Source organism: Roseburia sp. OF03-24 (genome assembly GCF_003463035.1).
Classification (GTDB): Bacteria; Bacillota; Clostridia; order Lachnospirales; family Lachnospiraceae; genus Roseburia; species Roseburia rectibacter.
This window is the reverse complement of the sequence record NZ_QSCK01000016.1, coordinates 1-94,437: the sequence shown is the minus strand read 5'-3', so window position 1 is coordinate 94,437 and position 94,437 is coordinate 1. Positions and strand designations below refer to the sequence as shown.

Below are 94,437 nucleotides of genomic sequence, written 5' to 3'. Positions count from 1 at the left end.
TTTGTCAACAACTTTTTTATTTTATTTTGGAAGTTTTTCCAAAATGAGGTTGTCCGCTGTAAGATTATGTCACATCTTGCGGTCAGCTTGACTATAATATCATCTGTCTCTTTTTCTGTCAACTCTTTTTTTATATTTTTTCATCTAAAAAATTTGCAGCCTGATTTAAATGCATTCATACACTTAAATCAGGCTGTAATCACTTCACTGCTTTTTACTTCAGTATCGCATCCATCGCATCTTTTACTGATCTGACACCGGTCAGGCGGATTCCTTTCGGTACAGTTCCACTATCTTTCATGGAATCCAGGCTGACCTGTGGCAGGATACATTCATTAAATCCTAGTTTTTTCGCTTCTGTCACACGCTGCTCTGCCATGCTGACTGCACGCACTTCCCCACTCAGGCCCACTTCTCCGAAACAGATTGTCTTTTCATCGATCGGTCTTTCACGGTAGCTTGAGATGATAGCAAGTACAATTCCTAAATCGATTGCCGGCTCATTCATTTTTACGCCGCCTGCAATATTAACATAAGCATCACAGTCTCCCAGTTTTAATCCCAGCCTTTTTTCAAGCACAGCCATCAGGAGATTTACCCTGTTAAAATCTGTACCTGCTGCAGTTCTCCGCGGAATGCCAAAATTACTGTGGCAGACTAACGCCTGTACCTCCACCAGAATCGGTCTGGTTCCTTCCATGGAACATGCAACCACAGAACCGGATGCACCTTCCGGTTTTCCACTCAGCATATATTCTGAAGGATTTTCCACTTCCATCAGTCCGTTCTGCCTCATTTCAAACACTCCGATTTCATTTGTTGAACCAAATCTGTTTTTGACGCCGCGCAGAATACGGTATGCCGCATGTCTGTCCCCTTCAAAATAAAGTACGGTATCCACCATGTGTTCTAAGACCCTCGGTCCTGCAACCACTCCTTCTTTTGTCACGTGACCAACGATAAAAATGGAAATCCCCATTCCCTTTGCGATCTGCATAAATACTCCCGTAGACTCACGCACCTGTGATACGCTGCCCGGCGCAGAGGAAACTTCCTCATTATACATAGTCTGTATGGAATCTATGATCACGATCTGCGGTTTTTCCCTGTCGATAACAGACTTTATCGTGTCTAAGTTCGTTTCACATAAAAGTGTCAGCGAATCACCAAAGGTTCCGATACGTTCTGCCCTTATCTTGATCTGCTGCAGAGATTCCTCTCCTGATATATATAATACACGCACACCTTTCTCTGATAAATTCCGGCATACCTGTAAAAGCAGCGTTGATTTACCGATTCCCGGATCACCGCCTACCAGTACTAAAGAGCCCTGCACGATCCCACCTCCAAGCACACGGTCAAGTTCTTTCATGTCTGTCGACATACGCTTATCCTGTGTCATCTCGATCTGCGAGAGCGGAACTGTCTTCGCTTCCGTTGTTTTTGCTGCTACCCTGCCGCCTTTTGCTGCACTTTTTTTGTCGATCGTCTCTTCAACAAATGTATTCCATTCCCTGCATGCCGGACACTGCCCCATCCATTTCGATGATTCGTAGCCACACTCCTGGCAAAAAAATACGGTTGTTTTTCCCTTTGGCATATTTCTTCTCCACCTCTTTTTATTGCTTATCAGTATACTTACTTTTGCAGTAAAAAGCAATGTTGATGATAAGGTTATTTTTTTACTTTGATCTTTACTGCAGAACTCTGAGTTTTAAAGTCTGCAAGCAATGCATTTTTACCATTTACAACTACTTTGTAATAGTATGTCTTTTTCTTCTTTGCTTTCTTATCTGCAAAAGTTGTTTTCTTTGTGGTTCCGATCAGCGTATATTTACCGTTCTTTTTTTCTGCACGGTAGATCTGATATGTTTTTGCGCCTTTCACCTTATTGTAAGAAACTGTAACGGTTCCCTTTTTGTTGTTTTTCAGTTTTGCAGCAATTTTCACACCATACAGAATGGATGCAGGTTTACCGGAAGCATACTGGGTACCGCTTCCATAAGACATATAAGAAGCTATTCTTGTTCCCTTTTCTCCATATGCACAGACGGTATAGTAATAGGTCACTCCACTTTTCAACTGCGCCCTATCGTATGCCGTTGTCTTTGTGACAGAACCGGTCTCTCCATAATAATCCGTATAACATGCCTCATTTTCGTATCCTGTATCATCATTGGAATCTTTTGCGATCAGATTTCCTGACACTGCATATAGTTTTTCATCTGAGTTATATACCGGCATTGATATGGAACGGTATACTTTATAATATTTTGCACCTTTTACCTTTTTCCAGGTAATTTTTACTGCTTTCTTTTTCGTATCATAAACAGCTTTAATGGACTTTGCTGCCGCAAGTGAAGTAGATTCTTTTTCTGCTGTCCATTCGCTGTATATTTTTTTTGAGGTATAGGCTCTTACCGATACGTTTACATATTCCCCACCTGCTAACCCTTTGATGGTATATTTATTTTTCTTTGCCGTAACCACTTTCGGTGTAGCTGTTTTTTTCCGTCCATATTTATCATATATTACATATCTGACCTGATAACCTGCTGCAAACTTGTCTGCATCCCATTTTGCATTTACATTCTTTCCTTTATTCGTAAGAACTACATTTTTTGGTGCTTCTAACTGCATTTCAACACTCGCTGATCTGGAAATATATTTTAATGCTTTTCCATCCTTATAATATGCATTTACAATATAAGTATATTTCTCACCGGATTTTAGTTTTTTATCCGTATAACTTGTTGTTTTTGCATTTGTGATCGTTTTTACCAGTTCATATTTTGAGTTATATACATTGTTGGCAGAGTTTCCTGAATTTAAGGAGTTTTTAACTTCCGTCACATCCTTGTCAAGCTCAGAAGTTCTGTAAATCTCATATTTCGTTGCAAAAGAGACTTTTGTCCAGATAAGTTTTGCTGAATTTTTTGAACTTTTTACAACCTTTAATTCAATGTTATTTACACGGCTGGTACTTGCTGTAATGTTCTTATATTCACTGTAACTTTTTATTTTTCTGTCCGGATCATAATAATAAGAACGGATTTTATAAGTATATTTTGTATTTTGCTTTAAGTTCTGATCCGTATAGATACGGTCTGTAATCGTTGCTATTTTTTTATATTTTTTACCAGACAAACGATAAATCTCGTATCCTGTATTATTTCCTTTATCAAAAGATAATTTTATGCTGTTTTTTCCGGCTTTTGTGTATACATACGGCACACTTACTTTTTCGGTGCAGCTTACCATATTTGAAGCCGCACTCATTGCCATGTAATACGTCATTTCAACAGACATATCTTTATATATTTCATTTTTCTGATTATCTGTTATCTTTATTTTCTGGTTTATTGTATATACCGGTTTCTTCTGTACCTTGTAAAGTGAACTGTCTGTATCATACGTGTGTGCAACAAATGTATATTTTACTCCCGGCTTTAATGAATTGAAGCTGTATGCGCCATAACTTCCTGTTGCTTTATAAGCATGTACATAACTTTTTATCTCTTTCCTCTGAAGTTCTGTCAAAATATCTTCTAAATAAAGTTTTTTCTGTGCCCCGTTACCATCCGTATAATATCCATACGCACTCAAAAGCTCATAATTATAGTATTCCGGTATCTTACCGTCTTCAAAAGCATAAATGATCACATCTGCATCTACCGGCGTCCATGAGAGCTGCCATCTTTGTCCATTTTCCGTCTTTTCTATCTTCAGATTTTTTACGACTGGTATGTTTCCATTTACATTACATGTTACGTTTGCTGCTTCTGAATAACTTCCGTCAGAATAATACCCATCTTCCATGGCTCCTAATCTGACGCAGAAATAGTTATACGGTAATGCTGATTTTACTGTAAAATCACAATACGGTTTCACTGCATATGTATAGTCTGTTTCAAAAGAATCATTTTCTCCCTTTGTATTGACATATGCATCATACAGCGAACCACCATGTTTGTAAAACTGTAAAAAACTGTCTGCATTTGTGATATTTAATGGTTTGCTGCTTTGTATATAAAACAACTGGTAATTACTTGCACCATTCTGTGGATTCCAGGAAACCGTTATTTTTTTGCCATTTACTGATGCCTTTACACCGGTTACTGCCGACAACTGTTTTACAACTTCATTCTTATAAGTATAAACATCTGACCACTGACCATACATGTCTGCTACATATTTCGTCTGTTTTGATTCTACAATGTATCTGCTGTTATCATCCCAGTTCTTATATTCTGCTTTCTTTATGTCCGTAACTTCATGGTAATATACGGCACGCACTTTTACATTTACCTGCTGTCCCTGGGAAAGGACAACATATGGAATTATTTCGTGATCTGACGGTGTCATTGCATGCAGTTTTCCTTCCGAAGCATCCAGAAACAGACCTGACATGCCGTAAACATTCGTATTGCCATCGCAGATCACCTCATATCCGACTTTCATCAGATCTCCGGCTTTATTTTTGAGTGTCGCCTTATCATTTGTAATCTCATTCCAGCTTATCTTTACATTTGATTTTTCAAATGAAATTTCATATCCTCTGCCTGCATATACAATATATTTATATGTTTTTGACTTTGAATCATATTTTCTAATAGATTGTAATTTTTTATAAAAGTTACCATTATAATTATAATAAATCACTTTATCGCCATCTTTTACCGCATAGCGGTCTATTACATTCTGACATTCTTCGTCCGAATCACACATACCGATCTCCGTAATCTCATCACCTTCCGTTATGTAATGATAACCGGTTCTATCGCATGTCTGCATATACAGATACGTCTTTCCATTGACCTTATACATACCATATGCATCTTTATACTGCTCTGTATTTCCTTTTATTATGGTCTCCGCCTTATAATACAGTCTTACGAATCCATCAATATCCGTGCTGCCACACTGTCCATAATAGTCATTGCCATACTTATATAATCCTACTGTCTTATCCCATAAACTGCTTCTTTTGACTATTTTATAATCAACTCTCTCATCCGGCGTACCTGCCACGATCACGCCATTCTGAAACTGATTTACATAAACATATCTCAACAGCTTCCCGGACTGTGTGGTCAGAGTATAACAATTTCTTTCTCCGCTTACATTGATGACCTTTGACGGCTTATCGATTGCAGCCCGTTCTTCCTCTTCGGTTTCTTCTTCTGTCTCTTCTTCGGTTTCTTTTTCAGTTTCCTGTTCCGTTTCTGTCTCAGTCTCAGTTTCCACAGATTCCGTCTCGTCATTATTCTCCGTATCTTCTGTTGTTTCTGTGTTATTCACGTTCTCAGTTGTTCCCTCAGTTTCCGTCTCGTCAACTTTTTCTGTTGTCTCTGTAACTTCTGATACTTCTGCTGCCTCGCTCTCTTTCGTCTGCCCGTTGTCATTTTCCACAGACTCACTGTCTGCTTCACTTTCTGTCTGTTCCGTAGCCCCGACAGCTTCCATCGCATCTTCTGTCTGTACTGCGGTTTCTGTGACTGTCTGTGGCACTACAGCAGCCCACACTGATGCACCATCTCCTATCGTCAGCGTTAGCGCCATCGCAAATGCCGCCATACGTTTCCAGCCCGTGAGCTTTTTTCTTTTCATAACCTTTTTCTCCTTCTTATTTATTACGCGTAATCACGCGCATTTTTTATGTTACTTTAACAGTTTTTGGCAGTCAATCGTACTTTCGTACCTGAGTGTACACACAACAATACGATACAGACTCTGTGGTCATTTTATGTAACAGGGAATTTCAACGAAATTTCCTATTACATAAAAAAAGAAGCTTACATGCCGCTTTGACACATAAGCCTCTTTTGATTTCATTTTCCGTTTCTAGCACTTTGTAACTTTCACATCTACCGGATGGTCACCAAGCTCTACACTTAAACTTAACTTGCCACCAAGATTTGTCTTCATCTTTCCTGCATCTGCGCCATCGATCGTGATGTCGTACTCTGCCTCATCCTCAAGTCCCACTGTAATCTGTGCATCTTCCGGTCCCTCTACCTGAAATGTCAGGCCTGTATCTGTTGCTTTCAGATTCATGACAGCCGTTCCCGGAACAGATTCATACACGAACATGCCATTGCGCTCTAACTTTGTAATCTCGGAAAATGTCTTCACTTTGTAGATATCTCCCTGGTGTTCGAAATTATCAAGTTTCGCCTTTGCACCTAATGTGTAATCCCCAAAACTGATCGTTCCATCTGCTTCTGAACGAATTAATTCGCTGATCGTTGCCATTTTTTCCTCCTGTGATAAAGTAGTTTTCTCTTTATCGTAAAATTTTGTGCCCTTATTATATAATATCCATGTTACGATTTCCAGTGCTTTCCCGGATATTTCAGTAAAAATTTATTTTGTTTCGAACACGATCTTTTCTTTGTGAATTGTCACGGTCACATCCATGTCTTTTTTCACTTTTCCAGATAAAATTTCTTCCGCCAGCTCATCCTCAATATCATTCTGAATCTGACGACGCAGCGGTCTTGCACCATATTTCGGGTTGTATGCCTTATTTACGATATACTTCTTAACGCTGCCACGTACGATAAGGTGGATTCCCATCTGTTTTTCACAGCGTTCTGTAAGTTCTTTTAACATCAGGGTAACAATCTGCTCCATATCATCTTTATTCAATGAACGGAATACAATTGTCTCGTCAATACGATTCAAAAACTCCGGTTTAAAAATACGGCGCACCTCTTCCATAACACTGTTTTTCATCCGGTCGTAATTCTGTTTTTCATCATCTGAAGCTGCAAATCCAAGTTTTTTCGGCTCAACGATCGCCTGTGCTCCGGCATTTGAAGTCATAATGATGATCGTATTTTTAAAATCTACCTTGCGTCCCTGTGAATCTGTAATATGTCCATCATCAAGTACCTGAAGCAGAATATTAAATACATCCGGATGTGCCTTCTCGATCTCATCGAACAGGATCACAGAATATGGATTCCGGCGCACTTTTTCACTGAGCTGTCCGCCCTCCTCATGTCCTACATATCCTGGCGGTGATCCGATCATCTTTGATACACTGTGTTTTTCCATATATTCTGACATGTCAACGCGGATCATGGACTCTTCACTGCCAAACACCGCTTCCGCAAGTGCCTTTGATATCTCTGTTTTTCCGACACCGGTCGGTCCTAAAAACAGGAATGAACCAATCGGGCGCTTCGGATCCTTTAATCCTACACGGCCTCTGCGCACTGCTTTTGCCACCGCACTTACTGCATCCTCCTGACCGATGACACGTTTGTGTAAAGTAGCCTCTAATTTTCTTAAGCGCGCAGCCTCCCCTTCGGCAATTTTTCTCACCGGGATTTTTGTCCATCTGGATACCACATCTGCAATATCGTCTTCTGTCACTTTTAACTTTTTACTGCGGCCATCTTTCTTTGCCTTTGTCTGTATTTTGGTAAGCTGTTCTTCACACTCTTCTTTTTCATTTTTCTTCTGCTTTGCACCTTCCACATCACCGTCATGTAAAAATTCCAGCATTTCCTCTTCTAACATGTTAATGCGGTGTCGCAGTTCCACAACTTCTTCCGGTCTTCCACCTGCACGCAGACGTACTTTTGCTGCCGCCTCATCCATAAGATCGATTGCTTTATCTGGCAGGAAACGGTCGTTAATATAACGTGCCGACAGGCGAACTGCTGCTGATACTGCCTCATCCGTGATTTTTACCTGATGATGCTTTTCATACTGGTCCCGCAGTCCTTCTAAGATCTGCACTGCCTCTTCTTCTGTTGGTTCTTCCACTGTAACCGGCTGGAATCTGCGCTCTAATGCAGCATCTTTTTCAATGTATTTGCGGTATTCATCAATCGTTGTTGCACCGATCAGCTGCAGTTCTCCACGTGCAAGTGCCGGTTTTAAAATATTAGATGCATCTATCGCACCTTCCGCTCCACCTGCCCCGATGATCGTATGCAGTTCATCGATAAAGAGCAGGATATTACCTGCTGCCCTTACTTCCTGAAGTACTTTTTTAATGCGTTCCTCAAACTCTCCACGATACTTTGAACCTGCAACGATCCCGGACATATCAAGGGATACCACTCTCTTTCCAGCAACGGTGTCCGGAACCATTCCGGTTGTGATACGCTCTGCAATTCCCTCAACGATCGCTGTCTTTCCTACTCCCGGTTCACCGATCAGGCAAGGGTTATTTTTTGTTCTTCTGCTTAGGATCTGTATTACACGGTCGATTTCGTCCTGTCTGCCAACCAGCGGATCTAATGCCCCCTCGGCTGCTAATGCAGTCAGATCTCTGGAGTACTGATTTAGTACCGGTGTATCCGATGCAGTTTTCTTCACCGGTTTTCCATTCATGAAATCTTCTTTATACAGGCTTGCATCTTCTCCCATGGCGATCAGGATATCCACATACATTTTCTGGATATTGACTGCTAACGTATTTAAAAGTCTCGATGCCACACACTCCGTCTCTTTCATCATTGCGATCAGAATATGCTCCGTTCCGATCTCCTCTGAATGAAAACGCGCTGCCTCTCTGGCTGCACCTTCTAACACCTGCAATGCTCTTGGTGAATATTCTTTTGCCTCTGCCGTCAACACCTGTGCGTCCGGCGCAATCAGTTCTTCGATCAGCTGCATGACTTTGTCAAGCTCGACACCATTTTCATTTAACACCTGTGCAGCAACACCTGTTCCTTCCTTTAAAAGTCCGATCAGGATATGTTCCGTTCCAATATAGTGGTGATGCAGTGATTTCGACATTTTTGAAGCCAGATCAATTGCTTTTTTTGCCTTTGTTGTATATCGTATCTGCATAGTCTCTCCATTCTGTTCCTATTTATAAATCATTTAAATCGATGATCTCTAAATCATCATCTTCCTCTTCTTCTCTCGGAATATGTTTTTTCTCCGGAGTATGTTTTCTTTCCGGCTGCTCTTTTCTCTCTGGGCGGTGTTTCTCCTCCGGCTGCTCTTTTTTCTCCGGACGGCGTTTCTCCTCCGGCTGCTCTTTTCTCTCCGGGTGGTGTTTCTCCTCCGGCTGCTCTTTTTTCTCCGGACGTTTCTTCTCTACCGGTGAGAACTCCTCCTCGTCATCCCAGTCCTCATCTTCAAGATCATCCGACATACCCCTTCCGAATAATCCTGCATGTACTTTGTGGATCTTTGACACGCCGATTTCGTTTTCTGTCTCGTCATCGTCCCTGTCTTCTGTTTCATCTGCCGTTTTTGTCTTTCCATGGAAGAAGCCTCTTCTTTCCGGTTCAATATCATTTTCTTCTTCCATACTGCTGTTTTCTTCGAAATCAGCATCCTCTTGCTGCTCCTGATCCTTTACTTTCTTTGCAGATTCCCAGTCCCAATCATCCTGATCTTCTTCATCATCCCAGTCATCTCTTTTGCTTCCTCTTAATAAGAGATTAACAATAATCACGACGAGTACTGCGATCACAAATGCCATGATTCCCATCATATTTCTGGAAAAGGATTTTTCCTTCGCATACTGTTCTGAGAGGTCATTGTATTCCTGCTGAAGATATTCCATATTATAAGTATCATCATCTTCTGCTGTCTCAGTCTCCGCATTCTGTCCGTCTGTTCCATCTGCCGGCTGGTCTGTCGTCTGTCCATCTGACGGCTGATCTGCGGTCTGTCCATCCGCTGACTGGTCTGTCGTCTGTCCATCTGACGGCTGATCTGTGGTCTGCCCGTCCGTTCCATCTGCTGGCTGGTCTGTCGTCTGCCCGTCTGCTGCCTGTCCTTCTTCTCTTGTCAGCGTGATCGTATACTGGGCAAGTGCCCCGTTCTGTGCCTTTACGACAACTTTTATCGTATTGGTACCAACCTGAAGATTGTCATTTCCTGTGATCGACTGCACCGTCGCAAATTCATTGACCGGTGTTGCCGTCACCGTAACGCTTGTAACATCATTTGGTACGGTAGCTGTATATTGTACTGTCTTTCCTGTAAAATCCGGGGATAATGTTCCCGCAGAAAGTGATAAAACTTCCAGCGAATTATCCGCGGAAAGTGTTGTCTGTGCAGCAGCCACCTGAATCCCGGCAGCTTTTATATCTGTCGCAGGCTCTGCCACAATGCAGCCAATGCAGAAAAGTGCAGCGATAATTGCTATTTTTCTCTTCATTTGCTTCACACTCCCTTTATTACCATCATCACTATGGAATTATATGAGATATTCGAAAAAGCGTCAACCTCAAACTCCTTCATTGTCAAATTCAGGAATAAAACTTTCCTCAGCTGTCTCTCCATCCTGGATAAAACCATTTTCTATTCCTATATCAATCGCAAAATCGACAACTTCATTATATTCACGTTCCGTAATCCTTCGGTTTAATTCCGGATATTTTTTTACATTGGAAAGCGGCGTGAACTGATGCATGATACTGATATATATTTCATTGCCATAAGTTTCATGCAGATATGATAAAACTGCTTTGGAATCTTTCGTACATCCCGGCAGAATCAGATGACGCACGATCGTCCCCCGCTTCATCAGAGAATCTTCCCCATTTTCAAAAACAGCTTCTCCCGTCTGACGCACCATCTCCTTTATCGCCTCCTTTGCCACAGAAGGATAATCCGGTGCATGGGAATATTTTGCACTTAAAGCGGCATCCTGATACTTAAAATCCGGAAGATAGATATCCACAATTCCCTCCAGAGAACGGATCGTATCCACATTTTCATAACTGCTTGTGTTATAAACTATCGGAATTGTTAAATTCTGGTCTCTGGCAAGCTCCACTGCTTTTATGATCTGTGGTGCAAACTGTCCCGGTGTTACAAGATTAATATTATTTGCGCCTTTCTCCTGAAGTTCCAGAAAAATTTCACACAGACGTGCGGTACTTATGACTTTCCCCGCCGTACCATTTGCAATATTTTCATTCTGGCAGAATACACAGTGCAGCGCGCAGCCCGAAAAAAAGACCGCCCCGGAACCTTTTTCACCCGATATACATGGTTCTTCCCAAAAATGCAGTGCGGCACGTGCCACCTTGATCTCATCTGTCTGTCCACAGATCCCGCGTTCTTTCGCTTCTCTGTTTACAGCACACATTCTAGGACACAATGTACATATTTTCATGGTATAACATCACTCTTTCTATTTAAATTAATGATTGCGTAACCGTGTCTTTTTTTGTATGATAGACATTGCAAAAAGAAGATCAAACACAAAGGAGTTTTTCTTATGAGTCCAAAAAACTGTATGGTAGCACAGTCAGGCGGTCCTACCGTTGCGATCAATGCCAGCCTTGCCGGTGTGATCGACGGTGTGATGCGTTCTGATATGTATGACACGGTTTATGGTTCCTTAAACGGAATCACAGGTATTTTAAACAATGATTTGATGAATCTTTCTGAATTAATGCAGCAGAATCCGGAATATCTCGACCGCTTAAAAGTCACTCCGGCAATGTATCTTGGCTCCTGCCGTTACAAACTGCCGAATTATTTAGATGATGATTCTTCCTATGTATTCATTTTCAAACAGTTTGAAACTTACCATATTGATGCATTCTTTTATATTGGCGGCAATGATTCCATGGACACCGTCTTAAAGCTCTCCGAATATGGCAAAAAAATCGGCAGTCCGGTGCGTATTGTCGGTATTCCAAAGACCATTGACAATGATCTCTGCGAAACAGACCATACACCTGGATTTGGTTCTGCTGCAAAATATATCGCATCTTCTCTTTTAGAGATCGCACATGACACATTTATCTATGCAGTCAAGAGTGTGACGATCGTCGAGATCATGGGACGTGATGCCGGATGGCTGACTGCTGCATCTGCACTCGCAAGAAACGGTTATAATACAGCACCTCATCTGATTTATCTCCCGGAGGTTCCATTTGATAAAGAAGATTTTTTACTGGATGTAAAGCGTATGCTTTTTGAGCGTAACAACGTGATCGTTGCCGTATCCGAAGGTATCCGTGATGCTTCCGGCAACTATATCAGTGCTTCTGAGAGTTCTGTTGACACGTTCGGGCACAGCCAGTTAAGCGGCGCCGGAAAAACGCTTGAATTTTTAGTCAAGGAAAAACTTGGTGTCAAAGTCCGTTCCGTAGAAGTCAACGTATTACAGCGCTGCGCAGCACATCTCGCTTCAAAGACTGATCTTGATGAGGCATTTGCTCTCGGCAGAAAAGCTGTTGCACTTTCCGAAGAAGCGGTTACCGCTTCCATGGTAACAATGCGCCGTATCTCCGATGCCCCATATGAGATCGCATATGAGCATGCCGAGATCCGACACATTGCAAACGAAGCAAAATCAATTCCGAGAGAATGGATCAATGATGCCGGCAATGATGTTGCGCAGCCGCTTATTGATTACCTTGCCCCACTCGTACTCGGTGAAGTTCCGGTAAAATATGAAAATGGTATCCCGGTTTATATGGATGTCAGTCATTTAGCAAAACATCAATAAATTTACCGATCTCAACCCACGCTCTTTTAGATTCCGGCAGCATTTTTGCTGCCATCTGAAAGATGTGGAACATCCCATCATAAATACTGATCCTTACTTTAACTCCCTGCTCTCTTGCTTTTGCAGCCACATCCACAGAATCCGAGAGCAGCATTTCATAAGAGCCGACCTGTATCAGCATCGGCGGAAATCCCCTGAAATCTCCATACAAAGGTGAAATATAAGCATTTAACGGATCGTTGTCTCCGATATAATCCTTATTATAGATAAGGCTGTCCCTTGTTTTTCCAAACAGAGGATCCTTCTCATAGTTTGTCTCATAAGACTCTCCACGCGCAGCAAGATCTGTCCAGGGTGACATCGCTACGATCCCGCATGGAAGCTGTTTTCCCTTATCTTTTAAATAATGACATAACGCCATTGCAAGACCACCCCCTGCAGAATCGCCCGCGATGATGATCTGCTCAGAAAACCACCCCTGCTCCAACAGATAACAATATGCTGCATAGGCATCCTCTAAAGCTGCCGGATACGGATGCTCCGGTGCCACACGGTAATCAGGGGTCAGCACGCTCATTCCATGACTGACTTCGCAGTATAGTCCTGCGAACATGCGGTATGCATTCCGCATTGCTCCAACATATCCCCCTCCATGAAGCTGTAAAATGACCTTTTCTATATTTGGATTTTCTTTTGACTGCAAATATTCCATGGAAAAGTTGTCCATTCCGATCACTTCTAAGGAAAAACAGTCCGGGCATTTCCATGGCGGTTCAGAATCTCCGATCTTTTTTCTTAATTCTCCGTTTTTTATCTTCTTCCCAATCAGGTGATCATTTGTCACATGGGCGATCAGGTCCCTCATGACTTTTCCCCTGATGCTCGCTTCGTTTTCTCTCATCCGATTGCTCCTGTTCTGCTGATGTTTGCTCTTTTTATTCTAATGTATCAGCGAATGTGAAATCTTCGCTTTAACTCCACTCTTGCTCTGCGGTCTCCGATGATCAGTGTTCCAAGAAACAGAAACAGGGAAAACGCAAATGCGATCAGTGCAAAAAGCTGTGCCGTCACGATACCGGTAAAAATCAGTATTACCGGAACAATGCTGCATAAGATCATAAAAATCTGCCACATCATATAGCTCTGCCAGTTTCTGCGGTTTACGATCATACATATGATAATACCCATATCGACCAGAATGATTGCTGCCGGTATCGCATAGTTGACAGACCAGCCACGGTATCCGACCACAAAATCAATCGCGATCACGACCAAAATCGCCATCAGCGTAAGTACCGTGATCTTGGCACGGTAACCTGTTTTTCCAAGGATTGCAAAGCGGATCAGCATATATCCGTAGAAAAATGCCAGTCCTGCAATGGCACTCCACGCTATTTGGGACTCGGTAACTATATTGATATAAATAAGCAGCACCTCAGCTAAAAGTGCACAAAACAGATAAATCTTGCTTATCAGCGTCATTTTTCTGGTGTGCACTCTCACATCCGGGTACATGTTTTCCACATCACCTGTATGCTCTAACACTGACCCACAGAGCGGACAACGCTCTGTTTCATCTGATATCTCCACATTACAATTTCTGCATTTACTCATAATTTACTCCATTACTCTTTATTTCTACTGCAATCCCATCTGAAGCAATTTTCCGGAAAAAGCCACGCTGCACGGATGCATCCACAAGATCATAACTGAAACTGAATACAAGTGTATCTCCGTAAGAGCAGATAGTTCCTTTCAAATGCTGCCCTTTCGACATTGCAAGAAACGCCTGAAACATTTCCACATAAGGGCGGTACTCTTCTGCCACGGAAATATTGCCGATATTTGTGATCGTCGCAGTATTGGCAAGTGCAGAAGTTGTATATACATACTTCATTGCAAGGTTTTTCAGGAAAAGCGGCACAACTCTTGCAATCAGCAGTTTTTCATTGGAAACGTTATAGGAAAACAGCTTTTCAAGATTTTCCCGGTTGATCTGGCTTCGCAGGCTTTCTTTCACGATTTCAGCCACCTCTGCAAACGTATAGGTCTCTTTGGTCGGATGAAATTCTGCGGACACCATGACAAAAAAGTTTTTCGTGGTAATAGAATTAAAATACGGCCGCAGATTAACCGGCACCGCAACACGGATCGGACACTTTGACGGCATGCCGTGCAGACATTCTGTATAAACGCTCCAGATGTACACACTTACCAGATATTCGTTGATACTGATTCCCATCGCATGACAGACCCTTTTCAACTCCGGTATTTTCATATAACCGTGCATCACGCCGAACTCGCCTGGTCTTAACTTTTCTCCACGGATCAGATATGCCTTTTTTGTCTGGTATCCTTTTGCGGAACTTTTTTTGTAATTTTTTAAGAAACTGTCTTCCCGGTTCAAAGACGTATCAACACTTAATGAATCTCCCAGCTTTTCCTGCAGGTCTTTATGTGCCAGACGCAGATACTGGTAAGTCAGCTCTTTTAAGAAATTGATTCCTCCCATTCCATCCGTCAAAACATGGAATACTTCCAGATTGATCCTGCATTTATAATAGGTCACACGGAACATATAACTGCGGTTTTTATTCTGCTGGATATATCTGCATGGAAAATTGTTCTCCATGCGAACCTTTGGCGCCGCTTTTCCGTTTTCCTCAAAATAATACCAGAACACCCCCTGCCGCAGTCTTAAGTTAAACCCGTCAAACTTCGGAAGCACCATATCAAGTGCCCTCTGCAGTAATTCCGGATTGATCTCCTCTTTCAGTGTAACACTGATCCTGTACACATTGCTCATGCTCTCCCCGGCAATGACCGGAAAAAGGTGTGCTGTATTATCAAGTCTGTCCCAACGGATATCACGGTTTGTCGGAACTCCTTTATTCTGTTTCTTCATATATTCCTCGCTTCTGCATACTCTGCATGCCGTTTTAATTTCTATTTTGTCTGTCCTTAGCCGGCTTATAAAATATGCAATCTATTGTATACAATTATAAAATAACATCACATAAAATACAAGTTTTGGCATATTGAAATTCTCTGATATATTTCTGTAATTTTTCTTATTTATTTCTTAAATTTACGATTGTATAAAATTTTTCTACATATTATAATATTTTTGTAACATTTATAAAATACTTATAAAAATGGAGGATTCACTTATGAAAATTTTCAAACGAACAGCAAGCTTGTTCTTAGCTTTCTGTCTCTGCGCCGGAATGCTCTTACTGCAGCCGCAGTCAACAGTATCCGCAGCCACCACAACCACACCAACCACCAAAGTACTGCGTATATACAGCAGATCACAGAGTAATTCAGATATCCATATCAATTTACCAAAAGGTAAAGTCTGCTATGTAAAAAATATCAAGACAAACAGCAAAAATCTGATTGCCAAAAACACCCGCTACTATACCAGCACTTCCACAGACGAATATACAAATCCTTACGCAGAAATCGGTCTTTATGCAAAGAAAGAAGGTACATACAAAGTAACCTACAACATCTGTGATAAAGCAGGTAAAAAACTTTCTTCCGGTAAAGTAACCGTATATGCAAAAAATGACTCACCGGTTAAATCTGCCAAGTTTGCAAACAAAGAAATTAACAGTGCTCTTACAGGCAAATCATCCGGCAAATTAAGCATCAGAATGAACAAAGGGTATAAGCTGAAAAAAATTACCGTTGCCACCTACGATAAGTCAGGTAAGGAAGTTGTTAAAAATTTCAAAAACAACAGTACATTAAAACTTGGTCAATATGCCTATATCAGCAGTAATACTTACTCTGACAGTTCCAGTTATTATACTTCACTTGCTGCCCGGACCACAATCACCGTCACTTATGTTGACAAATATACAAAACAGAAATGTCAGCTTGTTTATATAATCAGGCGTCTTGCAAAATAATCCAACAGGAGGAATATTTAATATGAAATCAATGAAACAGATTGTCTGCACCATTCTTACACTTTGCCTGTGTGTCGGATTATTCATGATCCCTTCCACTCCGGTATCCGCTGCAACCACACCAAGTGTGTCAAAAAATGTCGATGTTTACTATTATCCAAGCTACCCTGATGTCAATGATTATGCCATTAGTGTAAATCTTGGAACATACGGAAAAAACATTAAAAATATAAAAACAAACAGTAAAAATCTGAAAGCAAAATTAACAAGCCTGAATCTGAATACCACTCAGAACACTGGCTATATCGGTGTCTATGCAAAGAAAACCGGTAATTACAAAGTTACTTTTGATGTATACAATGCCAAAAACAAAAAAGTAAAATCACTCTCTGTAAAGGTAAGGGTACTAAGCGCAGTCTCTTCCAACAATTATCCTTTCAAGAGTTTAACTTTCGATGGGAAATATTATGATTATTCGACTCTTTACACCAAAGATTCTGTCAAGATCAATGTAAAAATGAACAAAGGATATAAATTAAAGAAAATTGAATACAGAACTTACAGTAAACCAACAGTAACCTATTCAACTTCTACCAGTAAATCCATCTCAAATACAGAGAAAACCACAAAAACCGCAAATGGAAAAGCTATTAAATTAGGACGTTATGCAAGCTATTCCGGATACAGCTATGTATATGAATCTACATACTCTCCTGATTATAATTATGAATCACATAATATGTATACAAGCCTGCTTGCGCCAACGACTGTAACAATTACTTACCAGGACAAGAAAAAACAGATCCGAACCATAAGCTATACACTCTTCCGTGTTGCAGATGATGTAAAATAGAAGGCTGTATTCTTTACAGATATATACTTATTATTACACCAAAAAGCGAGAAAACCATCAAAAACTGGTTTCCTCGCTTTTTGTTCTATCATATCAGAATATTGTTTGTATTCTTTTCTATCTCTCTAACGGATATTTCTCTGTCAGGGATTTTACGATTGCACGCGCTTTATCAGCTGCCGGTTCACCCTCCTTGATCATCATGGCGATTGCCTCTGCAATCTGATCCATATCCTCTGTGTTTAGTCCACGGGAAGTAACTGCCGGTGTTCCAAGACGTACACCGCTTGTTACGAACGGGGATTTCGGATCGTTCGGGATCGTATTCTTGTTGCAGGTGATATTGACAGAATCGAGAAGTTTCTCCACTGCCTTTCCGGTCTGATCATAATTTGTCAGATCAACAAGCATCAGGTGATTGTCTGTACCGCCGGATACGATTTTAATATCACGGCTTAACAGTCCCTTGCAGAGTGCCTGTGCATTGTCAATGATATTCTGCTGGTATACTTTAAACTCCGGCTGAAGTGCCTCTTTAAAGCAGACTGCCTTCGCAGCAATCACATGCATCAAAGGTCCGCCCTGGATTCCAGGGAAAATAGCTTTATTAAAGTTATATTTGTCCGCAATCTCCTGACTGGATAAGATCATACCTCCACGCGGTCCACGCAGTGTCTTATGAGTTGTAGTCGTAACAACATGCGCATACGGTATTGGGCTTGGATGAAGTCCTGCAGCGACAAGTCCTGCGATATGTGCCATATCGACCATCAGAACTGCTCCGCATGCATCTGCGATCTCACGGAATCTCTTAAAGTCGATGGTTCTCGCATAAGCACTTGCACCTGCGATGATCATCTTCGGCTTGCACTCCATTGCGATCTCTTCTACTTTATCATAATCGATAAATCCCTCATCATTGACACCGTAAGGTACAATATGGAAATACGTACCGGAAAAGTTCACTGGGCTTCCGTGTGTCAAATGTCCGCCATGGTCTAAATTCATTCCCATCACTGTATCACCCGGTTTTAAGATGGCAAACTGGACTGCCATATTTGCCTGTGCGCCGGAATGAGGCTGTACATTGGCATACTCACATCCAAAAAGCTCTTTCGCACGCTCTCTTGCAAGCTCCTCCACTACATCCACACATTCGCATCCACCGTAATATCTTTTTCCCGGATAACCCTCTGCATATTTATTCGTAAGAACGCTTCCCATTGCTGACATTACTGCCTTGCTCACCCAGTTCTCAGATGCGATCAGCTCAATATGGCTGTTCTGACGCTCAAATTCATCGGTAATGGCATTTGCCACTTCCATATCAACTGCCTGAATATCTTCCAGTGTATACATAATTGGTAATACTCCCTTCCTTTGCTGTTTGATCAATGTGTCTTTCTACCAAAAACACTTGTCTTTTATTTCTGTTTATCATTATATATGACTTCCCTTTTTTTGGCAATTCCAAATACCATAGCAGTTATATCAAATAATTATAAATGATATAAGCCCTGTCGATAAAGCAGGATTGCTGCCACGATCTGCAAAGCCAGGATCAACGGCATTCCTATGACAAAATACCAGTGTCTCGTCTTATGGTGGAACACATACATTCCAGCCCATGTTCCGATACTGCCTCCTAAAATGCTGACCAGAAAAAGCATTCTCTCTGAAATACGCCACCGGTGCATTCTCGCACGTCTTTTATCATCTCCCATGATAAGGAATCCAGCCAGATTTAAAAATACCAGATAAGCTGTGATTGTATCCATGATTTTCTCCTCTCACAAAAAAACCCCGGCAAAACTACCGGGGCTTTCATTCATAATAACAATTTTTATTCTGTTACCTTATTTTTACCTACATGAATCTTCATCACATACCACAACTCTGTTGCAATACAGATAGATGAATAAGCACCGCAGATAAGACCTGCCATCAGAGGAAGTGCAAATTCACGGATGCTGGTCACACCGAGGATGAACAGCATAAACACCATAACAAAAGTCGTCCAGGAAGTATTGATGCTTCGTGACAACGTCTGTGTCAGGCTTCGGTTTGCAATTTCCATCAGAGACTCTTTCGTCTGCTTGCCATGTTTTGCTGCAAGGTTCTCACGGATACGGTCAAAGATAACGATCGTATCGTTGACGGAATAACCAATGATCGTCAGCATACATGCGATAAAGGTATTTCCGACAGAAATACGCATCAGGGCATATACGGTAAGTACGACTAAAACGTCATGAACCAGGGCAATGATCGCACTTGCACCAAAACGGATATCTTTGAAACGGAACCAGATATAGATCAACATGCAGATTGTTGAAATGATCACCGCTTTAAATGCATCCGCACGCATCTCGCCACTGACTGTGGAACTGATACTCTGGAATGTGATCGTAGATTCATCCACATCAAAATTGTCTGCAAGTGTCTGGTTCAATGTATCACGTTCTTCCTTAGACAAAGTTCTTGTCTTGATCGTGATCTGTGTTGTTCCCTCCACTTTGTTTGCCTGGATATTGCTGTCTCCGGTCACTTCTTTTACAGCCGGGATAATGTCTTTCTCAATGTCCTCAATGGTATATTCTTTACCAAAATCAGCAGTAGTGGAAGTTCCTCCCATGAAATCAAGTCCATAATTTAAGGAATTCTGACCGGATGCTTTATGTACTCCCATACCAATGAATCCGGCAGCAATAATCGCAAGAGAGATTCCAAAGAACACATATCTCTTCTGCAGGAAATTAATAGTCTTTCTCTCTTTGGCACGTCCGTAGAATTTCTCATCTCTAAGTCCTAACCAGTAGAAAGCATAAAGAATCCATCTTGTCACAACAAGTGCTGTAAACATGGAAAGGATAATACCGATCATAAGTGTATAAGCAAATCCTTTTACAGTACCGGAACCTAATGACATCAATACGACAGCTGCGATCAAGGTTGTGATGTTACCATCTAAGATTGCGGACATTGCCTTATGGAAACCGGTTTTCATTGCAGTAATAACAGACTTACCTGTTGCGATCTCCTCACGGATACGTGCGAAGATGATAACGTTGGCATCTACCGCCATACCGATACTTAAGATGATACCGGCAATACCAGGTAATGTTAATGTGATTTCAAATAAGTATAAGGTTGCGATCACAAGTGCTGTATAGATCGCAAGTGCTAAAGTTGCTGCAACACCCGGAACTGCATATACGATGATCATAAAGATCATAACGATCACAAGACCGATCGCTGCCGCTTTTAAACTGGAGGAGATTGCCTGGCTTCCAAGCTGTGCCCCTACCACGCTGGACTCTAACTCTGATAACTGCAGGGAAAGAGAACCGATACGGATCTGTGTTGCTAAAGTCTGTGCCTCTTCAAAAGTACTCTGACCGGAAATCTGTGCTGTACCTCCGGTAATTGCCTCCTGTACGGTAGGATAACTGATGATTTCTCCATCATATACGATTGGAAGTGCTTTTCCGACATTTTCAGATGTAACATCTCCGAAAGTCTTTGCACCCTCATCCGTCAGGGTAAGCTGTACAACGTACTGTTTGTTACCATACTGGTCTGTGGTTGTTGCAGCCTGTGCATCTGCTACCTGATCACCTGTCATAAATACAGTACCATCAGAAAGCTGGAACTCTAAGGAACCCGGATTACCCAGTTCCTCTAATATCTTGCTCGCATCTGTAACACCAGGGATCTCAACGGCAATACGGTCATCTCCGACCTGATATACAGAAGCCTCTGTACTGTAACTTTCCACACGCTTCTGGAGTTTGTAGATCGTATCACTCATATCTTCTGCGCTTGGATTTTCATCCATGACCTGATAGGTAATCGATACACCACCGGATAGATCAAGTCCAAGCGGAATACTCATTTCCTCCCCAATACCGGTCGATGAAAGAATAATAGATGCATAATAGGCAAGTCCCGCAAATGCAGCGAGAATCGCAACTAATATGACTGCTGCTTTACTCTTTTTCATTTTCTTTTTCCTTCCTGTTTCTTTTTTATTCACAATCGGCTTCGGCAGCCTTAATCATGATCGCACATTCAATACGTTTTTTCTGCAGTTCACATCCGATATCATATGCTCCGCAGATATCACCGCTGAAATTATACGCATTTGCTGCACATCCGCCGCTGCAGTAGAATCTTGCGAAACATTTTCTGCATTTTTCTTTTGCATAGACATTACAGCACTTAAACTCATCACGGATCTCTGTATTTTTTATACCTTCATCCACATTGCCAAGTAAAAACTTTTCATTGCCGACAAACTGGTGACATGGATAAAAATCTCCCCATGGTGTCACTGCAAGGTACTCGGTTCCTGAACCACAGCCGGACAGACGTTTTGCCACACATGGACCGCCCTCAAGATCAATCATAAAATGGAAGAAATTAAAATCATCTCCCTCTTTGTGACGTCTTACCATCTCCGCTGCAAGTTTGTCATATTCCTCAAACAGCTGTGGAAGATCTTCCTCTGTGATCGCATACGGTTCACTCGGTTCTGCAACTACCGGCTCCACGGAGATCTGTTTGAAACCAAGATCCGCAAGATGAAGTACATCTGCTGCAAAATCAGGATTGTAGTGTGTGAATGTACCACGCACATAATATTTGTCCTGATGTCTGCTCTCTGCAAATTTCTGGAACTTTGGAACGATCAGATCATAACTTCCTGCCCCTTTGCGGAACGGACGCATCTTATCATGAACTTCCTTTCTTCCATCGATACTTAAGACCACATTTGCCATCTCTTTATTACAGAATTCCATGATCTCGTCATTTAAAAGCACACCATTTGTGGTCAGTGTAAAACGGAAATTCTTGTCATGCAGCTTTTCCTGCTCTCTTCCGTAGGCAACTAAGTCTTTTACGACCTGCCAGTTCATAAGCGGCTCGCCGCCAAAGAAATCCACCTCAAGATTTCGTCTGTTACCTGAATTGGCAATTAAGAAATCCAGTGCTTTCTTTCCAACTTCAAAGGACATCAGTGCCCTTCTTCCATGGTACTCTCCCTCCTCAGCAAAGCAGTACTGACATGCCAGGTTGCAGTCATGTGCAATATGCAGGCAGAGTGCCTTGACAACCGTCGGGCGTTTTTTGAAATCCATGATATAGTTTTCGTAAGTGTCCTTTGTAAAAAGTGACTCCTCATCGATCAATGTCTGGACTTCATCGATTGCTTCCTCCACTTCCTCTTTGCCGTATTTTCCGGACAGTGCAGATACGATCTCATCCCTTGCATACGATTCCGGCTGGCTCTGATCGATCATCTCAATGACATCATAAGTCACGTCATCCACCACATGAATCGCTCCGCTGTTTACATCTAAAACAATATCATAGCCGTTGTTCTTATACTGATGAACCACTATAATATTTCCTCTCTTTCTATCTGATTTTACAGCAAAACATTTAAAATTTTCTGCAAATCAATATATTTTTTTCAAGTATTACGGCATTTTAATGTTGCCGATAAAACGTACAAATGACCGCACGCTATGCGAACGGTCGTTTGCAGATTTCACTTATATCCGACCGTATGATTTTCATCGTTGTATCACACAGTCATTTTGTATGATGCCATAATGGCATATCCGGCACTCATATGCACAATTTTTACCATGCTATGCATGCCCGGCCGTACCAGCTCAAATCTTATTTGTGCTCGCAGCTCTGGTTTCCTACTGTACAGGATGTTTTGCATGCAGACTGGCAGGATGTCTGGCACTCGCCGCAGCCGCCTTTTTTGATTGTGTTCTGTAATCTCTTGGTATTTAATGTCTTTACATGTTTCATGATGCTTCTCTCCTTTTTTGTAATTTCCGCACACATGGGATACGCCATTTGCCCGCTCCCCGTAATACTATGTATTTATTCGCTTTCGCGCGGAGTTCTGTTAACTTATACAGTATAACATAACTTTTTTCATATGGGAAGTTTTTTTTATTCCGCATCCTTCGGCAGGATAATATTAAAGATGATCGCCACAATGGCTGCCGGAACAATACCGGAACCGCCAAAGATCAGCTGGATGCCCTGCGGCAGATGTGCAAGGATGCCGCTGCTGGATCCGATTCCATAGCCAAGTCCCAATGCGACGGAGACGATCGTGATATTGCGCATCGTCATCGGTTCTTTGGTAATAAGCTGGATTCCGCTGATCACGATGGATGAAAACATCATAACGGCAGCTCCTCCAAGTACACTCTGCGGCATGATTGAAATCAGTGCTGCAAGTTTCGGGAATAAACCACATAAAATCAGGAATACGGCTCCGGATGCAAGCGCCATACGGTTTACGATTTTCGTCATTGTGACAAGTCCTACATTCTGACTGAAAGAAGTATTCGGCAGAACACCAAAAAGTGCTGCAAGCGAAGAACCAATTCCATCACAGATGACACCGCCGGAAAGTTCTTTGTCGGTAGCTTCTCTGCCCATTCCACCTTCCATAACACCGGAGATATCTCCGACTGTTTCAACCGCGGTAACAACAAACATGATCAGAACCGGAATGATTGCTCTCCAGTCAAATACCAGTTTGACCGGCATTAATTTCGGAACGGAAAACCAGGCTGCATTTGCAACCTTATCCCAGTTTAACACCCAGGCTTTTGTGTATTCCACACCATCCGCATTGACTGCTGTTGTCGGCAGTACCAGTCCCATGATCGCAGCAATGATATAGCCTGCCACAATACCGATCAGGATCGATGATGCACTCGCCATACCTTTCATCCAGTGTTTCACTGCTACAATGATCAGTAAAACAGCTGCTCCGAGCAGTAAATTTTCTACTGAACCAAAGTCGTTTGCCGTATTGCCGCCGCCAAAAGAATTGACGCCGACCGCGATCAGTGACAATCCGATCGACAGTACAACGGTTCCCGTTACAACCGCAGGGAAAAATCTGCGGAGCGGCTTTAACAGAAATCCAAGGATTCCCTCAAACAGACCACCAATGACGGATGCACACATAATGGCTCCATATGCAAGGATTCCTCCTCCCATTACCTGAACCACACTGTTAAACACACCGATAAATCCGGAACTCGTTCCCATGATGATCGGTACCTTTCCACCAACCGGTCCGATCGCAAATAACTGGATCAGTGTCACGATCCCGGCGATCAGCATCGCATTCTGCAGCAGATCGACCTGCAGACTGCCGAACTCCTCACCTGCAATACCACATGCCCCTGAGATGATCAGGATCGGTGTCAGGTTTCCCACAAACATTGCCAGCACATGCTGTAATCCCAGCGGGATTGCCTTTTTCAGCGGGAGTTTTCCATAAAATTCGTACTCTGCTCCCTGTCTCTTTTGACTTTCCATCTTTTCCTCCTCGTGTGTATTTTTTGCATGAATCATTGATATTCCCTGCTCATACACGCTTTTCTATGAGTATATCACGCTCCCAATATCCAGCGCAAGTACTCTGTGTATATCTGATGACCTTGGCAGATATTTAGCTGTTACTGTTCACACATACTGTGTGAGCAGTAACGATTACAGCCCATTTTAAATGCATCTTCGATGCATGGGGCTGTAATCTGGCATATTATAGTCTTTGGCGCACAGCTTGACAGCAAGTGTCAAGCTTGCGAGTGAACAGTAAATTTTAGCTGACCATGCCCCCCGCCATACCGGATGCTGCACAGAGTATAAATGTTGTTGCCACCTTGGGAATCTCCATGGATATTCCCTGTTTAACCAGCACCGATATCAGAAATAAAATGCAAAAATAAATGGTACCTGCCGCAAATCCCCATAAAAATTTCTGTGTTTTCATAATTTTTCCCATTAAAAATCCACCGATCGCACCGGAAACAATATAGATGACAACGATTCCAACTTTCACTGCCGCTTCACTCAGATCAAACTTATACAATAGTGCTGCTAAAAGCAGCAGGAACAGGCAGCTTAACAGGAACATGACAAGTACAGACACCACTGCCGCGGCGACCGGATTGTTCTTTGCATCTCTTGTTTTCATTTTTGACTGTATATTCATTGTCCACTCCATAGATTTTAGATTCTGTTTCACTATATGAAAAAAACACAAAAGCTATGCAGAGTTTGCATGCTTTTGCGTTTTTTAGTTTATACCTTTTGTTATCTTATAAATATAAGATGCTGTATGCTGCTTTGAATGTTCCGCCCTGCGGCAGCATGTTTTCGTAGTCGCGCTCCTGTAATGTACCGGTAAAATCTGTGGCATCGCATCTTCCGTACCACGGTTCAATGCAGACAAACGGAGCATTTTTTCCTTCCGGCGACCATACTGCAAATAATGGTGTGTCAAATTTTACAGTTACATATGGTGCTCCGTCACGATCAAGTAAGGAAACTTCTTTCGTCTGTTTTCCCTCTGCCATGTAGGTGCATTTATCAAAAAATCCTTCTGTAAATGTCACGCAGCCATCTTTTAATGGTAAAATTTCATCTTCCATCACAGCCATGCCATCCGGTGTATTTCCATGATGATGGATCGTATCCGTAAGCCCGCCAAATTTCAGTCCATATCCGGTTTTATTTGCTTCCCCGTGAACCGGGCAGTTGAATGCCGGATGTGCACCGATGGAAAAATATAATTCTTTTGTGTCGGTGTTTTCCACAGTCCAGTTTACTTTCACCTCGTTTTTGCACAATTCATAACCAATGTGCAGTGCAAAATGAAATGGATATTTTTCACAGGTTTCCGCAGTATCGGTCAGTACAAATGAGATGTTCTCTTCCGTCTGTGCCTCTAATGTAAACTCCATATCTCTTGCAAATCCGTGCTGTCCCATCGTATAAGTTTTTCCGTCATAACGGTATTCTTTGTTTTTCGGCGCACCGACAAACGGAAATAATACAGGGGATGTTCTGCCCCAGTACTTTTTATCACCACACCACATATATTCAAAGTTATCTGATTTTCTTTTTACAGATTTGATCTCTGCTCCAAATGAGTCAATCTCCACTTTTAAATTTTCATTTTCCAACGTATATCTCATATCTGTCTCCTCTTCATACAGGCATTTCATTTCTCATCTGCCTGTCACTGCTCATTTTTCATTGCTGTTACATTATAACCTAACTTTTCCATAAAATCTATCCGGCAATCGTTTTATTTTTCACGCTACATACTGATACATGAATACAAAATGGCAGATGCTTCCAGCCATGACAAACAGATGAAATACTTCATGGGAGCCAAACTGACTGTGCTTCGCGTTGAACACCGGCAGTTTTAATGCATAGATCACACCGCCGACAGTATAGATCAGACCGCCTGCAAGCAGCCACAAAAATGCTGCCTGGGAAAGAGTGGCTAACAGTTCCCGGAATACAAACAGACACACCCATCCCATTGCGATATAGATCACGGATGAAAACCACTTCGGGCAGTTGATCCAGAGCACTTTTATCAGCATTCCTGCCGCCGCAATGCCCCACACTGCCGCAAGCAGCGTATAACCCGACTTCCCGCCAAGTACTATCAGACATACCGGCGTATAAGATCCGGCAATCAGGACAAATATCATCATATGGTCGAGTTTACGGAATATCTTTAAAATTTTATCCCGGACAACAAGCGAATGGTACACCGTACTTGCACCATAAAGCAGCACCATGCTTCCCATAAACACGGCCATTGCCAGAATCGTTGTATGATTTCCATTCAGCGCAGCCTTGACTAACAACGGCGATGTGGCAAATATTGCCATCATCATAGCTATAAAATGTGTAATGGCGCTTCCCGGTTCACGAATCCCTATCTGTAACATAATATGACCTCCTTTTAGCAAAATAGTATTTATTATTTTTACATGTAGTATTTATTACTATATCTTTTGTATTTTGATACTACTACTTATTATACATTATGTCAATTATATTTATGCTACATTTTTTCTCAATTTTTGCAGGTTTTTGGAAGGTTTACACAAATTTGCAGAACGCATTTTCCTATGAAAATTCGGATATCAAAAAACTGCCGCCCGCAGAATCTTATTCATCCGGGCGGCAGTCCTCTGTAAATCTATTCTTTTTTATAATTCGCAGTTGTTTACGGTTCTTGGGAACGGAATAACATCACGGATGTTAGACATTCCTGTCAAATACATAACGCAGCGCTCGAAACCGAGTCCGAATCCTGCATGTCTTGCAGAACCATATTTGCGGAGATCCAGATAAAACTGATAATCTTCTTCTTTTAAGCCGAGTTCATTGATTCTTGCAAGAAGTTTGTCGTAATCATCCTCTCTCTGGCTTCCTCCGATGATCTCACCGATGCCAGGTACTAAACAGTCTACTGCTGCAACTGTCTTTCCATCATCGTTCATCTTCATGTAGAATGCCTTGATCTCCTTCGGATAATCCGTTACGAATACCGGACGTTTGAAGATCTCTTCTGTCAGATAACGCTCATGCTCTGTCTGAAGGTCTGTTCCCCATGATACTTTGTACTCGAACTTGTCATTGTGCTTCTCTAAGATTTCAACAGCCTCTGTATATGTCACGCGGGCGAAATCAGAATTTGCTACATGCTGTAAGCGCTCTAAGAGTCCCTTATCAATAAAATTATTAAAGAATGCCATCTCTTCCGGTGCGTTCTCAAGTACATAGTTGATGATGTATTTTAACATGCTCTCTGCTAAGATCATGTCATCCTCAAGATCTGCAAATGCGATTTCCGGCTCGATCATCCAGAACTCTGCTGCATGTCTGGTCGTATTGGAATTTTCTGCACGGAACGTCGGTCCGAATGTGTAGATGTTCTTAAATGCCATCGCATAAGTCTCACCGTTTAACTGTCCGCTTACGGTAAGGTTGGTCGGCTTATTAAAGAAATCCTTGGAATAATCCACGGTTCCATCCGGATTTTTCGGAAGATTGTTCATATCAAGTGTTGTCACCTGGAACATCTCTCCTGCACCCTCACAATCACTGCCTGTGATCAGTGGTGTGTGTACATATACGAAGTCTCTCTCCTGGAAAAACTTATGGATCGCATAAGCGATCAGGGAACGTACACGGAAAACCGCTTCAAATGTATTTGTTCTCGGTCTTAAATGAGAGATCGTTCTTAAATATTCAAAACTGTGTTTCTTTTTCTGCAGCGGGTAATCCGGTGTGGAAACACCCTCGATGTCAATCTTCTCTGCCTGGATCTCAAACGGCTGCTTGGTTCCCGGTGTTGCAACGAGTTTACCTGTCACAATGATCGCTGCACCAACGTTTAATTTTTCAACGTCGTCAAAGTTTTCCAGAACATCTGAATACACGACCTGAACCGGTTCAAAAAATGTTCCGTCGTTTACCACGATAAATCCAAAATTTTTGGAATTACGGATGCTTCGCACCCATCCACCGATCGTCACGGTCTGATCCACATATTCTTCCTGTTTGCGGAATAAATCCCTTACATTTACCATATCCATAATTGAATCCTCCAATCCCCATCTCTTTGGTCTTCTTTTGGGATATTTATTTGATTAATTTGCTGCTTCTGTCTCTGTTGCATCAACAGCTTCCTGTGGCTCTGCACTTTCTGTGCTCTCTGTCTCTGCCGGAGCCTCCACAGTTACTTCTGCGTTATCCTTGACAGACTGTAATGCAAGATTATCCACATAGATCTGTCTTAAATACTTCTCGCCATACGCTGCATCGCCATAACCATAGTTCTTATATAAATCTTCTTCTGATGAAAAATTGTTACTGCTCATCAGTGTCTGCACATAGGAAGAAAATCCGTCTTCATCAAGCTCTGTTCCTTCTTTTTCTGCGATCGCACCTGTGATGAACTCCATGGAAATATTTTTCTCCATGCCGGATCTCCATTCCTGGCGTACCTCATCAAGTGTCATATTATACTGTTTGCTGACATAATCTTCCAGTTTGGAATCATCCCCGTCACAGTTGTTCTGTACAAACTGTTTCTCATAATCATTGACACGGGCTGTCAGATAATCCTCCGGAATGTCTACTTTACAGTTATCTAACAGATACTGCTGCACTGCTGCATAAGTGTCACTGTCCTTGTTGCTGCTTGCAGTGTTCTCAAGAAAAGTTTTGATCTGTGCATACATATCATCTACAGTATCAGCCTGGAACTGTTTCTGTGCGAACTCGTCATCCACATCATCAAGTGTCATCTCTTTCTGGATGGAATTGACTGTAAATGTAAATACAACCTGCTTTCCGGCAAGATCTGCATTACCGTAATTATCCGGGAATGTCACATCGCTGTCAATGACATCGCCGACCGATGCACCTTTTAAATCATCTGTAAAGCCATCAATAAAGGAGCTTGACTGGCTTCCTGCGGAACAGTTATTGTCCACATCGATATTCTGATCCTCGGCACTTCCATTATCGAATGCCTCTCCGTCTAATTTTCCAACATAGTCCACATTTACGATGTCACCCTCACCAACCGTGGTTTTGGTATCATCTGCAACATAGAACGGTCCATAATAAGAGAACATCTGCTCAAAATAATCTTTTGCATCCTGATCGTCCACATCATAATCACCGGTGATCGTAACCGGCACCTTGCTGTAATCGCAGAGTGTCACATAATCGGAAGGATTCAGATCATAAGAAAGACTCTCATATTCCACAGCAGATGTGCTCTCTGCATTTTCTGTACTATTTACTGCCTCTGCAGCCTCCGTACCCTCTATGGCATTATTTTTCTTATTGCCACATCCTAATGCAGTGACTGCCATCATCGCACAAAGCATTACTACTACTACTTTTTTCTTCATAATTAAATTACCTTTCTAATCCTTTAAGACAAACTTTTCCGTCTAACCTTAATAACATACCACAATTTCTGCAAAAATAAAAGCATGTTTGACAAAAGTTATCACATATGATAGTTTTTTGAAAAAGGGGCTGAAATAATGGGAAAGACACTTGTATTAGGAAAAGATACAAAACAACTTGATAAAGACGTGGAATTATGCCGCACAACCAATGAAAGGATCAGTAATCAGGCAGCACAGTTACTGATTGAAAACCAGATCCCTTTTACAAGAAGTTTTATTAAGATTCCATTTTTTTTACGTGAAAAATACCGTGGCGCACACCAGTTTTATGTGATCAATACCAACCGCAACCGTTATTCACAGGCAAGACATACACTCGATCATATGGATTCTGTTTTCCGGCGCGGATTGATCGTGAGCAATTATTAAGATGGGGACTTGAAAATTCAGGTCCCCTTTTTTATACCTCACAGACCTCATATAGGTAACTGTTTCCCTGCTTTCCAACTCTGTCTACAATCTTTAAATCTGTCAGTATCAGAAGTACTGTCTGCGCCAGCGACACAGGTATTTTCGCATATTTTGAAAAATCTTTCGTAGTAAAAGGCTCTGGCAGATCAAACGGGATAAACTGCATATAATCTTCCCTTCTCTCGATGCATACCTCTTCCACAAACTGCACCGGAATACGGTCATAGCGCTCACTGCCTTTCTTTTTATCTTTACTCCAGCCGTTTAGCAGACGGTATTCTTCCATATCGATCAGGGCAAAGCGAAATCTCAGATTTTCATCTTTTAAAAAAGGACGGATTTTATATAACTCTTTAAATGCCAGATAAGGATTACCTTTTTTCGGCGACTTTCGCTTTGGTGACATTTCCCCGCTCTCCTCGTCGATCCAGGAAAGCCATTTGATATGAGGGATCGGATAAACGATCGTCACCGGATAGCTTTTTAGAAATGCATCAAGTTTTCTTCGCATAACATTAAAGGAGCGCGTCTGTATCTCAATGATCTCGGTTCCTGTAAAAATATCTGCCACAAAATTTTCGATCGGAATCTCATGCATGTCCGTATCCGGTGCATAATAATTTTTCAAAACAGCATGTACCGTTTTCTCGGAAAGCGTCCCGATTCCCTGACGTTCCCTGTTTACCCCGATCACTTTATTTTTTGCATCTTCAAACCTCAATTCATCAATACACATGACACACTCCCTTTGCAGAATGCAGTCCTATTTTCTTTCCGGATGCTTCATGTCCTTTAAAATATCAAAACAGTCAAAAGTTCTGAAGTAATCATCCGGTGTCTCCGCACGGCGGATTAACTGGGTAGAACCATCTTCTTTTAACAATACCTCCGCAGAACGAAGTTTTCCGTTATAGTTATATCCCATGGAGAAACCATGTGCTCCGGCATCATGGATCACAAGCAGATCTCCCATGTCGATCTTCGGCAGCATACGGTCGATGGCAAATTTATCACAGTTCTCACAGAGGGAACCTGTTACATCATATTTGTGGTCACATGGCTCGTCCTCTTTTCCCATAACGGTAATATGATGATATGCCCCGTAAATTGCTGGACGCATCAGGTTGACCGCACAGGCATCCACACCGATATACTCTTTATAGGTGTGTTTCTCATGGATTGCTTTCGTCACAAGGCAGCCGTAAGGTGCTAACATGAAACGACCCATCTCTGTATAGATAGAGATATTTCCAAGTCCTGCCGGAACTAAGATCTCCTCAAAAGCCTCTTTGACGCCCTGACCGATCACACGGATATCATTCGGAGTCTGATCCGGAGTATAAGGTACACCAACACCGCCGGAAAGATTGATAAACTGGATATCGCATCCGGTCTTATCGCGCAGTTCCACAACTAATTCAAACAACTGTCTTGCCAGTTTCGGATAATATTCGTTTGTCACTGTGTTGCTTGCTAAAAACGCATGCACGCCAAAATGCTTTGCACCTTTTTCTTTTAAAATTTTAAATCCCTCGATGATCTGTTCATGGGTGAATCCGTATTTTGCATCACCAGGATTGTCCATGATCCCGTTGCTCATCTTAAAGACTCCGCCCGGATTATAACGGCAGCTAATTGTCTCCGGAATCTTTCCGATTGTTTTCTCTAAGAAGTCAATGTGGGTAAAGTCATCTAAGTTGATGATCGCACCAAGTTCATTTGCAAATTTGAACTCCTCAGCCGGTGTATCATTTGAAGAAAACATAATATGCTTTCCATCAAAACCCTGAGAATCTGCCAGCATTAATTCTGTTAAAGATGCACAGTCGCAGCCACAGTCATATTCTTTTAAGATATCAAGAATATATGGGTTTGGTGTTGCCTTTACCGCAAAATATTCACGGAATCCCGGATTCCAGGAAAATGCCTCTTTGACTGCCTTTGCATTTTCACGGATTCCTTTCTCATCGTAGAGATGAAACGGTGTCGGATATTTTTTTACGATCTCTTCGAGCTGTTCTTTGGTTACAAAAGGTTTCTTCTTCATAATTTTTCCTCCAAGATATTTAAAATACAGCCTGTACCAGCACCATATAAAGCACTGTGCCGACGCCGATACTAAGCAGGTTGTTTCGTTTCCAGACATGAAGCAGTATCACCACTGCCACGGATATAAACTCTGGAAGCCCATATGGATAGGATGTAATACTTACCGCCTTTAAACAATAAATCACCAGCATCCCTATCACTGCGGGCGGCAGCACCTTTCCAAGGTACTGTATCACAGGCGGGATCGGTTTTCCCGGCGGAAAGAATAAAAACGGGCAGAGTCTTGTAAAAAAGATCGTTCCCGCAACTGCTGCAATGATAACAAGTGAACGTGCCACACTAACCGGCATGATGCTCTACCTCCTTTTTCTGTTCTGTTTCTTTATCCAAAAACTTTCTGTACGGAAGCAGAATTAACATAATGCAGATCATGGTCGGCAGGATAAAATTGTCTGCCCCAAAGATCAGCAGGCAGATCAGTCCGCATCCAAGTCCGATCAGCACACTCGGACGGTTTTTTGACTCCATCCACTGTTCCACCATGATCACAACAAACAAAGCCGTCATCGCAAAATCAATGCCTGTTGTGTCGATTGGAAGCACCGAACCAAGCAGTGCTCCGATCGCCGAACCTGCGATCCAGTAAAGCTGGTCTAACAGTGCGATCGCAAATAAGAACTGTCCTTCGTCCACATCCTTTGGCACTTTCGTTACAAAAAATAAGGAATATGTCTCATCTGTCAGGGAAAAGATCATATACAGACGTTTTTTTCCCATCTTTGCAAAACGCTCTAACAACGACAGTCCATAAAAAATATGCCGGATATTTAACATAAACTCCATAAAGATCACCTGTAAAAGGCTCACACCCGGTGCAAAAAAGTTCACGGCGAGATATTGTCCGCTCCCTGCATAACAAAGAACGCTCATCAATATCGCCCACAGAAAATTATACCCTTTTTCCTGGATCATCACTCCGAAAGCCATGCCGATAAACAGATATCCTGTCATGACCGGTATGGTATATGGAAATGCGGCTTTAAATGCTTTTCCATAGGAGGATTTTTTACTTATTTTGTTTTTTTCTATTTCACAATCCATTTCTTTTATCTATCCCCTGCACTTTATCACTTTAGCTTATCGCACTATGTACTCTACAACAATTTTTGTGATACATCAAGACAATTTTCAACAAAAACTTCACTATTGCAAAAACATGTGCTATACTTTTTCTAGTCGCGTTTTACACGAAAAGGAGTTATGAATGAGTATTACCGTATTAAACTATATGGATCAGGCATTAGTTGACCGTATCCATTCGCAGGCTGCCAAACGTGCCGAAGCTGCAAAGCAGACTACTTCAGACGATTTTGCAACCGTGTTAGCTGACAGTACAAAAGCTATAGAAAACAATCAGAACACCATCAGCACCAATACCGCCGTATCTGATACATCGACCGTATCCACAGGTCAGACTGCTGCATCATCCGCAAGTTCTTATACTTCGAGCGAGCTTGACTCTATTTTCGAAGATGCAGCCAATACCTATGGTGTTTCTTCTATTATACTAAAATCAATTGCAAAAGCAGAATCCGGATTTAATCCGTCTGCCGTAAGCAGTGCAGGTGCCGTCGGTATCATGCAGTTAATGCCATCGACCGCTGCTGCTCTTGGCGTTTCTAATTCCTACGATGCCAGAGAAAATATCATGGGCGGTGCAAAATATATCAGTCAGTTATTGTCCAACTATCAGGGAAATATTTCCCTTGCTCTCGCCGCTTACAATGCCGGCAGTGCAAATGTTGACAAATACGGCGGCATCCCGCCTTTTACTGAGACACAGAATTACGTTAAAAAGGTTCTCTCTTATATGGAAGAATTTGGTTCTGCTGTTTCTAATACGGTATCTTCCGTTTCAGACCAGCTTTCTTCTATTTTCAGTCTGACCGGAACTGCAAGAGATGAAGCAAATCAGATGCTCGCTGATTTCTTCTCCTCCAAAAATATCAGTAAAGATGCACTTGATATCTTAACTGCTATTTTAAAATTAAAAAATATGATATCTGGTCAGACAACATCAACAGATGTCTCTTCTGCTTTACAGAATACGGATACTACAACATCTGCTGTGGGAAGTACCTCTGAAACCCCATCCGACCGCACTGCAGTCCTTACTTCCATAAATTCTGATTCTGAAACAATTGAAGATATCACAAAAGACATCCCTGTACGCGTGATTCCTTCTGCAGAAACAGATACGGACGAAGATACTGATACTAAAACAAACACAGATATTGATGCAGCTGTCAGCACAGATACTAATGACGATGTCAGTACAGACACTGACAGTGAATCTTAAATATCCTGTTGCCTGCGGATTGCCCGCAGGCAATTTTTATGTCGATCCTATGGATCTCAAAACTTCTGTCTGATCCGTAACTGTTTCATACTTTCCTATATCGTTATGATAATTCTTCAATCTGTCCCTCTAAGTAGTGATTAAATTCTTTCATAAACTGATACACCGTCTTTACATCCTCTGTAGAATAATGGGACAAAAACTCCATATCCCTTTTTTCCCAGCGTTTGTGACGTTTTGCATGTTCCTCAAACAACATTTTTCCTAGATCCGTCAGTTTAAAATAGACTTCTTTTTTGTTTGATTCCAAAGTGTATTTTTCAATCAGACCTTTCGCTAACAGCTTCTTTGTCATTTTGCTGATCGCGCCTCTTGTCATCCCCATATTTTCTGCGATCTTGGTAACATTGGGTAACTCTAATCTTCCAATATAGTCAATACAGTGCGTCTCGGAATAGCCATATTCATCGAGACATTTCCCCTCGGTCAGCTTCGAGAGCATGTCCTGCCGCTCTAACATCAGCGCAAGCTCTTTTAACAGAAGCTCCTGCTCTTTCATACATCCACTCCCTTACATAAAAGCAAATATTGTTTCCTTGTCAACAATTACTTCTGTTTTAATATAGCGCAAGTTTGTTTCCTTGTCAACAATATATGACAAAGATTCTGGGGAAAAAAACAGAGGCGTCAAGATTTTTGTCTCTTGATGCCTCTGATGTTTTTACTGCTTACGCGTCAAAGTGAAATCCTGCCAGTAAAGAGCCTAGGCTGGTGCCTGTGGATTCTGTATCGGTATATTTTTCTAATTCTTCCTCTGCAACACCTTCGGTATCAACCATCTCTTCCTGCAGTGCTTTCATGCTGAGGCTGATCTTATTATCGTTGGTATTGACAACTTTTACTTTTACCTTCTGTCCCTCTTTTAACACTTCGGACGGCTTTTTGATACGGCGCTCACAGATCTGTGAAATATGTACCAGACCACTCAGTCCGTTTCCAAGGTTTATGAATGCACCATATGGCATCAGTGACTCAACAGTTCCTTCCATGACAGTGCCAGGCACGATCATGGAGATCTTGTGGTTACGTTCTTCGGCTTCTGCCTCTCTTGCTACTGCCTTGCCGGATAAAACAAGTTTTTCTTTTTCTGCATCCACAGTGATCACGCGTACCTCGATCTCTTTTCCGATCCATGCATCGGTATCTTCCACATAATCAAGTGTGATCTGCGATGCCGGGATAAATGCACGGATACCTTCCAGATAAGTAACAACACCGCTCGGTACGCTCTCTTGGATGCGCACTTTTACTGTCGTCTCACCTTCCATCATCTGTTTTAATTTATCCCATGCAAGTATATCGTTTGCTTCTTTCTTGGAAAGTACGATATTGCCTGCACCATCGTCTTTCTGTACCACTGTTGCCTCGATCACATCACCTTTATGTACCTGCTCTAGCACATTAAAATCAGGATCATTGCTTAAATCTGCAACTTTGATGATACCCTGCGCATAATATTTTAAATCCAGTGTTACTTCCTCTTCATTTACATCAATGACAGTACCGGAAATGATGTCTCCCTCGTTGATCCTGCGGAAAGAGGCTTCCAGTTCGTCTTTGTAGTCGTCCATTGTTTCCATTGTGTGATCCTCCCATTTGTTAATTGTAATACCTGTAAAACTCACCCACTTTTTCTGAAATTGCGAGAGACTGACACATGAAACGAAGGCACGCTTCCGCTGCGTGTCGCTCGCAACGGATACTAAGTGACCAAAATACGGTCACTTAGTACCGGCGGCTCCCCAGCACCTTCTTATTCATTTGTCAGTCTCTCGCAATAGCTCCACATTTTGTTGAGTTTTGCAGAGATCTACATTTTCTAAACGGTATTATAACACACCCGTCCCTAAAACAAAATGACAACTTTGAACAGATCCCCGTCGACCTCGACGTGGAATTCGCCGTCCTGGGCTTCGGTAAAACTTTTTGCGATCGCAAGACCAAGTCCGGAACCTTCTGTGTTTCTTGAACTGTCGCCACGCACAAATCGTTCCGTGATCTCATCACCGCTGATATGTATTTCCTCAGCAGACATATTTTTTAAGATGATTTCCACAAGGGATGCTTTCTTTCGCACCTCTAAATAAACCCTGCTGCCCTGCATTGCATATTTGACCACATTGACAAAGAGATTTTCAAAAATGCGGTAGGTTTTCTGGTTATCAAGCATTAACAGTACTTTCTCTTCCGGCACATTCCACTTAAGTTCGAGTCCCCGCTCTTTCATCTTATCCACATGTTCAATGCTGACCTGTTTGATCAGGTTTACAACGTCAAGTTCCATCTTATTAAGTACGATATTATTGCTGTTTGCCTTGCTGACTTCAAAAAGATCTTCGATCAGCACCTTAAGGCGCAGTGATTTACGCTCTAAAGTATCAATGTAAGAACGCCTTTCTTCCTCCGTGATGTCTTCTTTTTTCAGCAGTTCAATGTATGTCGTGATGGCAGTGAGCGGTGTTTTTAAGTCATGTGAAACATTTGTGATCAGTTCTGTTTTCATACGCTGGCTCTTTACCTCTTCCTCCACTGCTTTTTTCATACCGGTCTGGATCTGCGCAAGTTCGTCCCGGAACGGATTAAATATGCCAAAATCCCCCTGAATCTCCTGATCAAGATTACCTTCTGCGATCGTCTGCATGGCATCTAACATCGCATGATAATCTTTATTGATCTGCTCATAATGTTTCTTTATAATAAAAAACAGGACGATCGAATAGACAACTAATGCACCGATCCCAAAGAACCAGAACAAGGAACAGGCTGCAAGCACTGCAAAGTTTATAACGACAACTTTTAAGATCAGTTTTGTCGTTTCCTCACTGAAATCAATGTGTGTGATCTCCCCGGAGAGTGTGTTCCACCACTGTCTGATCCGGTTGCCTGTCTTTTTAAACTGTTTTTTTATCCATGGGAAGATCTGATAGACCAGACTGTATCTTTTAACATATTCCCATAGTCCGACTGAAAATACCGGTCTCAGCAGATATGCGGCTGCAAACCACATTGCATAGATCAGCCACAAAGTTCCAACTACAGTAAGTACGCTGATCACAACATCATAAACCTGTCCACCCATCAGTTCATCTGCCGCATCCGAAAATGAATCAAATCCATATGACCAGATAAGTTCCATAAAGTAATTCTGCAGACACAGTCCGCAGATCACACCTGTGACTCCAAGTTCTGCCGCGTAAGCATGTACCTTTCCATCATTTAAGATATTGCCTCCGGCTTTTTTCCCTGTCATAAAAAACATAAATGCGATCACCGCTACAACCGATACGCCATACAATGGAAGTGCCCCATTAATTTTATAGGCGGACAGCTTTTCAAAATAATCTTCTTCCTCATCACTGCCAGAATCATAAAGAATATTTTCAGATGCTTTCTCTTTGGAAATACCGATCACAAACTCTATATTTTCCGGTCCTTTGAGCACGGGCATGTCTGTTGGATTAAAATACTCTTCCAGATTAGTTTTTAACAGTTCACTGCGTTCCTGTGCCCCTAATGATTTTACTAAAAGATCGCCGCTATTTTCCCTGTCTGACAGCAGAGGAATTACTTCCATCGCCCCGACTTCATTAAATTTTACCGCAAACAATTCGCTGTAATATTGTGCCAGTTGTTCACTGACATCCTTTTCCTCTCCACCGAGTACGCTCTCTAAATTCTGCGTTGTATTTTTCAGTTTACTTCCATCTTCGGATTCCATGACGCAATAATCAATCTGGGAACGGATTTTTTCAAACTGACTGCTCCATTCATCCATCACCGACAATACTTCATCATTGGTTACCTGCTCTAATTGTTCCTGTGACTCCCACCTGTCGGTTTCATCCGCTTTTGCATAAGATGCGATATAAAGATCTGTTGCTGACATCTCCGTCTCACTCTTCTGATTCTGATATTCCAGATCGAGCAGATAAAATCCCTCATACAGATTTTTCAGAAACTGTGTCCGAATCTGCATATCACTGTCTGCACCTGTTTTTGCTGCTTCTGTCTTTTGCATCCAGTCTTTGCTTCTGCGATTGATTCCCGGATAGCATAAAAAATTGATAACTGCTAAAACAAGAAGAAACCCTGCTGTTATCACAATCCCCGCCTTACGGCTGTTTTTCCATTTTATATCCAACGCCCCACACCACCTTTAAATATTTTGGTTCTCTCGGATTGATCTCGATCTTATCCCTGATATTTCTCACATGCACCATAATCGTATCCGTATTGATCGCTTTTTCATTCCAGACACGCTCGTAAATCTCGTCCGCCGAATAAACTCTTCCCGGATTTTTCATCAGAAGTGCTAAGATTTTAAACTCAATCGGTGTCATTTTTACCGGTTTTCCATCCACAAATACTTCTACCGTATCTTCATTCAGCTCAATTCCGCCAATGCTATGTATCCTGTCATTTTCCTTTTTCTCCTGACTTTTGTTGTTAAACTTTGTATAACGCCGGAGCTGGGAATTGACGCGCGCCATCAATTCTAACGGCGTAAATGGTTTTGTCACATAATCGTCCGCTCCGATGTTCAGCCCGATCACTTTATCTGTCTCCTCTGATTTCGCCGAAAGCATAATTACAGGAAAATCATGATGTTCCCTGAGTTTTAATGTCATTGTTACCCCATCCATACGCGGCATCATGATATCAACGATCGCAAGATGTATCTCCTTACTCTCAATAATCTCTAAACCTTCTATACCATCTGCCGCCTTATAAACGTTATAATTCTGGCTTTTTAAAAATATCTCGATTCCATCACGGATCTCTTTGTCATCTTCTACGATTAAAATATTGTACTGTTCCATTATTTTTGTCTGTGTGAAAGATTTTCACACTTCTCCCCTTTTCTTTCTGTGCTGCAGATGTTCCTTTTTTCCACACTTCCTATCAGTATATCATTTACCATAACAAAATGAAACAAATCCTGTATTATTCCCGGCACAACTGATATCTTCCTGCTCTTACCCTCCTTTGAGTATTATCATACCTTCCGAATGCAAAGAACGCCCGCAGAAAAAAATAAAGATTTTTGAAAGATTCTCTTTATATTTTCCTTATTTTTGCAAAATTCTCTTTTTTTCTCTATATTTTTGTCCCTATTTACATTTGTGTGTCTGATGTATCAACAGTATAATTATACATTTCACGAATTGCGTATGCAATTAGAAAATCAAGTAGTCCAAATTCCATAAAATGAAATTTTAGGGCAAATTACAGACATTGGCTTGGCTGTAGTATTTTTAAACAACGTGTGTTAGACTACTGTTATACAAATCAAAATTTATAAAGGAGAATATTGATGAAATTATTTTTATGTTCGCACTTTTCAAGTGTAGGAAGTCTGATAAAGGAAGAAATTGAAAATAAGAAAGTCGCATTTATTCCAACAGCTTCACTGCGTGAAGGCTACACCGGTTATGTCGGCTCGGCTCGAAAATTATTCAAAAAGTTGGGAGCGATCGTAACTGAAATTGATATTTCAACGGAGGCTTATTCAACGATACAGTCTGTTTTTGAAGAAGCAGATGTGATATATTTTACCGGCGGAAATTCTTTCTTTCTTATGGACCAGCTCCGTAAAACGGGAACTGATGGACTGCTGAAAAAGGAATTGGCAAATGGAAAATTGATGATCGGCGAGTCGGCAGGCGCAATTATATGCGCTCCAAGCATCCAATATATCGAGCAAATGGATGAAAAGCCGGAGGACTACTCACAAGAAGATGATGCAGGGATTGATTTGATTGATTTCTATGTTCTTCCGCATTATCTTACAGCACCATTTAAGAAAGTTACCGAGAAAATAATGACTGAGTTTTCGGATTTGAATCTATGCCCAATTAACAACCGTCAGGGAATTGTAATTGATGGTGAAGATTCAAAGGTTATTTGCAAAGACTAATTTGAAAATTCCAGTTTGTCAATTACAAGTGACATTGAAAGAGTCAGCCCATTCAAGGTGCTGGCTCTTTCAAAAATTCCATTCTAATAAATTGCATGATAACTTAGAGTAAAAATGAATACCCATTAGCCGGAAATAAATAGAAAATGAATAAAAGTGTGGTGTTTCGTATAATTATGAGTTAGTATGCATCAGACACACTTTTGTAAAAAGGGAGATATTTTTTTGCATTTCACTGATAAGAGTGTTACAATACGAATGTTATTAAATTTTCGAGGAGGTTTACTTATGGACAAGAAAACAACAGGAATCGTTTCCTACATCACGCTTATCGGCTGGCTGATTGCATTCTGCGCCGGTGACAAAGAGGGTGCAAAATTTCATTTAAACCAGTCACTGGTGTTATACCTTGCATCACTGATCAACAGCATTATTATTTCGCGCATTCCGATCTGTGGATGGGCTGTCAGCGGCATTTTCTCCATTGTATTCTTTATTTTCTGGATCATGGGATTAGTATATGCCTGCAAAGATGAAGAAAAAGAGCTTCCACTTTTAGGAAGTATTAAGATTTTAAACTAAGATATTAAAAAAACATTATTATGTAAAAACCCGGCTTTAAGGTACATGACCCCAAAGCCGGGTTTCTTTTTCTGTGCACAGACCTGCCTGCTAAAACAGGCAGTCTGCTATCTTATACGATTTTCTTATACCTCTACGGTAATTTTGTCTAAGTGCCAGATATCATCCACATACTCCTGGATTGTACGGTCAGAGGAGAATTTACCGGCATGTGCGATATTTAAGATTGCACTCTTTGCCCAACCTTCTTCATCTTTGTATGCTTCCATGACGCGTTTCTGTGCATCTGCATAGGAACGGAAATCCTTTAAGATGAAATAGGTATCTGCAAACTGTGTACACTGTGTATTGAGCAGTGAATTGTACAGGTCACGGAATAACTCAGGATCATTCGGTGAATAAAATCCATTGATGAGCTGCATCAGTACCTTACGGATATCCTGATCACTGTTGAAGATCTGCATTGGATCATAGTCACGGTTTCTTTCATGCGCAATGACTTCATCGGAACTCATACCGAAAATAAAGGCATTTTCTTTGCCGACTTCCTCTACGATCTCAACATTGGCACCATCCATCGTTCCGAGCGTCAGCGCACCGTTTAACATGAATTTCATGTTACCGGTTCCGGATGCCTCTTTGCTGGCTGTAGAAATCTGCTCACTGACATCTGCTGCCGCAAAGATCCACTCTGCGATCGATACACGGTAGTCTTCAATAAATACAACTTTGATCTTGCCATTAATGCTTCTGTCATTGTTGATGACATCTGCAACATTGTTGATCAGCTTGATTGTAAGTTTGGCATTCTTATAGCCTGCTGCTGCTTTTGCGCCAAAAATAAATGTTCTCGGATAGAAATCCATATCCGGGTGCTCTTTTAATTCGTTATACAGATACATGACATGTAAAATATTCAGTAACTGACGTTTGTATTCATGCAGACGTTTTACCTGCACATCAAAGATGGAACGCGGATCTACTTCAATGCCATTGTGCTCTTTGATATATTTTGCAAGGCGCAGCTTGTTCTGATATTTGATGTTCATGAACTCCTGCTGTGCTTTCTTATCAGTTGCATAAATCGCCAGCTTTTCAATATGGGCAAGATTTGTGATCCAGTCATTTCCGATATGCTCACTTACCCAGTCTGCAAGCAATGGATCACCATGCATTAAGAAGCGGCGCTGTGTGATTCCGTTTGTCTTGTTGTTGAACTTCTGCGGGAATAACTCATAAAAATCATGAAGCTGCTCATTCTTTAAAATCTCTGTGTGGAGTTTTGCCACACCGTTTACGGAATATCCTGCTGCGATTGCAAGATGTGCCATCTTCACCTGACCATCATAAACGATCGCCATGCGTGCAACCTTGCCGTTATCGCCAGGGAACTCCGCCTGGATCTGTAAAATAAATCTGCGGTTAATCTCCTCAACGATCTGATAGATACGCGGAAGCAGCCTTGAGAATATCTCGATCGGCCATTTTTCAAGTGCCTCAGCCATGATCGTGTGGTTGGTGTATGCACAGGTCTTTGTTGTGATCTCCCATGCCTCATCCCAGCTTAATCCTTCTTCGTCAAGTAAAATACGCATAAGTTCTGCCACTGCAACAGTCGGATGTGTATCATTTAACTGGAATGTCACTTTCTCCGGCAGTTTGTGGATATCATCATGATGTTTTTTGTAACGTGCCAGCGCACGCTGTACACTTGCAGATACAAAGAAATACTGCTGTTTTAAACGAAGCTCTTTTCCTGCGATATGATTATCATTCGGATAAAGTACTTCCACTAAGTTGCGGGCAAGATTTTCCTGCTCTACTGCCTTGTGGTAATCACCTTTATCAAAAGAGTCTAACTCAAAGCACTCCATCGGCTCTGCATCCCAGATCATTAAGGTATCTACCACATGATTGCCATAACCTACGATCGGCATATCATACGGTACCGCTAAAACAGACTGGTAATTTTCCTGTATAAAACGTGTTTTCCCCTCTTCTGTCACTTCTGCACGGACATAACCGCCGAATTTAACTTCATAGGAATACTCCGGACGGCGAAGTTCAAACGGATATCCATTCTTTAACCAGTTATCCGGCACTTCCACCTGAAAACCGTCTTTGATCTTCTGTTTGAACATTCCGTAACGGTAACGGATACCGCAGCCGTAAGCTGCGTATCCAAGTGTTGCCAGTGACTCCATAAAGCAGGCTGCAAGACGTCCGAGTCCGCCATTTCCAAGTGCCGGATCCGGCTCCTGATCCTCGATCTCATCTAAGTTCAGACCGATCTCCTCAAGTGCCTCTTTGACCTCTTTGTACATTTTTAAATTGATCATGTTGTTGCCAAGCGCACGACCCATTAAAAACTCCATGGACATGTAGTAAACCATCTTTGGATCCTGTTTGTCAAACGCTTTCTGTGTGGCAAGCCAGTCATCAATAATGACATCTTTTACCGTGTAGGAAACTGCCTGAAAAATCTCCTGTTGTGACGCCTCATCTAACGTTTTGCGGTAAAGATTCTTTACATTTTCTTTTACATCCTCAATAAACGCTTCTTTGTTGAAAACATTTTCCTTCATCTAGTTTTCTCCTTTTTTGACTCCAAGCAATACTTTTTCCCCATTGATGTTCCATTCCTTGCAGTAAATTCCGTTTTCTCCGGAGTCAAAAGAATCAGCTTCTGCTACAACTTCAGTACCTAAAACATCACCCATGATGTCATTTTCGTACTTATTAAAGATGTCGGCTACTTTTTCATCTGCATGATAGTAAATGGAAATTTTATCCATAACCTCAAATCCGGCTTCCTTACGCATGGTCTGGATCTTGCTGATCAGCTCACGGACAAATCCTTCCTCTACCAGTTCAAGTGTCAGGTTCGTATCAAGCACAACTGTTACCGTATTATCTCCTTCCGTCACATAACCTTCCATCTGTGTCATCGTGATCAGAAGGTCTTCCTCGGAAAGTTTTACATCATCACTGACAGAAGGCAGTGCAAGAACGCCGTTTGCCTTTAATTCTGCCATTGCCTTATTTCCGTCTAACTCTGCAAGTGCTTTCTGGATCTGTCCTAAGAACTTGCCATATTTCGGTCCGACAGTACGAAGCTGTGGTTTGAAAGTATAGCTTGTATATGCACTGACATCCTCTGTGAAGTTTACTTTCTTCACATTTAACTCATCCTCGATGATCTCCACAAAATATTCTGGCAGTACATTCGGTGCTTTGACATACATATTTCCGATTGGCTGACGATTCTTGATATTTGCAGAGTTACGGCACGCACGACCCATAACAACGATCTTTAAGACCTCATCCATATTTTTCTCTAAATCTTTGTCGATCCAGCTTTCATTGACTGCCGGGAAATCGCACAGATGGATACTCTCCGGTGCCTCTGTATTGATGGAACGCACCAGATTCTGATAAATCTCCTCTGTCATGAATGGGATCATAGGAGCTGCTGCCTTACAGATCTCAACAAGTGCAGTATAAAGTGTCATGTAAGCATTGATCTTATCCTGCTCCATGCCCTTTGCCCAGAAACGGTCACGGCTTCTTCTGACATACCAGTTACTCATGTCATCCACGAACTCATCGAGTACCTTTGCTGCCTCCGGGATGCGGTAATTTGCAAGGTTCTCATCTGTTCCTTTGATCGCAGAATTCAGTTTGGATAACAGCCATTTATCCATAACGGATAATTTCTCATAATCTAAAGTATATTTCGTCGCATCAAACTGGTCAATATTTGCATACAGTACAAAAAATGCATAAGTATTCCACAGAGTACCCATGAATTTGCGCTGTCCTTCCTGTACCAGCTTACCGCTGAAACGTTTCGGGATCCACGGTGCACTGCTTGTATAGAAATACCAGCGGATCGCATCTGCGCCATAAGTCTCTAATGCATCAAACGGATCTACTGCATTTCCTTTGGACTTACTCATCTTCTGTCCGTTCTCATCCTGTACATGGCCAAGAACGATAACGTTCTCGTAAGGCGCTTTGTTAAATAACAGTGTAGATTCTGCCATCAGGGAGTAGAACCATCCTCTTGTCTGGTCAACTGCCTCAGAGATAAACTTCGCCGGGAACTGTTTTTCAAATACATCTTTGTTCTCAAATGGATAGTGATGCTGTGCAAATGGCATTGCTCCGGAATCGAACCAGCAGTCGATTACTTCCGGTACACGATGCATTTCTTTTCCACAATCCGGACATTTGAATGTAACTGCATCGATATACGGACGATGAAGTTCTACTTTGGCATCATTTGGATTACCGCTTCTCTCCGCGAGTTCTGCGCGGCTTCCGATACACTCCTGATGACCACACTCACACTCCCATACCGGAAGTGGTGTTCCCCAGTAACGGTTACGGGAAATACCCCAGTCCTGGATATTCTCAAGCCAGTCACCAAAACGTCCTTTTCCAATGGACTCCGGAATCCAGTTTACGGTGTTATTGTTGCGGATCAGGTCATCTTTGACTGCAGTCATCTTGATGAACCAGGATTCTCTTGCGTAGTAGATCAGTGGTGTGTCGCATCTCCAGCAGTGTGGATATTCATGTTCAAACTTCGGCGCATCAAATAATAATCCTTTTTCATCGAGATCTTTTAATACCATAGGATCGGCTTTCTTTACAAAAATACCGGCATATGGTGTTTCTTTTGTAAGCTCACCTTTTCCATCTACAAGCTGTACAAATGGAAGGTCATATTTTCTTCCGACAGCGGCATCATCTTCACCGAATGCAGGTGCGATATGAACGATACCGGTACCATCTGTCATGGTTACATAGGTATCACATACGATGTAATGCGCTTTTTTGTGCTGTTTTTCGATGATCTCTTTTGCACAGTCAAATAAAGGCTCATACTCTTTGTACTCTAAATCGCTTCCCTTGTAAGTCTCTAATACCTCATATGCCTTTGTTCCCTCTGCTGCATCCTTATCAAGCAGTTTGCCAAGAACCGTGTCAAGCAGTGCCTCTGCCATATAATAGGTATATCCGTCAACCGCTTTTACTTTGCAGTAAGTCTCTTCCGGGTTCACACAGAGTGCGACGTTAGACGGCAGTGTCCAAGGAGTTGTTGTCCATGCAAGGAAATATGCATCCTCTCCGATTACTTTAAAACGTGCAACTGCAGAGCGCTCTTTGACCGTCTTATATCCCTGCGCAACTTCCTGGGAAGATAACGGTGTACCACAGCGCGGGCAGTAAGGAACGATCTTGAATCCTTTATATAAAAGGTTTTTATTCCAGATTTCTTTTAATGCCCACCATTCGGACTCAATGAAATTGTCGTCATAGGTAACGTACGGATTGTCCATATCAGCCCAGAAACCAACGGTCTTTGAGAAATCTTCCCACATACCTTTGTATTTCCATACGGATTCCTTACATTTTTTGATGAAAGGCTCCATACCGTATTCTTCGATCTGCTCTTTTCCATTTAAACCAAGGAGTTTTTCTACCTCAAGTTCTACCGGGAGTCCATGTGTATCCCAGCCGGCTTTACGCGGAACGAATTTTCCTTTCATGGTCTGGTATCTCGGGATCATATCTTTGATCGTACGGGTCTCCACATGTCCGATGTGCGGTTTGCCGTTTGCAGTTGGCGGTCCGTCATAAAAGGTGTACGTCTCTCCTTCCTTGCGGTGTTCCATGCTCTTTTTAAAGATGTCGTTGTCATTCCAGAACTTTTCGATCTGTTTTTCTCTGTCTACGAAATTCAGATTCGCATCAACTTTCTTATACATTGCTAACCTCCATTACTTAAATAAAGAGTCGTTTGCGACTCTTTCGCGCCCGAGTGGTGCTGTTTACAGCTAACTTCTTCTCCACGAGGTGCGTATCATTTTTCATTCACAGGAAATCCTGTGAATGAAAAAAGCCCTCGTCCTGTATATAGGACGAGGGCTTGATTTCTTCGTTATACCACCTGATATACAAATGTACACGGTAAAATCCGGATACATGTTCCCTGTAACGCAGGAAATGCGTCAGCGCTTACTCTGCCTCGAAAAGTCCTTATCTCAACCTGCCGGGATCATTTCAGACTGCAGCTTGGAAGTGATCTTCATTCAGCAGATACTCGCACCGGTTTCCACCTGCTCCGGCTCTCTGTTACTTTTTCTGATGAACTACTGTCTTCGTCATTGCCTTTTGCCAAAAATCTAGTTTTTAGTATAGACTCGGAAAGTAAGAATGTCAAGAGTCCAGATACTTTTATACCGCACGCTTTTTGACATCCGCGATCACTGCCAGAAACCTCTCTTTCATCTGTGCCTCTAACAGTTTGACATCCATGTCACTGCCCGTACATGGCACAAATCCTCCTGCCATCGATGCGTGACCGCCGCCATTGCCAATTCCCTTCAGTGCCTCTGCCACGATCTTTCCTGCATCGAGCATACTCTTTTCACTGCGCACGGAAAGTTTGATCCCGTCTGACTTTCTCGAATACACAACGGAAAATGACACTTCTTTTAAAGCAAGCATGAAATCGGATATATTTGCGATCACCGGACAATCTTTCCCTGTATTACAGAAGCTGATATCATCATAAACCTCAATGCTTGAAATGGCGCTGGAATATGCCATCAGGTCATCAAAACAAAGATTACTGTTTTCTAACATATGAATGACCTCATAATCACATTCATCAAACATCCGGTAGAGCATCTCAATATCAAGTTTTGATACCCCACGGCTCAAATTGTTGGTGTCGATCCTTATACCGTATGTCAGAGTCGTCGCAATCCTTCTATCCATCGGGATCTCATTCTCAAAGAAATACTGCGCTACGATCGTTGCACAGGCACCCACCCCCGGACGGATGTCCTTAAACCGGTATGAAAACTTTTCATTTTCGGGATGATGGTCAATGCAGATGATCTCATCCCCCGTAATATCTATGATATTGGAGTTGCCTTTCTGTGCATCTACAAGGATCACTTCATCTTCTTCCGTCAGGATCGCTCCAAGATCTTCCACATTCAGAAGCTCAATGTTCATCAGTTCCCGCAGTTTATCTGTGCTGTAACGGTCGATTTTTCCTTTGTAACAGATCGTCGAAGTAATACCATTGTGCTTTAATAACTCCTGTATGCCAAGCGCACTTGCGATCGCATCCGGATCCGGGAAATTATGTGTCTGGATATATACGTGTTTTCGGTTGATCTGTTTTAACAATTCTTCTAGCTTTGTCATACTGTACTATTTCCTTTACCACTCATCCGTAATCTTTTTGACAGCATTATTTTTCATAAACATGATTCAGTCCCTGTTCTTCTCTGCAAAATATTTTTCTGCCACCTTTTTTGTCACAAGTTCTGAAAATGTCAGAATCTTATGCTGTGCTTCCGGAACACTTCCAAAACCATATGCAGCATGTATAAATCCGACTCCCGCCTTTTTGCTTGCCTCATAATCTCCCTGGATATCACCCACATAGACCGCTTCCTCTAAATGATTCCGGTCTGCCAGAAGTCTGATATTATCACCTTTCTGTAAAAGATTATTGCCATAACATTCAATATCTGAAAAATAATCCCAGAAATGATAGTGATCTAAAAATGCCTCAATGTAACCTTTCTGACAATTACTTACAATATAGAGTTCATAATTCTTTTTTAATTCTTTGAAAGTATCCTCAAGATCCAGGTAAAGCACACCACCGTGCTCTCTTAAATAATCATTTTCTATCCTGCAGCACTCTGCTAAAAGAGATTCCTGCTCTGCTTCGGAAAGTTCCGGGAATAACAGCTTTGCGATCACATCCATGGTTTTTCCCATAACGCCCTTGATATCTGCTTCCGTGAGTACCTTATTTATCCTTCCATCCTGACGGATCGCTTCGTTCCAGGATTCTGCCACATTGGCTGCGGAATCCCAGAGTGTACCGTCCATGTCAAAAATAATTCCCTGTTTTTTCATAGCAATCTCCATTCCTGTCTGTGAAAAATCCGATCTTTCAATCTGATCTGCGTTTTAACTGCAAATTAATTTACCGGTCTTATTTTTCCATTAAATGATCTAAATTATATATGTCGGTATATTTTTTTTCAAAATAACGCACCAGCGGCTCTGCTGATACTTCTTTGCCGCACACATTTGCGATCACTTCTTTCGGTGTACGTGTACTGCCATACCAGTGAATTTTTTTGTTCAGCCATTTTGTGATCTGTAAAATTCTGCCATCTTTTAAGATCTCATCCACCGGTCCTAATTCTTTTTCAAGCTCCTCTAAATACATTCCATCATAGATGCTTCCCAAAAGATAACTTGGAAAATAACCGAATGAGCCGTCTGACCAGTGCATATCCTGCAAGATTCCCTCTGCATCATTCGCCGGGGTGATATCTAAGTATTCTTTCATTTTCTGATTCCACAATTCCGGCAGATTCCCAACCGGAATATTCTCACGGAAGATTGCCTTTTCCATTTCATAGCGCAATATAATATGGAAGCAATAGGTCACCTCATCTGCCTCGGTACGGATCAGGCTGTTTCTGACATGATTGATCTCATGGTAAAACTCATCCAGCGAAATGTCCTTCATCTGCGGCATCAGCTCCTGCACTTTCCCATAAACCGGAATCCAGAAGTTCTTATTGCGACCTAAAATATTCTCATAAAAACGGGACTGGCTTTCATGAACGCCCATGTAATGACAGCTTCCGGCTACCGTATTGTCATATTCCGGATTGACATTCTGTTCAAAAATCGCATGACCACCCTCATGAATTGCAGAAAACATTGCTGAGATCGGATCATGCTCGTAATAATGATTGGTCACACGGACATCTTTTGATGAAAAATTCAGTGTGAATGGGTGCTCTGTCTCTCCCACTGAACCGGCATCTTTGGAAAATCCAATGTAGGAAAGTAAAAGATCCTGTACTTTTCTCTGGTCATCCGGATCAAAATAAACATGGAACTTTGCATCATCCGGCTGTTTTGCGGCAAGTATTTTTTTCACAAGCGGAATCAGTGCTTCCTTTAGTTCACCAAACAGACGATCAATCGTTGCAGAATCCATTCCCTCTTCATATTTATCTAACAATACATCATAAACTTCTTTGCCAGGATCCGTATAACCTGCCATTTCTCTGGTAAGTGCGATCATTTTTTCTAAATGTGGTGCAAAAATAGAAAAATCAGATGCATTCTTTGCCTCTTCCCAGGCATTTCCGGACTCTGCCTGCTCACGCACCATCACTTCATAGCGGTCTTTTGGAATCCGTCTGTCTTTTTCCATATCACGCTGCATGCGTGTCACGATAAACTTCATCTTATCCGATAACTGTTCAAATTCTTCCGGCTTCTTTAATTTTTCCAACATTCCATAAAGTTCATCCGAAGTAGACATCGCAAAACTTTCCGTTGAAAAATAGGTCAGCGCATCAATATGTCCTGCCTGTCCCAGTTTTGGTGCACATGTTCTCATGTCCCAGTACAAAAGTGTATTAATATGTTCATATTTTTTCATTTTATCGAGATACTGCTCGAATTCTTCTAATGTTTTACTCATGTAGTCCTCCATTTTCAGAACGATGCCATTTCCACATACGGCATGCCGTTCTTTCTGTTCCATATTAACACAGGACATGTGACCTGTCACTTATTTTTAGTATAACCAAAAAACACCACAGACATGTCATTGTGCATGTCCATGGTGTTTTTTCAATCGTGACCAGACAATATTGTTTATTTTACCTCTACTGTCCAGCCGTATTTATCAGGCAGTTTGCCCCACTGGATTCCGGTTAAGGTATCATATAATTTCTGTGTCAGCTCTCCGATCTTGAAATCGTTGATCGTTACAACATCATCTTTGTAGCGGAGTTCTCCGACAGGAGAGATAACTGCTGCGGTACCTGTTCCAAATACTTCCTCAAGTGTGCCGTCATGTCCGGCTTTCATCAGATCGTCTACGGAAAGTCTGGTCTCATTTACTTTATAACCCCAGTCTCTTAACAGATGGATCATGGAATCTCTTGTTACACCCGGAAGAACAGTTCCCTCAATCGGTGCTGTGTAGATCTCGCCAGCGATCTTGAACATGATGTTCATGGTTCCAACTTCCTCTACATACTTACGATGCTCGCCGTCTAACCAGAGTACCTGGGAATATCCCATTTTCTCTGCTTTGACCTGTCCTAAAATGGAACCTGCGTAGTTACCACCGCATTTTGTAAATCCGGTACCACCTTTTACGGCACGAACCAGCTCGTCCTCGACTAAGATCTTAACCGGGTTGATTCCCTCTGCATAATATGCGCCAACCGGGCAGCAGATAATCATAAACTTATAAGCAGATGCCATATGTACACCAAGTGCGGCTTCTGTTGCAAACATAAATGGACGGATGTAAAGAGATGTCTCAGGTTCTGACGGAACCCAGTCCTCTTCAACTTTTACCAGCGCTTTTACTGCTTCCACAAACATATCAACCGGGAACTCCGGCATGCAGAGTCTTGCATTGGAATTGATCATTCTCTTTGCGTTCATCTCCGGACGGAATAACTGGATCTTACCCTCTGCGGTACGGTATGCTTTCATGCCCTCAAATGTTTCCTGTGCATAGTGTAACGTTACACATGCAGGATCCATTGTGATCGGTCCTTCCGGAACGATTCTTGCATCTTTCCATCCATCTTCTTTTGTCCAGTCCATAACAAACATATAGTCTGTCATATATTTTCCGAATCCAAGATGTTTCTGATCCGGTTTCTCCTTTAAATGTTCTCTTTTTTCAAATCTGATATCCATAACATTTGCCTCCGACTCTCTATCGTTTTTTTCTGACCATCATTATGATACTTTCTTTTTTGAGTGTCAAGATTATTCCAAAGTCTTATATTCGCTATCACTTAAATTCATAATATTGTTTATCATTCATAAGCATGCGTTATACTATTTGTGATCAAAATAAGGCACCTGTTAAATGATGGCTCACACTCAGTTCTGCCCTGCGATTACTTTTTTTAAAGGAATCCAGATGATAAATGCGAATACGCTTCCGATTGCTGCTGTGATAAGCTGCGTCACGGAAAATGTTGTCTGGAATACTGCCATTTTAGGTACCATTGCTTCCGGGAGCAAGGAAGGGATTAAGATCAATGCGATCACGATTCCCATAAATAATGCTTTTGCGATACTGCCTGCTGCCATACCTGCGATCAGTCCTGCATTGCCCTTGATCTTCTTTGCAAGCAGACTGACGGCAACCACGAGAATCATATTTCCGATCATAACACATGGGATGATCGCCGGAATTGCTGACATGACAGGACTTCCCGTGATCAGAAATGAAGTAACCGGCGTGATCACTGAGAGAATGATCCCGCATGCCATTCCTGCACCTAATGCGGCAATGATAAGACATGCATTAATGATCGGTCCCGTGATATAGACGCTTGTGTTTTTAAAGAACTGGCTCACGATACAAATCGCCAGTAAGACTGCTGTTGTTGTAATTTGTTTCGTTGTGATTTTCATAAATCCTCTGCTCCTTTTTCCTGTGTAATTTTCGCAACCATCATAGTACAACACTTATAAAAAGTCAATTTTTGAACAGCCCTATTTTTCTCTTGTCAATTAAATCAGGGAATTTTATAATAAAACCAACATATAAATATTTTGTGCACTGATAAAGGAGATTACGCTATGCATACATTTCAGTCTATAACAGCAGATATGATAGAATTCGATCCATTTACAAAGATTGGCAAAGAATGGGCTCTGCTCACCGCAGGTTCTAAGGATAAAGCAAACACCATGACCATAAGCTGGGGCGGTGTCGGTGTCTTATGGGGTAAAAACGTCGCTTTCGTATTTGTCCGTGATTCCAGATACACCAAGGAACTAATCGATAAAAACGAATTTTTTTCCTTAAGTTTCCTGTCTGAAAAATACCGTGACGCATTAAATTACTGTGGAAGCCACTCCGGCCGTGATGAAGAAGACAAGATCTCTGCTGCCGGATTAACACTTACTTCCCGTCACAGTATTCCATTCATCGACGAGGGAAATATGGTCCTGTTATGTGAGAAAATGTCTGCGACAAGATTGACGGAAGATTCTTTCCTGATGCCGGAAATCGCAAAAAAATGGTACACAGATCATGACATGCACACAATGTATATTGCGGAGATCATTGATATTCTGGCAAGATAATCCTGAACACCTTGCTTTTTCCAAAAATCAATGCTACAATATTTTTTGAGTTTTGTTCTAAAAAGTAAATATATGGAGGATTATTTATGAGCCCAGTTACTATCGTATTACTGGTTATCTTAGCCGTCTTAATCATCGGACTTGTTGTCCTTTATTTTCTCGGGAAGAAAGCACAGAAAAAGAAAGCCGAACAGGATGAACAGCTTGCAGCCGCCGCACAGACCGTATCCATGCTGATCATAGATAAGAAGCGAATGCGTATTACCGAATCTGGTCTTCCACAGGTTGTGATCGACCAGACACCAAAGATGATGCGCCGTACCAAACTTCCGATCGTAAAAGCAAAGGTTGGACCGAAAGTTATGTCTTTGATCGCAGATGAATCCGTGTTTGATTACATACCGATCAAGAAAGAAGTAAAAGCTACCGTAAGTGGTATTTATATCACAAAGGTTACCGGTGTACGCGGACCTCTTGAGAAACCGGAAGGTAAAAAGAGCTGGAGAACCAAATTAAAAGAAAAAGCTGTCCGTGCAAATAAGGAGCTCGAAAAAGAAAAAACTGAACTTGAAAAAGAGAAAAGCAAGAAAAAGAAAAAATAAGTCATACAAAAAATACCGCATCCGTGAAAAATCACAGATACGGTATTTTTTTATCATTTTCATACACGGGTTTATCATGCCATCCCCATATGATCAGCTGATACCTCCGTTTCTTTTGTTCTGTCTGTTTACAGTACCCAGCCTGCCGCCTGCACCTGTGTCTCTATCATATGATGATAGATTCCTTCTTTCGCGGACAGTTCTTCCGGTGCGCCTTCCTCTGCAACCACCCCGTCTTTTAATACAACGATCTTATCTGCATTTGCGACTGTACGCATCCGGTGTGCAATGATCAGAACTGTCTTGTTCTGGATCAGTTTCGATAACGCCTCCTGGATCAGTGTTTCATTATCGACATCCAGTGATGCTGTGGCCTCGTCTAATAATATAATTGGCGCATCCTTTAAAAATGCTCTTGCAATCGAGATCCTCTGACGTTCTCCACCGGAGAGTTCTGATCCGTTTTCACCGATCATAGTCTGCCAGCCATCAGGCAGTTTCCGGGCAAACTCATCACAGTGCGCTAATTTTGCAGCCGCAATGACTTCCTCATCCGTTGCATCCTGTCTGCCGATACGGATATTTTCCATGATCGTATTATTAAAAAGCGTAACATCCTGAAATACGATAGAATACAGTGACATCAAAGTTTCCGGATCAATTTTTGAAATATCCATGCCCCCGACTGTGATCTTTCCTTTTTCAATATCCCAGAATCTTGCAGCAAGCCTTGATACCGTCGTTTTTCCACCGCCGGACGGACCAATCAGTGCCGTCACTTCTCCCTGTTTCGCCGTAAATGTCACATCTTTTAACACAGACTCTTTCCTGTCATAAGAAAATCCAACATGCGAAAATACAATATCATATCCTTTATGATCAAGCTTTGTTGTTCCTGTCTGAATTTCATGCGACAAAATCTCATCAAGACGTTCACTCTGTATGTTTGCACTGATCATTGCCGCTAAATTCTGCAGGGAAATCTGCATTGGATCATAAATTCTGGATACAACAAGTAAAAACAGGAACAATGTCAGAACGTCAATACTTCCTTTTGCCAGCAGAATACCTCCGGTTAAGGCAACTGTTGCAATACCAAGTTTTAAGATCATCTGGGCACTTGCCACAAATACAGCCATTCCGAGCTCTGTCACAATCGCATGTTTTTCAACTGCTCTGATCTTTCTGTCGAGTCCTTTCATATATTCGCTCTGCGCATTATTTGCCTTAAGATCACGGACTGTCTCAAGTCCTTCCTGAATCCCATCGGCACATTCCATTTTCAGTTTCATCTGTTTTCTGCTCAGGCCGTTTTGAACCTTCCCGGAACATCCAACGATCAGGAAGGAAACAGGAAGTACCCAGAGTGCTGCAAGTGCCATTCTCCAGTCAAAGAAAAAGAGACTTAATGCCACAAGTGCCGTGGAAATACATGCTCCGATCAGCTCCGGAATCACATGGGAGGAAACCGTCTCCATGGTTGCACAGTCTGCCATGATCGTACTAGTCAGATCCGAAAGATCTTTTTTCCCGAAAAAAGAAAGTGGAATTTTTCTTAATTTTTCCGCAAGAGTGATACGTCTCACACCGCTCTCCACATAAGTTGCAAAAAAAGTTGCATTGTACTGGATATAGGTAGTAGCTGCGATCAGTGCCAGACTAATGATACAGCCTGCAATATAAAAACTGCCTCTTCCACTTAATGTTCCCTCCATATAGTCCTTTACCAGAAAATAAAGCATCCCCACCGGAAACATCAGGACAATATCTGATATCGTGACAGAAATAAATGCTTTTATCATATCCTTTGCACCCTGATCTGAAAGTGCGTATTTATGTTGTATTTTTTCTTTGAATGACATGTTTTATTCCCCCACTTTCCAACGAACAGATTTATTGTATTCGTTCCACATATGCGCATACAGCCCCGTCATCTCTGTCAGTTCTTTATGTGTTCCTGACTCAACGATCTCTCCATCTTTTAACACACAGATCCGGTCGGCATCCACAACCGAAGATAAACGGTGTGCGATCATGATCACTGTTTTTCCTTCAGATAATTTTGAAAATGCCTGCTGTACTTTCGCTTCATTATCCGGATCAGCAAATGCAGTTGCCTCATCTAAGATCAGAACCGGCGCATTTTTTAACATTGCCCTTGCAATCGAAAGCCGCTGTGCCTCACCACCGGATACATAAGTTCCTTTTGCCCCGATCACAGTGTCAATTCCATCCGGAAGTTTCCCGATAATATCCTCACACTGTGCATTTTTCAAGGCTTCCATAACTTCCTCTCTTGTCGCATCTTTCCTGCCTATGCGTACATTGTCATAAATGGACATTTTCAAAAGTTTACTATCCTGGAATACAAATGATACCATGTTCATAAGCTGTTCCGACGGAATGTCCCTTACATTTACGCCGCCGATTTTGATCTGTCCCTCTGTCGTGTCAAAGAATCGCGCGATCAGGCTTGCAAGCGTTGATTTTCCACCACCGGACGGTCCGACAAACGCAACGTGTTCGCCCTCTCTGATTTCCAGGTTGATGTTATGTAAGGCATTTTTTGCGGCATCCTCATAGCGGAAAGATACGTGGTCAAACGTAATCGACATATCTTTTGGAGCTGCTTTTTCTGCTGCTTCTGCCAGTGGTTTCTTTTCTAAAATACCATCGATCCGCTTTAACGCATCCTCTACGATCATCTGATTTTCACTTGCGTACATGATCTTATTTAATGTAACCGTAATGATCGGTGTGATGATAATATAAAACAGCAGATTTAATAAAAACGTGTCATTTTCTCCGCCCCTGCTGACCACATAAAAAGTAACTGCAATCAAAACAGCAAATGCTGCGTTGATGATCATGGTATAAAACGTCATCGGAAGTCTCAGTTCTTTTGTATAAGCGATCGTCCATTTCTCGTACTTTTCGATGGAATACTGGAATCGTTTGAACGAAAATACCGTCTGACCAAATGTCTTTACGACCGGAATGCCACGGACATATTCAACTGCCTCACTCGACATTTCTTCGAGCGCATTCTGATACTCTGTCATTTTATCCTTCATCCGCTGCCCGGTCATGCTTCCCATAATTAAAAATGCCGCTGCCACCGGGATCAGACTCAACAGTCCAAGCCTCCAGTCAAACATCAGAAGCAGTACTAAAAGTCCCACCGGCGTTGCGATCGCGCCTGCCTGATCTGGCAGCTGGTGTGCAAGATATGTCTCTGTTGCCTCACTTGACTCGTTAACGATCTTGCGGAACTTACCACTTCCGTCACTGTCCATAAATCCCATCGGCAGTGTCATAATATGGTGCATCAACTGTGAACGGATATTCGCCTGCACATGAAATGCTGACAAATGGGAACACATCAGCCCGCAAATGTAAAGCGCCATCGATAAAATTGCAAATCCTACTGCATGCCATCCATAATCTGCAATATTTCCTGCATTTTCATAATGAGGCGCCACCTCTAAAACTTCTTTTATCACTTTCCAGATATAATAAAACGGCACCAGTGCAATCCATGCACTGACCACAGAAAATATCCACGACAGGATCGTCAGATATTTATAATTCCCGGCATATTCAAAAAGCCTTGCCAAAGAACTTTGTTTTTTTAACTTCGCATCACTTTCCATCTCAAAGACTCCCTTTCCATTTTTAGTTCTTGTTATACAGCACTACTTTAAATTAGTTTTCGCTAACCAATGATTTTTTTAGAAGGCTGTCATCCTGTTACCAGAAATGTACAGCCCATCTCTTACTCCCATTTCAGAATTGCATTCCAGCCTCCACAATGATATTTTTCCAGCATATCCATATAACGGAGTGCCGTCTCCTTTGTCATTTTATGGCGTACCACCTCAAACATACTCTCAAATAATGCCCTCGTCATGATATGGATAAAATCCTCGGTGATCACCTCGCCATCTTCCGTCCGGTAATGAATGACGTCCATATACTTATAAGTATATTCTGTCTCGATCTCGACAAGCCGTTCCACAAAATCCTGAAACTTTGTTCCGTAGGAAGCATCCAGCAAAAGCTCAAACACTTCAAAATTGTCGTAAATATAATCGATCATCTCCACCATGCCGGATGACACATAATGCTTCATCTCTTTCGGCTGCTGTTCTTCCTCAAGCCCGTGAAATGTCTCCTGTATATGCAGAAATCTCTGCACCAGATGATCTGCTGCCGGTTCTACGATTGCAGAAAATAATCCTTCTTTATCTTGAAACCTTGAATAGATCGATCCGGTTGTCGTCCCTGCCTTTGCCGCGATCGTCCGCAGGGATGCATCGGAATAACCTTTTTTTAAAAATTCTTCCTTTGCACAGGCTATGATTTTCTCTGAAACTCCTTCTACTGATTTTGTCACTGGTTCCTCCACTCATTTATAACAGTGTTATATAACACTGTTATAAATATAAACATTTCTTTTTTATTTGTCAATATGTGAATCCTATTCCTATTTAAAATACAACAAAAAAAGCATGCTCTGCAATTCTTTTGAATCGTAAAACATGCTTTTTATATGTGCTTATTTTGTTTTTCACATACTACTTTTTATGCTTTCGCTTCCCCTTCCGGGAAAATGATCTTATTTACAAAGAAAAATACGACCATTGAAACTCCACCGTTTAATACGGTTGTTCCGATATTGTAGAGCCAGTCCGGCACGAACATACCGGCTACTGCTACCCAGATACAGTTAATGGAGTTTACAATACAGGTCACGATACAGAATGCGATCAGATACCAGAATGCCTGATACCAGATATTTCCCTTACTCCGGAATACGAAGGTTCTCTGGATCGGGAAATTGATGCATTCTCCGATCACCATGGCAACCATGTATGCACAGAAATATGGAAGTCCACCGTGTGCGGCATCATAACCGATAATGTTCCATTTAAATGTCTCTCCAAATAATGTGATGTCGATTCCCGGGAATCCAAAATCAACATTTGGAAGTCCTGCAAATGCGAGCGGCAGAAACAATAACATCAAATATTTGAATACCGTGATCAGGTTACTTACGATCACGAACAGACCGCCCTCCCGGACCCATTTGGAGGCTCCGGGATGCTTATCTGCAAAGTTCTGCCATAGATTTTTTATACCATTCATTTATGCTTTCACCTCTATGTGTTGTTCCTCTGCATAATCCTGTTTTATTCTGCTGATGTTTCAGTTACTGTCTTTACCGGTTCTTCTGCGGCATCTTTTTTATATTTTTTGATGGTAAGAACTTCTAAGAAAATAACCAGTACTCCAAGAATGATATCGATCACGATTGCAATGATCTGCCAGTTCATCAGACCTGTCTTTAAGTTCTCAGGATCATATGCACGGCTGTTTACAACAGTGTACATAATATTTTTGGATGCCTGACGCATTGCTTTCACACCTGTTGCGCTTGTAGTATCTGTCACATGGTTTGTCTCTGTATCATATGCAACTAACATACAGTCTGTACCACCGCGGATACCCATATCAGAATCCATGTATCCGTAAACACCAAAGTAGTCAGTTAATACAAATCCACGGAATCCCCACTCATCACGAAGGACAGTTGTCTGTAACGGATATGTTCCGCCTGCCCACTGTGCACCGATATAATTGAAGGAAGACATTACTGCTTTTGCTCCACCTTCTTTTACAGCGATTTCAAAAGGTTTTAAGTAAATTTCACGGATTGCCTGCTCATTTGACCATGTACAGAGCATTCCGGTACGGTTTGTTTCCTGATCGTTTAATGCAAAATGTTTGATATATGCATAAACACCATATTTTTCAGCACCGATCACTGCGTTTGCAGCCATTTTTCCTGAGAGAACTCCATCTTCCGAATAATACTCGAAGTTACGTCCTGCAAATGCATTTCTGTGTGTGTTCATCGCTGGTGCATACCATCCGGATACTTCCATTTCGTCTGCCATCTTACCAATGCTCTCACCGAAGGAAAGTGCAAGGTCTTTGTTCCAGGTATTTGCGATCATAACTGCGGACGGGAATCCAATGGAGCCTGTTCCTGTAAAGTTGTTATTGATGGATGCAGGTCCGTCACAGTCAACGGTCATAACTTTTCCAACACTTGCAGCTGCAGATGTCTGATATCCGCCAAGAGCGATCATTGTATCCATATCAGAAACTGTCAGCTGGTCAAGCAGTGTATCCCATTTTTCATCATCATAGGAAAGACCACGCATATCAGCAAGTGTCATTCCGTTTTTCGCGCCTGTTGTCGGCATTTCATCAGAATCATTGTTGTAATTGTTTGGATCATAATTGCTGTTATTTAAGAACTCAGCTTTCTCATCCTCTGCTAATGTAAAGTTTGAAGGAGCTGCTGTTGCTTTTGCATAGTTTGCAAATCCGTCTGCTCTTGAAAGATATGTTACATCTCCTTGTGCATATGCAAACTGATTTGTTGCAGCTACATCATCGGTAGAACGTGCATTATTCTCATCATATACAACGGTATCTGCAACACTTACGGTCTGTGATGCGATCGTATTGTGTGAATCAGAGTTGATAGAAATCTCATAGTCACCAGCCTCTAATACATAGCATCCATTACCATATGTATCATAGGAAGCCATATCTTCTTCTGAGAAACTTACATTGATTGTCTGGGATTCACCCGGCTGTAACACATCTGTTTTTGCAAAATCGATCAGATTTGCAGATGCTTTTTCAATTCCACCGTTTGTATATGGCGGATTGTAATATACCTCTACCACATCTTTTCCTGCGGCAGTTCCGTTGTTTGTTACGGTAACGTCAAAGGATACTTTACCGTCTGCTACGGTAACATCTCCCATCTTCTGTTCAAAATCTGTATAAGAAAGTCCATATCCAAATGGGAACTGAACCGTCTTATCATAATCAATGAGTCCTTCCACTGCTGCTGTCTCATAGAAACGATAGCCAACATAAATGCCTTCTACATAGTTGACAAAAGATGGAATTGTTGCTTCTTCTTCGCCTGTTCCGAAGTTTTTGGATGTAGCGGCAAACTCATCCATATTGTCATACAGGAAGTTTCCAAAGTTGTTATAAGTCGGTGTTGCTGTCAGATCATATACAAATGTATCGCTGGTTTTTCCGGATGGATTTACCGTACCGGCTACGACTGCGCCAAGAGACTCAAATCCGGACTGACCTGTTCCAGGACACCAGATTGCACCCTTGATCTGTTTATAATCATTTAAGAATCCAAGTTCCATGGTGTTTGCACCGTTATATACAACAACGACATTGTCAAAGTTGGCACAAACAAGGTCTAACATATCTTTTTCTGTCTGGCTTAACTGTAAATAATGTTCACCAGCTTCAAAATCTTTGTAATTTTCAGAGTTATCTGTGTAAGTTACTTTGCTTACATCAGTTGGAAGGTCTGCTCCCTCACCACCAACACGGGTAATTACTACCATTGCTGTATCCGAAAACTCTTTTGCATTGTTGATCAGCTCATCGCTGTAAGAATCTGCTGTAGGCTCCGGCAATGTCCAGTCCTGCGCCCACATACCAACTTCCGGTCTGTCCTCACGGTACGCTTTGTAGAAATCGGTCAGTTCTGTATTGATCTTGTATCCGGCATCCTCAAGACCACCAAGAAGTGTTGTTGTCTCATATGCGTCGGATAATGCTCCTGATCCTGTACCACCGTAGCAAGGATTGGTAGATGCCCATCCAAACACGTTGATATTCTGTGTATTTGTAAGTGGAAGGATATTGTCCTCATTTTTCAATAATACAATACCTTCGTCCGCGATATCCTCACAGAGTGCTGTTGCCTCATTTGAGGTCTCCTCTGTGATCGTACCATTTCCCATTGCAAGTGAGATCATACTTGACATCGGGATAAAGCAGATCAGATTGATAATCACAACTGCTGCCATAAGGAATGCAATCCATGCTTCCTTTCTCACCAGTTTCTTTACCGGTTTCTTCAATTTCATGCATGCCACAGTTACAATAATTGCGAGCGCTAATGCAATACCCAGCGCAATCAGGTATGGCTTACAGGAATTGAGAACGTTGATCACGTCATCCATGTTAATTGCTAACATTTCTAAATCCTCCCTTGTTTTCTTTATCCGTTTCGGATCTTGTAACTGTATCCTACCACATCACACATTCTTTGGTAAAAATCTTCACAATCTGCACTTTTTTCGCATAAACTGTTTTACATGTTGGAAGTTTTAGACAAAAGAAATGCCATTGTTTTATGCATTGTGCATAAAACATGGCATTTACTATCATCTTAAATACAATTCTAAATTATTTTCCGATCAGTACTTTCTTTCCCTCAAAAGCAAATCCGTAGTGTCTGATCTTTTCTTTTTGGATTCCTGCTGCAGTCAGTCCGGCGTCATAATTTTTTTCCCTGATCTGTTTTAAAGCGGACTGCACCGTATCTTCTAATGATTCTTCTTCATCTGCCTCATGGACTTTAAATTCCATTACGATCGCATCGTTTTTCCGGTCATGAGGAACCAGCATGATATCATATCTGCCGTAACCGCTTTCCCTGTTTGACCGCACATCATAGGAATCCCGCAGTTTCACCAAAAGTCCCAGTACAAATCCATGATAAAAACGCTCTGGCTGTGCTCTTTTCGATGGATGATTTCCGGTATCAAAACTGCTGAAAGTTGTGAGTGCAATATCATTCATATAAATATTCATCTCTTTTAAGTTCCCTTTTAATAATGCCTCTATGAACTCATTATAATTCGACATGGAATCATCAAACCATCCTTTAAACATGTTCGAAAACATACTGTAAGTTTCCAGATTCGTGATACGAAGATGATACCACGGCTCTAACAGCATACCTCGGTATTCCACCTCTTCTGCTTTCATTCAGATACGCATGCTGCATATATGTTTCTTCAATAATATTTTTTATTTTTCGTACGGCATCCTCATAATTTGTCTGTTTCACATCCGCAAAACTTAAAAAGATGACCGGATAAAATCAGACTTATCTACAAAAAAATAATTGCCTTCCCGCAATGCTGCAAAATTCTGTTTTCCAATACTGATATGCGGTAACATATCTTTCATTCCCCCAGTTCAGTTTTAAAATTATATTCTCTTTTCCAATTATAAAAAACCGGACTCTTTTCTTCAAGGGATATCTGTCTTAAACAATGTTACAATTCACAGTTTAGTTCTGATGTCCTGCTGACAATGCTCCATCTACCGGAATGGCTGCACAGACTACTTTCATTCCGTTTTCACCAAAAATTTCTGCAATTGACTCCCCAATACCTCTGCTTGCACCTGTTACAATTGCTACTTTTCCTTCTACACTTGAAAAATTCACTTTACTCAAATCCTTCCTTTTGATGCTATTTATGCCGACACCCTGTGTTCTTCTTTTAACCATTCTACTTCGTCATAAATTGTATCAGCAAATGGTCTTGTCTGATACCCCAGTTCTTTCTTTGCCTTGCTACTATCATATGCATTATTTCGTACTAAGTTGTATAGCATTAATTCTGTTATCAATGGGGCCTTGTTTGTTAGTCTTCCAATTGTCTCACTTACTTTTACAATAATCCTTGTTAATGGCATTGGAAGAATTATTTTCGTCATTTTCACACCACTTGCATGACTGATATAAGCAAACATATCTTTCATCCAAACCACATCATTGCCCAATATATAGCCTTCTCCAATTCTCCCCTTATCTACCGCAGCAATTGTTCCTGCAGCCAAATCTCTTACATCTACTGAATTGAATGACCCCGGAAATCCTACCTTATTTCCCCCATTACAATACTGTTCAATAAAAGTCGATACCGGTCCACCAGCGTAATCATTTGGTCCACATATACCTGTAGGATATACTACGCACGCCTTTAATCCTTTTTCTTTTACTGCATCAAATACTAACTGTGTTGCCATAGCTTTTGTTTTTCCGTAATATCCAACTATTTTATCCAGGTCAAATTTTTCCGGTTCTCTCATAAATTCCCCGTGCGGAAGCTCTGCCACGGTTCCTGTCGAACTTACATATACAAGTTTTTCCACGTTTTTTTCCAAACAAAAATCAATAATATTTTGGGTTCCCTCAACATTAACCCGATATACCAGTTCACTGGGTTCTTCCTTTAAATACACAATACTTGCACAGTGAATACAAACAAGTTGTTCCTTTTCCACATCAAAAAAATTTTCCAAAGAAGTCTTATCTGTCAAGTCACCATACACGATTTCTACTCCTTCCGGAATGTGCTTGACAGCCTTATCCCCCTTCAACACGAGTCCTCGCACCCGGCATCCTTTTTCAACTAACTGCCTGGCAATATTATTCCCAAGAAAACCAGCCGCACCTGTCAATAAATAGATTCTGCTATCCTCCATCCTGATATTCCTCCTTCTTTTCCTGTTCTTTGCATACCTTAACAAAGGAAGATAAACGCAGTATAAACTTTTTCAAATTAATTTTAAAAATATAGTGACAGTGGTTCCCTTTCCCAATGTACTTTCCACCCATATGGTTCCCCCGCTAAGCTCCACAATGCGTTTAACTATTGGCAATCCCATACCAAATCCACTGGTTTCGTGGGACGCATCCCCCTGATAATAACGTTCAAACAAATGCTGCTTTGTCTGCTCATCCATCCCCTGCCCCTCATCTCTCACAGTAATCCATAGATCATCCTGTGTTACCTTTCCTTCTACAAAGACAAGGTTTCCTTCTGATGAATATTTTCTGGCATTGTCCAATAAATTTACCCAGACCTCTTTCATTAATTCCTCATTGCCATAGAATTTCATTTCTGGCAGCTCAGCTTCAAGCTGAATATTTTTTTCTTCAAAAGATGGCATCAGTAATATCGCGCAGTCACGGATTTGAGAATCAAGCCGGAACTCTTCTTTTTTCCGAAGTACTTCCATATGATCCAGTTTTGATAACAACAGCGTATTTTGCGATAACTGTGCCAGTCTCCCAGCTTCCTCCGCCATTACATTCAGATATTCTTTTTCCTCTTCTCTTGTAATTTCATTATGCTGCAGATATTCTGCCATTCCCTTTATTGAGTGAATCGGTGTCTTAAATTCATGCGAAAAATCCTTCATAAATTGTTTCTGCTGCTCATCTGCATTTTTTAATTCTCTTACCATCTGGTTAAAATTCTCATATATGACTTTATATTCACCAGAATTTTCTATGGGAATCTCCACATCTAACTTTCCGTTTGCCACATCTTCCATTCCATTTAAAAGTTTTTCCATCCTGTGGTACAGCATAACTGAAATTATCGCAATCACGATTCCACATAAAGATCCCATAATCTGATAAATTGCCACACTCCAGGCAAACACATTATCACCTGCATGACCGTAATAATAAAACCTGATTGCCATCGTAAGCAGGTACGATACAACGGAAAAAAAAGTAACAATAAAAGCTAATACGATTGCCCAGCGAATGGTTCCTATTTTCTTGTTTCTTTTTGCCCCGTTACTCATTCAGTTTCCCTCTATAACCCAATCCACGAATCGTAACAATTTCAAATTCATTCCAGTCTGCAAATTTCTTTCTCAATCGGTTGATATGTGTTCTTACTGTTGTCTCATCTGAATTTGAATCATATCCCCAGATATCATCCAGAATCTGGGATACCGTAAAAATTTTATTTGGATATGAAAGCAGTTTAAACAGTAATTCAAATTCCTTTTTCGGCAATGTTATCTTCTCTTCCCCTCTGACTACCATGTTGAAATCCTCACTGATTACCACATCTCCAATAATAATCTGTTTTTCATTGCTTATCTTTGCCCTCCGGAGCAATGCCCTGATCCGCCACTGTAATTCCTCATAGTTCACGGGTTTCGTCATATAATCATCAATTCCAATAGCAAATCCCATTTTTTTGTCCTGCCATTCTTTTTTTGCTGTTAAAAGAAGAACCGGTGTGTTCTTATCCATCATCCGAAACTGCTCCACAAATTCATAGCCATTCATTTTTGGCATCATAACATCTGCAATGATCAGATCTACTGACTGATGCTTTAACAGTTCCATTGCCTCCATTCCATCCGATGCTTCTACTACCTGATATTCGTTTCTCAAATGCAGTTTTGTCACCAGTCTTGCGCTGCTGTCATCTTCAATAATTAATACCTTCACCATATATTTCTCCTGTAAAGCAAAACTTGGCATCAGAAATATCTGATACCAAGTCTCCCATTCCGTTATTTTGTCATTTACAATGAATATCTTCCTGAATCTAACACTTCTCTTCTTCCATCGGGTAAAATCACCTCTGCATGCGTATTTGACGGGATTTCAAACTCATATGTGACTTTGTCCCCATCATATTTCCAGCCGCTTTCAATTCTGCCATATGGCGACTGATAGGAAGCCTTCGCATAGCCAAGGACTTTATCGGGATGCGGACAGATTCTGATTTTTCCATCTGAAACCTGTATTCCGCATACGGCATCCAGGATCCATCCACATATTGCGCCATAAGAATAATGGTTTAACGATGCCTTTACCTCGCCCTTTTCATTAATACCATCCCATGTTTCCCAGATCGTTGTAGCTCCTTTTTTCACCTCATAAAGCCAGCCCGGTCTTGTATCCTGCAGCAACAGCTTATATGCAGTATCCTCATATCCGTAATCACACAGTACCCTTGTCAGATTCGGGGTAGATAAAAATCCGGTATTTAAATGATATCCACATTTTTTTACCAGTTCATTCAGATCGGCTGCTGCCTGCCTTGCTTCATCCCCATCTAAAAGTCCAAACGCAAGTGCCCTCACATAATCAGCCTGTCTGTCTGAAGAGATCTTTCCATCCTCTGTTGCTATAAAACGCCATGCCTTCTTTGCCATCTCTGCGGTTTTACTGTAATAAGCAGCGTCATCTTCTTTTCCGAGAATCGCTGCGATCTCTGCTAACATCCGCCCTGAGTATGCAAAAAATGCTGTGGCAACTTTGCCCTGTGGTGTGCGCATAGCGGAAGTACTTTCCACATCAGGCTCACACCACTCACCATAATCAACTCCTGTTTCTATCGTATATCTGCGGTATGGATTTCTCTTAAATCTTTTTACAGGGTTCACTGGACGCTTTTTTGCACGCTCTTCGAGAAATACATACCATTTCTTCATCATCTCATAATTTTCGGATAAAATCCTTGCATCACCATACCGCCTGTACATCTCATATGGAACAATGATACATGCGTCCCCCCATCCTACGGAACCGGCAAGAAGCCCCGAGAAAAAAGATGACTTGTTATTCTTTGGTGCAATATTTGCAATTTTTCCATCATCAAACTGCGATGTTCTGCACTCTGCAAGCCATTTTCGCATTACCGGATAGGCATCCATAAGATACAGTCCTGTATGGGCAAATACTCCCATATCCCCAGTCCAGGCTGCCCGTTCTCTTGTAGGACAATCGGTAGGAACATCACAAAAGTTGGATTTCTGGCTCCAGATACTGTTTTGCACCAATCTGTTAATATCGTCATTTCCACACTCAAAAATTGTCAGTGTATCCATCTTTGAATATACTGCAATTGCAGTAAATGATGCATCTGAGAGGTCAATCACTGTATCAGCCTTTGCATATCTGAACCCCCATATAGAGAACTTTGTCTTATAGTGATTTTCTCCCTCTGCACATGTATACACAACCTGCTGTTTCGTGCCACCTTCTTTATGACGTTTTCTGTCCTGAAAATTTTCCTGCGTGAAATTACCATTTTCGTCTAAAGTCTCTCCATGTGTCAGGACAATTGTATCTCCTTCATGGGCATTCAGTGTAAACTCCACATATCCTGCAAGATTCTGTCCAAAATCTATAACCGTCTCTCCATTTGGCGTCGTTATAATCTTTCCCTTAAAATACTCCATTTCACATACAGGAACACAATCAGAACATATCAACTGATCAAAAGAAAAATCCTCCACCTTTACCTCATGGTACTCTGACACCTCAGCCAGTCTTGCATCCACAATTTCCCCCTGCTGCATATCATTTTGACGTATGGCACCATTTTGTGAAGCCTCCCATGTTTCATCCGAAACACATACAGCCCTGCCATCTGCCTCAAGCTGAAACAGCAGGGCAATATCTGTACCATAAATATTCCTGTCTCCATCTACTCCAGAGACACTTCTGTACCAGCCATCACCAAGAATCACTTCTACTTCATTTCTGCCCTCACATAAAAGTCCTGACACATTATAGGTCTGGTATGCAAGTCTCTTATCATAATTATAGCTGCCTGGTGCAAGCACAAAATCCCCTGCTCTTTTTCCGTTAATCCAGACTTCATATAAACCATGGGCAGTTACATACAATCTTACACTTTTATTTAGGATTTTTTCATCACATTGAAAATGTGTTCTCAGATAGCTGGCTGGCTTATGTGCCTCCGGATTACATTCAGACTCTGGATTGATCCATTTTGCCATCCAGTCAGACTTATCTAACAACCCCATTTCAAAAAAGGCTTCCTCACTCCACTCACCAGCTTCATCCCTTTCGTCCCATAGTCGTATTTTCCAGGATATACGCTGTCTGCTTTTCAGCTCCAACGGACAATACGTATGCATACTGTCCGACTTTACCCGGCTACTGTCCCAAACCACACAATTTTCATCCATAGCCACGATCTCATATGCGGTCTGTCTCCTGCCATCTGCACAATTCCATGACAGATATGGCTCCTTTATATCAATTCCTATGGGATTTATCATATGTTCTGTTCTTAAATTAATTGCTCGCATAATTTTTCCTCATGTATATTTAAACAGTTCCAATATGTTCATTCAAAAATTTTGCAGATGCCTCAAATGATTTTATCGGCGACTTATCTATCCAATTTTTGTGACTTTCCAGCACGACCGCCTCCACTCCTGACGACAACGCCTGCCCACATAAGGCTTCAAGATTCATGTTACCATATCCAAGTTCACAGCTGTCTGACTTAAGAATCGGTGTCATTACAGGCTTTGTAAGCTTTGTTCCTCTGTCATTAATGTGGTACAGCTTCATTCTGCTGCCCAGCATTTTCATAACATCCAGTGCGCACACACCAGCCTCTGTCGGCCAGTAAGAGTCAAACTCAAAACCTACATATTCTGGATCTGTATTTGAGATAATATATTCATACGCATTCTGTCTGCCATCCACTTTTTGAAATTCGTAATTATGATTGTGATATAAGAGATTTATACCCTCTGCTTTCAGTTTTTTTCCAGCTTCATTGAGCCTTTTACACAGGTCTGTAACCTGCGTCTTATCGCGATAATCAAAGCGGTACATTCCTGTAATAACAACATTGGTGGTATTGTATTTTTCTGCTTCCCTCACTGTCTTGGCAAGTTCTTTTTCTATACCACCTAAATCCTTATGCAGACTGACAACAGAAAGTCCTGCCTCCTTCACCAGCTTTGCCCAGTCAAGATTGCCTCCTTTTCCTGTAGGCATGCCCGCAGCCATCGTGAGCATCCGCACCATAAATGGGGTAGGATTAACCATAAAGCTGTTTAGTTCGATTCCATTATATCCGGCATTTACCATCGCCTGCAGTGTCTCTTTTGCCTTTGCTTCACTGCCTGTCACTGTTCCAAGCATAATCTGTTGTACTGCTTTGATCGCCATGAATTTTCTCCTTGTTTTTCTTATCTTACAAATTTTCTACAAACTGAAGTTTTCCTTCCGTAATTCCATTTTCATTAAATGTATCCACTCTTACATAGTAAGATTCTCCGTCAACAAGAGCTCCTATTCTCTTTTTCGTATCATATGTGAGATAGCTGTGATACAGCTTATCTGGTTTAAGTCCCCAGAGAATATTGTATCCTGTCGTCCCATCCGCTTCATCCTTCTCCTGTGAATCAATCACAATCTCCATGTCTATTCCGGAAATTCTTGCTGCTTCATATGATGCCTGTTCCGGCAAACTGCCTGCACCTTTACCGAACACTCTGAGTCCACTGATACAAGGCTTTTGACCGTAAGGCACTTTCATATCAGACAATCTTATGTAACGAACCTCCATACCATTCTCATATACTAAGAAATCATGGCTTAAATCCGTATCTGCTTTTGTCTTATCTTCTAATACAAAGAATTTTTCACCATCCACAGATCCCTCTAAAAGATACCGCGTAACAAGATCTGCTTCCTCAATATATCTCGCCTGAGTCGTCCCTCTTATCTGGCCGGGAACTGGAATATGGATTTCATCATCCGCAAAATTAATCTGGATCGCATGCACATCCATAGCTTTTCCCAAATCCATCATCAGCCATTCTTTCCGGTCGGATGACGAAGCCTGCCACCAGTTTTGCGCATTTTCATTCGCTGCAAGCTGTGGTGCATGCCCATCCGTACATGATGATGCTGACATTTCTTTCTTATATGATAACAGCATCCAGGGTGGATTTTCCCATATATCCTGTTCTTTCCCGTCAGACACGCCAATCGGCCAGTCCCCATACCTCTGATTACAGCACAACTCACCTTCCTCATCATATGCAGCCTTCCAGATGCCGACTCTTCTCTCAAAATCATGGTTTACGCTGATCCGCATTGTAGCCGCATGCCACAGATTCCCCTTATAATCCTCCATCGTAGAACCATGACCGGCACCTGGCATAAATCCACCCGGATGATAGGAATATGGATTGTTTTTTGCCGGTGTGAATGGTCCTAATGGCTTGTCTGAGACATATACTCCATCTCCGTATGTATTATATTGTGTACCTGCAAAGGCATACTGCAGATAATATCTGCCGTCATGTTTATCCATCCAGGCACCCTCAATATAAGGTTTATCTGTGAACATTCCCCTGATCATCGGGATATACATTTGCGGGATCTGCTCCACAGGTGTCCCCTGGGATTTCATGAAATTGTCAAAACAGGCGTCCACCTCTTCCTTTGAGCGTGGCAGCTTACCGTTATCATCACCAATCCGCTCATATCCATATTTATAAGGATCGGCATATATCAGTTCTTTTTTCTCTCCCTTTGGATTCATGGTCTGTGGGTCTAACTCCACTCCCCACATAGGGGTCTCATTTGAACAGCCCCAGTAAAAATAAACCTTTCCATCATCATCCACAAACAGATTCGGATCCCAGAAATCAAAGGTTCCCTCTATCTTCTCATATGGTCCGTTTAAGATATCTTTTGTGCGGTACCTGTCGCATTTTTCCCCTTTTTTTGAGGCACAGAAATATACATATTCCCCCATCACACGCACATCCGGCGCATAATCATACAACGGAAGTTCTGATGGCAGTTTATGATTTTCCCATTTTACCAGATCATCCGAAACCCATACACCAAGAGTCATGGATGCAAATATGTAATATCTGCCTTTAAACGTTATCATGGATGGGTCTGCTGCTTCGCGGCAGACAGCAATTCCGTTTTTCCTCTGATCCGCATTGAACTGATATCTGTAATTTATATTTACCGGATTACAATAATACTTCATTTATTTTCACTCCATATATTTTCCAAGTTATAGTTGTCCCAGAAAATAGAGACTCTTTTTCGGCATACGCTTCATGGTGGATCTGTCTACTGCTATCAGTCCGAATTTCATTGAAAAGCCCTTTTGCCACTCAAAATTGTCCAGCAGCGACCAGTGGCAATAGCCTATCACCGGTATATGATCCGCAATACATGCTTCCACTCCCTTTGCTGCCTCATCAATAAATGCAACCCTTCTGGTATCGTCCTCTGTTGCTATGCCATTCTCTGTGACCATGATCGGCATATTTTTCTTCCCAGCTTTTGTATACTCCTCATGCACTCTTCTGATCACATGTTCCAATGCCTGTGGATAAAATTCATACTCCATCTGTGTAATCTCTGCCCCCTCAGGCACAGGACATATTCCATCTGGTCCAATAAGGCTTCTGGTATAATTCTGAAGTCCAAAAAAATCATCATCCTTTATATAGGGAAGATAATGTGTAAATTCCTCCTCCCACTCATGCTTTGCAGCTGCATCTCCACCATCAACAGCCTGAATATCATGAAGTGACAATGACAATCCTATCAAAAGTTCTGGATGAACCTTTTTCATCGCATCTCTTGCAGCCTGATGCGCACGCATTACAAGGATATCTCCTTCTGGTGTTCTTGCACTGACAAAGATCTGCGGTTTTTTTGTTCCAAAAACTTTTTTGTTTTCAAATCCCTGCCAGAACATATTTTTCAGCATTTTATTAAAATTCATGCCAACCTGAGCGGTGCCTTCCATGTTCTTATCTTTTTTACTCTTTTTTCCTTCCCTGCGCTTCGCCATCATCTGACGCTTATAACGCTCTGCGATCGCAGCTACCTGAAGTCCCATATTTGCTTCATTGATTGTGATGACATAATGCATGAGGTCTCCAAGTTTTTCTGCCAGATATGCACAGTATCTTACAAAATACTTTACGGTTGACTCACTTTCCCATCCGCCTTTTTGTATCAGCCATACTGGTGATGTAAAATGCATCATGGTAACAACCGGTTCTATTCCATGATTCCTGCAGCATTTGAGCACCTTTCTGTAGTGCTCTGTTTCTGCTTCATCAAATTTTCCCTCTTCCGGCTCTATACGTGCCCACTCTATGGAAAACCGATAAGTATTCAGCCCAGCCTCTGCCATCAGACGGATATCCTCCTCATAACGGTTATAATGGTCAACTGCGTTTAAAGATGGCTCATTAAAGTTCGTATGCTTTAAGTGCTCCATTGCCCAGTAATCACTGTTTGTATTGCTGCCCTCTACCTGGTGCGCCGCAGTTGACGCACCAATCATAAATTTGTCTGGAAATCTGCTCATTTCATCTGACCTCACTTCACTGCTCTCTCTCAATTAACTACCATAATTTTCCATTTAAAGAACCTTATTTCTTTGGAATCTTTCCAAGTGCTGCTGCAAGCATCTTCGCCTGCTCTCCATCTGCATCGATTCCTCCCTGTGCCAGAAGTTTCTTTAACGGCTGTCTTGCAATCATAGCCATCATTGTCTCTGGTATCTTTACATTCTTACCCATACCTCCAGCCACTGAACCCTGCATCTGCTTCATCATCTGCGCAAGAAGTGCCGCTCCCGCCGGTACAGCCTGAATCTCTGCCATCGTGCTGTTTAACGAGAGATATCCGCCTTCTTCCTTTTCAGACTCTTCCTGTGGTTCTTCAAACCAGTTACAAACCTTTGTGGCATCCATAAAATACGCCGGATTTGGTTCACTGACCTTTTGGATCGTCATTTCATCGCTTAATGCCTCATGATCTGTACAGACAGCTTTTATCGTATGCTCTCCACAGATTGGAACCTCAAATTTAAATATATGCTCACCTTCCTGCTCCCCAAAGAGTTTTCCATCCACATAGAGGGCTATCCTTTTCTGGTTAGAGTAAACCTTAATCTCTGTGACCGTTTCTATACGGTCTGCATATCTTCTTCCGCAAAGATGAACGAACGGTTCATCGCTCCACCATGCCTTGTAAATATAGTAAGCATCCTTTTTCTCTTTTCTGTCAAAGGTGATAAGTCCCTTGTGATTTTTACCAGGGTCGCCCGCCTCATCTCGTCCTGCAGCAGCAAATTCAAACATATTCCATACATAGGTGCCCCACAGGTATGGTCTTTGGGAAATCATCTCAAGCATATGCTCATGGTACACTGCCATATAGCTTTCTGTATAATCACCTTTTTGCGGCTTTGGTGACTGCAATTTAATTACCGAATCAGCACCATACTCTGTCAGTCCGATCACTGTATCCGGATGTTCTTTGTGGAACTGGTCAAAAAATGCATCATTGTCTTCCATCTCCCCCACATACCATCCATAGTAGAGATTATAGCCTCTGATATCCGGGAGACTTACAAGCGGACTGTCTGTCTCAAGCATAAACAGATTTGCCATTGCAGATACGCGGCTCTGATCCATTCTGTGAATCATATCGTTTAATATTCTATGATTTTCTAACAGATCCTCCGTTACCCCCTGTAAAGATATTTCATTTGAGATAGCCCAGCAAATAATAGACGCATGATTATAGTTCTGGACAATCAGTTCTTTCATCTGTGAGATCGTGTTTTCTCTTCCACCATCCATATGTACTGTGATATACGGTATCTCAGCCCATGCCACAATTCCTTTTTCATCGCACAGATCATAAAAATACTGGTCATGCTGATAATGTGCAAGCCGGACTGAATTAGCTCCCACTGACAATATCAGCTCCATATCTTCCTCATGCATCTCTTTTGTAAGTGCATTTCCAACGCCCATCCTGTCTTGATGGCGTGATACTCCCCTGAGCGGATAGCTCTCTCCATTCAGGAAAAATCCTTTTTCAGGGTCAAAGTAATAGTTCCGGCATCCAAATTTTGTGGTAACTTCATCAATTATATCACCGTTTTTCTTAAGTTCTGCTGCCGCTGTATATAAAAATGGATCTTTTAATCCATTCCACAGATGAGGATTATCAATGATAAGCGTTCCTGTATAATGTCTGATTCCACAAAGTGCGTCCTCATCATAAATTGTCTGTGTGTCATCTTCCGGGATATAAAGTGTTACACTCTGCGAACCAGAATCTCCATTTACCAAAACACTGATCTCATCTGCATCACCACATACATATGCATCAAATCTGACCTCTGCGCTGCCATCCTCTTTCACTTCTGGTGTCACATAAAAACCTTTTCCACCATAATAATCAAGGTCAAAATGGTTCTTTGGCACAGTGATAAGCCTCACATCCCTGTATAAGCCGCCATAAAATGTAAAATCTGCTTTCTGTGGATATACGTGGTCATTTGGGGAATTATCCACCTTGATTTCAAGCTCATTTTCATCCATAAGTCCATCTGTCAGATTTACATGATATGTAGAATAGCCTCCGTCATGTGACGCAAGCTCCTTCCCATTCAGGCTTACCTTTGATGATGAATTTGCTCCGGTTATTTCAAGATATAACTGCTCTCCATCCTTAAGTTCCGGTTTTGCAAATTTCTTTGTGTAAATGCACTCTCCTCTGTAATAATCGGATGCGCTCTGTCCATCTGCTGCATTCCAGGTATGCGGAAGAGTCACTTTTTCGGTGACTCCCTCCTTTTCAAATATATAATTATCATTAAATAAATTTATTTTTCTCATACTTACACATACTCCTTTATTACTTTTTCTTTCATCTCATTCTTCTTTGCCTCTATCCTCTTTTGTACCTGAACCATTTCCTCTTTTGTAAGTTTACAGTTTTTCATAGCTATAAGTGTCACAATCCATCCAAGAATTGGCATCCCAAAGTATATTATCATTGTCACCACAAAAATAGGGGTTGTAAGCGGCTCGTTCGGCTGTGGCATAGTATTTGTATATCCGATAATCGCCACGGCACCGGTTGCAATGAGTGCTGCTAAGGAAGAGATCAGTTTATCAATGAAACTGTAAGTACCTGTAACAACGGCTGGTACATATCTTCCACTTCTGTCAAGCTCATAGTCAATGATATCTGCCATAAATGATACATCCGCTGTGGTAACACACATTTTCGCTCCGTTCAGCACAAGAGTGAGTATGACATAAGCTATCATTGTAAATCCAAATGTTGAGATTGTGCCCGGATCAATTACGATAAAGAATACAAGTGATATTACTGCAACTGCCATACATATCTTTGTCCATGTCACAATCGCATTTTTGCTGCCATATTTTCCTGCATATCTGGCTCCAAAGCCGGCAAATACGATTGAAGGAAGCATGCTTATCACAGAAAGCATTGTGGCAAGACTCATATTTCCAATAATAATACCAAAAAGCATTGTTGTAATCACTGCCTGTGATGCTGTCTGCTGTGCAATTTTATCAGATGCCTGAGCGACAATGTATGCCTGTAATGGTTTATTTTCCTTTAATACATCAAGCATATCCTTTACTTTAAGTGGCTCCTGTTTCTTAATTCCCAGATAATATTCCGGCTTGTCATATTCTGAAATTCCTATGCATACAAGCACAATGCCTGCTGCTGCCACAATCATGCTTACTCTCACTGCAGCTGACAAGAACTCCTGATTATATGTCCCTCCAAATTTCGGAAGTAATACCATGTTAAGTATAACCGTCATTATCATAGGAACAAGATAGTTAAATGCTGTCTGCCATACTCCGATTGTAGGACGCTGTTTCGGATCATTTGTCATAATTGCCGGTAATGTCTGCGCTGTCATATTTGTAATTGTATAACCAATAACGTAAATTACATATAACAACGTAAACACAACGATTCCATGGCCCTTTGATGAGAACACATCAAACATGGCAAGAAGTGCAATTGCTTCAATAACAAATCCTCCCAAAAGCAGTACCCTTAATCTTCCAAATTTCGTGTCCACCTTGTCATATATAATTGCTAAAACAGGGTCTGTCACACCATCAAAAATACGTGTACATGTCAGAATAATTCCTATGACAGCTGTTGAAATTCCATATCCAACACTTGCACTATAGCTTGCCATACCAATTAAAGAATAAACCGTCATTCCAACCATTGCATTACATGAGTACAAAATAATCTGCCATAATTTTGCACGACGGTATTGCACACCGTCAATTTCACTTTGCGTTAATTTCTTTTCCTTCCTCATAAAAAAACCTCCCTGGTATCTTTTTGTTAAATATGTTTTGATCTGTATTTACATTAACATATGATCCATGATATAGTTAGAGTAAATTTGATATAAATAGTATTATTTTGATATTTGTATAAAAATCACAGTCTGCCGCCCGCAGCGGTATCTGATAACATATACATGACGGGGGATATCTAATGAATGAGAAAATTTTCATGGGATTTGTAGCAAATATACTGGGCATCAGAATCTGCAGTATTGCAAATGATAATGCCTCTCTTGATTCATTTGAACAGCAAAATTGCTTTGAAAAAACGCTTCAGCCGATGTACACCGCAGAATATCTGCATTATCTGCTGGAAAATGCAAAAAAAGAAGTATTTTATGAGATTACAGACTATCTGAATACAAATCTGATTCTATTTTGTTTTGATAATACCTGTTACCTGCTGGGTCCCTATGTAAAAAATACTTTTTCATCACTGGAAATGCAGGAATTATTAGCATCCCACAAACTACCTGCAAGCATTCTGCTGCCACTGAAGCTATACTATGATCAGTTTCCACAGCTCAGCTATTCCATGATCCACGGTACCGTACTTGCTGCCATGCGTACCTTTATCCCAAATACACCTGAATTTTCTTACAGAAAGCTGACCGGATTCCATGAGGATCTCAAGACAGATAAGCTGATTTTAGAATCCAATAATACCTATTATCAAATCATAGACAGATATGAAACGGAGAATTATTTTCTCAGAAAAATATCAGATGGGGATATAGACGGTGTCCGTATGGCTTTTGAGAGTATAGCAAGCAATTACTATGCCAACACCTCCCAATCACAGCGTTCTCTATATTCTACCGACTGGAATGGTTTTGCCATCCTTAGAACTCTTGCCAGAAAAGCCGCTGAGGCCGGTGGCTGCCCTGTGGTAAAAATAGATGAAATAGCACAAGAAAGTATCCAGAAATTTGCCTCCGCAAGAACCGGATCTGAACTGGATAAGATTCAAAAAGATATGCTGATCAGACTGACCCAGGCTGTTCATGATACAAAGCATATGTCACAATACTCTCCCGTTATCCGAAATGTACTAAACTACATCTCCATCAACTATTCACAGGACATTTCCCTGCACGAATTATCGGATACAAATCATGTAAGCGAAGAACACCTGTCCCGTCTGTTTAAAAAAGAAATGGGTATCACCCTGACCGCATATATAGCAGATTTACGCACAAAAAAAGCTGCCGAACTCTTAAAGACCTCCATGCTTTCTGTTGCGGAAATTGCAATGTATGTAGGATATCCTGACAGCAATTACTTCGTGAAAGTATTTAAAAAGCGATATGGGATGACACCATCCGCATATCGCTCGTACTAGCTTTTATTTTTCATATAAAAATTCTTCTGGCAGTGTAACATGAAAGTCTTTCGCAAGATGACGGAAATTATCCGGTGTGATGGTCTGCAGCTTATCCGGTCTCATGGAAAGCATTTTTACCAGAATCTCCGCGGATTTTTCTGCGGTGTGCATCAGACCAAACGTCAGGTCAAAATCTTCCCCGGCCGCAAACATACCATGATGTGCCCAGACCGCAAGATCATATTTTTTCATCAGTTCACTGGTTGCAACTGCGATCTCCCTGCCGCCCGGTACCATCCACGGAACTACGCCAATGCCTGCCGGGAATACGACCGGACATTCGGTTGCCATCTCCCAGAGTTCTCTCGTAAACACTTTATCTTCCAGCGGCAGAACAAACGTCAGCGCAATGATGTTCGTGGTGTGCGCATGGTATACGACACGGTACTTCGGGTTCTGTATCTTCTTCACTTCCAGATTCATCAGATGGCTTGGCAGTTCTGATGTCGGTCTACCTCCGTTTACCAGTCCCCATACGATGCGGTAATTTTCGCCTTTTTCATCCAGTTCGATCATACAGATGGAATCTTCCGGTTTAATGATGACGTTGCGGAAATATTTGCCGCTTCCGGTCACAAGAAAATATTCTCCCGCCAGATTTGGAACGGATGTCCCGATCGGCTGCCACTTCTTTGCCTCAAAGTTTTCTTTTACGGATTCTATTTCCTCCGGTTTGACACGATAGGACAGATTTCCGCCATTTCTCTCATGCCATCCCTGCTCCCATCCGTCGTTCGCCATACGGATAAATCCTTTTACAAATTCTGCATCTATAAATTTCATGTTCGTTTCCCTCTTCTCTGTAATTTTCAGGTATTCACAAATCCCCGTCTAATTTGCTATATGCTATTTTTTCAGCTATGCTCTCTTTACTAACACTTCGCGCTCATATTTTTCAATCTCATCATAGAAATGAAGATCATCACACACGCCTTCCCTACGACAGTATTCTTCCCAGACTTCTCCGATCGGGAGCATTTTCACAGCCTCATTCATCACCATGAGTTTCCCCATCTGATTGGTATCCTGAAGTTCCTTTAACATCTCATTCGGTGTGCACAGAGCCATCAGAAGTGCTTTCTGCCAGCTGCGGAAACCGGTTGCAAGTGCTGACACACGGTTAATGCTTGCATCAAAGTAATCTAATGCCATGTAAACACGGTCTAATGCGTGATCTCTTACGATCTCTTTTGCCATCTCTTTTGTCTCATCATCCAAAATCAGCACATGGTCGGAATCCCAGCGCACACCCCTTGTAATGTGAAGTGCAAATTCTGGGTAAAAACAGAGCATTGCCGGGATCTTATCGGACACATACTCTAACGGATGATAATGTCCGTTGTCCATAAGCGGCATACATCCATCGTGCAGTGCCGCAAAGCTCAGCGTAAACTCCGCAGAACCTACCGTATAAGACTCCACACCTATTCCAAACACTTTTGATTCCACACACGGTTTTACAAGATTTTTATCATACGGCTCTGAGAGGATCTGCTCGATCGAATCCTTATAGCGGAGACGCGGTCCCATACGGTCTGCCGGAACATCCTTAAATCCATCACCGGTCCAGATGTTCATCACACACGGCATTCCGGTCTCTTTCGCAAAATATTCCGAAATACGGATACATGCTTTTCCGTGGTTGATCCAGAACTTTCTCGTCTCCTCGTCCGGGCTTGATAAGGTCAATCCGTCCTTTACTTTTTCATGGGAGAAAAATGTAGGATTGAAGTCAATTCCCATGTTGTGTTTCTTTGCAAATTCTACCCATTTTGCAAAATGCTTTGGCTCTAAGGCATCGCGGTCTGCAAATTCTCCCGATCCAAAAATCGCATAAGATGCATGGATATTCAGCTTTGCCGTTCCAGGCATCAGTTTCATTGCCTCTTCCATATCTACCATGAGCTGTTCCGGTGTCTTCGCACGTCCCATATAATTTCCGGTTGTCTGGATTCCTCCGGTCAGTCCTCCGTCATTATCAAACCCGATCACATCATCAAGCTGCCAGCAGTGCAGTGATACCGGAACCTTTTTCAGTGTCTCAATCGCAAGTTCTGTATCGACCCCCAGTGCTGCGTATTTTTCTTTTGCTGCTTCGTAACCTGTCATATAAATCTCCTTTCCTGTCCGTTTTCCAATAAAACTTACGTTTTCATCTGCGTATAAAAAATTTCTCTATGCTGCTATTTATCACTTCTAAACATATTCATTTCAAACGACTCCGCGATACATGCCCTCGCCGCCTTTAAGTCCCGTAACTCTCCCGCTGCGATCATTTGCGCTGCAAGGTTTCCGACTGCCGTTGCCTCGGTCGGACCTGCACAGACATCTTTTCCTGTATACTTTGCCGTGAGTTCATTTAAGTACTGTGCGTTTGCCCCTCCACCGACGATCTGTATCTTCGGATAGGTAATACCTGTCAGTGCCTCGATCTCCTCCACCGTTTTTGCATAACACTCTGCAAGGCTGTGATAGATCACTGCCGCCAGTTCTCCGATCGTCTGTGGAATCTGCTGCCCGGATTCCTCGCAGGCTTTTTTTACTTCCTCTGTCATATTCTCCGGCGCGAGGAATCTTGCATCATTGACATCCACATAAGATGTGATTGCCTCTTTTGACGCAAGTGCACAGATCTCCCCAAATCCCAGATCCGGTGCACTCTCTTTTTTCACGGACTGGATCATCCACAGCCCCATAATATTTTTCAGGTAGCGGAATCTGTAATCGTAACCGCCCTCATTTGTCATGTTATGGAGCATACTGCTTTTACTGCAGTCCGCTTCTTTCAACTCCGTTCCCATCAATGACCATGTGCCGGAACTGATATAGATTGCATGCTCTTCCTGCGTCGGAACTGCTGCCACTGCGGATGCAGTATCATGCGTTGGAGGAAGAACCACTTTACAGTCAAATCCTACTTCTTTTTTTATCTCATCGGATAACCCGCCGACCTCATATCCCGGTTTTTGGATTTTCTGGAAAATTTCTTTCGGATAACCGAGTTTCCCGATCAGTTCCATGTCCCAGTCTTTTTTGACCGGTTCCGCGAGCTGTGTGGTCGTCGCATTGGTATACTCCTGCACTTTTTGACCTGTCAGCAGAAAATGAAAATAGTCCGGTATCATCAACATGCTTTTCGCCCGCTCAAGCTGCCCCGGCTGCTGCTCTTTGACTGCCATCAGCTGATAGATCGTATTGAATATCTGTTTCTGTATTCCGGTTCTCAGATATAGATCCTCCTCTGAAATGATGCCATATACCCTCCTGTCCATTCCTTCCGTCCGTCTGTCCCGGTATGCCACTGCATCCCCGATGCGCCTGTCATTTTCATCCAGCAGGACAAAATCGACTGCCCAGGTGTCAATGCCCATGCTGTATGGGATTTTTCCTGCCAGCGCACATTTTTTCATTCCGGTCAGGATTTCCTCAAATAACTTGTCCACATCCCACACTTTATGACCATTTTTTTCCACCATCCCATTGGGGAAACGGTAGATCTCTTCTAAGATCATTTTCCCATTCTCCATATGAGAGAGCATATGCCGTCCGCTCGATGCCCCGATATCCACAGCCAGATAATAGTTTTTTCCCATCCCTGCTCCTTTCGTTCTCTTTTTTCTGAGATTAGGATAACAAAAATAAGGACAGTTTTTTAGGCTCTTATTCGACCAAAAAACTGTCCTTATTTTCCATTTTACAAAGTATACTAATGAACGATCCGATACTTTTGTGATATCATTTCATAATTCATCCACATTCACGAACGTGTCGTGCGATGAACAATCCGGTATTTCCGCGGTGTCATCCCATACCGTTCCTTAAACTGCCGGAAAAAATAGCTCTGATTCTCATAGCCGACATCTAACGCGATCTCCTCGACGGAAAGGTCTGTCTCGGCAAGGAGATGTGCGGCTGTCTCAAAGCGCTTATGCTGTAACAATTCCTGAAAAGTATATCCGGTCTTTTGTTTAATCAGTTTGCTCAATACAGTCATGGACTGATGCGTATCCGCAGCGATCTTTGTCAGATTCGCATTTTTGCAGTCACTGTTAATGTACCTGAGCACCGCCTGTACCACTGTTTCTTTATAATCCATCGAAGAATTATGACTTAAATTTTCAAGATGATTCAGCAGATATAAAAATACAAGTCCCATAGAATACTGATTAATTACATCCTCATTTGCATGTTCATGTAACATGGAATCAATCATATTTTCCATAAGATTTTCTACCTGCGGATCTTCCTGCAGACGGAACAGCAGATAATGGGAAACGGGATCTTTCTGCCGGAACGCACCGACAATAAATTCCGCCAGTACATTTTTCTCATGCAGCATGGTGAGCGGGATTTCAAAAAACTCCGGTAGCGCAATAAAATTGATCCCGATATCCTCATATTCCGCCCGCCGGATCGCATGACGCACCTGCTGGTTTAACATCAGCACATCTCCCTTGTGAAGGGTCAGCTCTTTTCCCTCAATGATATGTGTGATGTTTCCCTGCACCACATACATCATCTCCACATAATTGTGCCTGTGCTCCGGGAATTCCACAAAACGGCTGTGCGGGCGCACCGTGACGAGCCGTCCTCTCTCTAACAGCAGTTCCCGGTCGATCTCACTGATCGAATCTTTCGCATATAACTGTTTTTCGATGTTTCCCTGTCCTGACTGATACTTCTTTTCTTCTTCTGATATGAGTTTCAGTTCCTGTAAAAGCTGTTTGCGCATGCGCTTGATTTCCTGTCTTCTAAAATCTTTTTATAGTGACTCCAGCAGTCCGTTGATCCCGTCTTTTTCAAAAATATCCTTATAATATGCAACTTCCCCCTGGATCAGCTGGTCGATCACCTGCATGCCGAGAAGCTCCACAGGCGCCTTGTCGTCCGTCATGATATAATCTCCCGCCTCATACACACTGCTGGTGTCTGCCACATGAAGCATCATATCGCGCAGATCGGAATGTCCGGTCTCATTTGCGTTATTCTCTAATGTCTTTACCATGTCTGCATTGGAGGAAGCATACAGCTCCCGGTTTGTGGAACCGTCCACATCCACGGTCACGATATGGTCAAATACGGATGCAATGGTATCCGACAAATACTGGTTGATATTGCCCTCATTGTTTCCGCGCATATTCATGTTTACGACCATCACGCCGTTCTCGTTTAAATGCTCTTTGACCATCGTAAAAAATTCGACCGATGACATCTGAAACGGGATGGTGATATCCTGGTAGGCATCCACCATGATAACGTCATATTTCTCGTCGATCGCCTGTAAATATGCCCTGCCATCATAGGTCGTCACTTTGACATCGTCCGGCAGGGAAAAATATTGTCTGGAAAGCGCCGTGATCTTATCGTCGATCTCCACGCCCTCGATTGACATATCACCGAAATATTTTTTACACTGGGTCGCGTAAGTTCCGGTTCCCATTCCAAGGATCAGAACATTCATATCCTCTGCCTTTTTATCCGGGATCATGAGCGGCGCCGCCATCGCATAATCGTAATACATTCCGGTCAGACCGCCGTCTTTCATGTAGAGTGACTGCACACCGAACAGGACATTCGTGGATAAGATCACGCGCCTGTCATCCTCGGAGACCTGTAAATAATTATAAATGGATTCCCCTTCGTAACTTAAGTCATTCTGCCAGAATGCAAAAGAATCCGAATAGCCAAGTCCACAGCAGAGTACGAAAATAACTGCCGATACTGCCACCTTCTTCTGTCCCCTGTGGCTGCTCAAAAAATACACTGCGGCTAATGCGATCAGAATTCCCGCAAAAATGAGAAACGTGATAGAGGTTCCGACTGCCGGAATCGTCACAAAAGTCGGCACAAATGTTCCGATAATGCTTCCGATCGTGTTGAATGCTCCCAGCGTTCCGACCGTTTTTCCACTGTCGTCAAGACTGTCCACCGAGTATTTCACAAGGGATGGCGTCACTGTGCCGAGTAAAAACAGTGGGAATACAAAAATCACCATACATGCCACAAATGCGGCAATAATGAGGAAATTGCTGCTGACGGTAAAGATCAGCAGTGCCGATATTCCAAGGATAATGTATTTTCCGACGACCGGTATCAGTGCGATCCAGATCGCAGCGATCAGTATTCTGCGGTACAGTTTGTCCGGGTCCGGCGACCGGTCCGCACTTTTTCCTCCATAAATATTTCCAAGCGCCATTGCGATCATGATCGTTCCGATGATGATCGTCCACACGATCTGCGACGAGCTGAAATACGGCGCCAACAGCCTGCTCGCACCCAGTTCTACTGCCATCACGGACATTCCGGCAAAAAATTCCGTGAGATACAAAAACAGCTTATTTTTTAAAATTCCTGACTTTTCCATAATTCTCCTTTCTTTTTCCCCTCTAGTATAGCTCATAAAGTGGACTCCAAGTCAAGTTTTTTATCCCGCATCAGGATTTTTCCCCAATCATTACCCTGCATCTCTTTTTATAAAATGCGATTCCATATTTCAGAACCTTTTCCACACCATCCTCTTCAAGAATGTCTATATAATTGTTCCCACCGATCTGTTCTAACGCAGACTGGCATGCCGTTTCCAAATCTCCATCCTGTGCATACTTAAGTTCCAGAATGATTCCCATTTCACCGTCATCCGTCTCGATCACAATATCACTGTAACCATCGCCTGATTCTTTATTCGAAGAAACACTCCACGATTCCTCATACCCGAGAATTCCAAGTAAGATACCGTGATAAAAGTTTTCTTTCATCTTTTTTCTCACAAAAGTATCCCGGATACTGATGGCCCGCCGCAGATAATCACACAGGCATTTTTCTATCGTTTCTGTTTCTCCGTTTCTTAATGCTTCACAGAATGTATTTAACAGCACGCCATTCTTCGGTACATTTTCTTTAAAAAAATCCATAATCTGGTCTGTAAAAATCTTCCGGATCTCCATATTCGGAATCACCAGCTGGAACGTATCCCCCGCTGCCCGTCCTCTTTGTGTAAGATATCCTGTTGTAAATAATACACTCCATAGATTGTCAATACTGTCATACATTTCTTTATAAGTCAGTTCCTGATGGATTTCTTTCTCGATCACTTCACCTGCAACAAGCCGCTCTATCTCACGCCTTAGCGTTACTTTATCCGATTCCCTGATAAATCTTTTGACCGCCTCATTGCTGCTTGTATTTGACCAGTAATTTTTAGGCTCTGCCAGCGGGTCCGCCCGCAACGTGTCCACATAATTGATTACATCCCATGGACAATAAACTTCTGCTTTTCCGAACTGATATCCGTCATACCACTCCCTAATATCCTCGTAATGATCGGAAAGTTCATAGTATTCCAGCATCTCCCTTACTTCTTCATCGGTAAATCCGAAATACTCGTCAAACTGTACATCTGCAATGGAAAGAACTTTCAGATTATTCAGTCCTGTAAAAATACTTTCCTTGGAAATGCGCATACATCCAGTCAGCACCGCAAATTTCAGGCTGTCATTTGTCTTAAGCGCATACTCAAACAGGTTGCGGATAAAGATAACCATCTGATCATAATATTCCCGTTCAAGTGCTTTTGCCAGTGGAACATCATATTCATCGATCAGAATAATTACTTTTTTCCCATAATGCTTTTCAAGAAGTTCGGAAAGCACTTTTAAACTGCTGCATAGTGTTCCCTCATCCACATCCGTTTCAAGTAATGCCGTATATGCTTTTTTATCATATCCCGTGAGCCTGCTGCTTTCTAACAGATATTGAAACCTTCTTGCCTCCCCTTTGATAAGCTGGACCGTCATCTCTATTGCTTTTTCATAAATCTACGCATTGATTCCTTTTAAAGAAACAGATATCACCGGATATTTTCCCATGTACTCTTCACACAGCCTAGTTTCTTGTGCAATCTTTAAATGCTTAAAAATTTCTTTATTTCCGTTTATGTCAAAGAATTTTTTTAACATACTCATATTCAGGGACTTTCCAAATCGCCTTGGACGGGTAAAGAGTGTGACTTTTGCCCAATTTTCCAGAAGTTCTTTGATCAAATATGATTTATCTATATAATAAAATCCAGCTGACTGTATTTCTTCAAAATTTTCTATTCCAATCGGTAATTTTTTCTTCTCATTTTTCATTTCAACACCCCAAATAGATTTTTACATTTTTGTTTTCATATAACCTTATCTCTCATCGGGATCAGGATCTTTAAATCAAACCAGTTCTCTTTTGTATCAATGCTGACCGCACCGTCATATTTGTTGACCGTATAGCGGATACTTTTGAGTCCGTACCCGTGATATTCTTTCTCTTTTTTGGTCGTGACCAGTTTTCCCTCCTGATACTCTAAGTTCCCTTCGTAATAATTTTCAAACCGGAGGAGCAGGAAATTTTTCTGTTTTGAAACCGTCACATGCACGAGCCGCTTCTCTTTATCCGGTATTTTCAGTTCACATTCGATCGCGTTATCGAGCGCGTTTCCAAAAATGCTGCAGATATCCATCACATCCATAAAATCAAGCAGTGTGCCGTCCGCAACACAGGTAAACGTGATCCCATGTTTCGCACAATAGAGGCTTTTGGTAGTGAGCACCGTATCGAGCACTTTGTTTCCGGTCTTATTCTGTGTCTCATACTGTCTTATCTCATCCTCCATGCGGTTTAAATATTCTTCGCGTTTTTTCGGATCATCCTCACTCCGCAGGAATGCGATCTGGTGTTTTAAATCGTGATATTTATAATTGATCAGTTCGATGCTCTCTCTCGACTGCTTGTACTGCACATACTGATTCTGCAGCACATTCTGCACGGATTCTAGTTCTTTTCTCACACGCAGTTCCCGGCACTGGATCAGATGTGCATAAAGGATCGCGATACCGCCAAGATCTACTAATGTACGGATATTTCCGATCTCAAACGAATAGCGACCGGAAAACGGTGTATTTTCCGTGAGAAAACTCATGTTGCTAACAGCAAACACCGCAACTGCGATCAGTCCGGCGGAAATATATTCCCGGTGGCTGATATTCATTTTCCCATCTTTAGGCATATGTACCCGCAGAATTTTATACAGGATCAGTGCGATCGCACCATAGATCAGAACCAGAAGACCTCTGCAAAGCCACCAGTTTGTCATCGCCTCGTCGAAAAAGTAACATACAACCTGCCATTCGAACGATGCCATAAATTCCGCGACAACAAATGCGATCATCCCAAAATAGGCAGCATCGGTAAAAGTAATTTCGCAGCAGCTGTAGATAAATACGATCATTAAAAATACAGCCACGATCATACAAGGAATCCAGAAATAAATCTTAATATCATCCGTCATGACTAAAAACACACTCTGTATCAGAAGCACAGCCGCCATAATGCCTGCCGTCTGCCATTTTTGAAATCTCTTTTTGACCGGCAGGATAAATAACATGCATGCCATCCACTCTGCGACCGCTGTGTAGATTCTTGGTATATCCGGCATAATATGTTCCATCATTTGATAACCTCTCCCCAGTATTTTGTCAGTTCTTCCATAAATTCTTTTTTGCGCGCACGGCTTAATACCAGCTGCTCACCTTTTACCATGGCACAGCCGTCCGTGATCCCGTCCACATGCGCTAAATTGATGAGATACCCCTTGTTACCACGGCAGAAGTTCATATCAGCTAATTTTTCTTCCATCTCTTTCATTGTGCCTGTTGTCTCATAGTCGCCAAGAATTGTGTGCAGGATCAGCGTATGCCCCTGGCTTTCGATATAATAAATATTTGCGATATTGATCCGCACCGTCCCGCCTTTCATGCTGACCATGATCATCTTTGTCTCTCTTTTTTTCATGCGCCCGATCGCACGGCTCAGTCTCTGTGAAAATGCAAAATAAGACACCGGTTTTAATACATAGTCGAGTGCATCCACCGCATAGCCACGGATCGCATACTGTGCCATGTTTGTGATAAAAATGATAACGACCTCCGTGTCCACTTTTCGGATCTCCTCCGCTGCCGACATGCCATCCATAAATTTCATTTCCACATCCATCAAAATGATGTCATACTGTGACTGATATTTATTGACGATCTGATCCCCATCCGAATAGATCGTGATATCAAAAGCCTCCCCATTTTCTTTTTCATATTGATGTAAAAATTCCTCAAGCTGCTTTGCATACATCGCTTCATCTTCTACGATTGCAATTTTTATCATATATTTTTCTCCATTTTCTTTTCCAGTGTACCTGCTCCAATTCGCCGTTCGGCAATCATGTGAACATGTTGACTCACTTGCGCTCATGATATCATCCCCCACAAACGTTTTGTGAACGCAAATGGGGACCTGCACCAAATTTATTTTAGTACAAGTCCCTGTTATTTACCACTTTTTTATCTGATTACATTTTACCTAATCACGTTTCACTGCCGCTTTGATCAGGTGCGCTGTTCCCTTAATGCGGTGTCCGTTTGCCATCTCGGTCAAAGCTTCTGCCATCTTCATTGTGACAAAACCACCTGTCATTTTTGCATAGCCGCGGATCGGCATATTGTAATTAAACAATACGTTCAGATTCGGTTTTCCCTGCCATTCGCTGATCTTTAACAAAATACGCAGTACCCCGTAAAACAGTTTACCAAAAATTCCTTTTCCATAATAAAGCTGGCAGACTGCATCATTCATACGGATTTCTCCGCTCCAGCTTCCATCCGGGATCTCTCTGCCATACAGTCTGCGGAATGTATCATCAGAAATATTTTTGATCTCACCATTAAAATATTCCGGCAGGCTTTCTCTGCTGTAACCACCCTCTGTGACAGTTCCATTTACCGCAAGTGATCCCGCAAGCAGCATTTCTTCCGCATTGCTTCCGATCATGATCTGATAGGTTCCCGTTTCCACTTCCCAGCTGTCTGTCCGTGTATCATAAAAACGGAATGTCTTATCGTCAAATAAAATCCTTATTTCTTTTTCTTCTCCCGGAGCCAGTTCCACCCGCGCGAAGCCTTTCAGTTCGCGCAGCGGACGGAACACGGAATCAGATTCTTTTCCGACATAAAGCTGTGCGATCTCTGTTCCGGTCACATCTCCGGTATTTTTAATTTTAAATGTCACACCATCCTGATCTACCGCCAGATCACGGTAAGTAAATGTGGTATAACTGAGTCCGAAACCAAACGGGAAACGCACTTTTTTACCTACTGTCGTGTAGTAGCGGTATCCTACATAAAGTCCCTCCCGGTATTCGCTGCTTCTCTCTTTGCTCGGATAATATTCATACGCCGGTGTATCTTCATAATGAAGCGGATAGGTCTCATTCAGTTTTCCGGACGGGCAGACTTTTCCGGTCAGAACGTTAAGAATCGCTGACGCACCCGCCTGACCGCCGAGGTAACCGTGCACAATTCCTTTGACATACGGATACCACGGCATTTCCACGGAAGATCCCGCTGAGAGGACTACGATCACATTTTTGTTTACTGTGGTAAGTTCATTGATCAATTCGTCCTGTGCTACAGGCATATGCATATGGGTACGGTCGAGTCCCTCCGACTCGCTGATCTCGTCAAGACCTCCGAAAAACAGCACCACATCCGCATTTTTTGCTGCATCAACAGCTGCCTTTACCAGTTTAGCATTTGGTTTTCTGTTTCTGATATACCCCTGTTCATAGGCTGTCATCGTAAGTCCGCTGTCTTTTATCTCCTCTAATATGGACTCCGGCGGCATTGCCGGATTCACTAAGGAAGATCCTGCTCCCTGATATCGCGGAGTCTTTGCAAAGTCTCCGATCACAGCCACTTTTGTCCCCTGTTTTAATGGAAGGATCTGCTCTTCATTTTTTAAAAGGACGATGCTCTCCTCGGCCGCTTTGCGTGCAAGTTTATGATGCGCTTCCTTATTGAAAGTAGTTCCTTTTCCATCCACGGTCGCCTGATGCGTCGCAAAAATGACACGGAGCAGTTCATCTAAGCGCTGATCTAACACACTCTCCTCTAATGTTCCGTTTTTGACGGCATTTACGATATCATGCATTCCTGATTTTCCGGTGCCCGGCATCTCAAGATGACTTCCGTTTTTCACTCCGAGTGCGTGATCATTGCTTCCACCCCAGTCGGATACTACATATCCGTCAAAGCCCCATTCATCGACTAAGATTTCCTGTAACATGTGGCGGTTCTCATTGGCATAGACACCGTTTACTTCATTATAAGAAGACATGATCGACTTCGCTTTTCCTTCTTTTACCGCGATCTCAAATCCGGTCGTATAGATCTCACGGAAGGTTCTCTCATCCACAACGGAATCATTTGCCATACGACGCAGTTCCTGGCTGTTTGCTGCAAAATGCTTCGGGCAGGCTGCGATTCCTTTGCTCTGGATTCCCCTTACATAGGCTGCCGCCATTTTTCCTGCATGGTACGGATCTTCGGAAAAATATTCAAAATTTCTTCCACAGAGCGGGCTTCTCTTGATGTTTAATCCCGGTCCTAAGATCACATTGACATCCATGGTCACGGCTTCCTCTGCCAATGCCGTTCCGATCTCCTCGCCTAATATTTCATCCCAGCTGTTTGCAACCGAGGCTGCGGTCGGAAAACAGGTCGCAGGGAGACTTGCATTTAATCCCAAGTGGTCTCCGGCTCCCGCCTGTCTTCTCAATCCGTGCGGTCCGTCAGACATTGCCATGGACGGGATTCCGTATTTTTCAAAATCCACTGTCTCCCAGGTGTTTTTGCCGGACATCATCAGGGCTTTTTCTTCGAGTGACATCTGTTTTATGATAGATTCGTATTTTAAACTCATGATTGATCCTCTCTTTATTTGTGATCTGCGCATCTTTCACTTTCGTAATTTCAGCATAGCACAAACAAAAGATGACGAGGGAGTATTACACAAATGGGGGCATTTTTTGCATAAACTGTCAAAAATGCCCCCGAAGAGCTTTCGCTCTCAATCATGCTCAATCATAGTCATCATAATAGTCATCATCGTAGTCATCATCATCATCCGCAATAACATTCACGGTATATACTACTTTTTTACCCTTTGCCTTACCACTTGTACATGTACAGGTTACCCGTACTGTTCCTGTCTTTTCCGCATAAAACTCAACGTCCGTTCCGGTTGTTTTTCTTTCTGCAAACGAGACAATACTTGTATCACTGATCTCCCATTTTAACTGACTGTTCTTTATTGAGGATCCTTTTTTGACCTCTAAATCAAAATCATCCCATGCTTCTACATATTTGACTGATTCTCCAACCTTTGCCAATGAATAATCACTCTTTTTCTTCGTCACAGTTACAGTTATTGTATCACCATATTTCTTCTTACTCTTTCCCTGTACATAACACCGGATTTTTGCTTTTCCTGGTTTTACGGCAATGAAATCCATTTCATCGCCTGTGCGGTCACGATCCTCAAATTTTACATATTTTTTTCCTGAAATAATTTCCCAGCGGATATAATCGTCCTCAGCATCTATTGGAGTTACTTTCGCTCTGATTTCAAACTCCTTTCCCTGAGAAACCTTTTTTGCCGACTGCGCTATGGAAACCTTCTTCGGTTTCCAGTTATAATCTGCCTGTGCTGAAATGTTTCCCGTACCAATTACCGCTATCACAACCAAAAGTACAATTAAAACCTGTTTTGCTGCTCTCTTCATAAACAAATCCTCCTTTTTTCATGAGAGTTTCTCATTTCTAATTGTTTTGCTTTGTACTTTGATTATATCATGCATTTATTAGAACATTATTAATACGACAAATTTTTTATAATCATTATTGATTTCCATATGTCTGCTTTTATCAAAGCGGCAGTTTTACCTGAAAAACACTCCCACTGCCTGCCTCACTTTTCACTTGGATTTTTCCTCTGTAAAACTTCACAATTTCATAAACCATGGCAAGCCCAAGTCCACTTCCCTCGCCTCCTCGCGATACATCAGTCTGATAAAACCGCCGGAAGATCTTTTCCTGCTCTTCTTCTGCAATTCCTATCCCATCATCCGTTACAGACAAAACAAGTTCCGTTTCTTCTTTCTTTAATTTCACAAAGATATGCCCATTCTCTTTCCCATAACGATAGGCATTGCTGACAAGATTAACGAGAATTCTTGATAAAAGTTCACGATTTCCATAAAACACTGCCTGCTCCGTCTCATAATCAAGCATAATTTTCTTTTCTCTTATCAGCTTCATATCAGAGCAAATAGATGCCACCAGTTCTTCCATATCAACAGCTTCCTCTGCATATTTTCCTGATTTCATTTCCAGTCTGGCAAAGTCCAGCATATGATCAATAAGTTTTGTCATTTTCCGCGCCTGACGCCTGATTACCCGCAAGGCATCTTCATATTCCCCTACGCTTCTTTCTTTTTCAAGTGTATACTCACACTGTGCTGAAATGACAGCCATCGGTGTTCTTAGTTCATGTGAAACGTCGGATGTAAATTGTTGTTCCTTTTCAAATGTACTTTCCAGTCGTTCAAACATCTCATTAAATATATCCGCAAGCTGGTGCAGTTCATCATTCCCTTTTCCAAGATTGATCCTGCATTTCAAATCATTTTCTTCTCCAATCTTTCTTGCAGTCCCAGCTATTTTCTGAATTGGATTTAATGTACGTCCAGCAATAAAATATCCTCCCGCAGATGCTATTACGACCAGAACCGGCAGAAGAACCAGTGCAATCCGCATAATCCCAAAGCTCTGACGCTCTCCCTGTTCCTCTGATACCACTCCACGAAGCCATAATCCGTTAAGTCCTTCTGCTGTGAGTTTCCGGTCAAAAATATAATACCCCGTTCCATCCTTCATTACTTTTTGAATCTCGGAATCCACAAATTCCAGATCTGCCACTTTTGCAGCTATTGGATTTTCTCCATAAATAAGCCTTGACTTTTCATCATACAATCCTGTATAGACTTCATTTACCTTGCTCAGAAAATCGTCGTCAATTTCCAGATACCCTTTCCGGTAATCAATCAAATAATCAATATCCGCATCTGTACGGATTTCATCCATCCCAGAAAAATATTCAATCTCATCCACATTATTTTCCACTGTCTCCACCAGACTATCCTGTATTGTTTTTATCAAAATCTGACGGCTGACGACAAAAATCATCAGATATGCAAATAGTACTATTACCACCAATGCTGCAGTAAACCAGATTGTTATTTTCAGACGGATTGAGAATCTCCCCATATCTTAAATTTCCTCTCTCATTATAAATCCTCTTCCACGGACTGTATGAATCAACTTTTTGTCATATCCACCATCAATTTTTTTTCGAAGATAGCTGATATAAACATCCACTACATTCGTGCCCCCTTCGTAATCAAAATTCCAGACATGATCCTCTATCATCTCACGAGACAGCACACGCCCCTGATTGTACATGAAATATTCCAGCATGGCATACTCTTTAGCCGATAATGTGATCTCTTTTCCCCCCCGCATTACCCTGTGGGAAGTGCAATCCAAAGAAAGATCCGCAATATGCAAAACATTGTCAGTAACTCCGAAAGATCCCCTCATCATTGCGCGCAGACGTGCTGACAACTCTTCAAACGAAAATGGCTTCACAAGATAATCATTTGCCCCACTGTCTAATCCCTTTACTCTGTCCGAAACAGCATCCTTTGCTGTCAGAAATAGCACCGGTGTTGTCTTTCCCATTCCCCTCAGCGCACGCAGCACTGTAAATCCATCTGCTTTTGGCATCATAATATCAAGAATCACTGCATCATACTCCGTACAGGAAAGGATATCTATTGCTGTCCTGCCATCAAAACAATGATCCACACTGTAACCATCCTCAGTCAGTTTTTGAACAATAATGGCATTTAAATCCTGTTCATCTTCCGCCAAAAAAATTCTCATGTTTGTTTTCTTCTCCTTTGTTTTTTACCGCGTCATTATAATCCCCTTTAAATCCAATTGTCATATAATGAAAATAACGAAACCAACATTTATAACATTCACGAAAGAAGATATTTCTTGCAGATACTATACAACATTCATTTCTCATATACAACCTGTAAAAATCTTCTTACGCAATCGAGTAGGAGGGAAATCTGAGTGATTTCCCGACCTCTCACACC

The 94,437-nt window shown here is 41.9% G+C and carries 72 protein-coding genes and 1 pseudogene; 10 read left to right on the top strand and 63 right to left on the bottom strand.

Going from position 1 to position 94,437, the window contains the following annotated elements; translation table 11 throughout:
• Positions 1 to 214: 214 nt before the first annotated feature.
• From radA to DXA60_RS09985, 6 genes are all read right to left on the bottom strand, one after another.
• The gene (radA, locus tag DXA60_RS10010; RefSeq protein ID WP_117921104.1) at positions 215 to 1,600 is read right to left on the bottom strand and encodes a DNA repair protein RadA; all 1,386 of its coding nucleotides are present in this window, start codon (positions 1,598 to 1,600) and stop codon (positions 215 to 217) included.
• A 74-nt stretch (positions 1,601 to 1,674) separates the two neighbouring features.
• The gene (locus DXA60_RS10005; RefSeq protein WP_117921103.1) at positions 1,675 to 5,610 is read right to left on the bottom strand and encodes a fibronectin type III domain-containing protein; all 3,936 of its coding nucleotides are present in this window, start codon (positions 5,608 to 5,610) and stop codon (positions 1,675 to 1,677) included.
• Between the two features lie 234 nt (positions 5,611 to 5,844).
• Positions 5,845 to 6,255, bottom strand: a complete 411-nt coding sequence (locus DXA60_RS10000; protein ID WP_117921102.1) for an endosialidase — start codon at positions 6,253 to 6,255, stop codon at positions 5,845 to 5,847.
• Between the two features lie 111 nt (positions 6,256 to 6,366).
• The gene (locus tag DXA60_RS09995) at positions 6,367 to 8,814 is read right to left on the bottom strand and encodes an ATP-dependent Clp protease ATP-binding subunit (protein ID WP_117921101.1); all 2,448 of its coding nucleotides are present in this window, start codon (positions 8,812 to 8,814) and stop codon (positions 6,367 to 6,369) included.
• A 22-nt stretch (positions 8,815 to 8,836) separates the two neighbouring features.
• The gene (locus DXA60_RS09990) at positions 8,837 to 10,141 is read right to left on the bottom strand and encodes a cadherin-like beta sandwich domain-containing protein (RefSeq protein ID WP_117921100.1); all 1,305 of its coding nucleotides are present in this window, start codon (positions 10,139 to 10,141) and stop codon (positions 8,837 to 8,839) included.
• A gap of 69 nt (positions 10,142 to 10,210) precedes the next feature.
• Positions 10,211 to 11,077: a 4Fe-4S cluster-binding domain-containing protein gene (locus DXA60_RS09985; protein ID WP_117921099.1), complete on the bottom strand. Its 867-nt coding sequence runs from the start codon at positions 11,075 to 11,077 to the stop codon at positions 10,211 to 10,213.
• Positions 11,078 to 11,209: 132 nt separating this feature from the next.
• Between DXA60_RS09985 and DXA60_RS09980 the strand changes: the two genes are divergently transcribed.
• On the top strand, positions 11,210 to 12,451 hold the full coding sequence (locus DXA60_RS09980) for a 6-phosphofructokinase (RefSeq protein ID WP_117921098.1): 1,242 nt from the start codon (positions 11,210 to 11,212) through the stop codon (positions 12,449 to 12,451).
• Here DXA60_RS09980 and DXA60_RS09975 read toward each other — a convergent pair.
• The 3 genes from DXA60_RS09975 to DXA60_RS09965 are packed head-to-tail and all read right to left on the bottom strand — an operon-like array spanning position 12,426 to position 15,356.
• Positions 12,426 to 13,352: an alpha/beta hydrolase gene (locus DXA60_RS09975; protein WP_117921097.1), complete on the bottom strand. Its 927-nt coding sequence runs from the start codon at positions 13,350 to 13,352 to the stop codon at positions 12,426 to 12,428. The genes DXA60_RS09980 and DXA60_RS09975 overlap by 26 nt on opposite strands.
• Positions 13,353 to 13,399: 47 nt before the next feature.
• Positions 13,400 to 14,065: a DUF6320 domain-containing protein gene (locus DXA60_RS09970; RefSeq protein ID WP_117921096.1), complete on the bottom strand. Its 666-nt coding sequence runs from the start codon at positions 14,063 to 14,065 to the stop codon at positions 13,400 to 13,402.
• Positions 14,058 to 15,356 carry a hypothetical protein gene (locus DXA60_RS09965; protein WP_243006835.1) on the bottom strand — a complete coding sequence of 433 codons (1,299 nt, stop codon included), beginning with the start codon at positions 15,354 to 15,356 and terminating at the stop codon, positions 14,058 to 14,060. The genes DXA60_RS09970 and DXA60_RS09965 overlap by 8 nt, the downstream gene beginning before the upstream one ends.
• A 265-nt stretch (positions 15,357 to 15,621) precedes the next feature.
• Between DXA60_RS09965 and DXA60_RS09960 the strand changes: the two genes are divergently transcribed.
• Both DXA60_RS09960 and DXA60_RS09955 read left to right on the top strand, forming a co-directional pair.
• Positions 15,622 to 16,368 (top strand): hypothetical protein, encoded by a 747-nt coding sequence (locus tag DXA60_RS09960; protein ID WP_117921094.1) that lies wholly within the window; start codon positions 15,622 to 15,624, stop codon positions 16,366 to 16,368.
• Positions 16,369 to 16,390: 22 nt separating this feature from the next.
• Positions 16,391 to 17,221, top strand: coding sequence for a hypothetical protein (locus tag DXA60_RS09955; RefSeq protein ID WP_117921093.1), 831 nt, complete (start codon positions 16,391 to 16,393; stop codon positions 17,219 to 17,221).
• Between the two features lie 117 nt (positions 17,222 to 17,338).
• On the opposite strand, the gene glyA is transcribed toward DXA60_RS09955, so the two are convergent.
• The 11 genes from glyA to DXA60_RS09900 all read right to left on the bottom strand — a co-directional run bounded on the left by glyA (position 17,339) and on the right by DXA60_RS09900 (position 30,012).
• The gene (gene glyA, locus DXA60_RS09950) at positions 17,339 to 18,580 is read right to left on the bottom strand and encodes a serine hydroxymethyltransferase (protein ID WP_006856449.1); all 1,242 of its coding nucleotides are present in this window, start codon (positions 18,578 to 18,580) and stop codon (positions 17,339 to 17,341) included.
• A 140-nt stretch (positions 18,581 to 18,720) separates the two neighbouring features.
• Positions 18,721 to 18,999, bottom strand: coding sequence for a DUF1294 domain-containing protein (locus tag DXA60_RS09945; RefSeq protein ID WP_117921092.1), 279 nt, complete (start codon positions 18,997 to 18,999; stop codon positions 18,721 to 18,723).
• A 65-nt stretch (positions 19,000 to 19,064) separates the two neighbouring features.
• A complete protein-coding gene (gene secD, locus DXA60_RS09940) occupies positions 19,065 to 21,224 on the bottom strand; it encodes a protein translocase subunit SecD (RefSeq protein WP_117921106.1) in 2,160 nt (719 codons plus the stop codon).
• Between the two features lie 25 nt (positions 21,225 to 21,249).
• On the bottom strand, positions 21,250 to 22,623 hold the full coding sequence (gene scfB / locus DXA60_RS09935; protein ID WP_006856452.1) for a thioether cross-link-forming SCIFF peptide maturase: 1,374 nt from the start codon (positions 22,621 to 22,623) through the stop codon (positions 21,250 to 21,252).
• A 286-nt stretch (positions 22,624 to 22,909) separates the two neighbouring features.
• Positions 22,910 to 23,050 (bottom strand): six-cysteine ranthipeptide SCIFF, encoded by a 141-nt coding sequence (gene scfA / locus DXA60_RS09930; RefSeq protein WP_044998835.1) that lies wholly within the window; start codon positions 23,048 to 23,050, stop codon positions 22,910 to 22,912.
• A gap of 147 nt (positions 23,051 to 23,197) precedes the next feature.
• The gene (locus tag DXA60_RS09925) at positions 23,198 to 24,589 is read right to left on the bottom strand and encodes a uracil-xanthine permease family protein (protein ID WP_022111950.1); all 1,392 of its coding nucleotides are present in this window, start codon (positions 24,587 to 24,589) and stop codon (positions 23,198 to 23,200) included.
• Positions 24,590 to 24,875: 286 nt separating this feature from the next.
• Complete coding sequence (locus tag DXA60_RS09920) at positions 24,876 to 25,268, bottom strand: TIGR04086 family membrane protein (RefSeq protein ID WP_117921090.1); 393 nt, start codon at positions 25,266 to 25,268, stop codon at positions 24,876 to 24,878.
• 106 nt (positions 25,269 to 25,374) lie between these two features.
• Entirely contained in the window at positions 25,375 to 26,253 is an 879-nt protein-coding gene (locus tag DXA60_RS09915; protein WP_330418407.1) for an aldose 1-epimerase family protein, read from the bottom strand.
• 120 nt (positions 26,254 to 26,373) lie between these two features.
• Entirely contained in the window at positions 26,374 to 27,027 is a 654-nt protein-coding gene (trhA, locus tag DXA60_RS09910) for a PAQR family membrane homeostasis protein TrhA (RefSeq protein ID WP_006856484.1), read from the bottom strand.
• A gap of 264 nt (positions 27,028 to 27,291) precedes the next feature.
• Positions 27,292 to 28,683 (bottom strand): asparagine--tRNA ligase, encoded by a 1,392-nt coding sequence (asnS, locus tag DXA60_RS09905; protein ID WP_117921088.1) that lies wholly within the window; start codon positions 28,681 to 28,683, stop codon positions 27,292 to 27,294.
• Between the two features lie 54 nt (positions 28,684 to 28,737).
• Entirely contained in the window at positions 28,738 to 30,012 is a 1,275-nt protein-coding gene (locus DXA60_RS09900) for a trigger factor (RefSeq protein WP_117921087.1), read from the bottom strand.
• Positions 30,013 to 30,150: 138 nt separating this feature from the next.
• On the opposite strand from DXA60_RS09900, the gene DXA60_RS09895 reads away from it, so the two are divergent.
• On the top strand, positions 30,151 to 30,444 hold the full coding sequence (locus tag DXA60_RS09895; protein WP_117921086.1) for a hypothetical protein: 294 nt from the start codon (positions 30,151 to 30,153) through the stop codon (positions 30,442 to 30,444).
• A 31-nt stretch (positions 30,445 to 30,475) separates the two neighbouring features.
• On the opposite strand, the gene DXA60_RS09890 is transcribed toward DXA60_RS09895, so the two are convergent.
• Genes DXA60_RS09890 through DXA60_RS09875 form a run of 4 tightly spaced genes read right to left on the bottom strand, consistent with a single transcriptional unit; the run spans position 30,476 to position 33,636 of the window.
• Positions 30,476 to 31,222 carry a hypothetical protein gene (locus DXA60_RS09890; RefSeq protein ID WP_117921085.1) on the bottom strand — a complete coding sequence of 249 codons (747 nt, stop codon included), beginning with the start codon at positions 31,220 to 31,222 and terminating at the stop codon, positions 30,476 to 30,478.
• A gap of 27 nt (positions 31,223 to 31,249) precedes the next feature.
• Positions 31,250 to 32,533, bottom strand: coding sequence for a diaminopimelate decarboxylase (locus DXA60_RS09885; protein ID WP_015520098.1), 1,284 nt, complete (start codon positions 32,531 to 32,533; stop codon positions 31,250 to 31,252).
• Between the two features lie 19 nt (positions 32,534 to 32,552).
• On the bottom strand, positions 32,553 to 32,885 hold the full coding sequence (locus DXA60_RS09880; RefSeq protein WP_117921084.1) for a branched-chain amino acid transporter permease: 333 nt from the start codon (positions 32,883 to 32,885) through the stop codon (positions 32,553 to 32,555).
• A complete protein-coding gene (locus DXA60_RS09875) occupies positions 32,875 to 33,636 on the bottom strand; it encodes an AzlC family ABC transporter permease (RefSeq protein ID WP_117921083.1) in 762 nt (253 codons plus the stop codon). Before DXA60_RS09875 ends, DXA60_RS09880 begins: the two co-directional genes overlap by 11 nt.
• 163 nt (positions 33,637 to 33,799) lie before the next feature.
• Here DXA60_RS09875 and DXA60_RS09870 point away from each other — a divergent pair, with 163 nt between their 5' ends.
• Positions 33,800 to 34,894: a lytic transglycosylase domain-containing protein gene (locus DXA60_RS09870; RefSeq protein ID WP_117921082.1), complete on the top strand. Its 1,095-nt coding sequence runs from the start codon at positions 33,800 to 33,802 to the stop codon at positions 34,892 to 34,894.
• 103 nt (positions 34,895 to 34,997) lie between these two features.
• Here DXA60_RS09870 and DXA60_RS09865 read toward each other — a convergent pair whose 3' ends face one another.
• From DXA60_RS09865 to DXA60_RS09850, 4 genes are all read right to left on the bottom strand, one after another.
• Positions 34,998 to 35,453: a MarR family transcriptional regulator gene (locus DXA60_RS09865; protein WP_117921081.1), complete on the bottom strand. Its 456-nt coding sequence runs from the start codon at positions 35,451 to 35,453 to the stop codon at positions 34,998 to 35,000.
• 169 nt (positions 35,454 to 35,622) lie between these two features.
• Entirely contained in the window at positions 35,623 to 36,534 is a 912-nt protein-coding gene (locus tag DXA60_RS09860) for a S1 RNA-binding domain-containing protein (RefSeq protein ID WP_117921080.1), read from the bottom strand.
• A gap of 266 nt (positions 36,535 to 36,800) precedes the next feature.
• Positions 36,801 to 39,095 carry a sensor histidine kinase gene (locus DXA60_RS09855; RefSeq protein ID WP_117921079.1) on the bottom strand — a complete coding sequence of 765 codons (2,295 nt, stop codon included), beginning with the start codon at positions 39,093 to 39,095 and terminating at the stop codon, positions 36,801 to 36,803.
• Positions 39,067 to 39,774, bottom strand: coding sequence for a response regulator transcription factor (locus DXA60_RS09850; RefSeq protein WP_117921078.1), 708 nt, complete (start codon positions 39,772 to 39,774; stop codon positions 39,067 to 39,069). The genes DXA60_RS09855 and DXA60_RS09850 overlap by 29 nt, the downstream gene beginning before the upstream one ends.
• A gap of 494 nt (positions 39,775 to 40,268) precedes the next feature.
• Between DXA60_RS09850 and DXA60_RS09845 the strand changes: the two genes are divergently transcribed.
• Both DXA60_RS09845 and DXA60_RS09840 read left to right on the top strand, forming a co-directional pair.
• Positions 40,269 to 40,871 (top strand): Type 1 glutamine amidotransferase-like domain-containing protein, encoded by a 603-nt coding sequence (locus DXA60_RS09845; protein WP_007888235.1) that lies wholly within the window; start codon positions 40,269 to 40,271, stop codon positions 40,869 to 40,871.
• 288 nt (positions 40,872 to 41,159) lie between these two features.
• Positions 41,160 to 41,453 carry a DUF4870 domain-containing protein gene (locus DXA60_RS09840; protein WP_243006834.1) on the top strand — a complete coding sequence of 98 codons (294 nt, stop codon included), beginning with the start codon at positions 41,160 to 41,162 and terminating at the stop codon, positions 41,451 to 41,453.
• Positions 41,454 to 41,578: 125 nt separating this feature from the next.
• Here DXA60_RS09840 and DXA60_RS09835 read toward each other — a convergent pair whose 3' ends face one another.
• From DXA60_RS09835 to DXA60_RS09805, 7 genes are all read right to left on the bottom strand, one after another.
• Positions 41,579 to 44,038: a glycogen/starch/alpha-glucan phosphorylase gene (locus tag DXA60_RS09835; RefSeq protein WP_117921076.1), complete on the bottom strand. Its 2,460-nt coding sequence runs from the start codon at positions 44,036 to 44,038 to the stop codon at positions 41,579 to 41,581.
• Positions 44,039 to 47,230 carry an isoleucine--tRNA ligase gene (ileS, locus tag DXA60_RS09830; protein ID WP_117921075.1) on the bottom strand — a complete coding sequence of 1,064 codons (3,192 nt, stop codon included), beginning with the start codon at positions 47,228 to 47,230 and terminating at the stop codon, positions 44,039 to 44,041.
• Between the two features lie 469 nt (positions 47,231 to 47,699).
• Positions 47,700 to 48,683, bottom strand: a complete 984-nt coding sequence (locus DXA60_RS09825; RefSeq protein ID WP_117921074.1) for a DHH family phosphoesterase — start codon at positions 48,681 to 48,683, stop codon at positions 47,700 to 47,702.
• A gap of 66 nt (positions 48,684 to 48,749) precedes the next feature.
• The gene (locus tag DXA60_RS09820; protein ID WP_117921073.1) at positions 48,750 to 49,409 is read right to left on the bottom strand and encodes an HAD family hydrolase; all 660 of its coding nucleotides are present in this window, start codon (positions 49,407 to 49,409) and stop codon (positions 48,750 to 48,752) included.
• Positions 49,410 to 49,488: 79 nt separating this feature from the next.
• Complete coding sequence (locus tag DXA60_RS09815) at positions 49,489 to 51,006, bottom strand: carboxypeptidase M32 (RefSeq protein ID WP_117921105.1); 1,518 nt, start codon at positions 51,004 to 51,006, stop codon at positions 49,489 to 49,491.
• A gap of 176 nt (positions 51,007 to 51,182) precedes the next feature.
• Positions 51,183 to 52,247 carry a branched-chain amino acid aminotransferase gene (locus DXA60_RS09810; RefSeq protein WP_117921072.1) on the bottom strand — a complete coding sequence of 355 codons (1,065 nt, stop codon included), beginning with the start codon at positions 52,245 to 52,247 and terminating at the stop codon, positions 51,183 to 51,185.
• 189 nt (positions 52,248 to 52,436) lie between these two features.
• Entirely contained in the window at positions 52,437 to 52,976 is a 540-nt protein-coding gene (locus tag DXA60_RS09805; protein WP_117921071.1) for an ECF transporter S component, read from the bottom strand.
• Between the two features lie 168 nt (positions 52,977 to 53,144).
• Between DXA60_RS09805 and DXA60_RS09800 the strand changes: the two genes are divergently transcribed.
• Both DXA60_RS09800 and DXA60_RS09795 read left to right on the top strand, forming a co-directional pair.
• Positions 53,145 to 53,654 (top strand): flavin reductase family protein, encoded by a 510-nt coding sequence (locus tag DXA60_RS09800; RefSeq protein WP_117921070.1) that lies wholly within the window; start codon positions 53,145 to 53,147, stop codon positions 53,652 to 53,654.
• An 86-nt stretch (positions 53,655 to 53,740) separates the two neighbouring features.
• Positions 53,741 to 54,256 carry a hypothetical protein gene (locus tag DXA60_RS09795; protein ID WP_117921069.1) on the top strand — a complete coding sequence of 172 codons (516 nt, stop codon included), beginning with the start codon at positions 53,741 to 53,743 and terminating at the stop codon, positions 54,254 to 54,256.
• Between the two features lie 128 nt (positions 54,257 to 54,384).
• Here the strand turns inward: DXA60_RS09795 and DXA60_RS09790 are convergent, their stop codons facing one another.
• From DXA60_RS09790 to DXA60_RS09715, 16 genes are all read right to left on the bottom strand, one after another.
• Positions 54,385 to 56,118, bottom strand: coding sequence for an ABC transporter ATP-binding protein (locus DXA60_RS09790; RefSeq protein WP_117921068.1), 1,734 nt, complete (start codon positions 56,116 to 56,118; stop codon positions 54,385 to 54,387).
• Positions 56,119 to 56,121: 3 nt separating this feature from the next.
• On the bottom strand, positions 56,122 to 57,909 hold the full coding sequence (locus DXA60_RS09785; protein WP_117921067.1) for an ABC transporter ATP-binding protein: 1,788 nt from the start codon (positions 57,907 to 57,909) through the stop codon (positions 56,122 to 56,124).
• 122 nt (positions 57,910 to 58,031) lie between these two features.
• Positions 58,032 to 58,652: a TetR/AcrR family transcriptional regulator gene (locus tag DXA60_RS09780; protein ID WP_199536205.1), complete on the bottom strand. Its 621-nt coding sequence runs from the start codon at positions 58,650 to 58,652 to the stop codon at positions 58,032 to 58,034.
• Positions 58,653 to 58,840: 188 nt separating this feature from the next.
• Complete coding sequence (locus DXA60_RS09775) at positions 58,841 to 59,404, bottom strand: GtrA family protein (RefSeq protein ID WP_117921065.1); 564 nt, start codon at positions 59,402 to 59,404, stop codon at positions 58,841 to 58,843.
• Positions 59,405 to 59,448: 44 nt separating this feature from the next.
• Positions 59,449 to 62,352 carry a glycoside hydrolase family 3 C-terminal domain-containing protein gene (locus tag DXA60_RS09770; RefSeq protein WP_117921064.1) on the bottom strand — a complete coding sequence of 968 codons (2,904 nt, stop codon included), beginning with the start codon at positions 62,350 to 62,352 and terminating at the stop codon, positions 59,449 to 59,451.
• A gap of 211 nt (positions 62,353 to 62,563) precedes the next feature.
• A complete protein-coding gene (locus tag DXA60_RS09765; protein WP_117921063.1) occupies positions 62,564 to 63,148 on the bottom strand; it encodes a PD-(D/E)XK nuclease domain-containing protein in 585 nt (194 codons plus the stop codon).
• Between the two features lie 307 nt (positions 63,149 to 63,455).
• Complete coding sequence (locus DXA60_RS09760) at positions 63,456 to 63,614, bottom strand: SDR family NAD(P)-dependent oxidoreductase (protein ID WP_241071014.1); 159 nt, start codon at positions 63,612 to 63,614, stop codon at positions 63,456 to 63,458.
• A 29-nt stretch (positions 63,615 to 63,643) separates the two neighbouring features.
• Entirely contained in the window at positions 63,644 to 64,657 is a 1,014-nt protein-coding gene (locus tag DXA60_RS09755; protein ID WP_117921061.1) for an NAD-dependent epimerase/dehydratase family protein, read from the bottom strand.
• Between the two features lie 72 nt (positions 64,658 to 64,729).
• Complete coding sequence (locus DXA60_RS09750) at positions 64,730 to 65,770, bottom strand: HAMP domain-containing sensor histidine kinase (RefSeq protein WP_117921060.1); 1,041 nt, start codon at positions 65,768 to 65,770, stop codon at positions 64,730 to 64,732.
• Positions 65,763 to 66,434, bottom strand: a complete 672-nt coding sequence (locus tag DXA60_RS09745) for a response regulator transcription factor (RefSeq protein WP_117921059.1) — start codon at positions 66,432 to 66,434, stop codon at positions 65,763 to 65,765. The genes DXA60_RS09750 and DXA60_RS09745 overlap by 8 nt, the downstream gene beginning before the upstream one ends.
• A gap of 74 nt (positions 66,435 to 66,508) precedes the next feature.
• The gene (locus tag DXA60_RS09740; RefSeq protein ID WP_117921058.1) at positions 66,509 to 69,052 is read right to left on the bottom strand and encodes a family 78 glycoside hydrolase catalytic domain; all 2,544 of its coding nucleotides are present in this window, start codon (positions 69,050 to 69,052) and stop codon (positions 66,509 to 66,511) included.
• A 19-nt stretch (positions 69,053 to 69,071) separates the two neighbouring features.
• On the bottom strand, positions 69,072 to 69,929 hold the full coding sequence (locus DXA60_RS09735) for a sugar phosphate isomerase/epimerase family protein (protein WP_117921057.1): 858 nt from the start codon (positions 69,927 to 69,929) through the stop codon (positions 69,072 to 69,074).
• Positions 69,930 to 69,954: 25 nt separating this feature from the next.
• Positions 69,955 to 71,775: a family 43 glycosylhydrolase gene (locus tag DXA60_RS09730; protein ID WP_117921056.1), complete on the bottom strand. Its 1,821-nt coding sequence runs from the start codon at positions 71,773 to 71,775 to the stop codon at positions 69,955 to 69,957.
• A 27-nt stretch (positions 71,776 to 71,802) separates the two neighbouring features.
• The gene (locus DXA60_RS09725) at positions 71,803 to 73,119 is read right to left on the bottom strand and encodes a glycoside hydrolase family 1 protein (RefSeq protein WP_117921055.1); all 1,317 of its coding nucleotides are present in this window, start codon (positions 73,117 to 73,119) and stop codon (positions 71,803 to 71,805) included.
• Positions 73,120 to 73,183: 64 nt separating this feature from the next.
• Positions 73,184 to 75,448 (bottom strand): glycoside hydrolase family 2 protein, encoded by a 2,265-nt coding sequence (locus tag DXA60_RS09720; RefSeq protein WP_117921054.1) that lies wholly within the window; start codon positions 75,446 to 75,448, stop codon positions 73,184 to 73,186.
• 2 nt (positions 75,449 to 75,450) lie between these two features.
• Positions 75,451 to 76,935 (bottom strand): MFS transporter, encoded by a 1,485-nt coding sequence (locus DXA60_RS09715; RefSeq protein ID WP_117921053.1) that lies wholly within the window; start codon positions 76,933 to 76,935, stop codon positions 75,451 to 75,453.
• A gap of 182 nt (positions 76,936 to 77,117) precedes the next feature.
• Here DXA60_RS09715 and DXA60_RS09710 point away from each other — a divergent pair, with 182 nt between their 5' ends.
• Entirely contained in the window at positions 77,118 to 78,308 is a 1,191-nt protein-coding gene (locus DXA60_RS09710) for a helix-turn-helix transcriptional regulator (RefSeq protein ID WP_117921052.1), read from the top strand.
• A 3-nt stretch (positions 78,309 to 78,311) separates the two neighbouring features.
• Here DXA60_RS09710 and rhaD read toward each other — a convergent pair whose 3' ends face one another.
• The 12 genes and pseudogenes from rhaD to DXA60_RS09650 form a co-directional block, all read right to left on the bottom strand.
• On the bottom strand, positions 78,312 to 79,133 hold the full coding sequence (gene rhaD, locus DXA60_RS09705) for a rhamnulose-1-phosphate aldolase (RefSeq protein ID WP_117921051.1): 822 nt from the start codon (positions 79,131 to 79,133) through the stop codon (positions 78,312 to 78,314).
• A 75-nt stretch (positions 79,134 to 79,208) separates the two neighbouring features.
• Positions 79,209 to 80,459: an L-rhamnose isomerase gene (locus DXA60_RS09700; protein WP_117921050.1), complete on the bottom strand. Its 1,251-nt coding sequence runs from the start codon at positions 80,457 to 80,459 to the stop codon at positions 79,209 to 79,211.
• A 74-nt stretch (positions 80,460 to 80,533) separates the two neighbouring features.
• Positions 80,534 to 81,943 carry a rhamnulokinase gene (rhaB, locus tag DXA60_RS09695; protein WP_117921049.1) on the bottom strand — a complete coding sequence of 470 codons (1,410 nt, stop codon included), beginning with the start codon at positions 81,941 to 81,943 and terminating at the stop codon, positions 80,534 to 80,536.
• Positions 81,944 to 82,107: 164 nt separating this feature from the next.
• Complete coding sequence (locus DXA60_RS09690) at positions 82,108 to 83,082, bottom strand: AraC family transcriptional regulator (RefSeq protein WP_117921048.1); 975 nt, start codon at positions 83,080 to 83,082, stop codon at positions 82,108 to 82,110.
• 30 nt (positions 83,083 to 83,112) lie between these two features.
• Entirely contained in the window at positions 83,113 to 84,750 is a 1,638-nt protein-coding gene (locus DXA60_RS09685) for a spermidine synthase (RefSeq protein ID WP_022111899.1), read from the bottom strand.
• Between the two features lie 34 nt (positions 84,751 to 84,784).
• Positions 84,785 to 86,479: pseudogene (locus DXA60_RS19765) on the bottom strand (AAA family ATPase).
• A 35-nt stretch (positions 86,480 to 86,514) separates the two neighbouring features.
• Positions 86,515 to 87,834: an ATP-binding protein gene (locus tag DXA60_RS09675; RefSeq protein ID WP_117921046.1), complete on the bottom strand. Its 1,320-nt coding sequence runs from the start codon at positions 87,832 to 87,834 to the stop codon at positions 86,515 to 86,517.
• Positions 87,831 to 88,541: a LytR/AlgR family response regulator transcription factor gene (locus DXA60_RS09670; protein WP_015559327.1), complete on the bottom strand. Its 711-nt coding sequence runs from the start codon at positions 88,539 to 88,541 to the stop codon at positions 87,831 to 87,833. Before DXA60_RS09670 ends, DXA60_RS09675 begins: the two co-directional genes overlap by 4 nt.
• A gap of 195 nt (positions 88,542 to 88,736) precedes the next feature.
• Positions 88,737 to 91,133, bottom strand: coding sequence for a glycoside hydrolase family 3 C-terminal domain-containing protein (locus tag DXA60_RS09665; protein ID WP_117921045.1), 2,397 nt, complete (start codon positions 91,131 to 91,133; stop codon positions 88,737 to 88,739).
• A 157-nt stretch (positions 91,134 to 91,290) separates the two neighbouring features.
• Positions 91,291 to 91,995, bottom strand: a complete 705-nt coding sequence (locus tag DXA60_RS09660) for a hypothetical protein (protein ID WP_117921044.1) — start codon at positions 91,993 to 91,995, stop codon at positions 91,291 to 91,293.
• A gap of 142 nt (positions 91,996 to 92,137) precedes the next feature.
• The gene (locus DXA60_RS09655; RefSeq protein WP_055193969.1) at positions 92,138 to 93,538 is read right to left on the bottom strand and encodes a sensor histidine kinase; all 1,401 of its coding nucleotides are present in this window, start codon (positions 93,536 to 93,538) and stop codon (positions 92,138 to 92,140) included.
• A gap of 3 nt (positions 93,539 to 93,541) precedes the next feature.
• Positions 93,542 to 94,216 (bottom strand): response regulator transcription factor, encoded by a 675-nt coding sequence (locus tag DXA60_RS09650; protein WP_006858189.1) that lies wholly within the window; start codon positions 94,214 to 94,216, stop codon positions 93,542 to 93,544.
• Positions 94,217 to 94,437 lie beyond the last annotated feature (221 nt).

Bases quoted from the DNA above. Each gene is read 5' to 3' on its own strand.
- DXA60_RS09735 (WP_117921057.1), bottom strand. From the start codon at position 69,929: ATGGCGATCAAAGCAGTACAACAGATTATGCTTGGAACAGTGACAGGC.
- DXA60_RS09900 (WP_117921087.1), bottom strand. From the start codon at position 30,012: ATGAAGAAAAAAGTAGTAGTAGTAATGCTTTGTGCGATGATGGCAGTC.
- secD (WP_117921106.1), bottom strand. From the start codon at position 21,224: ATGAAAAAGAGTAAAGCAGCAGTCATATTAGTTGCGATTCTCGCTGCA.
- DXA60_RS09710 (WP_117921052.1), top strand. From the start codon at position 77,118: ATGAATGAGAAAATTTTCATGGGATTTGTAGCAAATATACTGGGCATC.
- DXA60_RS09795 (WP_117921069.1), top strand. From the start codon at position 53,741: ATGAGCCCAGTTACTATCGTATTACTGGTTATCTTAGCCGTCTTAATC.
- rhaB (WP_117921049.1), bottom strand. From the start codon at position 81,943: ATGGGAAAAAACTATTATCTGGCTGTGGATATCGGGGCATCGAGCGGA.
- DXA60_RS10005 (WP_117921103.1), bottom strand. From the start codon at position 5,610: ATGAAAAGAAAAAAGCTCACGGGCTGGAAACGTATGGCGGCATTTGCG.
- DXA60_RS09700 (WP_117921050.1), bottom strand. From the start codon at position 80,459: ATGACAGGTTACGAAGCAGCAAAAGAAAAATACGCAGCACTGGGGGTC.
- trhA (WP_006856484.1), bottom strand. From the start codon at position 27,027: ATGTTACAGATAGGGATTCGTGAACCGGGAAGCGCCATTACACATTTT.
- DXA60_RS09825 (WP_117921074.1), bottom strand. From the start codon at position 48,683: ATGACAAAGCTAGAAGAATTGTTAAAACAGATCAACCGAAAACACGTA.
- DXA60_RS09740 (WP_117921058.1), bottom strand. From the start codon at position 69,052: ATGCGAGCAATTAATTTAAGAACAGAACATATGATAAATCCCATAGGA.
- DXA60_RS09960 (WP_117921094.1), top strand. From the start codon at position 15,622: ATGAAAATTTTCAAACGAACAGCAAGCTTGTTCTTAGCTTTCTGTCTC.
- DXA60_RS09660 (WP_117921044.1), bottom strand. From the start codon at position 91,995: ATGAAGAGAGCAGCAAAACAGGTTTTAATTGTACTTTTGGTTGTGATA.
- radA (WP_117921104.1), bottom strand. From the start codon at position 1,600: ATGCCAAAGGGAAAAACAACCGTATTTTTTTGCCAGGAGTGTGGCTAC.
- scfA (WP_044998835.1), bottom strand. From the start codon at position 23,050: ATGAAACATGTAAAGACATTAAATACCAAGAGATTACAGAACACAATC.
- ileS (WP_117921075.1), bottom strand. From the start codon at position 47,230: ATGTATAAGAAAGTTGATGCGAATCTGAATTTCGTAGACAGAGAAAAA.
- DXA60_RS09875 (WP_117921083.1), bottom strand. From the start codon at position 33,636: ATGGATTGTGAAATAGAAAAAAACAAAATAAGTAAAAAATCCTCCTAT.
- DXA60_RS09750 (WP_117921060.1), bottom strand. From the start codon at position 65,770: ATGAGTAACGGGGCAAAAAGAAACAAGAAAATAGGAACCATTCGCTGG.
- asnS (WP_117921088.1), bottom strand. From the start codon at position 28,683: ATGGATATGGTAAATGTAAGGGATTTATTCCGCAAACAGGAAGAATAT.
- DXA60_RS09715 (WP_117921053.1), bottom strand. From the start codon at position 76,935: ATGAGGAAGGAAAAGAAATTAACGCAAAGTGAAATTGACGGTGTGCAA.
- DXA60_RS09920 (WP_117921090.1), bottom strand. From the start codon at position 25,268: ATGAATATACAGTCAAAAATGAAAACAAGAGATGCAAAGAACAATCCG.
- DXA60_RS09675 (WP_117921046.1), bottom strand. From the start codon at position 87,834: ATGATGGAACATATTATGCCGGATATACCAAGAATCTACACAGCGGTC.
- DXA60_RS09860 (WP_117921080.1), bottom strand. From the start codon at position 36,534: ATGGAAACAATGGACGACTACAAAGACGAACTGGAAGCCTCTTTCCGC.
- DXA60_RS09835 (WP_117921076.1), bottom strand. From the start codon at position 44,038: ATGAAGGAAAATGTTTTCAACAAAGAAGCGTTTATTGAGGATGTAAAA.
- DXA60_RS09865 (WP_117921081.1), bottom strand. From the start codon at position 35,453: ATGAAAGAGCAGGAGCTTCTGTTAAAAGAGCTTGCGCTGATGTTAGAG.
- DXA60_RS09880 (WP_117921084.1), bottom strand. From the start codon at position 32,885: ATGCCGGTTAGTGTGGCACGTTCACTTGTTATCATTGCAGCAGTTGCG.
- DXA60_RS09925 (WP_022111950.1), bottom strand. From the start codon at position 24,589: ATGGAAAGTCAAAAGAGACAGGGAGCAGAGTACGAATTTTATGGAAAA.
- DXA60_RS09670 (WP_015559327.1), bottom strand. From the start codon at position 88,541: ATGATAAAAATTGCAATCGTAGAAGATGAAGCGATGTATGCAAAGCAG.
- DXA60_RS09720 (WP_117921054.1), bottom strand. From the start codon at position 75,448: ATGAGAAAAATAAATTTATTTAATGATAATTATATATTTGAAAAGGAG.
- DXA60_RS09955 (WP_117921093.1), top strand. From the start codon at position 16,391: ATGAAATCAATGAAACAGATTGTCTGCACCATTCTTACACTTTGCCTG.
- DXA60_RS10000 (WP_117921102.1), bottom strand. From the start codon at position 6,255: ATGGCAACGATCAGCGAATTAATTCGTTCAGAAGCAGATGGAACGATC.
- DXA60_RS09765 (WP_117921063.1), bottom strand. From the start codon at position 63,148: ATGAAAGCAGAAGAGGTGGAATACCGAGGTATGCTGTTAGAGCCGTGG.
- DXA60_RS09915 (WP_330418407.1), bottom strand. From the start codon at position 26,253: ATGAGATATACGTTGGAAAATGAAAATTTAAAAGTGGAGATTGACTCA.
- DXA60_RS09665 (WP_117921045.1), bottom strand. From the start codon at position 91,133: ATGAGTTTAAAATACGAATCTATCATAAAACAGATGTCACTCGAAGAA.
- DXA60_RS09980 (WP_117921098.1), top strand. From the start codon at position 11,210: ATGAGTCCAAAAAACTGTATGGTAGCACAGTCAGGCGGTCCTACCGTT.
- DXA60_RS09895 (WP_117921086.1), top strand. From the start codon at position 30,151: ATGGGAAAGACACTTGTATTAGGAAAAGATACAAAACAACTTGATAAA.
- DXA60_RS09785 (WP_117921067.1), bottom strand. From the start codon at position 57,909: ATGGAAAGTGATGCGAAGTTAAAAAAACAAAGTTCTTTGGCAAGGCTT.
- DXA60_RS09775 (WP_117921065.1), bottom strand. From the start codon at position 59,404: ATGAATGGTATAAAAAATCTATGGCAGAACTTTGCAGATAAGCATCCC.
- DXA60_RS09890 (WP_117921085.1), bottom strand. From the start codon at position 31,222: ATGTGTATTGATGAATTGAGGTTTGAAGATGCAAAAAATAAAGTGATC.
- DXA60_RS09730 (WP_117921056.1), bottom strand. From the start codon at position 71,775: ATGAAGTATTATTGTAATCCGGTAAATATAAATTACAGATATCAGTTC.
- DXA60_RS09650 (WP_006858189.1), bottom strand. From the start codon at position 94,216: ATGAGAATTTTTTTGGCGGAAGATGAACAGGATTTAAATGCCATTATT.
- DXA60_RS09975 (WP_117921097.1), bottom strand. From the start codon at position 13,352: ATGAGAGAAAACGAAGCGAGCATCAGGGGAAAAGTCATGAGGGACCTG.
- DXA60_RS09945 (WP_117921092.1), bottom strand. From the start codon at position 18,999: ATGGATACAATCACAGCTTATCTGGTATTTTTAAATCTGGCTGGATTC.
- DXA60_RS09725 (WP_117921055.1), bottom strand. From the start codon at position 73,119: ATGAGCAGATTTCCAGACAAATTTATGATTGGTGCGTCAACTGCGGCG.
- DXA60_RS09845 (WP_007888235.1), top strand. From the start codon at position 40,269: ATGAAATTATTTTTATGTTCGCACTTTTCAAGTGTAGGAAGTCTGATA.
- DXA60_RS09655 (WP_055193969.1), bottom strand. From the start codon at position 93,538: ATGGGGAGATTCTCAATCCGTCTGAAAATAACAATCTGGTTTACTGCA.
- DXA60_RS09800 (WP_117921070.1), top strand. From the start codon at position 53,145: ATGCATACATTTCAGTCTATAACAGCAGATATGATAGAATTCGATCCA.
- DXA60_RS09820 (WP_117921073.1), bottom strand. From the start codon at position 49,409: ATGAAAAAACAGGGAATTATTTTTGACATGGACGGTACACTCTGGGAT.
- DXA60_RS09985 (WP_117921099.1), bottom strand. From the start codon at position 11,077: ATGTGTGCTGTAAACAGAGAAGCGAAAGAACGCGGGATCTGTGGACAG.
- DXA60_RS09790 (WP_117921068.1), bottom strand. From the start codon at position 56,118: ATGTCATTCAAAGAAAAAATACAACATAAATACGCACTTTCAGATCAG.
- DXA60_RS09685 (WP_022111899.1), bottom strand. From the start codon at position 84,750: ATGAGCTATACTAGAGGGGAAAAAGAAAGGAGAATTATGGAAAAGTCA.
- rhaD (WP_117921051.1), bottom strand. From the start codon at position 79,133: ATGAAATTTATAGATGCAGAATTTGTAAAAGGATTTATCCGTATGGCG.
- DXA60_RS09850 (WP_117921078.1), bottom strand. From the start codon at position 39,774: ATGGAACAGTACAATATTTTAATCGTAGAAGATGACAAAGAGATCCGT.
- DXA60_RS09990 (WP_117921100.1), bottom strand. From the start codon at position 10,141: ATGAAGAGAAAAATAGCAATTATCGCTGCACTTTTCTGCATTGGCTGC.
- DXA60_RS09810 (WP_117921072.1), bottom strand. From the start codon at position 52,247: ATGGATATCAGATTTGAAAAAAGAGAACATTTAAAGGAGAAACCGGAT.
- DXA60_RS09840 (WP_243006834.1), top strand. From the start codon at position 41,160: ATGGACAAGAAAACAACAGGAATCGTTTCCTACATCACGCTTATCGGC.
- DXA60_RS09690 (WP_117921048.1), bottom strand. From the start codon at position 83,082: ATGCGCAAACAGCTTTTACAGGAACTGAAACTCATATCAGAAGAAGAA.
- DXA60_RS09770 (WP_117921064.1), bottom strand. From the start codon at position 62,352: ATGTTAGCAATTAACATGGATGACGTGATCAACGTTCTCAATTCCTGT.
- DXA60_RS09805 (WP_117921071.1), bottom strand. From the start codon at position 52,976: ATGAAAATCACAACGAAACAAATTACAACAACAGCAGTCTTACTGGCG.
- DXA60_RS09970 (WP_117921096.1), bottom strand. From the start codon at position 14,065: ATGAGTAAATGCAGAAATTGTAATGTGGAGATATCAGATGAAACAGAG.
- DXA60_RS09755 (WP_117921061.1), bottom strand. From the start codon at position 64,657: ATGGAGGATAGCAGAATCTATTTATTGACAGGTGCGGCTGGTTTTCTT.
- glyA (WP_006856449.1), bottom strand. From the start codon at position 18,580: ATGTATACACTGGAAGATATTCAGGCAGTTGATATGGAAGTGGCAAAT.
- DXA60_RS09870 (WP_117921082.1), top strand. From the start codon at position 33,800: ATGAGTATTACCGTATTAAACTATATGGATCAGGCATTAGTTGACCGT.
- DXA60_RS09965 (WP_243006835.1), bottom strand. From the start codon at position 15,356: ATGAAGAAACAGAATAAAGGAGTTCCGACAAACCGTGATATCCGTTGG.
- DXA60_RS09885 (WP_015520098.1), bottom strand. From the start codon at position 32,533: ATGAAGAAGAAACCTTTTGTAACCAAAGAACAGCTCGAAGAGATCGTA.
- DXA60_RS09815 (WP_117921105.1), bottom strand. From the start codon at position 51,006: ATGAGTAAAACATTAGAAGAATTCGAGCAGTATCTCGATAAAATGAAA.
- DXA60_RS09745 (WP_117921059.1), bottom strand. From the start codon at position 66,434: ATGGTGAAGGTATTAATTATTGAAGATGACAGCAGCGCAAGACTGGTG.
- DXA60_RS09995 (WP_117921101.1), bottom strand. From the start codon at position 8,814: ATGCAGATACGATATACAACAAAGGCAAAAAAAGCAATTGATCTGGCT.